This is a genomic window from Planctomycetota bacterium, assembly GCA_021414025.1.
Taxonomy (GTDB): Bacteria; Planctomycetota; Phycisphaerae; order Phycisphaerales; family SM1A02; genus SYAC01.
This window is the reverse complement of record JAIOPG010000002.1, coordinates 112656-226383: the sequence shown is the minus strand read 5'-3', so window position 1 is coordinate 226383 and position 113728 is coordinate 112656. Positions and strand designations below refer to the sequence as shown.

At 63.8% G+C, this 113728-nt stretch carries 110 protein-coding genes and 2 tRNA genes (2 of these 112 only partly in view); 51 read left to right on the top strand and 61 right to left on the bottom strand.

Annotation, left to right across the window (positions count from 1 at the left end):
- The 4 genes in view from K8R92_01645 to K8R92_01630 are tightly spaced (at most 27 nt apart) and all read right to left on the bottom strand, a layout consistent with a single transcriptional unit that may run on beyond the window.
- A protein-coding gene (locus tag K8R92_01645; protein ID MCE9618596.1) for an N-acetylmuramic acid 6-phosphate etherase crosses the window boundary here: on the bottom strand, positions 1-574 show its 5' portion. 335 nt of this gene lie to the left of the window's left edge; 574 of the gene's 909 nt are visible here — the first part of the coding sequence; its start codon is at positions 572-574; the stop codon falls past the left edge of the window.
- A complete protein-coding gene (locus K8R92_01640) occupies positions 571-2814 on the bottom strand; it encodes a DPP IV N-terminal domain-containing protein (GenBank protein MCE9618595.1) in 2244 nt (747 codons plus the stop codon). The genes K8R92_01645 and K8R92_01640 overlap by 4 nt, the downstream gene beginning before the upstream one ends.
- An 8-nt stretch (positions 2815-2822) precedes the next feature.
- Entirely contained in the window at positions 2823-3737 is a 915-nt protein-coding gene (locus tag K8R92_01635; GenBank protein MCE9618594.1) for a sugar kinase, read from the bottom strand.
- A gap of 27 nt (positions 3738-3764) precedes the next feature.
- Positions 3765-4649 carry a hypothetical protein gene (locus tag K8R92_01630; GenBank protein ID MCE9618593.1) on the bottom strand — a complete coding sequence of 295 codons (885 nt, stop codon included), beginning with the start codon at positions 4647-4649 and terminating at the stop codon, positions 3765-3767.
- A gap of 157 nt (positions 4650-4806) precedes the next feature.
- Here K8R92_01630 and K8R92_01625 point away from each other — a divergent pair, with 157 nt between their 5' ends.
- The gene (locus tag K8R92_01625; protein ID MCE9618592.1) at positions 4807-5487 is read left to right on the top strand and encodes an ORF6N domain-containing protein; all 681 of its coding nucleotides are present in this window, start codon (positions 4807-4809) and stop codon (positions 5485-5487) included.
- A gap of 208 nt (positions 5488-5695) precedes the next feature.
- Positions 5696-7204, top strand: a complete 1509-nt coding sequence (hutH, locus tag K8R92_01620) for a histidine ammonia-lyase (GenBank protein ID MCE9618591.1) — start codon at positions 5696-5698, stop codon at positions 7202-7204.
- Positions 7205-7227: 23 nt separating this feature from the next.
- On the opposite strand, the gene K8R92_01615 is transcribed toward hutH, so the two are convergent.
- Positions 7228-9651 carry a hypothetical protein gene (locus K8R92_01615; GenBank protein ID MCE9618590.1) on the bottom strand — a complete coding sequence of 808 codons (2424 nt, stop codon included), beginning with the start codon at positions 9649-9651 and terminating at the stop codon, positions 7228-7230.
- A gap of 74 nt (positions 9652-9725) precedes the next feature.
- Positions 9726-12149 carry a hypothetical protein gene (locus K8R92_01610; protein MCE9618589.1) on the bottom strand — a complete coding sequence of 808 codons (2424 nt, stop codon included), beginning with the start codon at positions 12147-12149 and terminating at the stop codon, positions 9726-9728.
- A 110-nt stretch (positions 12150-12259) separates the two neighbouring features.
- On the opposite strand from K8R92_01610, the gene hutU reads away from it, so the two are divergent.
- Positions 12260-13936: a urocanate hydratase gene (gene hutU / locus K8R92_01605; protein ID MCE9618588.1), complete on the top strand. Its 1677-nt coding sequence runs from the start codon at positions 12260-12262 to the stop codon at positions 13934-13936.
- 43 nt (positions 13937-13979) lie between these two features.
- On the opposite strand, the gene K8R92_01600 is transcribed toward hutU, so the two are convergent.
- Together K8R92_01600 and K8R92_01595 are read right to left on the bottom strand one after the other, a co-directional pair.
- Entirely contained in the window at positions 13980-14951 is a 972-nt protein-coding gene (locus K8R92_01600; GenBank protein ID MCE9618587.1) for a threonylcarbamoyl-AMP synthase, read from the bottom strand.
- Positions 14929-16677 carry a TolC family protein gene (locus K8R92_01595; GenBank protein ID MCE9618586.1) on the bottom strand — a complete coding sequence of 583 codons (1749 nt, stop codon included), beginning with the start codon at positions 16675-16677 and terminating at the stop codon, positions 14929-14931. Before K8R92_01595 ends, K8R92_01600 begins: the two co-directional genes overlap by 23 nt.
- 124 nt (positions 16678-16801) lie before the next feature.
- Here K8R92_01595 and K8R92_01590 point away from each other — a divergent pair, with 124 nt between their 5' ends.
- The gene (locus K8R92_01590; GenBank protein MCE9618585.1) at positions 16802-18169 is read left to right on the top strand and encodes a hypothetical protein; all 1368 of its coding nucleotides are present in this window, start codon (positions 16802-16804) and stop codon (positions 18167-18169) included.
- 62 nt (positions 18170-18231) lie between these two features.
- Positions 18232-18304 (top strand) — tRNA-Ala (locus tag K8R92_01585).
- A gap of 9 nt (positions 18305-18313) precedes the next feature.
- Here K8R92_01585 and K8R92_01580 read toward each other — a convergent pair.
- Both K8R92_01580 and K8R92_01575 read right to left on the bottom strand, forming a co-directional pair.
- A complete protein-coding gene (locus tag K8R92_01580; protein MCE9618584.1) occupies positions 18314-19033 on the bottom strand; it encodes an RsmE family RNA methyltransferase in 720 nt (239 codons plus the stop codon).
- A 20-nt stretch (positions 19034-19053) separates the two neighbouring features.
- Entirely contained in the window at positions 19054-19764 is a 711-nt protein-coding gene (locus K8R92_01575) for a class I SAM-dependent methyltransferase (protein MCE9618583.1), read from the bottom strand.
- 64 nt (positions 19765-19828) lie between these two features.
- On the opposite strand from K8R92_01575, the gene K8R92_01570 reads away from it, so the two are divergent.
- From K8R92_01570 to infC, 7 genes are all read left to right on the top strand, one after another.
- Positions 19829-21235 carry a pyridoxal-phosphate dependent enzyme gene (locus K8R92_01570; protein ID MCE9618582.1) on the top strand — a complete coding sequence of 469 codons (1407 nt, stop codon included), beginning with the start codon at positions 19829-19831 and terminating at the stop codon, positions 21233-21235.
- 89 nt (positions 21236-21324) lie between these two features.
- Complete coding sequence (locus K8R92_01565; GenBank protein MCE9618581.1) at positions 21325-22530, top strand: PLP-dependent aspartate aminotransferase family protein; 1206 nt, start codon at positions 21325-21327, stop codon at positions 22528-22530.
- A 45-nt stretch (positions 22531-22575) separates the two neighbouring features.
- On the top strand, positions 22576-23298 hold the full coding sequence (gene pyrH, locus K8R92_01560; protein MCE9618580.1) for a UMP kinase: 723 nt from the start codon (positions 22576-22578) through the stop codon (positions 23296-23298).
- Between the two features lie 36 nt (positions 23299-23334).
- Complete coding sequence (gene frr, locus K8R92_01555; GenBank protein ID MCE9618579.1) at positions 23335-23901, top strand: ribosome recycling factor; 567 nt, start codon at positions 23335-23337, stop codon at positions 23899-23901.
- Between the two features lie 3 nt (positions 23902-23904).
- The gene (gene nrdR / locus K8R92_01550) at positions 23905-24423 is read left to right on the top strand and encodes a transcriptional regulator NrdR (protein MCE9618578.1); all 519 of its coding nucleotides are present in this window, start codon (positions 23905-23907) and stop codon (positions 24421-24423) included.
- Positions 24424-24425: 2 nt separating this feature from the next.
- Positions 24426-26504, top strand: a complete 2079-nt coding sequence (thrS, locus tag K8R92_01545; protein MCE9618577.1) for a threonine--tRNA ligase — start codon at positions 24426-24428, stop codon at positions 26502-26504.
- Between the two features lie 303 nt (positions 26505-26807).
- The gene (infC, locus tag K8R92_01540) at positions 26808-27581 is read left to right on the top strand and encodes a translation initiation factor IF-3 (protein ID MCE9618576.1); all 774 of its coding nucleotides are present in this window, start codon (positions 26808-26810) and stop codon (positions 27579-27581) included.
- 17 nt (positions 27582-27598) lie between these two features.
- Here infC and K8R92_01535 read toward each other — a convergent pair whose 3' ends face one another.
- On the bottom strand, positions 27599-29014 hold the full coding sequence (locus tag K8R92_01535; protein ID MCE9618575.1) for a carbohydrate porin: 1416 nt from the start codon (positions 29012-29014) through the stop codon (positions 27599-27601).
- Positions 29015-29087: 73 nt separating this feature from the next.
- Between K8R92_01535 and K8R92_01530 the strand changes: the two genes are divergently transcribed.
- The 8 genes from K8R92_01530 to K8R92_01495 all read left to right on the top strand — a co-directional run bounded on the left by K8R92_01530 (position 29088) and on the right by K8R92_01495 (position 38114).
- Positions 29088-29564, top strand: a complete 477-nt coding sequence (locus K8R92_01530) for an arginine repressor (protein ID MCE9618574.1) — start codon at positions 29088-29090, stop codon at positions 29562-29564.
- Positions 29565-29566: 2 nt separating this feature from the next.
- A complete protein-coding gene (gene argC, locus K8R92_01525) occupies positions 29567-30619 on the top strand; it encodes an N-acetyl-gamma-glutamyl-phosphate reductase (protein MCE9618573.1) in 1053 nt (350 codons plus the stop codon).
- Positions 30616-31419: an acetylglutamate kinase gene (gene argB, locus K8R92_01520; protein ID MCE9618572.1), complete on the top strand. Its 804-nt coding sequence runs from the start codon at positions 30616-30618 to the stop codon at positions 31417-31419. The genes argC and argB overlap by 4 nt, the downstream gene beginning before the upstream one ends.
- Complete coding sequence (argF, locus tag K8R92_01515) at positions 31412-32392, top strand: ornithine carbamoyltransferase (GenBank protein ID MCE9618571.1); 981 nt, start codon at positions 31412-31414, stop codon at positions 32390-32392. The genes argB and argF overlap by 8 nt, the downstream gene beginning before the upstream one ends.
- Positions 32389-33705 carry an argininosuccinate synthase gene (locus K8R92_01510; GenBank protein MCE9618570.1) on the top strand — a complete coding sequence of 439 codons (1317 nt, stop codon included), beginning with the start codon at positions 32389-32391 and terminating at the stop codon, positions 33703-33705. The genes argF and K8R92_01510 overlap by 4 nt, the downstream gene beginning before the upstream one ends.
- Positions 33706-33710: 5 nt before the next feature.
- Positions 33711-35585, top strand: coding sequence for an argininosuccinate lyase (argH, locus tag K8R92_01505; protein MCE9618569.1), 1875 nt, complete (start codon positions 33711-33713; stop codon positions 35583-35585).
- The gene (gene argJ, locus K8R92_01500; protein ID MCE9618568.1) at positions 35582-36880 is read left to right on the top strand and encodes a bifunctional glutamate N-acetyltransferase/amino-acid acetyltransferase ArgJ; all 1299 of its coding nucleotides are present in this window, start codon (positions 35582-35584) and stop codon (positions 36878-36880) included. The genes argH and argJ overlap by 4 nt, the downstream gene beginning before the upstream one ends.
- 61 nt (positions 36881-36941) lie before the next feature.
- Positions 36942-38114, top strand: coding sequence for a hypothetical protein (locus K8R92_01495; GenBank protein ID MCE9618567.1), 1173 nt, complete (start codon positions 36942-36944; stop codon positions 38112-38114).
- 60 nt (positions 38115-38174) lie between these two features.
- Here K8R92_01495 and K8R92_01490 read toward each other — a convergent pair whose 3' ends face one another.
- The 3 genes from K8R92_01490 to K8R92_01480 all read right to left on the bottom strand — a co-directional run bounded on the left by K8R92_01490 (position 38175) and on the right by K8R92_01480 (position 40948).
- Positions 38175-39230, bottom strand: a complete 1056-nt coding sequence (locus K8R92_01490) for a hypothetical protein (GenBank protein MCE9618566.1) — start codon at positions 39228-39230, stop codon at positions 38175-38177.
- Complete coding sequence (gene pheS, locus K8R92_01485) at positions 39230-40222, bottom strand: phenylalanine--tRNA ligase subunit alpha (protein MCE9618565.1); 993 nt, start codon at positions 40220-40222, stop codon at positions 39230-39232. The genes K8R92_01490 and pheS overlap by 1 nt, the downstream gene beginning before the upstream one ends.
- A 63-nt stretch (positions 40223-40285) precedes the next feature.
- Positions 40286-40948: a metal-dependent transcriptional regulator gene (locus tag K8R92_01480; GenBank protein ID MCE9618564.1), complete on the bottom strand. Its 663-nt coding sequence runs from the start codon at positions 40946-40948 to the stop codon at positions 40286-40288.
- A 103-nt stretch (positions 40949-41051) separates the two neighbouring features.
- On the opposite strand from K8R92_01480, the gene K8R92_01475 reads away from it, so the two are divergent.
- Positions 41052-42440: an Nramp family divalent metal transporter gene (locus K8R92_01475; GenBank protein ID MCE9618563.1), complete on the top strand. Its 1389-nt coding sequence runs from the start codon at positions 41052-41054 to the stop codon at positions 42438-42440.
- Positions 42441-42448: 8 nt separating this feature from the next.
- Here the strand turns inward: K8R92_01475 and K8R92_01470 are convergent, their stop codons facing one another.
- The 30 genes from K8R92_01470 to rpsJ all read right to left on the bottom strand — a co-directional run bounded on the left by K8R92_01470 (position 42449) and on the right by rpsJ (position 65064).
- Positions 42449-43021, bottom strand: a complete 573-nt coding sequence (locus tag K8R92_01470) for a 3'-5' exonuclease (GenBank protein ID MCE9618562.1) — start codon at positions 43019-43021, stop codon at positions 42449-42451.
- 15 nt (positions 43022-43036) lie between these two features.
- Positions 43037-49444: a hypothetical protein gene (locus tag K8R92_01465; protein MCE9618561.1), complete on the bottom strand. Its 6408-nt coding sequence runs from the start codon at positions 49442-49444 to the stop codon at positions 43037-43039.
- A 441-nt stretch (positions 49445-49885) separates the two neighbouring features.
- Positions 49886-50500 carry a 50S ribosomal protein L17 gene (gene rplQ, locus K8R92_01460; protein ID MCE9618560.1) on the bottom strand — a complete coding sequence of 205 codons (615 nt, stop codon included), beginning with the start codon at positions 50498-50500 and terminating at the stop codon, positions 49886-49888.
- A 30-nt stretch (positions 50501-50530) separates the two neighbouring features.
- On the bottom strand, positions 50531-51547 hold the full coding sequence (locus tag K8R92_01455) for a DNA-directed RNA polymerase subunit alpha (protein MCE9618559.1): 1017 nt from the start codon (positions 51545-51547) through the stop codon (positions 50531-50533).
- A 154-nt stretch (positions 51548-51701) separates the two neighbouring features.
- On the bottom strand, positions 51702-52076 hold the full coding sequence (rpsK, locus tag K8R92_01450; protein MCE9618558.1) for a 30S ribosomal protein S11: 375 nt from the start codon (positions 52074-52076) through the stop codon (positions 51702-51704).
- Positions 52077-52111: 35 nt separating this feature from the next.
- Entirely contained in the window at positions 52112-52489 is a 378-nt protein-coding gene (gene rpsM, locus K8R92_01445) for a 30S ribosomal protein S13 (GenBank protein ID MCE9618557.1), read from the bottom strand.
- 36 nt (positions 52490-52525) lie between these two features.
- Entirely contained in the window at positions 52526-52642 is a 117-nt protein-coding gene (gene rpmJ / locus K8R92_01440; protein MCE9618556.1) for a 50S ribosomal protein L36, read from the bottom strand.
- Between the two features lie 18 nt (positions 52643-52660).
- A complete protein-coding gene (gene infA / locus K8R92_01435; GenBank protein ID MCE9618555.1) occupies positions 52661-52876 on the bottom strand; it encodes a translation initiation factor IF-1 in 216 nt (71 codons plus the stop codon).
- Entirely contained in the window at positions 52877-53863 is a 987-nt protein-coding gene (map, locus tag K8R92_01430; protein ID MCE9618554.1) for a type I methionyl aminopeptidase, read from the bottom strand.
- Positions 53860-55275, bottom strand: a complete 1416-nt coding sequence (secY, locus tag K8R92_01425) for a preprotein translocase subunit SecY (protein ID MCE9618553.1) — start codon at positions 55273-55275, stop codon at positions 53860-53862. Before secY ends, map begins: the two co-directional genes overlap by 4 nt.
- Positions 55272-55736: a 50S ribosomal protein L15 gene (gene rplO, locus K8R92_01420; protein ID MCE9618552.1), complete on the bottom strand. Its 465-nt coding sequence runs from the start codon at positions 55734-55736 to the stop codon at positions 55272-55274. The genes secY and rplO overlap by 4 nt, the downstream gene beginning before the upstream one ends.
- Before the next feature lie 54 nt (positions 55737-55790).
- A complete protein-coding gene (locus K8R92_01415; GenBank protein MCE9618551.1) occupies positions 55791-56537 on the bottom strand; it encodes a 30S ribosomal protein S5 in 747 nt (248 codons plus the stop codon).
- Between the two features lie 18 nt (positions 56538-56555).
- Positions 56556-56918 carry a 50S ribosomal protein L18 gene (gene rplR / locus K8R92_01410; GenBank protein ID MCE9618550.1) on the bottom strand — a complete coding sequence of 121 codons (363 nt, stop codon included), beginning with the start codon at positions 56916-56918 and terminating at the stop codon, positions 56556-56558.
- Positions 56919-56938: 20 nt separating this feature from the next.
- The gene (gene rplF, locus K8R92_01405; GenBank protein MCE9618549.1) at positions 56939-57496 is read right to left on the bottom strand and encodes a 50S ribosomal protein L6; all 558 of its coding nucleotides are present in this window, start codon (positions 57494-57496) and stop codon (positions 56939-56941) included.
- An 18-nt stretch (positions 57497-57514) separates the two neighbouring features.
- Positions 57515-57913 carry a 30S ribosomal protein S8 gene (rpsH, locus tag K8R92_01400; GenBank protein ID MCE9618548.1) on the bottom strand — a complete coding sequence of 133 codons (399 nt, stop codon included), beginning with the start codon at positions 57911-57913 and terminating at the stop codon, positions 57515-57517.
- Positions 57914-57933: 20 nt separating this feature from the next.
- Complete coding sequence (locus K8R92_01395) at positions 57934-58119, bottom strand: type Z 30S ribosomal protein S14 (protein ID MCE9618547.1); 186 nt, start codon at positions 58117-58119, stop codon at positions 57934-57936.
- Between the two features lie 15 nt (positions 58120-58134).
- On the bottom strand, positions 58135-58725 hold the full coding sequence (gene rplE, locus K8R92_01390; GenBank protein ID MCE9618546.1) for a 50S ribosomal protein L5: 591 nt from the start codon (positions 58723-58725) through the stop codon (positions 58135-58137).
- Positions 58726-58752: 27 nt separating this feature from the next.
- The gene (rplX, locus tag K8R92_01385; GenBank protein MCE9618545.1) at positions 58753-59091 is read right to left on the bottom strand and encodes a 50S ribosomal protein L24; all 339 of its coding nucleotides are present in this window, start codon (positions 59089-59091) and stop codon (positions 58753-58755) included.
- Positions 59091-59477, bottom strand: coding sequence for a 50S ribosomal protein L14 (gene rplN, locus K8R92_01380; protein ID MCE9618544.1), 387 nt, complete (start codon positions 59475-59477; stop codon positions 59091-59093). The genes rplX and rplN overlap by 1 nt, the downstream gene beginning before the upstream one ends.
- Before the next feature lie 19 nt (positions 59478-59496).
- Positions 59497-59808 (bottom strand): 30S ribosomal protein S17, encoded by a 312-nt coding sequence (rpsQ, locus tag K8R92_01375; GenBank protein MCE9618543.1) that lies wholly within the window; start codon positions 59806-59808, stop codon positions 59497-59499.
- A complete protein-coding gene (gene rpmC / locus K8R92_01370) occupies positions 59805-60209 on the bottom strand; it encodes a 50S ribosomal protein L29 (protein ID MCE9618542.1) in 405 nt (134 codons plus the stop codon). Before rpmC ends, rpsQ begins: the two co-directional genes overlap by 4 nt.
- Before the next feature lie 12 nt (positions 60210-60221).
- Complete coding sequence (gene rplP / locus K8R92_01365; protein ID MCE9618541.1) at positions 60222-60641, bottom strand: 50S ribosomal protein L16; 420 nt, start codon at positions 60639-60641, stop codon at positions 60222-60224.
- A 27-nt stretch (positions 60642-60668) separates the two neighbouring features.
- Positions 60669-61373, bottom strand: a complete 705-nt coding sequence (rpsC, locus tag K8R92_01360; GenBank protein ID MCE9618540.1) for a 30S ribosomal protein S3 — start codon at positions 61371-61373, stop codon at positions 60669-60671.
- Positions 61374-61391: 18 nt separating this feature from the next.
- Positions 61392-61721 (bottom strand): 50S ribosomal protein L22, encoded by a 330-nt coding sequence (gene rplV, locus K8R92_01355; protein MCE9618539.1) that lies wholly within the window; start codon positions 61719-61721, stop codon positions 61392-61394.
- Positions 61722-61741: 20 nt separating this feature from the next.
- The gene (gene rpsS, locus K8R92_01350) at positions 61742-62083 is read right to left on the bottom strand and encodes a 30S ribosomal protein S19 (GenBank protein MCE9618538.1); all 342 of its coding nucleotides are present in this window, start codon (positions 62081-62083) and stop codon (positions 61742-61744) included.
- Positions 62084-62098: 15 nt separating this feature from the next.
- On the bottom strand, positions 62099-62953 hold the full coding sequence (rplB, locus tag K8R92_01345; GenBank protein ID MCE9618537.1) for a 50S ribosomal protein L2: 855 nt from the start codon (positions 62951-62953) through the stop codon (positions 62099-62101).
- Between the two features lie 14 nt (positions 62954-62967).
- The gene (gene rplW / locus K8R92_01340) at positions 62968-63246 is read right to left on the bottom strand and encodes a 50S ribosomal protein L23 (protein MCE9618536.1); all 279 of its coding nucleotides are present in this window, start codon (positions 63244-63246) and stop codon (positions 62968-62970) included.
- The gene (rplD, locus tag K8R92_01335) at positions 63246-63905 is read right to left on the bottom strand and encodes a 50S ribosomal protein L4 (GenBank protein MCE9618535.1); all 660 of its coding nucleotides are present in this window, start codon (positions 63903-63905) and stop codon (positions 63246-63248) included. Before rplD ends, rplW begins: the two co-directional genes overlap by 1 nt.
- A 150-nt stretch (positions 63906-64055) precedes the next feature.
- Complete coding sequence (gene rplC, locus K8R92_01330; protein MCE9618534.1) at positions 64056-64742, bottom strand: 50S ribosomal protein L3; 687 nt, start codon at positions 64740-64742, stop codon at positions 64056-64058.
- 13 nt (positions 64743-64755) lie between these two features.
- Entirely contained in the window at positions 64756-65064 is a 309-nt protein-coding gene (rpsJ, locus tag K8R92_01325) for a 30S ribosomal protein S10 (protein MCE9618533.1), read from the bottom strand.
- A 430-nt stretch (positions 65065-65494) separates the two neighbouring features.
- On the opposite strand from rpsJ, the gene K8R92_01320 reads away from it, so the two are divergent.
- The 8 genes from K8R92_01320 to K8R92_01285 all read left to right on the top strand — a co-directional run bounded on the left by K8R92_01320 (position 65495) and on the right by K8R92_01285 (position 72428).
- Complete coding sequence (locus tag K8R92_01320; GenBank protein MCE9618532.1) at positions 65495-66790, top strand: hypothetical protein; 1296 nt, start codon at positions 65495-65497, stop codon at positions 66788-66790.
- Between the two features lie 101 nt (positions 66791-66891).
- Positions 66892-67551, top strand: a complete 660-nt coding sequence (locus tag K8R92_01315) for a hypothetical protein (protein ID MCE9618531.1) — start codon at positions 66892-66894, stop codon at positions 67549-67551.
- Positions 67552-67571: 20 nt separating this feature from the next.
- On the top strand, positions 67572-68324 hold the full coding sequence (locus K8R92_01310) for a glycosyltransferase family 2 protein (GenBank protein ID MCE9618530.1): 753 nt from the start codon (positions 67572-67574) through the stop codon (positions 68322-68324).
- The gene (locus K8R92_01305) at positions 68321-69694 is read left to right on the top strand and encodes a hypothetical protein (protein ID MCE9618529.1); all 1374 of its coding nucleotides are present in this window, start codon (positions 68321-68323) and stop codon (positions 69692-69694) included. Before K8R92_01310 ends, K8R92_01305 begins: the two co-directional genes overlap by 4 nt.
- Positions 69691-70482: a hypothetical protein gene (locus tag K8R92_01300; protein ID MCE9618528.1), complete on the top strand. Its 792-nt coding sequence runs from the start codon at positions 69691-69693 to the stop codon at positions 70480-70482. The genes K8R92_01305 and K8R92_01300 overlap by 4 nt, the downstream gene beginning before the upstream one ends.
- 12 nt (positions 70483-70494) lie before the next feature.
- The gene (locus K8R92_01295) at positions 70495-70902 is read left to right on the top strand and encodes a DUF1398 domain-containing protein (GenBank protein ID MCE9618527.1); all 408 of its coding nucleotides are present in this window, start codon (positions 70495-70497) and stop codon (positions 70900-70902) included.
- Positions 70899-72032, top strand: a complete 1134-nt coding sequence (locus K8R92_01290) for a hypothetical protein (protein ID MCE9618526.1) — start codon at positions 70899-70901, stop codon at positions 72030-72032. The genes K8R92_01295 and K8R92_01290 overlap by 4 nt, the downstream gene beginning before the upstream one ends.
- A gap of 30 nt (positions 72033-72062) precedes the next feature.
- On the top strand, positions 72063-72428 hold the full coding sequence (locus K8R92_01285) for a hypothetical protein (GenBank protein MCE9618525.1): 366 nt from the start codon (positions 72063-72065) through the stop codon (positions 72426-72428).
- A 59-nt stretch (positions 72429-72487) separates the two neighbouring features.
- Here K8R92_01285 and K8R92_01280 read toward each other — a convergent pair whose 3' ends face one another.
- Genes K8R92_01280 through lysS form a run of 4 tightly spaced genes read right to left on the bottom strand, consistent with a single transcriptional unit; the run spans position 72488 to position 77568 of the window.
- On the bottom strand, positions 72488-73516 hold the full coding sequence (locus K8R92_01280; GenBank protein ID MCE9618524.1) for an HD domain-containing protein: 1029 nt from the start codon (positions 73514-73516) through the stop codon (positions 72488-72490).
- A gap of 38 nt (positions 73517-73554) precedes the next feature.
- Positions 73555-74475: an NAD(P)H-hydrate dehydratase gene (locus K8R92_01275; GenBank protein ID MCE9618523.1), complete on the bottom strand. Its 921-nt coding sequence runs from the start codon at positions 74473-74475 to the stop codon at positions 73555-73557.
- The gene (locus K8R92_01270) at positions 74450-75973 is read right to left on the bottom strand and encodes a transglutaminase-like domain-containing protein (protein ID MCE9618522.1); all 1524 of its coding nucleotides are present in this window, start codon (positions 75971-75973) and stop codon (positions 74450-74452) included. The genes K8R92_01275 and K8R92_01270 overlap by 26 nt, the downstream gene beginning before the upstream one ends.
- Positions 75973-77568, bottom strand: coding sequence for a lysine--tRNA ligase (gene lysS, locus K8R92_01265; protein ID MCE9618521.1), 1596 nt, complete (start codon positions 77566-77568; stop codon positions 75973-75975). Before lysS ends, K8R92_01270 begins: the two co-directional genes overlap by 1 nt.
- A 77-nt stretch (positions 77569-77645) precedes the next feature.
- Between lysS and K8R92_01260 the strand changes: the two genes are divergently transcribed.
- From K8R92_01260 to K8R92_01235, 6 genes are all read left to right on the top strand, one after another.
- Positions 77646-78800: a 6-phosphofructokinase gene (locus K8R92_01260; GenBank protein ID MCE9618520.1), complete on the top strand. Its 1155-nt coding sequence runs from the start codon at positions 77646-77648 to the stop codon at positions 78798-78800.
- Complete coding sequence (locus K8R92_01255; GenBank protein ID MCE9618519.1) at positions 78797-79654, top strand: HAD family hydrolase; 858 nt, start codon at positions 78797-78799, stop codon at positions 79652-79654. Before K8R92_01260 ends, K8R92_01255 begins: the two co-directional genes overlap by 4 nt.
- Positions 79651-80703 carry a glycosyltransferase family 9 protein gene (locus tag K8R92_01250; GenBank protein MCE9618518.1) on the top strand — a complete coding sequence of 351 codons (1053 nt, stop codon included), beginning with the start codon at positions 79651-79653 and terminating at the stop codon, positions 80701-80703. The genes K8R92_01255 and K8R92_01250 overlap by 4 nt, the downstream gene beginning before the upstream one ends.
- 49 nt (positions 80704-80752) lie before the next feature.
- Positions 80753-81490, top strand: a complete 738-nt coding sequence (gene plsY, locus K8R92_01245; GenBank protein MCE9618517.1) for a glycerol-3-phosphate 1-O-acyltransferase PlsY — start codon at positions 80753-80755, stop codon at positions 81488-81490.
- A gap of 77 nt (positions 81491-81567) precedes the next feature.
- The gene (purB, locus tag K8R92_01240; GenBank protein ID MCE9618516.1) at positions 81568-82941 is read left to right on the top strand and encodes an adenylosuccinate lyase; all 1374 of its coding nucleotides are present in this window, start codon (positions 81568-81570) and stop codon (positions 82939-82941) included.
- Between the two features lie 31 nt (positions 82942-82972).
- Entirely contained in the window at positions 82973-83536 is a 564-nt protein-coding gene (locus tag K8R92_01235) for an isochorismatase family protein (protein ID MCE9618515.1), read from the top strand.
- Between the two features lie 114 nt (positions 83537-83650).
- Here K8R92_01235 and K8R92_01230 read toward each other — a convergent pair whose 3' ends face one another.
- Positions 83651-83833, bottom strand: coding sequence for a histone H1 (locus K8R92_01230; GenBank protein ID MCE9618514.1), 183 nt, complete (start codon positions 83831-83833; stop codon positions 83651-83653).
- 153 nt (positions 83834-83986) lie between these two features.
- Between K8R92_01230 and K8R92_01225 the strand changes: the two genes are divergently transcribed.
- From K8R92_01225 to atpD, 5 genes are all read left to right on the top strand, one after another.
- Positions 83987-84460, top strand: coding sequence for a beta-hydroxyacyl-ACP dehydratase (locus K8R92_01225; GenBank protein MCE9618513.1), 474 nt, complete (start codon positions 83987-83989; stop codon positions 84458-84460).
- 7 nt (positions 84461-84467) lie between these two features.
- Positions 84468-85517: a class I mannose-6-phosphate isomerase gene (locus K8R92_01220; protein ID MCE9618512.1), complete on the top strand. Its 1050-nt coding sequence runs from the start codon at positions 84468-84470 to the stop codon at positions 85515-85517.
- 39 nt (positions 85518-85556) lie between these two features.
- Complete coding sequence (locus K8R92_01215) at positions 85557-86915, top strand: hypothetical protein (GenBank protein ID MCE9618511.1); 1359 nt, start codon at positions 85557-85559, stop codon at positions 86913-86915.
- Positions 86916-86966: 51 nt separating this feature from the next.
- Entirely contained in the window at positions 86967-87194 is a 228-nt protein-coding gene (locus K8R92_01210) for a hypothetical protein (protein ID MCE9618510.1), read from the top strand.
- Positions 87195-87362: 168 nt separating this feature from the next.
- Entirely contained in the window at positions 87363-88805 is a 1443-nt protein-coding gene (atpD, locus tag K8R92_01205) for a F0F1 ATP synthase subunit beta (protein MCE9618509.1), read from the top strand.
- Between the two features lie 160 nt (positions 88806-88965).
- Here the strand turns inward: atpD and K8R92_01200 are convergent, their stop codons facing one another.
- Complete coding sequence (locus tag K8R92_01200) at positions 88966-89319, bottom strand: outer membrane protein assembly factor BamE (protein ID MCE9618508.1); 354 nt, start codon at positions 89317-89319, stop codon at positions 88966-88968.
- Between the two features lie 61 nt (positions 89320-89380).
- Between K8R92_01200 and K8R92_01195 the strand changes: the two genes are divergently transcribed.
- From K8R92_01195 to K8R92_01185, 3 genes are all read left to right on the top strand, one after another.
- A complete protein-coding gene (locus K8R92_01195) occupies positions 89381-90286 on the top strand; it encodes a hypothetical protein (GenBank protein MCE9618507.1) in 906 nt (301 codons plus the stop codon).
- Positions 90287-90314: 28 nt separating this feature from the next.
- Positions 90315-92294: a hypothetical protein gene (locus K8R92_01190; GenBank protein MCE9618506.1), complete on the top strand. Its 1980-nt coding sequence runs from the start codon at positions 90315-90317 to the stop codon at positions 92292-92294.
- 43 nt (positions 92295-92337) lie between these two features.
- Positions 92338-92411 (top strand) — tRNA-Arg (locus tag K8R92_01185).
- A gap of 19 nt (positions 92412-92430) precedes the next feature.
- Here K8R92_01185 and K8R92_01180 read toward each other — a convergent pair.
- From K8R92_01180 to K8R92_01165, 4 genes are all read right to left on the bottom strand, one after another.
- Positions 92431-93411: an SRPBCC domain-containing protein gene (locus tag K8R92_01180; protein ID MCE9618505.1), complete on the bottom strand. Its 981-nt coding sequence runs from the start codon at positions 93409-93411 to the stop codon at positions 92431-92433.
- Entirely contained in the window at positions 93408-93758 is a 351-nt protein-coding gene (locus tag K8R92_01175) for a metalloregulator ArsR/SmtB family transcription factor (protein ID MCE9618504.1), read from the bottom strand. The genes K8R92_01180 and K8R92_01175 overlap by 4 nt, the downstream gene beginning before the upstream one ends.
- Positions 93759-93875: 117 nt before the next feature.
- Complete coding sequence (locus K8R92_01170; GenBank protein ID MCE9618503.1) at positions 93876-94958, bottom strand: chromosome condensation regulator; 1083 nt, start codon at positions 94956-94958, stop codon at positions 93876-93878.
- A gap of 53 nt (positions 94959-95011) precedes the next feature.
- Positions 95012-95794 carry a TylF/MycF family methyltransferase gene (locus K8R92_01165; GenBank protein ID MCE9618502.1) on the bottom strand — a complete coding sequence of 261 codons (783 nt, stop codon included), beginning with the start codon at positions 95792-95794 and terminating at the stop codon, positions 95012-95014.
- Between the two features lie 121 nt (positions 95795-95915).
- Between K8R92_01165 and K8R92_01160 the strand changes: the two genes are divergently transcribed.
- Positions 95916-97907: an ATP-binding cassette domain-containing protein gene (locus tag K8R92_01160; GenBank protein ID MCE9618501.1), complete on the top strand. Its 1992-nt coding sequence runs from the start codon at positions 95916-95918 to the stop codon at positions 97905-97907.
- A 58-nt stretch (positions 97908-97965) separates the two neighbouring features.
- Here K8R92_01160 and K8R92_01155 read toward each other — a convergent pair whose 3' ends face one another.
- Positions 97966-99042, bottom strand: coding sequence for a hypothetical protein (locus K8R92_01155; protein ID MCE9618500.1), 1077 nt, complete (start codon positions 99040-99042; stop codon positions 97966-97968).
- A gap of 569 nt (positions 99043-99611) precedes the next feature.
- Between K8R92_01155 and K8R92_01150 the strand changes: the two genes are divergently transcribed.
- Complete coding sequence (locus K8R92_01150) at positions 99612-101936, top strand: hypothetical protein (protein ID MCE9618499.1); 2325 nt, start codon at positions 99612-99614, stop codon at positions 101934-101936.
- Between the two features lie 66 nt (positions 101937-102002).
- On the opposite strand, the gene K8R92_01145 is transcribed toward K8R92_01150, so the two are convergent.
- Positions 102003-102791 carry a site-specific DNA-methyltransferase gene (locus K8R92_01145; protein ID MCE9618498.1) on the bottom strand — a complete coding sequence of 263 codons (789 nt, stop codon included), beginning with the start codon at positions 102789-102791 and terminating at the stop codon, positions 102003-102005.
- 86 nt (positions 102792-102877) lie between these two features.
- Here K8R92_01145 and K8R92_01140 point away from each other — a divergent pair, with 86 nt between their 5' ends.
- The 3 genes from K8R92_01140 to K8R92_01130 all read left to right on the top strand — a co-directional run bounded on the left by K8R92_01140 (position 102878) and on the right by K8R92_01130 (position 104992).
- A complete protein-coding gene (locus K8R92_01140) occupies positions 102878-103267 on the top strand; it encodes a hypothetical protein (protein ID MCE9618497.1) in 390 nt (129 codons plus the stop codon).
- A gap of 121 nt (positions 103268-103388) precedes the next feature.
- Complete coding sequence (locus K8R92_01135) at positions 103389-104180, top strand: type II secretion system GspH family protein (protein ID MCE9618496.1); 792 nt, start codon at positions 103389-103391, stop codon at positions 104178-104180.
- Positions 104181-104182: 2 nt separating this feature from the next.
- A complete protein-coding gene (locus K8R92_01130) occupies positions 104183-104992 on the top strand; it encodes a hypothetical protein (protein MCE9618495.1) in 810 nt (269 codons plus the stop codon).
- Between the two features lie 89 nt (positions 104993-105081).
- On the opposite strand, the gene K8R92_01125 is transcribed toward K8R92_01130, so the two are convergent.
- The 4 genes from K8R92_01125 to K8R92_01110 are packed head-to-tail and all read right to left on the bottom strand — an operon-like array spanning position 105082 to position 108615.
- Positions 105082-106113, bottom strand: coding sequence for an ABC transporter substrate-binding protein (locus tag K8R92_01125; protein ID MCE9618494.1), 1032 nt, complete (start codon positions 106111-106113; stop codon positions 105082-105084).
- Positions 106114-106147: 34 nt separating this feature from the next.
- Positions 106148-106927 carry an ABC transporter permease gene (locus tag K8R92_01120; protein ID MCE9618493.1) on the bottom strand — a complete coding sequence of 260 codons (780 nt, stop codon included), beginning with the start codon at positions 106925-106927 and terminating at the stop codon, positions 106148-106150.
- A 46-nt stretch (positions 106928-106973) separates the two neighbouring features.
- Complete coding sequence (locus tag K8R92_01115) at positions 106974-107771, bottom strand: ABC transporter ATP-binding protein (protein ID MCE9618492.1); 798 nt, start codon at positions 107769-107771, stop codon at positions 106974-106976.
- Positions 107772-107817: 46 nt separating this feature from the next.
- Positions 107818-108615 (bottom strand): hypothetical protein, encoded by a 798-nt coding sequence (locus K8R92_01110; GenBank protein MCE9618491.1) that lies wholly within the window; start codon positions 108613-108615, stop codon positions 107818-107820.
- Between the two features lie 78 nt (positions 108616-108693).
- Between K8R92_01110 and K8R92_01105 the strand changes: the two genes are divergently transcribed.
- Positions 108694-109869 carry a hypothetical protein gene (locus K8R92_01105; GenBank protein MCE9618490.1) on the top strand — a complete coding sequence of 392 codons (1176 nt, stop codon included), beginning with the start codon at positions 108694-108696 and terminating at the stop codon, positions 109867-109869.
- A 1-nt stretch (position 109870) separates the two neighbouring features.
- Here K8R92_01105 and K8R92_01100 read toward each other — a convergent pair whose 3' ends face one another.
- Positions 109871-110869 (bottom strand): class I SAM-dependent methyltransferase, encoded by a 999-nt coding sequence (locus K8R92_01100; protein ID MCE9618489.1) that lies wholly within the window; start codon positions 110867-110869, stop codon positions 109871-109873.
- A gap of 185 nt (positions 110870-111054) precedes the next feature.
- On the opposite strand from K8R92_01100, the gene K8R92_01095 reads away from it, so the two are divergent.
- Together K8R92_01095 and K8R92_01090 are read left to right on the top strand one after the other, a co-directional pair.
- On the top strand, positions 111055-113598 hold the full coding sequence (locus K8R92_01095) for a sodium-translocating pyrophosphatase (GenBank protein MCE9618488.1): 2544 nt from the start codon (positions 111055-111057) through the stop codon (positions 113596-113598).
- Between the two features lie 49 nt (positions 113599-113647).
- Positions 113648-113728 carry the 5' portion of a DedA family protein gene (locus K8R92_01090; protein ID MCE9618487.1) on the top strand. The gene runs 789 nt beyond the window's last position, so the window shows 81 of its 870 coding nt (coding positions 1-81); its start codon is at positions 113648-113650; the stop codon falls past the right edge of the window.

The window sequence follows — 113728 nt, the reverse complement described above, 5'->3', positions numbered from 1 at the left end:
CGGCGCCGGTGTCCAGCAGGATCATCCGGTCGCAATCCTTTGGCGTCTCGCGCGGGGCGCAGGTGAGCAGCGCGGTCGCGGCGCCGGCCGCCTTGGCCAGCCGGATGGCCCCCAGCACATAGGGCGTGGTGCCGCCGGCGGCGATGCCCAGCAGCGTGTCGCTGTTGTTCAATTTCAGGAGATCCAGCTGCTCTTTGGCCCCCATTTCCTCGTCCTCACGGCCCTCGCTGCTGCGGCGCAGCGAGGCGTCCCCGCCCGCGATAAGCCCCACAATTTGGCTGGGATCGCTGCGAAAAGTGGGTGGACATTCGCTGGCATCCAGCACCCCCAGGCGGCCGCTGGTCCCTGCCCCGATGTAGATCAGCCGCCCGCCCCGCTGCATCCGGGGCACCAGCCCATCCACGAAGGCACCCAATTCCTCCGCTGCAGCCGAGACCGCCTGGGTCACGACTTCATGGTCCTGGGCCAGTCGGCGGATCAACTCGACCGGCGCGCAGGCGTCCAGGGCCAGACCCTCCTCGTGGTGATGCTCGGTGCGGACATGCCCGCGGTCGGTGGGCATGGCGCGGTTCATTTTCCGGATCCAGGCGCAGATCCAGCGGGCACGGCGTTCTTGATCGACGCCGGCGCTGAATTTGGCATTGGCACAGAAATCGACTCGATCATGCTCTGGTAGGAAGGAGTCGCCGACGATTTTTGCTCTGGCGCATCCAGCAGCCCAAGCTGCTCGGCCAGGAACCACCACGCCTTGGCCTTGTAGGCGGGCGAGCGAATGCCATGGTCGGAGTCGGGGAAGATCATCATCTCGAAGGGCACCTCGGCGTCCTGCATGATCTTGGCCATCTGCAGAGTATTGGAAGGATGCACGTTGTCATCCACCATTCCGTGGATGAGCAGCAGCCTAGCCTTGAGCGTGGCGCAGAGCTTCACGGCGCTACTGGAGTCGTAGCCCTCGGGGTTCTCCTTGGGGGTGCGCATGTAGCGCTCGGTGTAGATGGAGTCGTAGTTGCGCCAATCCGTGACCGGTGCGCCGGCGACCGCGGCCTTGAAGACATCGGGGTAGCGCAGCACTCCCATGGCGCTCATGGTGCCGCCGTAGGAATGGCCCATGATCGCCACGCGCGACGAGTCCACATAGGGGCGAATCGAGAGAGACTTCACACCGGCGGCCTGGTCGTCCAGGTCGGGACCGCAGAGCTTGAGATAGGTGGCGGTTTCGAAGGCCTTGCCGCGGCCGCCCGTTCCGCGGTTGTCGATCTTGGCGATGAGCAGGCCAAACGCCCGATTGGCCGAGCCCGCGTCGAAGCGACCGGTGATGGCCTGCGAGCTCGGACCGCCGTAGACATCGATCAGCAGCGGATACTTCTTCGCGGGGTCGAAGTTGGGCGGGAAGAAGAGCTCGCCCCAGATGGGGGTCTTGCCGTCGGGCGCAGTGAAGGTGAAAAGCTCCGAGGGGCGCAGATTGTTCTTGGCAAAGGCGCCGGTGTCGGAGGCGGCGAGCGTGGCCTTCTCCGCGGCCGGGCCATGGGCGTCGATCTCCAGCAGCACGCTGCGCGGCGGCACGGTGGGAGTCTCCGCGACCGCGGTGAAGAATTTTCCATCGGGAGATCGCTGCATCCCCGAGTAGTGGCTGAGCCCATCGGTGACCTGCTGCTCGCCGGTGCCGTCAAACTTGACTCGGTGGATCTGCGCCAGCATCGGCACGGGGGCGCTGTTGGCGCGGTACCAGACTTCGCCCGCGGCCTCGTCGATGTCAAGGATGTCCAGCACCGGGCAGGCGTGGCGCGTCAGCGGCTGCATGAATGAGGGATCGGAAATCTTCCGAAGCTCGAGGTTGCGGAATCCGCTCTTCTCGCTGCCCCAGATGAAGCGGTCGCCGTCGGCGAGGAACTTCATCGGCGGGCGGTTGTCCTGCCAGGTGGGCTGCGATTCGGTCACCACCACCTGCGACTTGCCGGTGACGGGATCGGCGCAGACCAGGTCGAGCTGGTCCTGATGGCGATTGGTGCGGAAATAGAGCAGTTTGCCGCCGGGCGTCCAGCGAATGCCGTAGACGTACTGCTCGCGGTCGGAGCCAACATCGATGGTCGCCATGCGGCCGCTGGAGAGCTCGTAGACCATCAGGCCCGCGACGGGATTCGGATCGCCGGCCTTGGGGTACCACATGGTCGCCTTGCTGGTGCGCAGATCGTCCCAGCCGTGAAGCAGCTCGTACTTGGGCACCTGCGAATCGTCGAAGGCGTAGAAGGCGAGATATTTTCCGTCGGGGCTCCACCACATCGCGTCGCCCTGGTCGAGCTCCTCGCCGTAGACCCAGTCGGCGGTGCCGTAGCGGATGTTCTCGCCGCTCTTCATTTCGATGACGGGCTTCTGCTCCTTGGTCTCGATCGTCTCGAGGAAGACGCCGCCGTCGCGATGGACCGCCTTGAGCGTGCCGTCGGGACTGGTGGCCTGCGTGCGCTGGCGAGCGCGGCCGGCGGGCGGATCGCCGGCGCGTTTTGGACCGGCGGCCGCAGGTGCTTCGATTTCTGGAGTTGGAATCGAAGTGATGACGCCCGTGGTGAGGTCGACGGAATAGAAGCCGTTGCCGCGATGGAAAGTCAGCGCCGAGGGAGTCCAGGTGAGATCGTGAATGCGGCCGCCGCGGCTCATCTCCGAGAGAACGCCCTGCAGTTCCGTGACTTTCTCGGCGTTGGGAAGATCCTTGAACTTGCCGCTGCCGCTGCCCCACGGACCCGAGGCCGCGGCCAATGAACTGAGCAGCGCCGCAAGGCAAAGAACACCGAACATTTTCAGGCTGCGGAGCGGGTTCATCGGTTGCATCATCCCACCTTTGCCGCTTTGCGGAATTGATTCATGCGTTCATCGATCTGCTTGCGATCAAGCTTTGCCAGGCGGTCCAGACCAAAGGCTTCAATGGTGAAACTGGCCATGACGGTGCCCCAGGAGAGGCCTTCCTGCACCACGCTCAGGTCGCCGCGACCGACCGAGGCGATGTGGGCCATCATGCCACCCGCGAAACTGTCGCCGGCTCCGGTGGGATCGACCACATGGGCGGCGTCGGCGGGAAACGCGGGAAGCGTGGCCACGCCTTCGCGGTGGATCAGCACCGCGCCATGCTCGCCCTTCTTCACCACGACGAATTTCGGACCGAACTTCAGCATGGCCTTGCCGGCGCTGACGGCGTTGCGGGTCTCGGTGAGCTGCTCGGCTTCCTGGTCATTGAGCACCACGCCGTCCACCTGGGCCAGCAGCTGCAGCAGCTCGGGCCGGGCCACATTGATCCAGAGGTCCATCGTGTCACAGACCGCGAGGGCACGTTTGGGAAATTGCGCCAGCAGGTCCATCTGCACGGAGGGATGCGTGTTGCCCAGGAAGACGAACTTGGAATCCTGGTAGGCCGCCGGCACCTTGGGCGGGTGCTCCTCCAGCACGCCCAGCTCCGTGAAGAGCGTTTCGCGCTGATTCATGTTCTCCATGTAGCGGCCGCCCCAAGCGAAGGTCTTGCTGGCGGGACGCTTTTCAAGGCCCTCGGTGTGGACATTGGCGAATCCGCGGAGCTGCTTCTCGTGATGGGCGGGCCAGTCTCCGCCCACGGCGCCGACCAGGCGGACGGGCGAGAGAAAGCTGGCGGCGGCGGCGAAATAGCTGCAGGAGCCGCCGAGCACCTTTTCGGCGCTGCCGGTGGGAGTGTGAAGCGTGTCGATTCCGATGGTTCCGGTGACGATGAGGGACATGGTTCGCCGAGTGTATCGGCGCGAACCTCAGCCGCTCAGGGGCGAGGCGTCGGGGTCCTTTTTCACCAGACCCTTGGACCAGCCAAGACCGATCGCCACTCCGCAGAGCGAGCCCGCGGCGATGTCCATTGGCATGGGCACGCGCAGCGGTGAAAGCGTGCCGATGCCGAAGGCAATGTCTGGGGAGTCCGACGAGGAGAGCGCCAGCACCAGTTGAGCGGCGCCGATCACGAAGGCGGGAACGGCGAAGAGAAGGATGGGCTGCGAGCGCGGCGAGATAAGCCGAGCAATGACGGCGGTGACGATGCCGGCCATGACGCAGGCGCCGATGGATTGCCCCTTGGTAGGGCCCACCAGCGTGAAGATCAGCACGGGAATCGCGGCAATTCCGGCGAGCAGCGACAGCAGGCCTCGCTTGTGAAAGATCTCGCCGGCGAAGGTTCCTTCATCGTTGATCGCGGGAACATCAGGCAGCGGACCGCCGACGCGGAAGATGATGATTGCGGCGATCGAGATGAAGGCGCTCCACAGGAGTGTTTCAATGGCGGCGCAGGTCATGCTGCCGTTGAGAAAGACGAGGTCGGCGATGGTGCCGGCCTGCATGGCGTAGGTGGCGAAGGCGCAGCCCAGCACAAAAAGCGACACCGCTGCGTTGATGTGTCTCGACAGCGGCAGCGCGATCAGGAACGCAACGATCATCGTGACAAGGACAACGGCGATGGAGAACGCAGGCTGCGTGGAGAGGAAGAGGTCCGGGGCGACCGTGCCGCGGGCGGAGATGGTGAAGCGCGAGGCGAAGACGCCCAGCAAGGCCGTCAGAATGATCGCGATCGAAAGCAGGATGGTTCGACGCGCGCTTGATTCCGATGGTTTCGTAGTCGTTGCCGTGGCGGGTTCCATTGTGGGCATCATGATCGCAGTTCACTCCATGAGCAAATGACACTTGCCAGAGGGAAATAAGGTGGTCATCCGTGGGAACGGACACGAGAAAAGGTATGAAATCAGATCGGAAATCTGGCACGCCATGACTTGCGGGTCTGCCACAGCATCAACGAATGCATCGGAATCCATGAAGCCCTCCAAGCCAATTGAAACCCTGATTTTGAACATGCGAGGTCACAAGGTGATTTTGGACGCGGACCTGGCAGAGTTATACGGTGTGCCGACTTACCGTTTCAATGAAGCTTTCAAACGCAACCGGCAACGATTTCCAGATGACTTTGCATACCAACTCACCGCTGCCGAGTTCGCCGAGTTGAAGATCAAATTGGCGATGTCAAAGGCGCAAGGACTGGCTAATAAGGGAGATATGACGAACTCATCGCAAATTGCGATGAGTTCACCCAACGTCACTGACGGCCCTCCTAGCTCATCACAAATTGTGGTGAGCTCCTCCCAAGGTCCAAATAATGATCCGAACTGGTCGCAATTTGTGACCAGTTCAAAAAAGCATCGAGGCACCGCCTATCGCCCGTGGGCGTTTACCGAACACGGCGCACTCATGGCTGCGAACATTCTTCGCAGCGACCGGGCGGTGGAAATGAGCGTGTTTGTGATTCGCGCCTTCGTGCGTATCCGCGAACAGATTGCCGCCAATGCCGCCGTTCTCAAGCGGCTCGCCGAGATCGCCAAGACGCTTTTGGGTCATGATTCAGCATTGCGTGATGTTTATCGAAAGTTGTTGCCATTGCTGCAGCCCCCACCTGATCCACCCAAACGCCGCATCGGTTTCAACCGTGACAATGAATGAATTTCCCACTCCCAGCCTCTCCTTCTAAACCCATCGAATTCGACGGGGTTAGATAATGATCCGAGGCGGTCACAATTTGTGACCGCATCCATGTGGAGCAACTTGAGGTCACAATTTGTGACCTCAAGTTTGGCGGCCAAATGCCCAGTCAATGACTGGGCATTTGGCTTTCTGCGAAGAAGCCCCTGAAACCCGCTATCTTTTGCGCATGGCCCAACCGCAACCGCTTGAACTGAACGGCGAGCCGCTTTCGATCAGCCTGGTCAATCAAGTTGCTCGCGGCGGACGGGCGGTTCGCATCGGCGCGAAAGGTCGCGAGAACTTGCTCGCCGCACATCGCGCGGTCGCGGCCGTCGCCGCCGGTTCAACAGCCGTTTACGGAATCAACACCGGCTTCGGCTCGCTCGCCCATGTGCGGGTGCCCGCGGAGCAGCTTCGCCAGCTGCAGCACAACATTGTCCGCTCGCACGCGGCGGGCGTGGGCAAGCCGCTCCCCACCGATGTGGTGCGCGGCATGCTGCTCATTCTTGCGGCGAGCCTGTGCCGCGGCCACAGCGGCGTGCGAGTGGAGGTGGTCGAGCGCATTCTGCAATTGCTGGAGCACGACATCACGCCGCAGATTCCGGAAATCGGCAGCGTGGGCGCCAGCGGCGATCTTGCCCCGCTTGCGCACGCCATGCTCGCGCTGCTGGGCGAGGGCGATGTGTCGGTGGGCGGCAAAATCATGTCCGCCGCCGCCGCGTTGAAGGCGCACAACTTGAAGCCGCTCGAACTCGAAGCCAAGGAAGGCCTCGCACTTCTCAACGGCACACATCTGATGGCCTCGCGCGCGGCGCTCGCCTTCGAGGAAATCGATTCGCTGCGCGGCGCGGCGATCTCCGCGGCGGCCATGTCCATGGACGCCTGCCTGGCCAGCCACTCGCCGCTTGATGAACGCATCCATCAGGCCCGCAAGCAGCCGGGGCAGATCGCGGTGGCCGCGGCGATGCGCGGGCTTCTTGCGGGCTCGCAGATTCCCGATTCGCACAAGGACAACGACCCGCGCGTGCAGGATCCCTACGGCCTGCGCTGCTCGCCGCAGGTCATCGGCGCCGCCTTCGACCAGCTTGATTTCGCCCGCGGCGTGATCGAGCGTGAGCTTGGCGCGGTCACCGACAATCCGCTGGTGTTCGCCGGCGGCAAGGGCGGCTTCGACATCGTCAGCGGCGGAAATTTCCACGGCATGCCGCTGGCGCTGGCGATGGACCAGGCCAAGGTCGCGCTCTGCCACATCGCCGGCATCAGCGAGCGGCGTACCTTCTGGATTCTGTCGGGGCACGACCCGATGAACCGCGTGAAGCCACACCTGGCCACGCATCCCGGACTCGAAAGCGGATTGATGATCGTTCAGTACACCGCCGCCGCCTGCTGCAACGAGCTGCAGAGCCTGGCTCACCCCGCGAGCGTGGGCAATGTCTCCACCTGCGGCGGCATCGAGGACTACAACTCGTTCGGCCCGACCAGCGCCACGCAACTGGCCCGCGCCGTGGAACTCTGCCGCAGCGTGATCGCGATCGAGCTCTATGTAATGACGCAGGCGCTCGAGGCGCAGCGGCCGCTCCGTTCCGGCGCCGGCGTGGAAGCGACCTACAAGTTGGTGCGTTCGCGCGTGAAGCCGCTTGCGGGCGACCGCTCCCCCGCTCCCGACCTTGCTGCGATCATCGACTTGATCAAGTGATGATCCGAGTGATTTTGCGGCGATTATTCAGTTGATCCAGTGACGCCGATCGCGCTCATTCGGCGCAGCGTTTGAGCCACAAGTTCCTCGCGGTCGTATTGCAGGTCGCTGTTATTCAATTCAGCGAATTGCAAGGCCAGTCGAACCTCGTTCCATGGGGGATAATTTAAGGTTTGCCCTTTATTCACATCCGGGTCCTTCCACAATTGCTCACAGGTATCGAGCTCCTTGATGGCGCGATCGGCGATCTGTTCGAAGCGATGGTGAAAGGATTCGGTCAATGATGACAGCGCAGCGCTCTGCTCAAGTGACAAGTCTTTGCCCGCCCGCGCATGGTCAATCTCCTGATCCGTGCGCTCAAGCGAGAGATACACCTCGGGATACATCTGCCTGCGTAAGACAACCCGAAGCATTCCTGCCTGGTCAGGCGTCAACGCTGAGGAAAGCGCCTGGATGAATCCCTCCTGCACATCTGCAGCACGTTTGCATAAGACATTATTGTTGCGCACATAGTCAGCTTCTGCTTCTTGTTGCTTGACCACGAGCGGATTCGCAGGGTCGTATGGCACATTCCGCAACTTTCTCCATCCTTCTTCGCGGCTCACCATGTGCGTTTCGTTCAACAACACCAACGCCTGAATATCAAGAAGTTTTTGCGTGCGCCAGGCGGCCAGTGTTTCGCGCATTGCGGCCGGCGATTCTCCGGTCAATAGGCGTTTCAGCGATTCGATCGCCTGGTCCAAATCAACATCGAGCCAGCGATTTCCCTGTCCCTGCGTGCGATGCAGTGTCGACCCGGCCATGGCTCGCTCTCTCGCGCATGCGCGGCGAGCTCGTTCGACGGCCAGCGAATTCACCGGCAACTCGGGCATGGTCGTGGCTAGATCATCAAACCATTGCTCCTCGCGACGCGACTGCTGCATACGCTGCTCATGCGCGAGCGGAATGATCACCAAAACCCGAGGAGCATCGGGCTTGTGATCGCGATTGTCATATCCCCGTTGAAACTGCTCCGCATACGCGCGTGTGTCAGCCAGCAAGTCCTCGGCTAGCGCCTCCCAGACCGCGCGCCGCCCCGGTGCCACAGAGAGCCGATCGTGGATTCTCTGGAGATCGGCTGCACTCAGCGTCCGCACCAGGACTCGGCGCTCACTGTGCTGCTGCTCAGTTTCCTGCGGCGGCGCGTCTTCGTTGACCTGACGCTCTGCCAACAGCGCCCCCCTTTTGGCCCCATCTCGATCTTGTTGCCTGTTGCCAGCCGAGCCCACGAAATCGTTAGCAACCTCAGGATCATTGATCGCGTCCGAACGATAGGTGTATGCAAGTTCTTTCAACGAAGGCGTGTCCGAGAGTTGCGCCAATTCTTCAAGCGCGGTCTCGTCCAGTTGCCGGCGTCGTGGCCGTGCCTCCTCCAAGGGTTCGCTTCCCAAGGCACCCAGGGCCTGATCCTCAAGGGTGGCCCGATCATGTTCCCACTGCGCGAGGCGATTGAGAACCTTTGGATTGGCACGCTCTCCAATGCGCTGGATGACATCAACACGAGACGGCATTGGGGAGAACCCCAGTACCGTGTAAATCGCGCGAGCTCGCGCCTTTGGCAGCCACGTGTCGGCTACATCTTTGGGCATGATGGCGGCAATGCCATTGATCGCCTTCATCTGCATCTGTGCAAAATTCACATACTCCTTTGAAACGACAGAAGGTTGGTCGCGATCTGCAGACTCGCTCAGCGCTTTCGCCGCAATTTGTTCGAGCAGCGGCGTGACTTGGCGCTCATAGGCCAGCTGAAGCTCGGCGATTTTTGCAATCGCGCCGGCATCCAGCCCACGCGTTGGTAGGGAGAGAATTTCAGCACAGATGGGGCGACCATAATTGATGCCATTGCAATACTGCAGAATCAAGCCAGAGCGAAGCCTGCTTCGACGCAGCACTTCGCGGTCCAAGGCTGCCAATTGCGCAGGCGTGCGTTCGCCCGCCCGCAGTACCTCGAAGAGGGGCGATTCGAGCCGTGCAATCTGTTTGTACGCGGCGGCCATTTTCAAGCAAAGTTCCGCCTCTGTCTTTGCCGTGCTTTTCAGAATGGCCTCGTGTTCAGCTTCGACTTCAGCCCAGTGTTTTGCCTCTTGCTCGCGAGATCTGGTGTTGGATGGATCATCATCCACTGGCCACATCTGCTGTCTTTTCAACTGCGCCACGCGCACCGACAGCGGGCGCAGCGTCTGGTCGCGCAACTTTTGCCAGCCATCGACATAATTGTCGAACGCGGCTTCAACTTGCGGCCGCTCTTGAAGCGGCATACCGGCGGCTTTCATCAGGCGCGCAAGGTCGTTGCTATTGATGGGAAGCGGCGTGTCAAAGTCACCAATCTCCGCATGAGCGCCCGCAACAAAGAGCATCCCCGTAATGACGAACATTAACCATGGGGACTTCAGGGTTCGCACGAGCATTCGATGACCAGCGTACTTGCAAGCGGGACGGCTGAAGGGATTCGGACAACCCCCTGCTCCCGATGTTGTTGCGGTTATTCAGCTGATCCCGCGACGCCGAGCGAGCGCACCTGGCGCAGGGTCCGTGACACTAGCTCGTCGCGGTCGTATTGCAAATCGTCGTTGATCACTTCGGAGAATTCCAAGGCCAGCCAGACTTCGTTCCACGGATGGCCATTGAATGTTTGCTTTCTCAAGCCCGGGTCTTGGCACAATGTCTCAAAGGCATCAAGCTGCTTGACGGATCGCTCCGCGATCGGCTCGAAGCGTTGGTGGAAGGAATCAGCCAATGTGGAAATCGCTGCGATCTGCTGGGGTGACGCGTCTTTCCCCATCCGGGCACGGTCGATCTCCGGATCCGCTCTCTCAAGCGACCGATACACCTCGGGATACATCTGCCTATACAAGGCATCCTGAAACGCGCGAGCCTGATCCGGGGTCAATACCGCGACGATCGCCTGGATGAACCCTTGCTGCGCCTCTGAGGCGCGGCGGCAGAAGGCGCGGTTGTTTCGCCCCTGCTCGGCCTGCGCTTCGCGCAGCTTGGCGATGAGCGGATTCTCAGGGTTGTATGGCACATTCCGCAATTTCCTCCACTCTTCCTCGCCGCCCACCAGGCGGGTTTCATTCTGCTGCACCAGCGCCTGCAGGTCGAGAAGTTTTTGCGCACGCCATGCGGAAAGCGCTTCCTGCACAGCGGCTTGCGCTCCTGCGGGCAGTGCAACCTTCAGCGATTCAATCGCCTGGTCCAAGTCGATATCCAGCCAGCGATTCCCCAGTCCCTGCGTGTCATGGAGCGCGGAGCCACCCATGGACCTTTCTCGCACGCACGCGCGGCGAGCGCGTTCGACGGCAAGCGACTGGGCAGACAGCTCGGGCATGGTCGTGGCCAGATCGTCGAACCATTGCTCCTCGCGGCGCGACTGCTTTGCACGCTGCTCCCGCGTGAGCGGAATCACCACCGTGTTCCAGGGCGAATTGGGCGTGCGATCGCGCTGGTCATAGACCTGTTGAAATTGCTCTGCGTACGCGCGGGTGTCAGCCAGCAGGTCCTCGGCCAGGGCGTCCCAAATGGAGCGTCGCTCCGGCGTAATGGCGAGCCGGTCGTGGATGTTCCGCACATCGGTTGCGTTCAGGGTCCGCACCTGGACTCTGCGTGCGAGGTGCTCCAGCAATGTCTCCTGCGGCGGCCCGTCTGAGGTCACCTGACGCTCAGCCAGCCGTGCCTGCTGCTTGGAGTAAAGCTGCACCTGGGACTTGATATATATGCGACTCACGCAATCGCCTGGAACTTCGGGATCATTGAGTTCGCCCGTCCAATAGCGGTGCTCGAGTGACTTCAGGTCGGGCGTGTCGGATAGTTGGGCGAGTTCCTCCAATGCGGCCGTGTTCAAGCCCGGAAATATCTGATGTGCCTCCGCCAAACCATTTGTCCCCAAGGTGGCCAGGAACTGATCCTCGAGCGCAGCACGATCAAGGTCCCACTGCGCAAGTCGCTTGACGACCTTCGGATTGGACCGCTCTCCAATTGCTTGGAGCACCTCCGCTCGGGAGGTCATCGGAAGAATGGACAGCACGGCATACATCGCGCGCGCTCGAGCCTTTCGCAGCCACTCGACAGATACATCCTTGGGCATGGCGACTGCAATGTCCTGGATCGCCCGCATCTGCATTTGTGCGAATTCCACCTGCTCGTTCGAGACCACGGTCGGTCGGCCCTCCTCCAAAGGTTCGAACGGCGTATTTGCCGCGATCTGTTCGAGCAACGGCGTGGCCCTTTGTTCATAGGCCTCCCGGATCGCGGCGATTTTTGCAACTGCGTCGGCATCGAGACCCCGGTTCGGCGCGGAAAGAATGTCGGCGCAGATCCTTTCGCCCGGGACGCGGTTGTCGAGGACAAGCATCACGGCATCCAATCGCCGTCGGGTTCGATGTAGCGATTCGCGATCCACGGCGCCCCGTTGCGCGGGCGAGCGTTCGCCAGCTCGCAGCGCCTCAAAAAGAGGCGCTTCGAGCTGAGCAATCCTCTTGCACGCAGCGGACACCTTCATGCAAAGATCCGCCTCGCTCTTGGCTGTGTTTTTCAATTTGGCTTCACGCTCCGCCTGGATGGATTGCCAATACTGCGACTGCTGCTCGGGCGGCATCTTGTAAATCGCCGCATAGTCATCTTGCGGCCGCTTCTGCTGCAATCTCAACTGCGCCACCCGAACCGATAGCAGGCGCAGCGTCTGGTCGCGCAGTATTTGCCAGCCATCGACATAGTTGTCGAACGCGGCTTCAATTTGCGGCTGCTCTTGAGGCTGCACACCAGCGGCCTTCATCAGCCGCGCAAGATCGTTGCTCGTGATGGGAGTCGGCGCGTCAAAGTCACCGATCTCCGCATGGGCGCTTGCAACAACGAGCGCCCACGCAGTGACGAACATGATCCATGAGGACTTCAGGGTTCGCATGAGCATTCGATGACCAGCGTACTTGCAAGCGGGCTGGCCACGAGTTTTCAGAGCAAATCATGCATTTTTGAAATGGCCGCAATGAAACCACCCGCTTCCGCCGTTAAAGTAAACGCATGTCCACGTTTAACAAGCCCAGTGCGACCACTCGAACCATTCGCGCCCCGCGCGGCAACCAGCGCGTGTGCAATAGCTGGGCCGCCGAAGCCGCCATGCGCATGCTGATGAACAATCTGGATGCGGAAGTGGCGGAGCGCCCGCAGGACTTGGTCGTGTACGGCGGTCGCGGCCAGGCCGCCCGCAACTGGGAATGTTTCGACGCGATCATCGCGGCGCTCAAGTCGCTCGCCGTGGACGAGACGCTGCTGGTGCAGAGCGGCAAGCCGGTCGGAATCGTGCGCACGCAGGTCAACGCGCCGCGCGTGCTCATCGCCAATTCAAATCTTGTTCCGCACTGGGCCACGCAGGAGCACTTTGACGACCTCGCCGGCCGCGGCCTGATGATGTTCGGCCAGATGACTGCGGGAAGCTGGATCTACATCGGCACGCAGGGAATTCTGCAGGGCACATTCGAGACCTACGCCGAGTGCGCCCGCCAGCATTTTGGCGGCACTCTCAAAGGCACGCTGAACGTCACGGCGGGTTGCGGCGGCATGGGCGGGGCGCAGCCGCTGGCCATCACCATGAACGAGGGCACCTGCCTGCTCGCCGATGTGTGCATCGAGCGGCTGGAGAAACGCAAGCACGACCGCTACCTCGACGAGATTTTCACGGATCTCGACAAGGCGATCGACCGCGCCGTTGAATTGAAGAAGGCGAAGCAGGCAATCAGTGTGGGAGTTCTTGCCAACGCCGTTGATTTGCTCTCGCGGCTCAACGCACGCAAGATCATTCCCGAAACGCTGACCGACCAGACCAGCGCGCATGATCCGCTTGCCGGCTACTACCCGCACGGCATGACGCGCAAGGACGCCGACTCACTTCGCACGCGCGACCCCGCCGAGTATGTGCGCCGCAGCACCGCGAGCATGAAGGAGCACGTGCGATTGATGGTGGAATTCTCCCGCGCTGGCTCCAAGACTTTCGACTACGGCAACAACATTCGCCAGCGCGCCCACGACGCCGGCCTCGCGGACGCCTTCGCCTTCCCCGGTTTCGTGCCGGCCTACATCCGCCCGCAATTCTGCACGGGTCGCGGCCCCTTCCGCTGGGTCGCTCTCTCGGGCGATCCCGCTGACATCCGCGCCACCGACGAAGCCGTGCTGAAACTTTTTCCCAAGGACGAGACACTGGCCCGCTGGATCCGCATGGCGCAGGAGCGCGTCGCGTTCCAGGGCTTGCCCGCGCGCATCTGCTGGCTCGGCCTTGGCGAGCGGCACAAGGCCGGCCTGCGCTTCAACGAGATGGTCGCCAGCGGCGAAGTGAAGGCGCCGATCGTGATCGGACGCGACCACCTCGACTGCGGCAGCGTGGCCAGCCCCAACCGCGAGACCGAGGCCATGCTCGACGGCAGTGACGCGGTCAGCGACTGGCCGCTGTTGAACTTCGCGGTGAACATCGCCAGCGGCGCCAGCTGGACCAGCTTCCATCACGGCGGAGGAGTTGGTATTGGTTTCAGCCAGCACGCCGGACAAGTCGTCGTTGCCGACGGAACTCCGTTGGCCGCGCAGCAACTCGAGCGCGTTCTCACCAACGACCCAATGATGGGCGTCTTCCGCCACGTCGACGCGGGCTACGAACTGGCCAAGGAATGCGCCGCGAAACTTGGCGTGCAGATTCCAATGGATCGCTGACGCTGCGATCGCAATTCAAACGCATTACGTTGAGTAGTTTCGACTAGATGCTCGACGCCGCGCGGCGCAATCGATCGAGCACCGCGAACCACAAACCATCCTGGCCCATCGGCTCCTCGATGACGATGTGCGCCAGCCCCGACAGCTCCGCCTCGCGCAACTTCGAATAGAGCATCCGCGCATAGGCCTTGGCGTCCGCCTGCATCGCAATGCCCACGTGCGGCGCGGCAACTCGCGCGATGTCCAGCGTCAGCACCGCCGCGGGCTCCTTCAAGGTCGACAGAAATGATTCCAGCCGGTTCGACGGCACAAGCGTTGCCGGGATTTTCGGCGCGTAGTGAATCAGTCGCGTCCCCGGGCTCACTCCCTGGCCGATGCCATGCGCCACCTTCACAGTTCCAAGAACGCGCGTTAGCGATTCCACCGTGATCGAGCCGGGCCTGCGGATCACCGGAACTTCCCCGGTCAGATCCAACACAGTGCTCTCGATGCCGAAATTTGCGCGGCCCCCCTCCAGCACCAGCAGATCCTCAATCTCAGGAAAATCCCCGACCACATGCTCGACGGTGGTCGGCGAGACGTGGCCCGAGCGGTTGGCGCTGGGCGCGCTGATCGGCCCATCCACGGCGTAGAGCAGCGCGCGGGCCACCGGATGCATCGGCGAGCGCACCGCGATCGTGTTCAGGCTGGCGGTCGCCTCTTCGGGAACCTCGGCGGTCTTGTGCAGGATCATCGTCAGCGGCCCCGGCCAGAATTTGGCGGCGAGGCGGCTGCAGCGTAGATCCCAGTCCGCCACCAGCGTGCGTGCCTCCACCGCGTCCAGCACATGCGCGATGAGCGGATTGTCCGAGGGCCGCCCCTTGATCTGGTAGATCTGCTTCAAGCCATCCTGCGAAAACGTGCTGGCCCCGAGCCCGTAGACGGTCTCGGTGGGGAAGACCACCACGCCCCCGCTCTGAATGCGCTGGGCGGCGAGCTCGATGCCTTCGTGGTTACTTGGAAGGATTCGCGGCATTGGCCGTGTCCCTCTTGGCGGCGCCGCCCGTGTCCTTCGGATCCGGATCGAAGACGCGCAGCTCGATGCGGTTCATCTGCAGCCCGGTGCCCATGTTCATCCACAGCGAGGCAATCGCGTTGTTGTAGTCCGCCAGCGACTGCACCTCCTGCACCTGGGCGCTGGCCAGCTCGTTCTGCCGCTGGAACTTCAGGTTGAGGAACTCCGGCGAGAGACTGGTGATGGTCTGCTCGTCGAGCATCAGCGCCCGCATGTTCTCCGCCTGGGCCAGCCGGTAGGCGCGGGTCTGCTCGATCAGCCGGTATTGCGCGTCGATGCTGCGCAGCGAGTCCTTCACCAGGAAGATCACCTGCTGGATCGCGGCCCGGTAGGCGATGACCGTCTTGGAGCGCTCCAGCCGCGACTTGCGGTAGTTCGCCTCCGGCGCGCGGTTGCCGATGGGCTGGCTGAAGTTGGCACCGATCAGGTAGTTCATGAAGTTGGCCGTGCCCAGCTCGCTCCACGCCTGGCCGTAGTTTCCGTTCTGCTGGTCCATGCCCTGGAACTGGATCTGCGCCGTCAGGTTCAGCGAGGGAAGGCGTCCGTTGTCGGCGACCACCTGGCGGATGCTGGCGTCGTCCACCGCCAGCAAAGCCTGCGTGATCAATGGGCTCTGGTCGACCGCGGTGCCGATGGCGTCCTTGAGCGAATAGGCCAGCGGCTCGTCGACCATGAAGTCGGTCGGCACGATCATGGTCTCGTCGCCCACCGGGAAATTCGGGTCGTTGAGCAAAACCTTCAGGCGGTCGACCGCCGCGGTGACCTCGCGCTGGGCGCGGATCACGGAACTCTTGCGATCCTCCACCTTGGCCACGGCGTCGGCGTAGTTGGCCAGCGTGGCGTCGAAGCCGCGCCGCTTGGTCAGCACGTCGCGCACCTCGATACCCACCCGCACCAGCCACTGCGCCGTCACCACGCGCTGCCGCATCACCACCACCTGCCAGTAGGCGGCCTCCACGTCGCGGCAGAGCGAGAGCAGGTTGGAGCGCAGCAGCTGCATGCTGCGGCGGTCGTTGTTGCGCGAGATCCGGATCGAAGCCATGTTCACATCCGTGCCGAAACCCTGCAAAAGAGGCTGCGACAGGCCCAGCTGCACCGTGTTGATCCATGCCGGATTGGGCGTGTAGAGGCTGGTGGGATAGAGGCTGGAATAGAGGCTGCCGACTGTGGCGCTGAACTGTCCGCCCGTCACCAGCGGCGCCTGGATGCCGCTGGAGAAACTCCACTGGCGGAACTGATTCATGAAGTCCACCGGAATGCCCACCGCTGCGATGTCCTGGTTGGGCGCGTTGGAGATGTTGGTCTGCGTGTTGGCCACGATCGAGGCGTCGAAAGCTGCTTGGGCCGCCACCAGTTCCGCCTGCGTCACGCCCTGCTGCAGGCGCGCGACCTGTGTGCCCAGGTTGTGCTCCACGGCGATCCGGATCGCGTCCTTCAGGGAAAGATTGATTTCGGGATAGGGCTTGCCGTAGAGGTCGGCCCCCAGTTCCAGGCCCGGCCCGGCGGTGTTGACCTGAGGCCCCAACTTGTCCAATTGCGTGCGCCGCTTCTGCAGCGCGTTGAAGATCTCGTTGTTCTCGCGGGAAACGGCCTTGAGCGGATCCTGCGCCGGGGCCTGGACCAATTCCCGGGCCACGGCGGTGTCCATGGCGTGCCGCAATTGCTCGGTGCCATCGGGATCATCCATCGGCGACGCACAGGATCCAACGCAAACAGCGGCGAGAAGGGCAAATGCGTTTGCCAGGATTGGCCGGCAGCGAATCATGAAGTGGACACTGTATCCAACCCCAAGAATGCGTAGAATCCGCTCCATGAAATTGGCTCTCCTTCTGATCGTTCTCGTCCTTCCCGTTTTCAGCCTCAGCGCCGTGGCGCAGACCCCCGCGACGACAGCCGCGGCCGCCAAGAAGTACACCGGCACGGTGACCGCGGACAACGTCTACATCCGCTGCGGACCCAGCGCCTCCAGCGCCTATCCCTTCGGCAAGCTCTCCATGGGCGACGTGGTCGAGGTCGTGGACGAGGGCTTTGGATGGGCGACGGTGCGCACCAGCGGCCCAGCTTTCAAGAACATCTATGGATATGTGCTGGCCAATGACAACGTCGTGCTTTCCGCCGACGGGCAGACCCTCACCGTGAACGCCGAGAGCGACGTCCGCGCCCCCAACATCGGCGCCGACGGCAATCCGGATTCCTCCTTCAAGTCGATCGGCAAGGTCAGCTCCGGCACCATGCTGAAGGTGGTCGCCACCATCAACGGCGAGCGCGAGAAGGTCTACAAGATCGCCGTTCCCGCCACCTGCCAGGGACATGTCAACCTGAATTTTGTGCGGCGCTCCAGCACCGGCGAGGCCGCGAAACTCGCTTCGGCACCTGAGAGTGCGACTCCCGCCGTGCCGGCCGCGCCGGGCACCACCCCAGCGGTGATCGAAGAGAAGCCCAAGACCATCGGCGATGCGACGACGACACCTCCCGGCACGGACAAGGCCGCCACCGATCAGGCCACCAAGCCCGCGACCGAAACTGTGACCAACAATCCTCCCGCCGAAGCAAAACCAGCGGAAAAAACCGTGGAAGCGGCTCATGTTCCGCCGCCGCCAACCAAGACCCCGCAGCAGATCGCCATTGAGAAGCGACGCCAGACCTTCAAGGACCTTGAAGCCATCTGGGTCACCGTCAAGGCCGAGCCCCTCGCCTCCAGTGAAGTGGGTGTGCTCAAGGATCGCTACCTGATGCTGTCGAACGATCCTGAGTGCGAGGCGGACATCAAGAACGTGGTGGCGACCCGCGTGAAGCAGCTCGAAGTTCAGATCGAGGCCCAGCAGCGCATCCGCCAACTCCGCGAGATGCGCTCGGCGATCGACACCGACGTGGAGCAGCTCCACACCATGAAGATCGCGCTGGAGGCTCGCTCGGATTTCACCGTGGTCGGCATCCTTAACGCCAGCAGCATCTATGACGGCAAGCGATTGCCGCTGCTCTATCGCCTGGTCGATCCGGGCGTCGGCCAGACCGTGGCCTACGTCAGCACCAAGAATCCCAGCCAACTCGCGACGATGCTGGGAACGCTGGTCGGCATCCGCGGCGAGAAGCGCTACGACGAGGCGCTGCGCGTCAGCGTGATCGAGCCGACCGCCATCGAGATCCTCACCACGCGCAAGAGCGGCCACACGAACTAATCGCGGGAGGAGAATTTCCTTCCGTAATTCATGACGGTTTGCCCCTATACTCACCCACCGCTGGGGTGCTAGCTCAACTGGGAGAGCGCCGCCTTTGCAAGGCGGAGGTTATCGGTTCGATCCCGATGCACTCCATTTCACCGCTCACTTTTGCGGGGAAATCCGCAGAAAACCCGCGGCCATGGCGGCGGCGGTTTCGATGCGAAACGTGGCGGAACCCAACGAAACACGAATGGCCTTGGCTTCATCGGCGGCTGCGACTTCCGCGTCGGTGAAACCCCCTTCCGGTCCAATCAGGATCATGCAGCGCTGCTCGGCCAGCTTGATGCCCGACAGCAGTTGACCATCCGGATGCGCAATCAGCGCCGGAATTTTTTTCGACCGGCAATCTTCCATGCACAGCTTCGGCGTGCGTGCGCTTTCCACCGCGGTCGTCCAGGCGCCGCGGCTTTGCTTGAGGGCCTCATTGAAAATGCGGCCGGCTCGCGAGGCGTCGAAGCGGTCCGCGGGCACCACGCTGCGCTCGCAATCCAGCGGCGTGAATGAGGCCACCGCGAGCTGCCCGAGCATGTCGAGCATGGTCGCGAGACGGTCGCCCTTGGGTAGCGCCGCGGCGACATGGATTTCGGGGAGCGGTCGCGGCTGCGATTCGATCCTTGAAACCTGCGCCCCCGTCTCGCCCGCGGCGTTGCGGTTGGCCAGAATGGTCGCCGTGGCAACCTGGCCACGGCCATCCGCCAGCTCAATCTCGTCTCCCGCCTCCAAGCGCCGGCTGCCCATGGCGTGCTTCGCCTCGTCCTTGCCGAGCCACGATATTTCTTTCACGGCCGGCAGTCGGTCGACGATGCAGCGAGGAATGGGCACGGGCCCAGTGTAGAAGGAAATCACTCCGCGCCGCGGCGGTAGACGTCAAAACGCAGGAGTTTTCCCTTGATCTGCCAGTCCGGCGCGCGGCCGGCCAGCGGCGGCGCCAGTCGAGATCGCTTGACGATGACCCGCTTCTCCGCGCACGCCATCGCAATCTCGAAGAGCTCATCCGAGTCATTGTCGGATCCCGCCACGGCCGCGAGTGCCTGCATCGCCTTGGATGGCTTCGCCGCGCCGCGCTCCCCGCCAAACATCGGATCGAGCAGGATCAAGTCGGGTCGTTCCCCCATCTTCGGAAGGAGTTTGATCGCATTCCCATGTTTGATGTGGATTTTTGCCGCCGCCCTGACCAGGGCTGGATCCTTTTGGGCTTGCGAGTATTGACTTTCAAGAAGGGCGAACACCTTCGCATCGCGCTCATACGCCCAGACCTCGATGCCCAGCAGCGCCATCGCGTAGGTGTCGTAGCCCAGGCCCGCGGTGGTGTCGACCGCGGTGCGAATGTCCTTGCCGACCGCACGGCCCAGCGGCTGGTTGCGCAATGAGGCGGCTCCATCGGGAAGGCGCAGCGATTTCCAATCCGCGGTCACGCCCGTTCCAGGCTTGTCGCCCGCCTTGCGCAATTCCGGATGACCCTCGAACGTTTCCAGAGTCCACTGGTCCGGCTGCGCGTTGCGCCCCGCCGCCGACTTCGCGTCCTTCTTGATCTTTCCGGGCGGTTTGGACATGCCCGGTATTGTGGCGAAGAAATCCCCCGCGGTTTGGCCGGGAATCGCTGGGTACACTTCGGGCATGAAGCCCTCCACCGCCAGCCCAGAGCGAACGTTTGCCCCGGTTTTTGGCGGCATTCTGGAGATGATCGGCAACACGCCGCTGCTGGAACTGAAGAAGATGGAGTGCGGCCCATGCCGGCTCTTCGTGAAGATGGAGAACATGAATCCGGGCGGTTCGATCAAGGACCGGATCGCGGTCACCATGATCGAGGCCGCGGAAGCCTCAGGCCAGCTCAAGCCCGGCGGCACGATCATCGAGGCGACCGCCGGCAACACCGGGCTGGCCCTCGCCCTGGTCGCCTCGCAGAAGGGCTACAAGCTGGTGGTGGTGGTGCCGGACAAGATGAGCGACGAGAAGATCAGCCATCTTCGCGCCATGGGCGCCGAAGTGATCATGACTCGCTCCGATGTCGCCAAGGGTCACCCCGAGTACTACCAGGACATGGCGGCGCGCATCGCCAAGGAGCGGCCCAACCATTTCTACATCAATCAGTTCTACAACCCGGCCAATCCGCTGGCCCACATCGAGCACACCGGGCCGGAGATCTGGAATCAGATGGAGGGCGACATCGACGCGTTCGTGGCGGGCGTGGGCTCCGGCGGAACCGTCTCCGGCGTGGGCCGCTATCTCAAGTCGAAGAATCCCAAGCTGCAGATGGTGCTGGCCGATCCGGTCGGCTCCATCCTCGAGCCGCTGGTCACCAGCGGTCGCATGGTCGAGGCGGGTTCCTGGCTGGTCGAAGGCATCGGAGAGGATTTCGTTCCGGGCATTCTGGACATCAAATTGATCGACAAGGCCTACGCCGTCAGCGACGCGGACGCCTTTCTCACCGCCCGCGAACTGCTGAAAAAAGAGGGCGTTCTGGCCGGCTCCAGCGTGGGCACGCTGCTGACTGCGGCGCTGCGCTTCTGCCGCGAGCAGACCAAGCCGCTGCGCGTGGTGACGCTGATCTGCGACACCGGCGCCAAGTACCTGAGCAAGATGTTCTCCGACTCGTGGATGATCGACAACGGGTTCATCCAGCGCAAGACCTACGGCGACCTGCGCGACCTGATCTCGCGGCGCCATCTGGACCGCGAGGACTATGTGCTGAGTCCGCAGACGCCGGTGCAGCAGGCCATCAAGCGCATGCACATGTATGGTGTGAGCCAGCTGGCCGTTCTGGACGCGGCGGACCGCGTGGTCGGCATTCTCGACGAGAGCGACGTGCTGCTGGCGCTGGTCAAGGGCGCCGACGTCGCCCGCAGACCCGTCAGCGACTACATGACTAGCCGGCTGGAGACGATCTCGCCCAAGTCCTCGGTGAATGACCTGCTGCCGATCTTCCGCGCCGACCGCGTGGCGATCATCGCCGACGACGACCACTTCTACGGCATCATCACCCGCATCGACCTGATCCAGTACCTGCGCAAGCAGCTCCCCTGATTCCGCGGCAAACCCCGCGTTCTGTGCCGCGAATCGCCCGAGGGCCCGCCGCGCCGGAGGCTCGCTTCGGCAGCCGTTAGCATCTGGACATGGCTCATGAATCCCTCAATCTGGAAAGCCGCTGCGTGCATGGCGGGCAGCATCCCGATCCCATCACGGGGGCGGTCATGCCGGCGATCACCACGTCGAGCACTTTCGCTCAGGAGAGCCCCGGCGTGCACAAGGGCTTCGAATATTCGCGCAGCCACAACGCCACGCGCTTCGCCTTCGAGCGATGCATTGCCAACCTGGAGTCCAGCGGGCTCTCCGAAGCCCAGGAGCGCACCTGCGGCGGCTTCGCCTTCGCCAGCGGCCTGGCCTCGATCGGCACCTGTCTGGAACTGCTGGACACCGGCGCGTCGGTGGTGTGCATGGACGACGTCTACGGCGGCACCTACCGCCTGCTTTCGAAGGTGCGCCAGCGCAGCGCCGGTCTGAATCCGGTCTTCGCCGACCTCACCAATCCCGCCCACTTCGAGGCGGCGATCAAGAAGAGCAAGCCGGGCATGGTGTGGGTGGAGACGCCGAGCAATCCCACGCTGAAGGTGGTCGACCTCGCCGCCATCGCGGCCATCGCGAAGAAGAGCGGCATCATCAGCGTCTGCGACAACACCTTCGCCACGCCCATGCTGCAGCGACCGCTGGAATTAGGATTCGACATCGTGATGCACTCCGTCACCAAGTACCTGGGCGGGCACAGCGACGTGGTGGGCGGCGCGCTGGTGACCAACCGGGCAGATCTCGCCGAGAAACTGCGATTTTTGCAGAACGCCATCGGCGGCGTCATGGGTCCCTTCGACGCCTACCTGGCGTTGCGCGGCGTGAAGACGCTCGCGGTGCGCATGCAGCGACACTGCGAGAGCGCGCTCGCGATCGCGCAGTGGCTGGAGAAGCATCCCAAGGTGGAGCGCGTCGTCTACCCGGGCCTCGCCTCCCACCCGCAGCACGCGATCGCCAGGAAGCAGATGCAGCATGGCGGGAAGCCCGCCTTCGGCGGCATGATCACCATCTTCATCAAGGGCGGTCTGGCGGAAAGCCGCCGCTTCCTGGAGAAGGTCACCCTCTTCGCCCTGGCGGAAAGCCTGGGCGGCGTCGAAAGCCTGATCGAGAACCCGGCCATCATGACTCACGCCAGCGTGCCGCCGGAGAATCGCAAGGCTCTTGGCATCTCAGACAATTTGGTGCGCATCAGCGTGGGCATTGAGCATCCGCAGGATCTGATGGGCGATCTTGAGAAGGCCCTCTCCCATGTGTAGTTTCCACCCGTCCCGACCGACGCGACTCTTCCAAGGAGAACCTTCGTGAGCCAGCACTTTCAACGCGTTGTTCTCAAGCTCAGCGGCGAGAGCTTCGCCCAGGAGGGCCAGCTGGGCATCGCAGCCGACCAATTGGCGCTGATCGCCGAGGAAATCGCCCAGGCCTATCGCGCCGTGCCCGGCCTGAAGCTGGCCATCGTGGTAGGCGGCGGCAACATCGTGCGCGGAGCACGTCTGGCCGAGAAAGGCCGCATCGCCCAGGCCACTGCTGATTACATGGGCATGATGGGGACGATCATCAACGGGCTCGCACTGCGCGAGGCGCTCGAATCGACGGGCGTGGCCAGCCGCCTGATGACGGCGCTGGAAGTGAAGTCGGTTGCCGAGCCTTTCATCAGAGCCCGCGCGCTGCGGCACATGGAAAAGGGCCGCGTGATCATCCTTGCGGCGGGCACCGGCAACCCATTCTTCACAACAGATACCTGCGCGAGTCTGCGCGGTGTGGAACTGCAGGCGCAGATGCTGCTGAAGGCGACCAAGGTCGACGGCGTCTACACCGCCGATCCGAAGAAGGATCCCAAGGCGGTCAAGCTGGAGCAGATCAAGTTCTCCGATGCCATCGCCAAGCGGCTCGCCGTGATGGACCTCACTGCGATGACCATGTGCATGGAGCATTCGCTGCCGATCCGCGTCTTCAACTTCCATGAAAAGGGCAACGTGAAGCGGGCCATGTGCGGCGAGGCGATTGGAACGCTCGTCTCCGTCTGACCCTGCTATTCTCGCCTGCCCCTAAGGAGAATTCGCGTGGATCTCGACACCATTATGCTTGAATGCGAAGACCGGATGGAGAAGAGCGTGGAGCATCTCCAGAAGGAGCTGCGCGGCATGCGCACCGGCCGCGCCACCACTGCCATGCTCGAGTACATCAAGGTGGACTATTACGGATCGCTGACCGACCTGCGCGAACTGGCTGCGATCAGCGTGCCCGAGCCGGCACAGCTGCTGGTGAAGCCCTTCGATCCCGGGGCCAAGAGCGAGATCGTGAAGGCAATCGAGAAGGCGGGCCTGGGCCTCAATCCCCAGACCGAGGGCGCCCAGATCCGGATCATGGTGCCCTCCCCCAGCTCAGATCGGCGCAAGCAGCTCTCGGCTCAGGCGAAGAAACTTTCGGAGGACACCAAGGTCGCCATCCGCAACGAGCGCCGCGACGCCAACAAGCGCATCGACACCCTGCTGGCCGACAAGAAATCCGGCCTGACCGAGGACGCTGCCGAGCGCGCCCAGAAGGACGTGGACGAAGCCACCAAGAAGCAGACCGCGAAGGTGGACGAGATCGTGACTAAGAAAGTCTCCGAGATCGAGGAGACTTGATCCGTGCGATGTCCCTTCTGTTCCGTCGACAATGACAAGGTGATCGACAGCCGCCCCGGGGAGGATGGCGACACCATCCGCCGCCGCCGCGAATGCCTTGGCTGCGCCAAGCGCTTCACGACCTACGAGCGCTACGAGCGCACCGCCCGCCTGGTGGTGGTCAAGCGCGACGGCAGCCGTGTGCCCTACGAAGTCGAGAAGCTCAGCCGCGGCCTGCACGCCGCCTGCGGCAAGCGCCCCATTCGCGAGGAGGACAAGGAGCGCCTCTGCCGTGAGGTGGAGGAGGAAATCCACCGCGACTTTGACCGCGAGGTCGAGAGCTCGGTGATCGGGCAGCGCCTGGCCAGCAAGCTGCGCGAGCTTGATCCCATCGCCTACATCCGCTTCGTGAGCGAGCACTTCGGCTTCGGCTCCATCGCCGAGTTTGCCGCCGAGATGGCCTCGCTGCAGTCGCGTCCGCGCCCCGTGGCCAACGAGATCGATCTCTTCCCCGTCGCCAAGCCGAAAGCGGAGCGAGCCTGACCATGCCCGTCATCACCCTGCCCGACGGAACTAAGAAAAGTTACGACGCCCCGGTGACCGCGGCGCAGGTGGCCGCCGACATCGGCCCCGGCCTGGCCAAGGCGGCGCTGGGCGCCAAGATCGACGGAACGCTCTGCGATCTCGCCACCAAGATCGAGCGCGATGTGCAGCTGGCCATCGTCACCGCCAAGAAGCGCGACGGCTCCATCGACGCCGACGCGCTCTATCTGCTGCGACACTCGGCGGCTCACATCATGGCGGAGGCGATCACCAACCTCTACCCGGGCGTGCAACTGGTATACGGGCCGCCCGTCGAGCAGGGCTTCTACTACGACATGGCCTTTCCGTCGGGAAAGATTCCCAGCACTGACGACTTCGCCAAGATCGAGCAGGAAATGGCCCGCATTGTCGCGGAGGATCGCCCCTTCACCCGCTATGAAATGGGCGCCGACCAGGGCCTGGTGAAAGTCAGGAGTGAAGGCAGCAAGTACAAGATCGACAACGCCCAGCGCGCCTGCGACGCGGGCGGCGCGACGCTGAGCTGGTACGCCACCGGAGCGCCGGGAAAGAACTGGGAAGATCTCTGCCGCGGTCCGCATGTTCCGACCACCGGGCGCGTCGCCGCCTACAAAGTGACCTCGCTGGCCAGCAGTTACTGGCATGGCGACGAGAAGAGCGACCGTCTCACCCGCGTCTACGGAACCGCGTTCGCGTCCAAGGCCGAGCTCGAGACGCACATGAAGCAGATCGAGGAGGCCAAGCAGCGCGACCACCGCGTGCTGGGCAAGCAGCTGCGTCTCTTCCACATCGACGAGATGGTCGGCCAGGGACTCGTGCTCTGGACTCCCAATGGCGCCGTCATCCGACAGGAACTTCAGAACTTCATCGGCGAGGCCTTGCGTCGCCAGGGCTACACCCAGGTCTTCACGCCGCAGATCGGCAAGCTTGAGCTCTACCGCACCAGCGGCCACTTCCCCTACTACCGCGAGAGCCAGTATCCCCCCATCGTCGACCATGACACCATGAGCGCGCTGGCCAAGGAAGGCTGCAGTTGTGCCGAACTGGCCAACCGCCTGGAGAAGGGCGAGGTCGAGGGCTATCTGCTGCGGCCGATGAACTGCCCGCACCACATCCGCATCTACGCCAGCGAGCCACGCTCCTGGCGGGATCTGCCCGTGCGTCTCTGCGAATTCGGCACGGTCTACCGATGGGAGCAGTCCGGCGAAATCGGCGGCCTGACCCGCGTCCGCGGCTTCACCCAGGATGACGCCCACTTGTTTTGCCGCGAGGATCAAGTCGCGCACGAACTGCAGGGATGCCTTGAGCTGGTCAAGCTCATTTTCAACACGCTGGGCATGAAGGACTTTCGCGTGCGCGTGGGCCTGCGCGATCCCGACTCCAGCAAGTACATTGGCGAAGCTGCCGACTGGGACAAGGCCGAGCAGGCCTGCCGGGACGCCGCCAAGAGCCTGGGTGTGGCGTTCACCGAGGAGAAGGGCGAAGCCGCCTTCTACGGGGCCAAGATCGACTTCATCGTGCGCGACGTCATCGGCCGCTCATGGCAACTGGGAACGGTGCAGGTGGACTACAACCTGCCGCTTCGATTCGACCTTTCCTACCAGGGCGCCGACAACAAACTGCACCGGCCGATCATGATCCACCGCGCGCCTTTTGGAAGCTTCGAGCGTTTCATCGGCGTCCTCATCGAGCACTTCGCGGGCGCGTTCCCGCTCTGGCTCAGCCCGGAGCAGGTGCGCGTGCTACCCATCAGCGAGAAGAGCGAGGAGTATGGCCGCGAGCTGCACCGCGCCCTGCAGCAGGCAGGGTTGCGCAGCACCCTGGACTCCAGCTCCGAACGGATCCAGAACCGGATCCGCATCGGATCCGAACAGAAGATTCCAGTGCTGGCGATCGTGGGTCCGCGCGACGCCGAGCGCCGCGTGGTCAGCGTCCGGCTGCTTGGAAAGGCGGAAAACGCTGGAGAAATGCCCTTTGACGACTTTGTTTCGGCATTGGCCCGGGATTACCAGAGCCGCGCGAGCGAGCCCCTGGCCGGACGGATCTCCCCATCGGTGAAATGATCTTCATTGCCATTCCCCTTTTTCAAGGGAAAAAGACTTGCATTTTGGCTTGCATCGGTCATGCTGCAGCAGGTACTTTCTACCGTGCCGGTGGAGAACGTTTCTCCGCCGCAACGCGACTCGAGGACAACGACTGCATGTCTCAGAAATTCTTCGTACGGGCATGATGCGTCCGCCCCCGTTGTCTCGCGTTTCTCCGGTCATTCCGGTTTGCACGGCCTTCGCTCCAGAAGCGATTCGCTGTCGCTTGCTCTCCACATAAAGGATTCTTCCATCTCCGCATTTCCTCCCCGCCGTCCGCCCATGTCCCGCCCCGAATCGAATTCCGCCTTCGGTCCGCGCATCAATGACCGCATCCGCATCACTCCCGTCCGGCTAATCGACGAGACCGGCACCATGCTGGGCGTCGTCGAGACCGAGGAGGCCCGGCGCCTCGCGATGGTGGCGGGTCTCGACCTGGTCGAGATCGCCCCCGACGTGCGCCCGCCCGTCTGCAAGATCATGGACTTCGGCAAGTACAAGTACGAGCAGTCCAAGAAGGACAAGCAGGGACGCAAGACCAAGACCAGCGAGATGAAGGAAGTCCGTTTGGGCCGCAGCATGAAGGTGGATCCGCACGACGTGGAGATCCGCGTGCAGCAGGCCCGCCGCTTCCTGCTCGAGGGACACAAGGTGCAGTTGGTGGCCAGTTACAAGGGCCGCGAAATGGCGCACAAGGAGATCGGCGCGGTGAAGTTGAACGCGGCGATCGCCAAGCTCACCGACCTGGCCCGCCTGGACAGCCCGCCGCGCTTCAACGGCAAGCGGCTCTCGGCGATGCTCTCGCCCGACCGCGCCCGCATCGACGCCTTCAAGCGCAAGAATCCCGCCTTGTTCAAAGCACCCAAGCCCGAGGCGGCCAAGTCCGAAACGACCAAGGCTGAGTCGTCCAAGTCCACGGAGCCCGCGGACGATGGCGCCCCCACGACGGCGGAAACCACGGCGAAGAAGCCGAAGAAAACCGCCAAGCCGAAGAAGAGCGCCACCCCGGCCGAATCTTCGACTTCAAAGTCCGCCTCGACCGAAGTCGCTTCCTGAAGTCGTCCCTTTCGCGGCTAGAAATGAATCTTGGTCCGCAGGCCAAAGACCCAGGTGGCGCCGCTCTTGGCCGCCGGATTCGACGGATCGAAGATGATCTGCACATCGGGTGAAAGCTCGATGCTTCCAGTCAGCCGGATGCGGTAGTAGGTCTCGATCGTCTTCTGGTTCCGGTCGCCGGACTGCGAGGAGTCGGTCCAGCCCAGGGCGATCCCGAAATTGTCGCCGTAGCGCCCGAAGGAGTTCTCGATGGAGGCGCCGAAGGCGAATTCCTGCGTGGCGGCGCTCACGTTGGCGTCGCTGAGCTGGTAGGAAAACCACACTCCCAGGTCGCGGTCGATGAACTGCTGGGCGATGATCGCCATCGCCGATCCGTACTGCTTGTTCGAGGCGCCGGTCGTGGTCAGGCCCGCGTTGGTGTTGCAGACGAAGATCGAGTAGCGCCCCACCAGCTCCCGGTTGGCCCCCAGCGCGGTCACGAAGCCCGCCTCGGCGCCGGCGAAATAGAGACCCTGATTCAGCGTGTTCAGCCCAAACCCCGTTGACGAAGCCCCGAGCGGGCTGGTGAGGATCGCATTGACGTAGACACCGTCGGCTGGAATGCACTGGGCGTAGACCCCGGGCAGGACTCCGTTCCACCCGACCGGCAGCGCGTCGCCGCCGTTGAAGACGCTCGCCAGGAACTGGTTGGTCTCGTCTCCGGCGAAGAAGTTGGCCGCCGTGGTGTCGTTGGGGTTGATCTTGCCGGCGCCGATCAGCACTCGGTCGTCGAAGAACCCCTGCTGCACGAAGAGCCGGCTCAGCGCGTAGTACTGGGCGGACTCGGCCGTGTCCACGTTCACCGCCGTCGAACCGATGGCGTTTGAGAGATTCACATTCTGGGAGCTCCAATTGTTGTTGGCGCGGAATTGGGCCGTGAAGGAGCCGGTGCCAAGTCCCTGGATCTCCCAGGCCTTCCAGTCCATGCGCCAGTTGAAGCGGTTGGTGACCGCGCCGCGGTCTTGCCCGGGAAGTCCGGTGCTGGCCCGCTGCAGGACCAGAAGATCGTAGAGATCGTTGCGGAGGCTCAGATTCTCCCGCATCCAGAGCTCGACGTTGCGCAGGGGCGAGGCGATGGACGAGAGCGGATCGAGGGTCTTCAGGAAGGGGTCGATGCGCCCCGCGTTGATCGGGAGGGGCTGCGGAGTGTCGATGGCCAGATGGATAAACTTCTTCTGCGACCCGAAGAAGGGGTCGACGTTGGGAATCAGCCAGAAGGCCGCCAAGTCGCGGGTGTCGTCGTAGTTGCCCAGCCTCGTGTCGCCGGGCTTGACATTGATCAGGGCATCGAGGAAGTGACCCATCCGGTCGTCGGCGCTCGCGACCGCGGCGCCAGCCAGGGCCGCGATCGCCGCCGTCGTCCAGGTTCGAGCGCGTCGGCGCGAGGGAGTCACTCGCGGACACTACCAAATTATTTTTTCCTCACCGCTTGCATTCTTATGCAGAGATTGCATAATTATACTCTTGATGGAAACCTCCAAGCCCAACCGACGACGCATGATCGAGCGCCTGCTCCAGGCCGGCCGCGTCACCAGCCAGCACAGCCTGCTCAAGCAGTTGCGCGGCGAGGGTGTGGATGTGACCCAGGCGACGCTTTCCCGCGACCTGGCGGACCTGGGCGTGGTGAAGGGACCGACGGGCTGGCAGTTGCCGGGCTCGGCGGCCACCAACAACTCCGACATCCGCTCCGCGGTGCAGACCTACCTGCTCGACGTGGAGGCCGGCGGCCAGATGGTGGTCCTGCGCACGCGCACCGGCCACGCCACACCGCTGGCCGTCGAGTTGGACCGCATCCGGCTGGAGGGCTCTCTGGGCACGCTGGCCGGCGACGACACCATCCTGCTGGTGGCCAAGAGCGCGGCGCTGGCACGGAGCCTGGCCGCGCGTTTCAAGAACATCCTGCAGGGCACGAGCGACCGACCTCGGCGCCCGGCTCGGAAATAAACATGCACGAACCCGCACGCATCGCCATCGTCGGCGCCGCCGGCTACACCGGCGCCGAGCTCGCCGGTCTCGCGGCCAGTCACCCGCTGGTCGAAGTGGTCGCCCTGTTTGGCTCCGATCGGGAGAGCGGCGAAGCTCCGCGACGCATGTCCGAGGTCTTTCCACGATTGCGCGGAGTCAACGACCTGCCGATCCAGCCCGCCTCGGCCAAGGCCATTGCACAGTGCGGTGCCCGCGTGATTTTGCTGGCCACGCCGCATGAAGCGAGCGCCGAGCTGGCCCCGAAGTTGCTGTCCGAGGGATTGGTTGTGATCGACCTCTCCGCCGCCTTCCGGCTGCGCGACGCGGCGGCCTATCCCGAGCATTATGGATTCGAACATCCGTCAAGCCAACTGCTGCGCAGCGCCGTCTATGGGTTGCCGGAGATTCATCGCGCTGCGATCGCCGAGGCCGATCTGATTGCCTGCGCCGGCTGCTACCCCACCTCGGTGATCCTGCCGCTGCATCCGCTGGTGAAGGGCAACCTTCTCGATGCGTCGCGACCCGTGATCGTCGATTCGGCCAGCGGTGTCAGCGGCGCGGGCCGCGGGGCATCGGTGAAGAATTTGTTCTGCGAGGTCAGCTACCAGCCCTACTCCCCTCTGCGCCACCGGCACCAGCCGGAGATGCGTCAGGAGACGAAGCTGGACATCCTCTTCACGCCGCACCTGCTGCCGCTGGACCGCGGCATTCTCAGCACGATTCACGCCCAGCTCGCCCCCGGCGTCGGCGAGGCGGAGGTGCGAAACACGCTGGAATCCTGCTATGCCGAGGAGCCTTTCATCCGCCTGCTGCCCGCCGGCACCTGGAGCTCCATCGCCGCCGTTGAGCGAACGAACTTCTGCGATGTCTCGCTTGCCGTCGATGAGCCCACCCGGCACCTGGTGATCGCCTCCTCGATCGACAATCTGGTCAAGGGCGCCGCCGGCCAGGCCCTGCAATGCATGAATATTCGCCTGGGGTTCCCGGAGACCCTGGGTCTTCTCGCCGCCGCGGCCGATCGAGTGCTTTCTTGAAGCCTCTGGTCATCAAGCTGGGCGGCGCGCTTCTGGACGAGCCCAAGGCCAACCGCCCCTTCTTCGCGGCACTTGCCGAGTTGATCACGCAGGGCCGCCCGTTGGTGGTCGTGCATGGCGGTGGCGTCATTGTCGACCGCCATCTTGAGCGGCTCGGTCTCAAGAGCGGCAAGCGCGACGGCATCCGCATCACGCCGCCGGAGCACATGGACGAAATCGTCAGCGTGCTCGCGGGGCAGATGAACGCAAAATTGGTCGGGCTGCTGCGGGCCTGCGGAGTGAACGCGGTGGGCCTCACGCTGGCCGATGGCGGCACGACCCTTTCGCGCCTGACCCGCAAATACGATTTCGACGCAGGACGCGTGGGCGAGATCACCGGCGGCGACCCGCACCTGGTGCAGACGCTCCTGCGCATCGGTTGCACGCCGGTCTTTTCCAGCATCGCCATGGACGATGCGGGCGGCCTGCTGAATGTGAACGCCGACGAGGCCGCCGCGGCGATCGCCAAGCTGGTCACCGCGGAGCAACTGGTGCTGCTGACCGATGTGCCCGGCGTGAAGGATGGTGCCGGCAACATCATCCGCTCGCTCGACCGCGCCGCCGTCGACCGCCTCACCAAGAGCGGCGAGATCACTGGCGGCATGCTCGCCAAGGTGCGCAGCGCCCTCGAAGCCAGCGAACAATCACGCATTCCCACCCTTGTCACGGGCTGGGACGACGCCAAGGTGCTCGGCGCATTGGGCACCGAATCCGCGGCGGGAACGCTTTTTCTTCCCGCACTGGAGGCCTGCAATGTTTGAGACCCTTCCTTCACGACTTGCCAGCAAGGACCTGACCCGCATCATGGATCTCGGGCCGCATGAGGTGATGCCGCTGATCGAACTCGGCCGGTCGCTCAAGGCGGACATCCGCCGCTGGCGCGAACAATTCGCGCAGCGCTCGCTGGTGATGCTCTTCGAGAAGCCCTCGCTGCGAACGCGGGTCAGCTTTGACATCGGCTTCGCCCGCATGGGCGGCCACGCGGTCTATCTGGACCATGAAAAGCAGCGGATCGGCGAGCGCGAGAGCATCGCCGACTACAGCCGCAACCTCGAGCGCTGGTGCGACTGCATCGTAGCCCGGACCATGAAGCACGAAACGATCGTGGCGCTGGCCGCCAATGCCGCGATCCCGGTCATCAATGCGCTCTCCGACATACACCACCCCTGCCAGGCGCTGGCGGACTACATGACGCTCGCCGAACTGGGTTTCGATTTCCGTCGCGACCAGCTGGCCTGGGTGGGCGATGGCAACAATGTCTGCCAGTCGCTCATGGAACTCACCGCGACCCTGGGATCGTCGATGATCGTTGTCACTCCGGAGGGATACGCCCCGTCCCCGGAGATCGTCCGCGATGCGGAGGCCCGCGCCTGCCGCTCCGGCGCCAGCCTGCAGTACACCAGCGACCTGGGACGCATCAAGGATTCCTTCGCCGTCTACACCGACACCTGGACCAGCATGGGGCAGGCCGAAACCGCAGAAAAAACCAGGGTTTTCCAGCCTTACAGCGTGACCCCCGAGGTCATGGCCATTGCCGGTCCTGACGCCTGCTTCATGCACTGCCTTCCCGCCCATCGCGGCCAGGAGGTGGTCGATGCCGTCATCGACGGAGCCCGCAGCGTGGTCTTCGACCAGGCGGAGAACCGCATGCACATCCAGAATGCGCTGCTGCTGAATTTGCTGGCGACGCCAACCCGCGACACGTACTCACTTCTAACCCGGAGCCACTCATGACCACCGCCATCAAGAACAACCCTCCCGCACCCGCAACCACCTCCCGCTCCGGCAAGCCGCGCCGCATCTGCGTGGCCTACTCGGGGGGCCTGGACACCAGCTGCGTCATTCCCTGGCTGCGCGACACCTATGGCTGCGAAGTGGTGGCGTGCGTCGCCGACGTCGGGCAGGGCGCGCAGGAACTGATCGGCATCGAGAAGAAGGCCGCCGACTCCGGCGCCTGCAAGTGCGTGATCAAGGACTTGAAGGAAACCTTCCTCACTGACTTCGTTTTCCCCATGGTGATGTCCGGGGCGGTCTACGAAGGCCGCTACCTGCTGGGCACCAGCATCGCGCGGCCCTGCATCGCGCAGGCCCAGGTTGAGGCGGCGCTGGAGGAGAACTGCGACGCCGTGGCTCACGGCTGCACCGGCAAAGGCAACGACCAGGTGCGATTCGAGAGCGTCTACGCGGCGCTGGCTCCGCAGCTTCGAGTGATCGCCCCATGGCGCGAAAACTCCTGGACGCTGCGCAGCCGCGAGGCGATGCTGGCCTACCTTGCTGAACGCAACATTCCCTGCGCCGCCAGCGCCACGAAAATTTATTCTCGCGATGCCAACTCCTGGCATGTCTCCCACGAGGGGGCCGAGTTGGAGGATCCCTGGAACGCGCCGCCTGAGGATCTGTGGATCCGCACCACGGATCCGCGGCAGGCGCCCAACGAACCCGAGGAAGTGGTCGTGGGTTTCGAGCATGGCCTGCCCGTGAGCGTGAACGGCAAGAAACTTTCAGCGGTGAAGCTGCTCGATGCCCTCAACGAGATCGGCGCCAAGCACGGCGTTGGCCGCGTGGACATGGTCGAGAACCGGCTGGTCGGCATGAAGAGTCGCGGCTGCTACGAGACCCCGGGCGGAACCATCCTGATGGAGGCGCTGCGCGGCCTCGAGCAGATCGTGCTCGACCGCGACTCGATGCGCTTCCGCGAGGAACTCGCCAACGATTTCGCTCGCGTCATCTACGACGGACGCTGGTTCACGCCACTGCGCGAAAGCCAATGGGCGGCAATCCAGTCGCTGGCCCGTCCCCTGACCGGCGAAGTTGCCGTGCGGGCCTTTAAGGGAAGCGCGGTCACCACGCGGCGGCGCAGTCCGAATTCGCTCTACTCGCAGGCCTTCGCCACTTTCGGCGAGGATGACGTCTACAACCAGCAGCACGCGGAGGGCTTCATCCGCCTCTTCTCGCTGCCAAGTCGCATCCGCGCGTTGCTCGGGCTGAACAAGCTCTTCGGCATCGACTCCAGGCGAGTGGGCGACAAGAGCGGAGCCAATCGGTGACGGCAATCTGGCAGGGTCGCATCCAAGGCCAGCAGGATTCGCTCTTTCGCACCTTCAACGACAGCCTGCCCTTCGACCGGCGGCTCATTCAGGAAGACATCGAGGGCTCCATCGGCTGGGCCGCCGCGCTGGCACGGGCCAGCGTGATCACCGACGGCGACCGGGCGCGAATCGAGAAGTCACTGCGCGAGATCGCGGCGCTGGTGGAGAGCGATCCCTCGCTTCTGACCAAGGCCGTCGACGAGGATGTGCACAGCTGGGTGGAGCGAGAGCTGGTCGCGCGCGTCGGCGACCTGGGCAAGCGACTGCACACGGGGCGCAGCCGCAACGACCAGGTGGCCACCGACTTGCGGCTCTGGTGTTTGAAGCAGACGCGCCTTCGCCTTGCGGAGATCGACGCCGCCAATCTGAGCTTTCTCGAGCTCGCGGAGCGCGAGCGCGATACGGTCTTCCCGGGTTTCACGCATCTGCAGCGGGCGCAGCCGATTCTCTTTGCGCATTGGTGCCTGGCCTACGTGGAAATGTTGCGCCGCGACGCCGACCGCTTCGCCGACGCGCTGGATCGCGTGGCCCGTTGTCCGCTGGGCTCCGGAGCGCTCTCGGGAACGGCCTATCCCATCGACCGTCAGAAGCTGGCCAAGGATCTGGGATTCGACACGCCCAGCGCCAACAGCCTTGACGCCGTGAGCGACCGGGACTTCGTCGTCGAGCTGGTCGCCGCCGCTTCCATGTGCATGCTGCACCTGAGCCGCATGGCCGAGGACATCATCTTCTACGCCACCGGCGAAGCCGCCTACATCGAATTGGCCGACGACGTCAGCACCGGCAGCAGCCTGATGCCGCAGAAGAAGAATCCCGACGCGCTGGAATTGATCCGCGGCAAGACCGGGCGCGTGATCGGCTCGCTCACTGGACTGCTGGTCACGCTCAAGGGTCTGCCTCTGGCCTACAACAAGGACCTGCAGGAGGACAAGGAGCCGCTCTTCGACGCCATGGACACGCTCTCGCTCTGCCTGCGCATGGTGCCGCGCGTGCTCAAGGGCCTCAAGGTGGACCGCATCCGCGCCCGCAAGGCGGCCATCGCCAGCTACGCCAACGCCACCGAACTGGCGGACTACCTGGTGCGCAAGGGCGTTGCCTTCCGCGACGCCCATCACCAAGTCGGGCTGCTGGTGCGCGAGGCGGTTCGGCAGGGCAAGCCGCTGGAAGAACTGTCCGTCGAGGACATGGTCAAACTCGCTCCGCTGGTCACCAGCGACGTCTTTGTCACGCTGACCGTTGATTCGGCGCTCAATCGCCGCAGCGTGCCCGGCGGCACCGCGCCCGACCAAGTGAATGCGCGAGTGAAGGAAGCCAAGCGCAGCTTGCGGGCCACGCGCCGGCCTAAGCGCCGAAGCGCCGGCGGAGCCACCGGCTTCCGCGACGCAGTGGTCGAGGATCTGGACGACATCAAGCGACTGGTCGACCTGTGGAGCAGCCGCGGCGAAAACCTGCCGCGCACCCGCGATGAGATCATGGAGAAGATCACCGACTTCGGCATCGCCGCCGTCGACGGCAAGGTGCGCGGCTGCGCCAGTCTGTGGATCTACGAGTCCGACCTCGCCGAGATTCGCTCGCTGGGTGTCGACGAGGGCTTCCAGGGGCGCGGCCTCGGCACGCAGCTGGTGCAGTTCTTCATCGAGAAGGCGCGCAGCATCGGCATCCAGCGCCTCTTCGTGCTCACCCGCATGCCCGCCTTCTTCGAGAAATGCGGCTTCCGCACCGTGAGCATCAACAGCCTGCCGCAGAAGGTCACCAAGGATTGCGCCCAGTGCCCCAAGAACCAGAACTGCGACGAGATCGCCATGGTGCTGGACCTGAAGGAAAGCGAGGTTGCATGAGCAGAGTCAAGACGAATTCAACCCACGGCGAAGGCGCCGACGCGAAACAACGCGAGGCTGGAACAACGCAGCGAGGCTCAGTTTTGCACGAGCCAAAACTGGCGCCGCCGCATGCCGCGCCTCCCTGGCCGCTTGGTGTCCGCGCCGCCGGAGTCTCCGCCGGAATCAAGTCCACCGGCGCCCCCGACCTGGCCATGCTGCGCATGGACGAAGGCGCCGCGGCCGCGGCCGTTTTCACCACCAACATCTTCGCGGCGGCGCCGATCCTGGTCTCGCGCCAGCATCTGCGCGATTCGCGCGGCCATGCCAGTGTGCTGATCATCAATTCGGGATGCGCCAATGCCGCCACCGGCGAGCAAGGCCTCGCCGACGCCGACTCGATCGGCGATTGCACGGCGCGGGTCTGCGACTGCTCGCCCGACGCCGTGCTCATGAACTCCACGGGCATCATCGGCAAGCCCCTGCCCCGCCTCCGCATCGAGGAAGCCATTCCGGCGCTGGCGGCAAGTTGCGCGGCGGGCAGCGCCGAGCCCTTCGCCCGCGCCATCATGACCACCGACACTCGCCCCAAGATGAGCTCGCGCGAAGTCATGGCGGCCGACGGCGGCGCCCCGATCCGCGTGACCGGAGTCGCCAAGGGCGCAGGCATGATCCATCCCAACATGGCGACGATGATCGCGGTGATCGCCACCGACGCGGCCCTGGAGCCGCAGGAACTGGACGCGATGCTTCGCGCATCGGTCGAGCAATCCTTCCATCGCATCTCCATCGATGGCGACACCAGCACCAATGACTCGGTTTTTGCCTTCGCCACCGGCAAGCGCCACGCCGCGGCCGATCGCGGGGAATTGCAGCAGGCCTTCGTGGAAGTGGCCCAGGCACTCGCGCAGATGGTCGTCTGCGACGGCGAGGGCTTCACCCGCGGCATCCGTGTGACGGTTCGCGGAGCCGCCAGCGCCGCCGACGCACTGGCCGTCGCCCGGACCGCGGCCACCAGCACGCTGGTCCGCTGCGCCGTCACCGGCGGCGATCCCAACTGGGGCCGTCTGCTCGCGGCCGCGGGGCGCAGCGGCGCCACGATCGACCCCCTGAAACTCACGCTCCGCGCCGGCGGCGTCCTGCTCTTCGAGAAGGGCTGCCCTGTCGACGCCTCCCCCGGGCTCGCCGCCGGGGAATTCTCACGGCCCACGGTGGACATCGAATTCGATCTCGGGCTGGGCAGCCACTCGGATTTCTTCCTTTCCAGCGGAATGACCGAGGAATATGTGAAGCTCAACAGCGAATACACCACTTGAAAATTGGCCGCGTGCGGTAGGCTGTTCGAGCCCCGCAATGAACCGGTGGCGGAAGGATGCCATGCGATTTCGAATCATCAGCCTGTCCTGCGTCACTCTGATTCTGGCGATGCCGGTCTATCCCTATGGGAAGCTCGGCCATGAGACGGTCGGCGCCATCGCCGACATGCGCCTTGCCAACACGCCGACCGGTGCCGCGGTCACCAAGCTGCTCGACGGCCTGACACTGGCCGAGGCCGCGGTGCTCGCCGACACCATCAAGAGCTGGGACACGATGCCCAAGGGTCAGCCGAAGTCGATCATCCTGAAGGATCATCCCCAGCTGCAGGAGCAACTCGTCGCATTCTGGATGGCCAATCCCCCCACCAAGGCCAAGGGCAGCGACGCCCCCACGCACAAGGAATTTCACTACACCGACGTGCCCGCCGTGGATGGAAGCAAGTACGTCAAGGGCAACCTCGGCACCGAGCCCTACGACATCGTGCAGATGATTCCCTACTGCGTGAAGGTTCTCTCCGGCGACGAGCCGGAGAGCAACGAGCGAAAGATCACCAAGCCGGTGGCCCTGATCCTGCTCTCGCACTACGTCGGCGACATCCACCAGCCGCTGCACGTGGGCAACGCCTATTTCAGTTCGGCGGGCAACCTGGTCAATCCGTCAAAGGGCGGCAAGAGCTTTCCCGATCATGGCGGCAATGGATTCTCGATCAACCTCGGCGACAACAAGGCAGAGGCCAAACCCGACACGAAGGGCGATTCCAAGTCCGGCGGCAAGACTTCGTCCAAGAAGTCCAGCAAGAGCAAGGACAACCTGCACAGTTTCTGGGACACCGACGCGGTCGAGGCGGCCCTGGATCTCGTCGAAAAGGACATCAAGGCGAAGCCCGACCACAAGGGCAAGGTGAAGGACGAGGAGATCGTGGCGTGGTTCGCCAACTCCGAGCCCAAGGACTGGAAGCCCAAGGCGAAGTCGCCGCCCACCGAGTGGGCGCTGGCGTGGGCCAACGAGATCCTGCCGTTGGCGACCAAGGCGCATGACCGCCTCGAATTCGTCAATGTCACCATCAAGGGCGAGAGCGCCTCAGGCGACGCCAACGAGAAAAAGATGCCTGACGGAATCTCCTACAAGGATTGGGCCGCCCAGCAGACCGAGTTGGAGATCCACAAGGCGGGCTGGCGGCTGGCCGAGATCATCGAGGCGAGTCTGACCCCCAAGAAGTCGACGGCGAAGTAGGCGCGGGCGCGAGCCCCGGGAAGATCACGGCGCGTCGTCATTATCGCGGCCTCCGCACAATCAAGGCGAAGTCGTTGCGAAGAGCATCTGGTCGCGCAGATCGGCGGCTTGCAGCGCCAAAGGATCCTGCTCGCCCAGCGCCGTGGCCAGGTCCGCGGCCAGCACAGAGGCGCGGCCCTTGGCTCGCTCGATCTCGCCCGCCTGCCGCAGGCAATCCACGCGGTCCATGGCGACCAGCGCCAGGATCTGCAGCCGCCACGGAGCGACGCGCTTCTCGCGCAGCCAGAGATTGGTGTCGAAGCCTTCCAGCGCCTGGTCATAGAGCTTGATCGCGGTGAGACAGTTGCCGCGCGCCTTCGCCAGGGTGCCCAGCGTGGCCAGCGGCAGTTGTGGATCCACAAGCGTCTTGAGGGAGATGCTGGCTTCCATCGCGGTGCGCAATTTCTTTTCCAGCGCCGGAATCTGGTCATCCGCGCCGGCGGTCGCGGCAATGCGGATCGCCTGCTCCAGAGCCAGCGGCTCCTTGCCTTGGCCGGGTCCCGGCTTCTCGAAGCGCGAGAGCAGCACCTTGGACTTGTCCCAGGCTTCCTGCAATTTTCCCAGCGCCAGCAGTGCCTCGATCTCCATCCGGTCGCGGTCGATCACGGCGGGTGACTGCGGATCGGGCACAGCCAGCGCGGCCTCGGGAGCGGACATCCAGGCCAGCATGCCTTCGGGACCATCCTGGCACCAGTGGATGCGCATCTGCATGTTGCGAAGGGCGTCGACCTCGGTGGGTGACGCCCCCTGCTGCTTGGCCAGGTCGATGGCGGCCTGCATCTCGACCAGCGACTGGGCTGCATTGCCTTCTTCAAGACGCTGCACGGACTTCTTCACGATCGCGGAATGAGAATCGTCCGACTTTTGATTTGCTGGAGCCGACTGATCCCCGTCGCCCGGCTGTGCGGCGTTCGCCGGCTCAATCGGAGCCATGCCGGGCTTGGCCAGAGTCGCCGGCCCGGGATGTGCTTCCTTCGCGGACTCAGCGAGAAAGGGTAAGACCACGTCCGCGATTCCATATAGTGCGGCGAACGCCGCAATGATGACGACGGCTTTCAGCAGGAAGCGCGCCTTCATCAGAATTGTCTCAGAAACCGCACATCATTTTCGTAGAGCCAGCGGATGTCGGAGATGCCGTGGCGGCGCATGGCGATGCGCTCCACGCCCAATCCGAAGGCGTAGCCCGTCCAGATTTCAGGATCGATGCCGACGGATTCGAACACTGCCGGATCCACCATGCCGCACCCACCAAGTTCCACCCAGCGCCACTCGCCCTTGATCTTCATCTTCATGTCCACTTCGGCGCTGGGCTCGGTGAATGGAAAGAAGCTCGGACGCATGCGCACTTCGGCCTCGGGCCCGAAGCAGGCGCGAGCGAACTGCCAGAGCGCCGTCTTCAGGTCGACCATCGAGATGTTCTTGTCCACGCATAGCCCCTCGACCTGGTGGAACATCGAGAAATGCGTGGCGTCGTGCGTGTCAGGCCGATAGACGCGGCCCACCGCGACGATCTTCAGCGGCGGCTTCTCCTTCTCCATGGTGCGGATCTGCACGGTGCTGGTCTGGGTGCGCAGCAGGCGGCGCACGCCCCCCTGCTCGGCCATGTAGAAATTGTCGGTCGCCTCGCGGGCGGGGTGGCCCTCGGGAATGTTCAGGGCCGTAAAGTTGTGCCACTCATCCTCCACCTCGGGGCCTTCGGCCACGCGGAAACCCATGCGTCCGAAGATGTCGACGATGTCGGCGATGGTGCGCGTGAGCACGTGGCGGCGACCCATGCCCGCGGGCAGGCCCGGCTCGGTCAGGTCGATGGATGGCCCTTCCGGTGCTGACCCGGCCGCGGACTTTTTCTCCGTGAAGGCGGCCTCCAGCTTCTGCTTCATGGCATTGAGCTGCTTGCCCAGGACGGGTTTCTTCTCCTTGGGGGCGGAGCGAAGGGCCTCCATCATGGCGCCGACGCGGCCGGACGTGCCCAGCCAGGCCACTCGCCACGCCTCGAGCTGGGCCGCGTTGGCGGCGGAGGCCAGCGTGGAGATCGCCTCCTGCTCATGTTGGTCGATGGCTTCAAGCACGGGCGAAGTTTAGCGATTTTGCCTTGACCGAGGCTTTTTGCTCCCGCCGCACGTCACGCACGATCACACCGGTCGCGCCAGGATCTTCGCCGCCGCCGCCTGCGAAAGCGCGAGGGGTTTCGCTCCCGCCACCCGCACCGTGATCGAGCCGGCCTGAGGTTGCACGGCCTTCACTGACAGGCGCGCTCCCGGCTTCAGGCCGCTGGTCGCGACAAACTTGAGGAAGGCGCGGTTCTGGTCGGCGATGCGCACAATGGCCACCCGGGCGCCGGACGCGAATTGTGCCAGCGGCTTGCTCTGCATTTCGGAGACTTTTCCCGCCGCGTTGGGAATCGGGTCGCCGTGTGGATCAGTCGAAGGGCGGCCCAGGAACTCGTCAAGGCGGTCGAGGATGCGCGGCGAGAGTGCGTGCTCGAGCCGCTCCGCCTCCTCGTGCACATCGGCCCAGTCCAGCTTGAGGGTCCGTACCAGGAAAGTCTCGATCACCCGATGGCGCCGAAGCACATCCAGTGCGACCTTTTTCCCCGCCGGGGTCAGGGTGACGCCGCTGTAGCGCTCGGCCTTCACCAGCTTGGCCCGCGCCAGGCGCTGGATCATGCTGGTCGCCGTGCCCTTGGTCACGCCCACTTCCAGGGCCAGCCGAACCACGCCCGCCTCGCCGCCGGGAGTCTCCCGGCAGAGCAGGTAGATGGCCTTGATGTAGTTCTCGACGGTTTCCGTGGCCATGGAGCCGCATGGTAACGGCGGCTGCCGCCGGAAAGGGCCGAAACCTAGCGAGAAATCGAAGGATTCAGGCTCGTGACCTCGGGTTCGAACGCGCATGCGTCAAATGTTTGACCGTTCAAACTTTCGTGTTACACTCCCGGGCGTGAGTCGCATCTCGACGAGCCCTTCCCGGATCCGTACCGCATGGCGCAAAGAGAGCGCCGCGAACTCACTGCCCGAGGCTTTCGCCACCGTCTCCGTGCCGATGTCGGCGGGACGGTGGCGCAAGCTGATGGCATTCAGCGGCCCCGGACTCATGGTGGCGGTCGGCTACATGGACCCCGGCAACTGGGCCACCGATCTCGCCGGCGGCGCCCAGTTCGGCTACCTGCTGCTCTCGGTGGTGCTGATCTCCAACCTGATGGCGATCCTGCTGCAGCATCTGGCCGTTAAATTGGGCGTGGTCGCCGAGCGTGACCTGGCCCAGGCCTGTCGCGACCATTTCAGCCCGAAGGTTTCGTTCGGCTTGTGGGTGCTGTGCGAGATTGCAATCGCCGCGTGCGACCTGGCGGAAGTCATCGGCTCGGCGATTGCGCTCAACCTGCTCTTCGGCCTTCCCCTGATCTGGGGCGTCTGCCTCACCGCAGTCGATGTCCTGATGATCCTCTTCCTGCAAAGCAAGGGATGGCGCTACATCGAGGCCCTTGTCGCCGGGCTGGTCTTCGCGATCGGCGGCTGCTTTGCCTATGAAATCGTGGCGTCGCGCCCCGACCTGCCCGACGTGTTGCGCGGCCTGATCCCCAGCCCGCAGATCGTCGTCAACCCCGCGATGCTCTACATCGCCATTGGAATTCTTGGCGCCACGGTCATGCCGCACAACCTCTACCTGCACTCCGCGATCGTGCAGACCCGCGACTATCCGCGCAATGAGACGGGCAAGTCGATGGCGATCCGCTACGCCACCGCCGACTCGACCATCGCGTTGCTCTTTGCCTTCTTCATCAACGCCGCCATCTTGATTCTTTCAGCGGCAACGTTTCACACCACCGGACACCAGGATGTCGCCGGCATCGAGGACGCCTACGAACTGCTCACGCCCGTGCTGGGCGCGTCGATGGCCAGCACGGTGTTCGCCATTGCCCTGCTCGCCTCGGGGCAGAACTCCACGCTTACCGGCACGCTCGCCGGCCAGGTGGTCATGGAAGGCTTCCTCAACATTCGCCTGCGGCCCTGGCTGCGCCGGCTGATCACGCGACTCATCGCCATCATTCCCGCGGTCATCGTGGCGGCGCTCTACGGCGCGTCGGGGGTCAACAAATTGCTCATCCTGAGCCAGGTGATCCTTTCGCTGCAGCTTTCCTTCGCGGTCGTGCCGCTGGTGTGGTTCACCGGCAGCAAGCTGAAGATGGGCCGCTTCGCGAACTCACCCATGCTGGCGACAGTCGCGTGGACCGTGACCGGTGTCATCGCACTACTCAATATGTACTTGCTGGTGCAGACTTTCCAAGGCTAGACAGCGCGCTACTGCATCTGGCCAAGCCGTCGCAGTTCAAAATAGCACTTAGCGCAAGCGCGGACATCAATCAGTGCGTCATGCCCGCCTTCGAAAGATTCGCCGAAGAGCTTGGTGTGCAGCTCCTGCAGCTTGGGCCACTTCGGTCCGTAAGGACCGGGAATGTTGCAGAAGTGCGTCGATGAAACCATGGTGCAGCCGCGCGACTTGCCCAGCAGAATGTTCGGCCGCCCGGCGCGGAGAAACTCCGCACCAAGAATGTTCTCGTCGAAGGACATGTTGTGGGCGAAGAGTCCGGCGGCCTTTGACATGTCCGATTCGATCTCGTCCAGGGCCAGCCTCAAATCGACGCCATCGCGCGTGGCGATCTCCGTGGTGATGCCGTGGATCTGCGCCGCACTCTCGGGGATCGTGAAGCCGTCGGGGCGAATGATGCGCTCCACAGACTTCAACTCGCCGCCTCCCTCATCCGCGACCACCCACGCCAGCTGCACGATGCGCGGCCAATTGGCCAGGTCCGAGGGCGGCGCCTTGTAGTTTCTTGGTATGCCGGTGGTTTCAGTGTCGAAGAAGAGGTACATGCCCAGGAAAGTGTACTACTCCGCTCCGCTCACCTTTGAATCCAGAGCGTCGACCGCGTCGCCGTGGTCGATCTCCGGGAAGGCCAGCAGCAGCATGCCCAGGTCGGCGCCATCGATCTCGCCATCGCCATTGAGATCGCCGACGCGCAGGTCGCCGCTCTCCATCGCGGTCACGAAGGCCACCATGTCGAAGTCATCCACTGTTCCGTTGATGTCGACATCGCCGCCGGCGCGCTGGCAGAGGTCGAGCACGCCGTTTTGGTCCGCATCAAGCGTCAACTGCTCCACGAGATCGGCGATCATGCGGGTCGTTTCGGCGCGATCAAAGGTCTTGACGCCGATGGCCGCGCCCGCCGTCGAACCCGCGCCATCGTTGGTCGAAATCGCGGTGTCCAGCTCATTCTGCGCCGCGGCGATGCGGTCGGAGATCCTCAGGAAGAGTTCGTCGCACACCACCGACGATTCGTCGACCAATTCAACGGCCTCGACGGTCTCGGCATCCTGAGTCACATCCTTGGTCTCGCCGCCCGCCGCCGCTCCCCCGCTGCCATGCGATGAACGGCTCCCCTTGCCATGCTTGCCCGCGTCTCCCGAAGAATCGCCGGTGTCGCCACCCGTCAGCGAGCTGATGTTGCCCATCAAGCTTCCGCTGTCGCCCAAACTCGCCGGACCCAGTCCCAGGGCCAGCACGGCGCGCACGGTGTAGGTGTAGGTAACGTTTGGCATTGCCGTCGTATCCGACATGAGCATGATGTTGCCGCTGCCGGTGAGCTTGCCCGAGATCTGCACGCCATTGCGGAAGACGCGGTAGGTCGACACGCCGATCATCTTGGTCCAGATGATGTCCACGTGATTGGAATACTGGCCATCCGAGGCGGCGACGTTTTTCGGCGCCGGACCGCGCCAGCCGGTGTTGCCCAGGCTCGCCAGGCTGGAGCCGGATTCCCCGTAGAGCGACTTCACCGTGTAGGTGTAGGTGGTGACCGGCGCCACCGCGCCGGTGTTGCCGTCCACATAGAACGGCGTGGAGGAACCGCCGGCGACCGTGCCGATCGAGACGCCATTGCGCAGGATCTCATAGCCGCTCACGCCGGCGATCGGCGACCATTGCACGCGGATCGAATCCTCGTACTCGCCGTCGCTGGCCGCGACCGCGGTCGGCGCGGGCATGCCGCGGTAGCCGCTGTCGGTCGGGCTTTCCGGTCCGTATCCCGCCGCGGAATTGGCGCGGACGGAATAGAGGTAGATCGTGTTCGGATCCGCCGTAAGGTCGCCGCCGCTGAGCACGGCGCCGCTGACGATGGTGGCGATGGTCGTGGGTTCGTCGGCTGGATTCAGCCGGCGCAGGATCTGGTAGCCGGTCGCGTTGGCCGGGGCGGTCCAGTTGACGAAGACCATGTTGGTGAGGGAGCCGTCGCTGGCCAGCACTCCCGTCGGTGCCGCCATGCGGTAGCCGGTGTTGCCCGCGCTGGGATCGCTCAAGCCCGCTGGTGCCAGCGCCTTGACCGTGTAGGTGAAGAGGGTTCCAAAGGTCGCGGTCACGTCGTCGTAGGTGCCCACGGCGTTGCCGGTGACCGTGCCTGCCAGCGCGGTGGTGACGCCTGAGGTGCGGTAGATGTAGTAACCGACTGCGCCGGGCACCGTGGTCCAGGTCACGGTGACCTTGCTGCCAAGGCCGTCGCTGGCGACGACGCCGGTCGGCGCCGCGACCTTGCGGTAGCCGGAATTGACAAGGCTGGACGAGCTGGGGATGACCGGATTCGATCCCGCGCCCGCCTGCGACACGGACTTCACCCAGTAGCTGTAGGTGGTGCCGATGCCGCCCGTGGTGTCGCTGAAGGTCAGCGCCGAAGTGGTCGCGCCGATCGGACCCGAGGTGCCGCTGCGGAAAATCTGGTAGCCCACCGCGTCGGCCGCTGCGTTCCAGGTGATCTCCACGTGGTCGGTGAAGTTGCCATCCGTGGCCGCGACACCGGTGGGCGGTGAAATGTTCTGGAAACCGGTCTCCGGCGCGCTGGCGGGACCATACCCGGCCGGAGCATGCGCCCGGATCACGTAGGTGAAGGACAATCCCGCGGTCACGACATCGTCGAAGGAGGCGGTCGTCTGCACCTCGGGCGCGCGGATGACCACGCCGTTGCGGCTCACTTCGTAGCCCGTGGCCCCCGTCACTTCATTCCAGGCCACGCTCACCATGGCCGTGCTTGCGCCGTCGGAGGCCTCCACGAAGCTCGGCGCGGCGGGCGCACGCCATCCCGTCGCGCCAGGTGTGCTGAGGTCGCTGTAGTGATCCATCTCCGAGATGGTGTAGACCGCGCGGATGGCATAGGAGGCGGTGATGCCGATCGGCGCCGAAGTGTCGTGGTAGCTCGCGCTGCCGGATGTGCCGATGGGTGACTCGCCGCCATCGCGGAAGATTTGATAGCCCGTCGCGCCCGTGGAGGCGGTCCAGGTCAGTGCGACTTCGCTCGTGCTCGATCCCGCCGAGGCCAAAACGTTGGTCGGAGCCAGGACGTGCCGCCATCCCGTGTCGGCGCCGCTGGCGGCGCTCGTGCCCACGTTTCCGACAGCCTTGACCGAATAGGTGTAGAGCGTGCCGGCAACGGCGCTGTTGTCGTGATAGGTGGTCGTGCCCGAGTCGCCGATGTGAGTGGGCGACCCGCCCGTGGAGCGGAAAATTTCGTAGCTTGCGGCACCGGTCGAGCCGCTCCAGGTCACGGCGACTTCGGTCGTGCTCGTGCCGTCGCTCGCAGCCACATCGCTCGGTGCGGAAAGATTGCGGTACCCCGTGTCGCCGGCGCTTTCCACGCTCACCAGCGCGCCCTTGATGGCCTTCACCGTGTAGGTGTAGAGCGTGCCCGGCACCGCGCTGGTGTCGGAATAGTTCGTGGTCAATGAAGTGCCGATCTCAGCCGCGGGGCCGTCGCCGGCGCGGAGAATGGAGTAACTGTCGGCGCCCGCGACGCCGGTCCAGGTCACGGAGACTTCATCCGTGCTCGTTCCATCCGAGGCGGCGACATCGGTCGGAGGTGGAATTTCCATAGGCACATGAATGATCAGCGTGTGGTATCCGCCGCCGGCAATGGCCATGCAGGGACCGAGATCGGCGGCCACGGAGCCTTCGCCAAAGTCATTCTGGCCCCAGGCGGCAGCCGTACCATCCAACTTGATCGCCAGCGAATGCTGGGTCCCTGCCGCGATACGGCTGCAGGCGCCAAGTCCCGCGGGCACGGAGCCCTGTCCGACATTGTTCGCTCCCCAAGCCACGACCGTTCCATCTTCAAGAAGCGCCAACGAGTGATCGAAGCCGGCGCCGATCTGCTTGCACAAGCCAAGATCAGGCGGCACGGTGGAGTGCCCGGCCCCCTGGTATCCCGAGCCCCAGGCGACGACAGTTCCATCCTCCTTGATCGCCATGCTGTGGAATCCACCGGCGGCGATCGCCTTGCAAGTACCGAGGTCGCCCGGCACCACCGATTGGCCGTGGTGATAGAAGGAACTGTCCGAAAAAGTTCCCGCGCCCCAGGCCACGACGGTTCCATCCTCCCTGAGGGCGACCGTGTGGTAGCGGCCTCCGGCGATGGCCTTGCAGGGACCGAGGTCCGCAGGCACATCGCACTGTCCCAGACCGTTGGAACCCCAGCAGACGACCGTGCCATCCAGCTTGAGCGCCACGCCGTGGTAGGAGCCCGCCGCAATCGCCTTGCAGGGTCCGAGGTCAAACGGCACATTGCATTGACCAAAGTCGTTGCGTCCCCAGGCCACGACCGTGCCATCATCCTGAAGCGCCATCGAGTAGTAGATGCCTGCGGAAACAGCTTTGCAGTTGCCCAGCGTCACCGGCAAGTTCGTTTGACCGAAATCGTCATAACCCCACGCCTCGACATTGGTGGGCAGCGTGTGGAAGCCGGTCACGACAAAGGTTGAAGTTCGTTCGTCGATTTCGTGGGTGCCGACGATGGTGGATCCATCCTTGGAAATTCCGCACTCCAGCAGATTCCAGCTGTCCATGTTCAGGCCGAAGGCCACCAGGTAGGCGCGAAGGTCGACCAGCCCGAACGAGGCGTTCCAGATGCAGGCGGCGCGGCCGGAGCCCGCGTTGGTGGCACCGGCGACCAGCGAGCCATCGCCGCTGAGGCTGAAGGCATGGATGTGCTGAAGCGCCGAGGGAAGCGCAACCATCCCATGATCGACGCTCCACAGGAAGGCGGTGCGGGTTCCACCGCCGACGCCCGGATGATGGCGCATGCCCAGCACCACCGAGCCGTCGCTGCTGACGCTCACGGGCCAGTAGCTGTCCTGGCCGCTGTCCTCGGGCAGCGTCCCCAGCGAGACCATGCCATCGCCGTCGGTCCAACGGAAAGCCTGGAATTCCTTGCGGTCGCCTGAATTCGGGTCGGTGTTGAAGCAGGATCCGACCACGACCGAGCCATCGACGCTCGTGAAAAAGGCGACGGCATTCTCGGTGCCGGGCAGAGTGCCGAGATTCTGCATGCCATCCTCGTCCGTCCAGCGGAAGGCTCGATGGATGAAGTGCTCGTTCTCATCCGGACCGGCACTGCCGCCCACCACCGTGGAGCCATCACCGCTCACCGCCTGGGCGTAGGAATTCTGTCCCTCGTCCAAGGCGCCGAGGTTGTACATGCCCTCGCCATCCCACCACAGGAAGGCGCGGGAACCGATGAGCTCGCCGGTTTGCGGATCGCGATTCTCGCTCGTGCCGACCACCACCGATCCATCCTCGCTCACGCACCTGCCGCCGCCGCTCTCGTCGTCGGGGCCGGGATGGGTCTCGGAGGCGATGTAGGAATCCGTGTCGCCGGAAAGCGTGCCCAGATGATCCAGCCCCTCGCCGCTCCAGCGGAAGGCCTGCGTCGAGCGCCGCCCCGTGCTCTCGTCGCGGCTTCGCGTGGTGCCAACGACGACCGAGCCGTCGCCATTGGCAAACTCGGCGCGGGCGTCGAATTCCCCGGGCGCCATGCCGAGATCCTCGATGCCGGTGAAATCGGTCCATCGGAAGGCGTGCGAACCGGATTCCGATCCCTGCTGTTGATTCTCGTGAAGCAAGTCCCCGAAGATCGCCTGGCCGACCACCGTCGAACCGTCGCTGCTGACATCGCCGGGGAAGGTCGGACTCGCCAGCGCACCGAGGCTCTCCACACCATCATCATTGGTCCACCGGAAGGCGCGAACTTCCACCATTTGAGTGGGCTGCACCCTGCGCGCCATCACGCCGACCACAACGGTGCCGTCGTTGTTGACGGCGTTGGCGCCGGAGTCGGTGGCGTCGTTGGGAAGCGTGCCGAGGTCGGCGATGCCGTCCCATGTGCTCCATCGAAAGGCGTGGTTGACCAGCGTGATCTGAGTGTCCGGATCCTCAGTGAAGGATTGGCCGACGACCACCGAGCCATTGAAATTCAGCCCACTCGCCTTGGAGCTTTCATCCTCGGACAGAGTGCCCAGGGCCTGCCAACCTCCATCCAAGGCGTCTCCTCCACCGGCTTCCCATCGGAAGGCACGGGTCACGAAGTGCTCGTTCCCAAAGTAGCCCTCGCAGGAGCCCGCGATCACCAGGCCGTCACCGCTGATGAAGAGCTTGTCGCCCGGAAGCCCGCCGAGAGGCTGGCCGAGATCGTCCATCCCGAACTCGGCGGTCCAACGGAAGACATGGCCGCCCATGTCAAAAGCCGTGATGCCGACCACCACGCTTCCATCGGCGCTGATGTCGGTAGCCCACGCGCCCCCGCCTTCGTCGAGCGTCCAGTTGGCCTCGACCGCGGTCCATCCGTCGTCATCGGACCAGCGCCAAGCCTTGTCATCCTGGCTGTTGGCGATGAGGAACGAGCCGTCGAAACTCAACCGAAGCACGCTGGAGTCCCATTGCGTTGTGCCACCGGGCGGCGGATTCAGATCCTGCCAGCCGCTCTCGCTGGACCAGCGCCAAATCCGGTGACCATCGCTGCCCTGACGCATCGCCACCACCACCAATCCATTGCCGCTGATCTGCGGCGACGCGTTCATGTCCCATTCGTTGTGCCCCTGGGAGGCCGATGGCGGCTCGCCCAGATTGAACAGCCCGCCCCCGCTGGTCCAGAGAACGATCTTGCGGATCGACATGCCGGATGCGGCATCAAAGGTGTCGGAGGTTCCGATCACGGAGTTTCCGTCGGCGCTCATGGCGGTCGCGTCGAAGGGATGTTCGGCGCCCGGCAACGTGCCCAGACCATGCATGCCATCTTCGCCGGTCCAGCGGAAGGTCTGGTCGGCGCTGTGGCCGCCCACGACCGAGCCATCGGCGCTGACGACCTGGGCGTTGGAGTTGGCGGTGAGACTGCCGACATCGGTGATGTTGAGCGAGGAGTCCGCGACGGCGCTCCCCGCGCCCAGCAGCACCACCATCGCGGTCGACGCGCGGAGGTGCATTGCCCGGAATCCGCTTGGCCTTGCGAGTCCCTTGGCCCGAGCGATAAAAAGACGCAAATTGCGCTTCATGCACTCACGGGGATGTCGCATGGCATAACGAATCACTGTTGGTTTCGGCGTGGGAACGGGCTGTGGAATCAGGGACGAGGCGAGGGAACGTGAGGGGGAACCGGCGTGCGACCAATCTAACCCCGGTTTGGGCAAAAATAAGCGGAAACATGGACGAATTGCATTTTATGTGGTTCAAACGAGGTTATTGCTCACTCTTTTGAGCCGCGAAATCCCCTGCGAAACCGCCTGAGTCGAGTCGATCCGGTCCGCGCCGCCAAGCCTTCCCCTGCCCGGTCTCCGGCAAAAAACCGCCCCGGCGTTCAGGCCGGGGCGGGATGCAAACTTGGTTGACCAACTCGATCGCATGGACGGTCACCCGTCCTTGCCGAATCACTCCTTGGCTTCGCTCTTGGCCGATGTCTTCGCGTCGGCGATTTCCTTGCGCTTCTTCGCGGCAAACGCGGAGCGGCGATTGGAAACCTTGCGTCGATGTCCGGCCCGTCCGCTGACCTGGCTGCCGCTCTCGGAGCCGACCAGCTGAAGGATCACCAGGCTGGTCGCATCGCCCACGCGGTGCTTGTCCAGCTTGATGATGCGGGTGTAACCGCCGGCGCGATCCTTGTAGCGCGGAGCGACGCGGGTGAGGATGTGCTCGATCAGTCGCGGCGCCTTGCGCACCTCGCCGAAGCGGTTGAACTCAACCGAATCCTGCGGAGGCAGCTCCCAGAACTCGCTGGTCTTGCGGCTCTCGGGGACGTTGGGGTCCGCGATCCACGCAAAGACCTTGCGGTCCGGCAGCTTGGTGAGCAACTGACGGCGGGTCAGCAGAGTCTTCTGCTTGGCCGTGGTGATCAGCTTCTCGATGAAGGGCTGCACCATCTTCGCCTTGGGAAGCGTGGTCTCGATCTGTCCGTGCTCGAACAGGCCCGCGGCCAGATTTCGGATCATCGCCCGGCGATGGTCTTCCTTCAGGCAGAGTTGTTTTCCGGCTACTTTGTGACGCATGGGGGACTCCTCGTTTCAGTTCGGTTCAATTCAGGCGTGGCTCTCGCTGGCCGCGTGCTTGAAGCCTTCGGGAAGGACCATGCCCAGGCCCAGCCCCTCGTCCTCGAGCGACTTCTTCAATTCACGCAGGCTGGTGCGGCCAAAGGCGCGCAGGCTCAGCATGTCGTTCTCGGTCTTGTTCACCAGCTCGTGAACGTACTTGATCTTGGCGCTCTCCAGGCAGTTGCTCACGCGCACCGTGAGGTCGAGCTCGGAGATGGGCATGTTGAGCTTGCGGATGAGCTCCAGCTCGGCGTCCGGCTCGTTGGCGATGCTGCTGGGCACCACTTCGTCGCCTTCGTTGTCATACATGACGAAGGGATTGAGGTGCTTGCGCAGGATCTTGGAGGCCTCCACCAGCGCCATTTCCGGCGTGATGGTGCTGTTGGTCCAGATGTCCATGATCAGGCGGTCGTAATTGGTGCGCTGACCGACGCGGGTGTCTTCCACGCGGTAGCGGACGCGGAGCACCGGGCTGAAGATGGCGTCCACGGGGATCAAACCGATCTCCTGCTCGTCGATCTTGGCCCACTGCTCGCTGGCCGGCAGGTAGCCGCGGCCCTTCTCGACGGTGAACTCGGCGGCGAACTCACGCTTCTCGGTCAAGGTGGCGAGCACGGTCTCGGGATTGTGAATCTGGATCGAGGCGTCGGCTTCGATCAGGTCCGGCGTCACTTCGCCCGGGCCCTCGGCCAGCAGGCGCATGGTCTTGGGGGCGTCGCCCTCCATGCTGACCACCAGCTTCTTGATGTTCAAAATGATGTCGGTGACGTCCTCGGTCACGCCGGGAAGGCTGGTGAACGCGTGGGTCACGCCGGCGATCTTCACGCTGGTGATGGCCGCGCCTTCAAGGCTGGACAGCAGAATGCGACGGAGGCTGTTGCCGATGGTGGTTCCGAAGCCGCGCTCGAAAGGCTCGGCGGTGAAACGGCCAAAGGTGCTGGTCAGGCTCTTCTGATCGACTGTGACATGTGACGGAAGCTCAAGTCCGCGCCATCGAACGTGCATGGGGATTCTCCAAAGTTGCGGCAGGATCCAGAACAGGACGCTCCCAGTCTCGCGGCGAACGGTGAACCCTGTCGCAACGGTTCAACGCGCCTTCTTGGCTGGGAGAAAAACGAAGTCGGGCAGTATAGCGGAAAAAACCTTTCAAACCAGCGGATTACACGCGGCGCTTCTTGGGGGCCCGGCATCCGTTGTGCGGAATCGGGGTGTGATCCTCGATGGCCAGCACCTTCAGGCCGTTGTGCTGCAGGCCGGTCACGGCGCTCTCGCGGCCCGGTCCCGGGCCCTTCACGCGGACTTCCACTTCGCGCATGCCCAGTCGCTTGACCTTGCCGGCCACCTTCTCGGCGGCGCGGCTGGCGGCGAACGGAGTGCTCTTGCGGGCGCCCTTGAAACCGACGCTTCCGGCCGAGTCCCACGCCAGGGTCTCGCCGTTCACGTCGGTGATGGTCACGATGGTGTTGTTGAAGGAGGCCGTCACGACGGCGATTCCCTTCACGACATTCTTGCGGATCTTTTTCTTGCTTGCCATGGGGTTGGTTCCTGTTCTTTAGTTGCGTCCGGGCATCAACCCTTCACGCCCTTCTTGCCGGCGACCGTTCGCTTCTTGCCCTTACGAGTGCGGGCGTTGGTTCGTGTGCGCTGGCCGCGGCAGGGCAATCCCTTGCGATGGCGCTCGCCGCGGTAGCAGCGAATGTCCTTGAGACGCTGGATGTCCTGCTGGGTCTGACGGCGCAGGGCGCCCTCGAGGATGTAGTTCTGGTCCAGCAGCTGGCTGATGTTGGCGAGCTCCTTGTCGTCCAGGGTGCTGGCGCGGCGCTCGGCGTCGATGCCGGTCTTGGCCAGGATGTCCTTGGCGTACTTCGGCCCGATGCCGTGGATGTATTGAAGAGCGTAGAGAATCTTCTTTCGCTCGGGAATGTCGATACCTGCAAGTCGTGGCATGGGTGCTCCTTAGTTCAAATCAGTGTCAGCTCGAGATCAGCCTTGGCGCTGCTTGAGACGGGGGTTCTTCTTGTTGATGACGAAACGCTTGCCCTTGCGGACAACGATCTGACAATCGCGGGTTCTTCGTTTGATGCTGCTGCGGACTTTCATGATGGTTCTTTCATTTCGTTAGAAGCGGTACACAATCCGTCCCTTGGTCATGTCGTAGGGACTGAGTTCAATGGTGACTTTGTCGCCGGGAAGAATGCGGATGAAAAACTTGCGCATCTTGCCGCTGACGTAGGCGAGAATTTCCTTGTCGTTTTGCAGGCGGACCCGGAACATGGCGTCCGGCAGGGCTTCGGTGACTTCGGCGTCGAGGGTGATCTTGTCATCTTTGGCCATTTAGTTGGAGCCCTGGGAAGTCGCAAGGACAGGCAGGGCCGTGAGGACCTGGGCGCCGGTGCGGGTGACGACAATCGTGTGCTCGAAGTGCGCGGAGGGAAGACCGCTGGCGGTGACGACGGTCCAACCGTCAGCCTGAAGACGCGTGGCGATGCCCATCAGGTGGCCGTCGCGGTCGCGGACCGAGGCGGAGCCGTCGCTGAGGGTGAGCATCGGCTCGATCGCGATGGTCATGCCGGGCAGCAGCGTGAAGTCGCGCCGCTCCAGCAGCGATCGGCTGACGCTGTTGGGAGCCTCGGGCCATTCGTGCAGGGTGCGGCCGATGCCGTGGCCCATCAGATCGGTGACCACTCCGTAGCGGCCCTCGATCGCCATGTTCTGCAGGCGCTCGGCGATGGTGCTCCATCGGACGCCGGGTTGGACCAGGTCGACGGCCTCGTCGAGCATGGCCTTGGTGTGGTCGACCATGGCGCGGATCTCGGGCGAAACGCGGCCCACGCAGACGGTCACAGCGGCGTCGGCGCACCATTCGCGGTAGCGGACGCCGCAGTCGATCTTGACCACGTCGCCGTTGACCAGCACGCGCGGTCCGGGGATGCCGTGGACCACTTCTTCGTTGACGCTGATGCAGGAGCTGGCCGGGAAGGCCTGGCGCACATCGTTCTTGCCGTAGCCGACAAAGGCAGCCTCGGCGCGATTGGCGGCAATGACGCCGGCGATGACGCAGTCAAGGCTCGCCGTGGACGTGCCCGCGACGCAGGCCGTGGTGGCCGCGTGCAGCGCGGTGGCGGCGACGCGCCCCGCTTCCGTCATGCGCTGGATCTCTTCGGTGGATCGGATCTCGATCGCCGCGGTGCGGCGGACCGTTCGCAGCGGCCGGGTGTCGTGGTTGGGTCGCGCGGTGGCGCGGCCATCCTCGGAACTCTGCGACCACCATGAGGGCTTGCCGGAGGCGGATGTCTCGGATGTCGTGGGTTCGGTGCTCATGCGCGGGAACTCCTGATGCGCGGACCCTTGGAGTCGCTGCCCTTGGACAGGAACCCCGAGTAGTTGCGCATCACCAAGTTTGCCTCAATGCGCTGCACCAAATCAAGCCCCACGCTGACCACGATCAGAAGACCGGTGCCCCCGAGGAACTGGCTGACGTTGAAGGGAATGCCCAGTTGCTGGGTCACCAGGGTGGGAATAATGGCGATCACGGCCAGGAAACCGGCTCCGACGTAGGTGATCCGCTCCATGGTCCGCTCCAGGTACTCGCTGGTCCAGGGGCCCGGGCGGATGCCGGGAACCATCGATCCATGGTCGCGGAGCTGCTTGGACATCTCCTCGGGGCTGAATTGGACGGTCGTCCAGAAGTAGCTGAAGAAGTAGATCAGGGCGATTTCGGTGACCACGTAGGGGTAGGCGCCATGCTGGAAATTCTCGGAGAGGAAATTCGAGATCCAGGCGCCGATGCCGGTGGAGCCTTCGGCCTGCGCCCGCGTGGAGAGCCAGCCGAAGATCGCCGACGGGAAGACCATCAGGCTCGAGGCGAAGATGATCGGCATGACGCCCGCGTGGTTGAGTCGCAGCGGCAGATAGGTTTTCTGTCCGCCGTACATCTTGCGGCCGGTGGTGTGCTTGGCCTGCTGAATCGGAATGCGCCGCTGGGCGACGGTGATGACGATGGCGCCGGCCGTGACCAGGATGAAACCGCCGGCGAGCAGGAGCACGCCGACCAATCCGATCTTTCCTTCCGCGTCGCTGCTCTGGCGCGGGTCGAAGTTGTCGACGACCCAGCCGACCGCGTGGGGCATGCGGGCCAGGATGCCCGCGGTGAGAATGATGCTGACGCCGTTGCCGATGCCGTACTTGTCGATCTGCTCGCCCAGCCACATCAGGAAGAGGCTGCCGGCGGTCAGCGCCGAAAATCCGGCGACATAGAAGACGACCAGGTTGGCGCCGGAGTCGAACTGCGGCTGCACCAGGTTGGTCTGACGCAGGTAGCTCAGCCACATCCATCCCTGGAAGACGCAGAGGGCGACGGCGGCGTAGCGCGTCCACTCGGCGATCTTCTGCTGGCCGCTGGCCCCTTCCTTCTTCAGGTCGGCGAGGCTGGGGACCACGCTCTGCAAAAGCTGGAAGATGATGCCCGCGGTGATGTAGGGCATGATGCCCAGGCCGAAGATCGTGCTCTGCTGCAGGCTTCCGCCGGAGAAGATGCTGGCGAACTGTGCGATGCGGCCGAAGCCGGTGGCGTTCTCGCTGGCCTTTTCGGCGGCCTTGGCCAGCTGCGACTGGTCGACGCCGACCAGCGGAATCCAGAAGCCGATGCGATAGATCACCAGCATGCCCAGGGTGAAGAGCACGCGGTTGCGCAGTTCGGCGACGCGGAAGATGTTGATGAACGCCTGGATCACGCTGGGGTTGTGGGCAGGGACGCGACGGCGGTCCCGCCTGCCTTCTCGATTTTGGTCCGCGCCGAGGCGCTGAACTTGGCGGCGTTGACGGTCAGCTTCTTCTTCAGGTCGCCGTGGCCGAGGACCTTGAGCGGCAGCTTGACGTCGCGGATGAGACGCTTGGCGGCCAGGGCCTTGGCGTCGACCGTGGCGCCGTTGTCGAAGTGCTTCTCCAGATCCTGCACGTTGATCTCCTCGAAGAGCGTGCGGAAGCCGGAGTTGGAGAATCCGCGCTTGGGGAAGCGACGGGCGAGCGGAGTGGAACCGCCGAGATAACCGGGACGGCTGGTCCAACCCGCGCGGCTCTTGGCGCCGTTGTGTCCGCGGCCGCTGGTGCCGCCCTTGCCGCTGCCTTCGCCGCGGCCGACGCGCATTCGCTTCTTGTGGGCTCCGACCTTGGCGGTGATGTCTTGGATCATCATGGTGAAATTCCTTGTGGGACTGAAGTGTGCTCTGTCAATTGATTCGAGTGATGCTTACGAAGCCTGCGCCGGTGGATCGGCGGCCAAAGGAGCCGCCGCATCCGGTCCGCGTCCGCGGCCGGGTCCGCTGCGACCACCGCCGCTGCGTCCGCCGCCCATGCCGCCACGACCGCCGCCGGCGCCGCCACGACCGCCGCCACGTCCGCCGCGACGCTCGTCGCCGACGGTGTTGACCGGGCCCTGGGCCTTCTGGGCGCCGCGGGCCGCGGGAACCGCCGCGCTGCCGCGGGTGATGGCGTCTTCGACCTCGGTGTTGGCGAGGGTGATGCCGCGCAGGGCCTCGACCATCTCGCGGGTGCGCAGCTTGCCGAGGGCCAGCATGGTGGCCTTGATGAGATTCTTGGGGTTGCTGCTGCCGAAGCACTTGGTCAGGCAGTCCTGCACGCCGATCATGTCCAGGATGGAGCGCACCGCGGCGCCGGCGATGACGCCGGTTCCGGGAGCGGCGGGCACAAGGCGAACCTTGCTGGCGCCGTAGCGGCCTTCCACCATGTGGGGAATGGTGCGACCCTGCATGTTGAACTTCTTCTGCTTGCGGCGGCTTTCCTTCTCCGCCTTCTCAACCGCGGATGGCACCTGGGTGCTTTTGGCATAGCCGACGCCCACGCCGCCCTGCCGGTCGCCGGTGACGACCATGGCCGCGAAGGAGAAACGACGTCCGCCCGCCACGGTGGTGCTGGTGCGATAGACGCCCACCGTCGTGGAGTCCGAGTCGCGTGATTCTTGATTGTGTCCGCTCATGTTGGGTTTCCGTTCCGATCAGAACTGCAGGCCGCCCTCGCGGGCGCCCTCGGCGAGCGCCTTGACGCGGCCGTGAAAGAGGTATCCGTTCCGGTCGAAGACCACCTTGGTCACGCCGGCCTTGGCGGCCCGCTCGGCCACCACTTTTCCGATGTTCTTCGCCGAAGTCACTTTGCCCTTGGCGGCCGCGGAGGCTTTCTCGCGATCGCTGGCGGAGACCAGGGTGCGACCATTGGAGTCGTCGATCACCTGCACGTAGATGTGGTTGAGCGAGCGGAACACGCTCATGCGCGGCCGCTCCGTGGTGCCGATGATGCGCTTGCGAAGTCCGGCCTTCCGGCGGGTCCGTCGCTTCAATTTGATCAGTGTTGCAGATGCCATGGTTCAGGTTCCTTTGTTGATTAACTGCCGAACGCCTTGCCCTGCTTGCGCTGGATCACTTCGTCGACGTACTTGATGCCCTTGCCGTTGTAGGGCTCGGGCTTGCGGCAGGCGCGGACGTCGCTGGCGAAGGCGCCCACGGTCTGCTTGTTCGGACCGGAGACTTCGATCAGCGTGCCGTTGATGGCCACGGTGAGATTGGCGGGGATCATGACCTCGATCGCATTGGCGAAACCGATGGCGAGCACGAGCTTCTTGCCCTGGACCTTGGCGCCCCAGCCCACGCCGACGATCTCGAGCTTCTTCTCGTAGCCCTTGAGGACGCCCTCCACCATGCCGTTGATCACGGAGCGGGTGGTGCCCCAGTAGGCGCGGTTGTTGCCCACGTCCAGCTGCTCGGGCGAGACCTCGCACACGATGCTCTTGTCGGCGTCGTTGTAGGCCACCTTCACCTCGGGTCGGTGCGTCATGGAGAGCTTGCCCTTGGGCCCCTGGAAATCGATGACGCGGGTGGAGGCGTTGACCTGCACCTTCACGCCGGCGGGCACTGCGATTGATTTTCTTCCGATGCGACTCATGACGACTCCTTGATTTCCTTAGCAGACGACCGCGACCACTTCGCCGCCGACCTTGCTCTCGCGACAGCGACGATCGCTCATCACGCCAGAGCTTGTGCTGACAATGGCGATGCCCAGGCCCTGCTGGGGCTTGGGCAGCGCGTTGGTTCCCGAATAGACGCGGCGGCCGGTCGTGCTGACGCGGTCGATGGCGTTGATGGCGCTCTCGCCGGTGGGCGAGTACTTCAGGTCGACGCGGATCAGGCCGCCCCGGCTGTCGGGGATGCGCTCGAAGCCGCGGATGAAGCCCTCCTCCTGCAGCACCTTGGCGACGCCGCAGTTGAGTTTGTTGTCCAAGACCATGACCTGCTTCGCGTGAATCGAAACGGCGTTGCGGATGCGGGTCAGCATGTCGGCGGTGAGATCGTGTAGGGGCATTGGGAATTCCTTCGTGCGGACTACCAGGACGCCTTGCGCATGCCGGGCACCATGCCCTGCAAGGCGAGCTCGCGCAGCACATGGCGGCAGACGCGGAACTTGCGGTAGACGCTGCGGGCGCGGCCGGTGATTTCGCACCGGCTCTGCTTGCGGGTGCTGAACTTCGGCTTCTGCTTCATTTTGACAAAGACTCTTTTGCTGGCCATGGGGGTTCCTTTGGATCAGGCTTTCTTGTTGGTGGCTTCGGGCCGGGCGAAGGGCATGCCGAGCTCGCTCAGCAGGAAGCGGCTCATCGCCGGGGTGCTGTTCTCGAAGACCAGGTTGATGTGCATTCCGATGTTGTGGTTGACGTTGGCCATGTTGATCTCCGGCCACACGGCCTGCTCGGAGAGACCCATGCACCAGCTGCCGCCGCCGTCGAAGCTCTTGTCGTTCACGCCGCGGAAATCCTTGATACGCGGAATCGCGAGGTTGATCAGGCGATCCAGGAAGCCCCACATGCGGTCGCGGCGCATGGTGACCATGAAGGCGCTGGGAGCGCCCTCGCGGACCTTGAAGTTCGACACGGCCTTCTTGGCCTTGATCATGATCGGCTGCTGGCCGGTGATCTTGCGGTAGGTGTCGACCACGGTGTCCTTCAATTCAGGCTTGAGCTTCTGGTTCTCCAGGCGCTTGCCGACGCCGGTGGAGACGATGATCTTGGAGAGCTTGGGAACCTGGTGGGCGTTCTTGAGCTTGAACTCCTTCATCACCTTCGGGACGACTTCTTCCTTGAAGATTTTCTGCAGGCGGATTGTTTTCTGGGCGGCCATGGGATTCTCTTTGGGCTGGTGTGCGAATTACTTCTTCTTGGACGGAGCGTGCAGCGTGTGCAGTTCCTTGCCGGTGCGGGCCGCGACGCGGACCTTGCTGCCGTCGGACTTGGTTTGGAAGCGGACGCGGGTCGGCTTGCCGTCGACCACCGGGCTGACGTTGGACATGTGGATCGGGGCTTCCTGCTTGAGCAGACCGCCCTGGGGACGGGCCTGGGTCTTCTTCAGGTGGTGGGTGCGGACGTTGACGCCCTTGACGATGACGCGGTTGTCATCCGGGATCACCGCCAGGACCTCGGCCACGGTGCCGCGCTGATTGCCGGCGCGGACCAGAACCATGTCGCCTTTGCGTACGTGCCTTGGCATCACACCACCTCCGTTGCCAGCGAAACGATCTTCATGTAGTTCTTCTCGCGCAGCTCGCGGGCCACGGCGCCGAAGATGCGGGTGCCGCGGGGATTGCCCTCGGCGTCGATGAGCACGCAGGCGTTGGAGTCGAAGCGGACGTAGCTGCCGTCGTCGCGTCGCGTGGGATACTTGGTCCGCACGATGACCGCGATGGCCTTGTCGCCGCTCTTGACGTCGCCGGTCGGAATGGCCTTCTTCACGGCCACCATGACCTTGTCGCCCACGCCCATGGCGACGCGGGTGAACTTGCCGCGGGCGGTGCTGACGCCCATGATGCCGATGACCATGGCCAGCTTGGCGCCGGAGTTGTCGGTGACTTCGATTCTGGATTCTTTTTGAATCATTGTGTTGCTGCAGTCCGCGTCAGCGGGCTGTCTCCTCCATGGCTAGAAGTTTGACCGGGGCCTTCTCGACAACGCGAACAAGGATCCAGTTCTTGGTCCGGCTGATCGGGCGGCACTCGGCCACCTCGACGCGGTCGCCGAGGCCGCTTTCGTTCTTCTCGTCGTGCACGTGCAGCACGGTCCGCTTCTTCACGTACTTGCCGTACTTGGGATGCTTGGTCACGAAATTCACCACCACGGTGCGGGTCTTGACCCGCTTGTCGCTCTCGACCACGCCGATGCGGCGCGGGCTCTTGGGCGGGATGGTGACGGCGGCGGTCTTGTGACTCATGATTTCACCTCGGCCTTGCGGCGGGTCTTGGGCTTGGAGACCGCGGCGGTCGCGCCGGCGGTCTTCTTCGCGGACTTCTCAGCGGTCTTGCCCGCGGGATTCTTGGTTCCGGCCTTGGAGTAGGTCGACGGATGGACGGTCTTGGCGATCAGCTTCTCGCGGCCCTCCTTGGAGAGGCCGCGGATGAACTTCTTGCCGGCGGCGGGCGAGGCGGCACGGGCACGAACCCCCTGCTCGGTCAAAAGGCGGGCGATGGTGCGGCGGAGCGTGCCGAACTGGCTGGTGTTGGCGACCTTCTCGGTCACGGCCTGGGCGCGAAGATCGAAAATCTTGCGGCGCGACGCGGTGAGCTCGTCCTTCACTTGTTCCAAGGTCAGTTTGCGAATGTCATGTGCGTTCATTATTGACTCCAATCAGACGGCGATGCGGCGACCCACGAAGCGGCACTTCACGGGCATCTTGTGGGCGATGCGGGCGAAGGCCTGCTTCGCCAATTCCTCGGGGACTCCGGCGATCTCGTAGATCAGGGTTCCGGGCTTGATGCAGGCGGCCCAATAGTCGACGGGCGCCTTGCCGGTTCCCATTCGGGTTTCCAGCGGCTTCTTTGAAATCGGCTTGTCAGGGAAGACGCGGATGTAAAGCACGCCCTGGCGGCGCAGGAAGTGCTGGGCCGCGACGCGTCCCGCCTCGATCTGGCGGGCGCTGAGCCAATGCGTCTGCAGGCTCTGCAGACCGTAGTCGCCGAAGGCGACATAGTTGCCGCGCGTGGCGTTGCCCTTCATCTTGCCGCGCTGCTGCTTGCGGAACTTAACTCGTTTTGGCATGAAACTCATGACTGATCTCCTGGGTCCTGATTCTTTTTAATGGCGGCCGCGGGCGCGGGCGCGGCCACCCGCTGCATTCGACACCACTTCATCCGGCTGCGATTCGCTGTACATGCCCTTGAACACCCACACCTTCACGCCCAGCACGCCGCTGGTGGTGAACACGTGGGTCATGGCGTAGTCCACGTTGGCCTGCAAAGTGCTCAACGGGATCGTGCCCAGGCGCGTGTTGAGCACGCGGCTCATTTCGGCGCCGCCGATGCGGCCGGAGACCTGAATGCGGACTCCCAAGGCGCCATTCTGCATGGCGCCTTCGCAGCGCTGCTTGAGCACCTTGCGGAAGTTGGCGCGCTTCTTGATCTGCTCGGCGAGCGAGTCGGCGATCAGCTTGGCGTCGATTTCCGGATTCTTGATTTCGATGATGCGGATGACCACCTTGCGGCCGGTGAGGACCTGCAGGTCGGCGGTGAGCTTCTCCACTTCGGCACCCTTGAGACCGACCACCTGGCCGGGACGCGCCGTCTTCACGATCACAGCCAGCTCCTCGCGGGTGCGCTCGATGTGCACATCGGAGACCGCGGCGTAGGGCGGGGTCTTGTTGAGGCGCTTGTCGATGAAGGCGCGGATGCGGTAGTCCTCGATCAGCAGCTCGCCGAAGAGCGCCTTGGGGGCGAACCAGCGGCTCTTGTGCGGCTCGGTGACTCCGACTCGGAAGCCAAATGGATGTGTTTTTTGTCCCATGGTTCTATTCCTTCGCGATCAGCGGGCATCCACCGCCACATGAAGGTGGCAAGTGCGTTTGAGGATCTGGTGTGAACGACCGCGGTCCTTTTCCTGGAAGCGCTTGAGGGTCGGGCCCTCGTCGACGCGGCTCTCGCTGACGAACAGCCGGCCCGGATCGACGCTGGCCAACTCGGCTTGCGCGATGGCCGCGCGAAGGACGTAGCGGAGGAAGCTGGCGCCGCGCTTGGTGCTGAAGTCCAGGGCCGTGAGGGCCTGGTCCACGGGCTTGCCGCGGATCATGTCCGCCACAAGGCGGGCCTTGCGGGGGGCGATTCGAGCGTAACGATGACAGGATTGATAGGCCATGGTGGTTGTTCCTCTCGGGGTCACTTCTTAGGACCGCTCTTGGGGCCGCTTGACGGACCAGCGCTCGGGCCGCCGGCGCCGGGTCCGGCGTCAAGGCCTTCCTTCTTGTTGGTGTGTCCGCGGAAGACGCGGGTGGGCGAGAACTCGCCGAGCTTGTGACCGACCATGTCCTCGGTAACGAAGCAGTCCAGGAAGGACTTGCCGTTGTGGACCTGGAAGGTGATGCCGACGAACTCCGGCACGATGGTGCAGGAGCGCTTGTAGGTCTTCAGTGGCGTGCGCCGCTCCGAAGCCTGCATCTTCTCCACCTTGCGGTAGAGCTTCTCGTCAACGAACGGTCCTTTTTTAGTCGATCGACTCATGGTTCATTTCCTCTATCAGAGTTTCAATTGGCCGTAACGGCGGCTGAAGCGCCGACGAATGATCAGGTCATCGCTGGACAGCCCGTATCGACGGGTCCGTCCGCCCTTGCTTTGCGTGCCGCTGGCGTTGGAAGGCTCCTGGCCTCCCTTGCTGCGACCTTCGCCACCGCCGTGCGGATGCTGGTGATGGCTCATGGCCACACCGCGGGTGCGCGGACGTCGTCCGAGCCAGCGGGCGCGACCGGCTTTTCCGAGCACGACATTGGCGTGATCGGCGTTGCCGACGGCGCCGATGGTGGCGCGGCACTCAAGCAGCACCTGGCGGATTTCACCCGAGGGCAGCACGAGGGTCGCCATGCGGCCTTCCTTATTCGTCAGTCGGGCGCTCATGCCGGCGGAGCGCACCAGGGCGCCGCCGCGCATCGGCACCATCTCGACGCAGTGCACGTCGAGGCCGGCGGGAATGTTCTTCAGCGGCATGCAGTTGCCGACGTTGGGATCGATCAGCTTCTGGCTGGAGAGAATCTTCTGTCCGACCGTGATGCCCTTGGGGGCCAGGATGTAGCGCTTGTCGCCGTCGGCGTAGGTGAGCAGCGCGATGTGGCAGGAGCGGTTGGGGTCGTACTCGATGGTGGTCACGGTGGCGACCACGTCATCCTTGCGGCGCTTGAAGTCGATCAGCCGGTAGCGGCGCTTGTGGCCGCCGCCCTGCTGGATGACGGTGAGCTTGCCCTGGCAGTTGCGGCCGCCGGTCTTGGAGAGCGGACGGCAGAGGCTCTTCTCGGGCTTGGAGCGTGTGACCTCGGTGTGCAGGTTCACGCTCGCGTTGCGCCGTCCGGCCGATGTTCTTTTATAGACTCGAATCGCCATTGGAATTCCTTTGCTCAGAAGAGCTCGATCTTGTCCTCAGCATGAATTTTCACGATCGCCCGCTTGGTCAGCTTGCCGGTGACCAGGCCGAACTTCATGGCGCGGTCGCGGGCCTTGCGGATCTGGGTGTTGACCCCCAGCACGCGGACGTTGTACATCTTCTTCACGGCCTTCTTGATGTCGTCCTTGGTGGCCTTGCCGTCCACCTCAAAGGTGTACTGGTTCGCCTTGCCGGTGGCGAAGGTGGCTTTTTCCGTGACGATCGGGCGGCGAATGACTCGTGTGGCTTCCATTACGCGGCCTCCTTGGAATCAGCGGTTTGAAAGGCGGTGCCGTCGATGAACGACTGCAGGGCGGCCTTGTCCACCACCAGGAAACGGTGGTTGAGCAGATCGAACGCGGTGAGCTGCTCGATGCGGACCACGCTGACGCCCGCCACATTGCGGGCGCTGGCGATGGTGTTCTGATTGGTGCCGTCGACGGCGACCAGGCAGGTGCGATCGACGCCGCAGGCCTTGAGCAGCGCGGCGAAGTCCTTGGTGCGCGGCTTGGCGAAGGAAAGCTCCTTCATGCACTTCACCTCGCTGTCGACCAGTTTGGCCAGCAGCGCGTTGCGATTGGCGAGCTGACGCATCTTGCGGGTCATCGAGGTGCGGAAATCCTCGCGGGTGCGGGTCTTGGAGAAGGCCACGCCGCCGCCCTTGCGGTGCGGAACGCGCGAGGCGCCGACGCGGGCATTGCCCGTGCCTTTTTGCTTGTAGAGCTTTCGTGTGGAGCCCGCGACGCTGCCGCGGCTCTTGGTTCGAGCGGAACCCTGTCGTTGATTGCCGTGGGTGATGACGTAGGCCTGCTTCAGGAGAGCCGGGCGGACTTCGCCGCCGAGCGTGGCCTCATCGATCTTGAGGACGTCCACTTTCTTGCCGTTGCCATCGAGGATTGGAAGTTCAATCATGGTTCTTACCTTTTGGCCTGTTGATCAGGCCGTCTCGCCTACCCTCCAAGGCCCGTTACTTCTGGGCTTGGCAGGGATCGACTCGGTTGGGGTTCTGCAAACTGTCGCGACTGGGCGGTTCCGTAACGGCCTTCCCAATCTTTCAGCCGGTTATTTTGCCGCCTGAAGTACTGCCTTTGTCTTATATAGACGCTTGGGGGTGCGAATGAACAAATATCCATTGGACGCCCCGGGCACCGCGCCCTTGACGACCAGCAAATTCTTTTCGGTGTCGACCGAGATCAGGTCGAGGCTGCGGACGGTGGTGCGCTCGCCACCCATGCGGCCGGACATCTTCTTGCCCTTCTTGAGCTTGGGGCCGGTGCCGCGATCGGTTCCGCCGCCGCCGATGCTGCCGGGCGAACGATGCTTGCGCTCGGTGCCGTGGCTGGCGCAGATGCCCTTGAAGTTCCAGCGCACCATGGTGCCCTGGAAGCCCTTGCCCTTGGAGGTGCCGCTGACATCGACAAACTTCAATCCGCTGAAGGTGTCGACGGAAACAACCTGGCCGAGTTGGTACGCCGAGGCCTCTTCATCCTTCTCAAGGCGAAGTTCCTGGTGGACGCGCTTGGGGACCGATCCGGCCTTGGCGTCGTGACCGATGAGCTGCTGCGTGGTGGCGCGGGGCTTGGCATCGTCGAAGGCGAGCTGCACCGCGGCATATCCATCGGACTCCGCAGTCTTCACCTGGGTGACGACGCACGGTCCGGCCTGGATCACGGTGACGGGAATGTTGCGGCCATCTTCCATGAACCAGCGCGTCATTCCAATTTTCTTTCCGAGGATTGCGATGGGCATGGTGGGTTCTTCTTTAGGCCTTGATCTTCACGAACACGCCGGCGGGAACCACCAGGCGGTTCAGCGCGTCGACGGTGCGGGGGTTGACGTCGGTGATGTCGATGATCCGCTTGTGGGTGCGAATTTCGAACTGTTCGCGGCTCTTCTTGTCGATGAACGGGGAGCGGTTGACCGTGTAGATCTCGCGGCGGGTCGGCAGCGGCACCGGACCGGCGACGCGTGCGCCGGTGCGCTTGGCGTGATCGACGATCTCCCGCGCCGAGGCGTCGAGAGCCTGGTGATCGTACGCTTCCATCCGGATGCGAATCTTGCCGCCAGTCATTGCAGTGCGTGCCCTTCGTTCAGAAACCAACGCCTCTTTCCGCGCACGACTCGATGCCGTGCAACGGCGGAAATGGGGAATCGACAAAGGTAGGCGATTGTGCGTTTCTGTCAAGCCGTTGGGGGGTATTCATGACAATTTTGGGAAGTCCGGCGCGGATTTGGGTACTCTTGCGAGCGTGATTTCCCTCCGCCATTTTCAATTGACTTGGAAAGTACTGGTCGCATCGGTCGTGTTTTTCATGGTTTGCGCGAATGCCTCGGGCCAAAGCGGCGGGAATTCGGAAAAATCAGGCCAGAGCAGCACGTCGAAGTCTTATAATAACGGTTCTGAATCGCAAAAAACAGGACCAAAGACCAAAACCGGCGCAACAGACGATTCCAAGCACCTCCAACCCATCGCGCCGCAAGCCGGACTGGAGCCGGTGGTGATGGAAGCCACCCCTTACGACTTTGAATCGCTGGGCCTGAAGATGAAACTGCCCAAGGGAACCATGGTCGCCAAGGACTCGGTGAACAACGCGATCTCCTGGATGGTCTCCGATGAACGCGATCCGGCGCGATGGTTCTTCCGCATCCAGGCGGTCGTCTCCAACGACCCGCAGAGCAACACCGAATCGCAGATGAAGAACCACCTGCAGACGCTCAAGACGGCGGGAAGCGAGTTCACGCTGCTCGCGGACCGACCGACCACGGTCGCCGGTCTTCCGGCCCGCTTCTTCTGGCTCTCCACTCCCACCGGCGACATCCGCGCCATCAGCGGATGGTTCATCCTGCAGACCGGCATCGGGCAGTTCGTCGTGCTGAGCATCTTGACCACCGAAAAGGATTTCGCCTACGCGGAATCCGCGATCGATCACGCCGTGAACACAATCGAGCTGCGCGACATGTCGCTGGTGCAGAAGGAGCGCAGCGACCGGCTGCAGCGCGGCGCCGACGTCATCAAGACGCTCACGCCAGCGCGGCTGAAGTCGCTGGCCGATGGCAAGAAGCGGCTCTTCCGCTCCTGGCGCGAGACGCCAGAGGGCGACGTGGAGCTGGCCTGGATCTCGATTGAAATCGCGGCCGCACCGCGCGGCAGCGCCGACCCCGCCGCGAATCCCAAGGCCTATTCGGAAAGCGCGAAAGAACAGGGTTTTCTGCTGTCGATCGACAGCCGCAGCATCGGCGAGGATGGTCTGACCCTGACGAGTTCGCGCAATCGCTACTGGGTCGCCTGGGACCTGGGCAGCGAAGTCTGGTCGGTGCGCAGCATTCCGCAGATCCCCGGCCCCAAGAATATTTTCTCGCAGACCGGCGCGAGATTCCGCGGCGCCGACGGCGCCGCGGGCAACGACCTTGCCGTGCTGACCAACTCGGTGGGAGCGACGGCCGAGCCTGAAAGCTGGACGGTTCCCAACAACGCCTACCTGCCCCATCCGCTGAGCTTCATGATGGCGGAGCTGCTGCCAAGGGATGCGACGGCGGCCGGCCGCTACTCGATGTGGTGCTTCGATCCGGGCTCGGGAAAGATTTCGCAGCGCACTCTGAAGTGGCAGGCGGATGACTCCCATCCCGGGCAATGGACGCTGGATACGCAGACCTCGCTGGATGGTCCTGTCAGCACCGACCAGGTGGACGAGCATGGCCGGCTGATCCTTCGCAACGATCCCAGCGGAACGCGCATGGCGCCGACCACGCTTTCCGAAATCGAGCGACTCTGGAAAGCCAAGGGCTTGCAGCCTTGACCCAGGCCGCGGGCCGCGCAACGCATTTTGCGGCTTTTTCATGCTGTTTCTTGATGCTCGTCGCATGCGGTTCAACGGCTGTTCTTCCACAAGCCTGGCCATTGCCCCAGCCTGCGGAGTGCTCAGTCGAGGCGAAGGACCTGTACCCCGCGGCGGAGGGCACGAGTCTGTGGCGCGTCGAGTCGGGAGCGGATGAGGGCGACGTGATTGAGATGAAAGTTTCCCGCGCAGCCGATGGCGCGTGGTCCATCGAGGAGCCTGGGCAACGCGTCACGCGCCTGCAGTGGAACGAGGATGGATCCTGCGCCATGCACGGCGTCGACTCCTTGACCGAGCGCACGCGCAGCGTCTTTGATCCCCCGCTGCCGATGTGTCCGACGCGGCTGACCAGCGCGTCGCCTTTTGAGAGCTCATCGGCGATGCGCGTGGAGTCCACGGACACGGGCAAGGAGCGCGACCGCGGTCCTGCTGCGCGAACCTTGACCATTGAAGGGAAGGCCAACATCACAACCGAATTGGGAACCTTCGACTGCACCGTGGTCACCATGCAATTCACCGCCGCGTTGCGCCACGCCGCCGTGGAGCGATCCGTGACCATCTGGAGCGCACAGGGCATCGGTCCGATCGCCGAACGGACCCGCGAAAAGGTGGTGGTTCTGGGGCTCTTTCCCCGCACCGCCGATCGGCTGCTGGTGAAAATTTCCGAAAAATTTCGGAAAGATTCTCCCTCAGGCGGGAAAGTCGGGGCCTCCAGCCCCTAGCCTCTTCGACAGGTTCACGCATGTCCGCCGACCGCTCCCACATCCTGCTCGCGATCCCGGTCTACAACGAGGCGAAGTCCATCGAGCGCGTGCTGCGCGACGTGAGCATCTTTGCCCGCGACGTGCTGGTGATCGACGATGGCAGCAAGGACGGCACGCCGCAACTGCTGGCCAAGCATCAGGTCGAGGTGATCCGCCACGCCGAGAACCGCGGCTACGGTCGCTCCATGCAGGACATCCTGCGCTGGGCGGACTTCGACGGCTACCAGTGGGTCATCACCATGGACTGCGACGAGCAGCATGAGCCCGCCGAGATTCCCTCCTTCGTGCGGGCCATCGAGCGCAACGACGCCGACATCATCAGCGGCAGCCGCTACCTGATCGAGCGCATCGAGGACGACGACGCCCCCGAGGACCGCTTCCGGGTCAACCGCATCGTGACCGAGGAGGTGAACTCCGCCCTGCGCCTGAATCTCACCGACGCCTTCTGCGGATTCAAGGCCTACCGCACGGAGGCGATGAAGCAAATGCGCCTGGGCGTGGACGGTTACGACTTTCCCATGCAATTCTGGGCCCAGGCCGCTTTCCTGAACCTGCGCATCCGCGAGATCCCGGTGCGCCGGATCTACAAAGACATGCGCCGCACCTTCGGCAATGGCCTGGACTGTCCCGAGACCCGGTTGCGCCTCTACCGCAACACGCTGCGGGTCGCCATGGCGGAGGCGCCGCGGCTTTTGCAAAGCGCCGCCATGCCTGATCCAATTGCAGAATGATGGCCGAGGCCGAAGCGGTGGAAATTCTGGTCGAGCGCGCGGAGCCTGGTGTGGATGCCGGCGCGGCGATTGAGGGACGATCGCTTGCTGATCCCACAAATCACATTGAGGGCCGCTTACTGGCGGCGTGGCGCAGCGAGGCGCGGCGCCACCTCGGTCTGCCGGATGCGCCGGTTTTTGCCGCCGGTCACCAGGCTCAGGCGTGGCATCCAGGAATCGTCGCCAAGACTTTTTGGACCGACGCGAGGGCGCGGCAGGCACAAGCAACGGCCGTCCATCTGGTGGTGGATCAGGATGGCTTCGACGGTTTCTTCGTGGAATGGCCGGAAATGAAGGATGGTTTCTGGACGGCGAAGGGCCACAGATTCGCGAGCGCTTCCCAGGAGGCGGCGGCGATGACGGTTCCGGCATTCCAGCCGCGAGAGATCGGCCCATGCCCCGACGCGCCGGATTCAGTGCAACAAGGACTCAAGAAATTGGCGCAGCTGCTTCGCTCCCATGCGAAAGCGCCGAACGCGCCGCTGCAAGTTTCGCTCGCGCAACTCGAGGGTTTGTCGGATTGGTGCGCCATGCCGCGCGTGGTCAGCGCCTCGCAATTGACCGGCACTTCCTTCGGGGTGCATCTCATCGACCGCATGCTGAAGGACCCCGAGGCCTGCGCGGCGGCCTTCAACTCGGCCCTGGAGCGGCATCCGCGCGCGGCGCGGCCGCTTCGTGTTCAAGGCGCACAGAGCGAATTGCCACTCTGGTTGCTGGATGAATCGGGCGGACGCGTTCGCGCGACCGCCGATGGCGTCCGCGCGGCGCGTTCGTCCGACAAGCCCCTGCTTCCCCGAGCGTTCCTGCTGGGCGTGCTGGCGCGCACGGCACTGGCGGATCGCTTCACGCATGGGCTTGGCGGCAAGGTCTACGAGGATGTCTCCGATGCATGGACGCGGCGATGGCTTGGATGGAAGGCGCCCGCGTTCGACTGCGTCTCGGCCACGCTCCGCCTGCCGCTTGAGATCAAGGAACTGCCCCGGCAAAAGCCCTTCCGCGCCGCCTGGTGCGATCCGGATCTGGCGATGGTTTCCGGCATCGGCCCGAGCCCGCGGCGAAAGATGTTCCTGGATCAGATCGCGACGCTCCCCCGCCGCAGTCCGCAGCGACGGCGGCTCTTCGAGTCATTGGTCGTCGACCGCCAATCTCGCCGCATTGAACTCGCATCGGCCTTGACGGAACTTCAGCATTCGGAGCAGTCCTTGCAGCAGGCGAAGCAATCGAAGGAGCTCGCGCTTCGACGATCCTGGTGCGCGTTGCTCCACACGCCCGGCGCGATCGCCCGGTTGCGCGACCAGTTGCAGGCACGCGTGGAGCAATCCGCGGGATGAAGACCATCGTCTATCAGTCCTATCGAACGAGCCGCGTTGAGCCATGGATCGCGACGTGCATGAAAAGCGTGAAGGCGTGGGCGGAGTCCAAGGACTTCGAGTACCGCTTCTTCGATGATTCCTTTTTCGAATACGCGCCGGACTGGTATCGGGACAAGGTCAATCATCAGATCTGTCCCGTGACCGATCTGGCCCGTCTGGTCGCCGCCAAGGAATTCCTTGCCAATGGGTACGAGCGAACCATCTGGATCGACGCGGACATGCTGGTGTTTGCCCCGGAGAAGCTGGCGATCGATTTGGAATCGGATTTCACCTTTTGCCACGAAGTCTGGATGGTCCCCGAGGCCGCCGGCACCAACCATGTCAGCCACCGGGTGAACAATTCGGTGACCGCGTTCTGCAAGGGCAATGTGCATCTTGATTTCTTCATCGACGCCTGCCAGCGCATCGCCCGCCACAAGCCTGAGATCGGCAAGCTCGATGTCGGGACGCTTTTTCTCACGCAACTTCGCAATGCGCTCCCCTTTCCCCTCCTGGAAAACGTCGGCATGCTGAGTCCCGCCCTTATGACGGACATCGCCCTTGACATGCCGCACCGGTTGATCGAGTACGCGCGGCATTTGAGTGCGCCGCTCGCCTGCGCCAATCTTTGCGGCTCGCTGCAAGGCCAGAATTTCCAGGGAGCGGTCGCCGACGATTCCATCTACGAGAAGGCCATCGACACGCTTCTCTCGGACCGCGGCGAATCCATCAACCGCCACGTGACTTCACGGCGACAGCAACAATGAAACGAGGCCTCCATGAATACCCAGATTGTTACTGAAGCTGCTCGCGCCGCCCTCGACGGCTCAATCCCTTTCCCAGAAGTTGTCCGCAGACTCATCGAAACGGGTGTTGAGTATTACCACGTCGATTATGTCGCATTGCAGAAGCGCTTTTACAGCGCCACGGGCGAGGTCGTGACCACCACCATTTCCTACGAGGGGTTGCCTCCCGTAGCCGCCGACTTCGATGCAGGCGGATTGCGTGCGGCGATTCTCGACAGCCAGCGCCACGGTCAGCACTTTCGAGACTTTACCCGGCGTGCGATGGACGCCGGCGTGCAGGGCTACATCGCTTTCCTGCGCGGACAGCGTGTGACGTACTGGAGTCGCGGTGGCGACCAGCACACCGAGTGGTTTCCGGGAGCAGGCCCGAGTTCCAAATGACCGCGACGCCTAACCCTTCGCTCAAGCGGAGTGCCAAGGCCAAGACTCCAAGGTCCTTCCGAATCGCCTTGGCGATCGCTCTGCCGCTGCTGCTCATCGCCGGAGCCGTGGACCAAGAGCAAGCCCCGGCTCCTGAACCTCCACATCCCGACTATTCGGCCTACACGCAGAGCTACCGGATCCCATTCGCCAATCCGAAGCCTGTGGACTTCGAGCATCTGCAATCCTTGAGCGTGCGGGTTTCGCTCAACGGCGGTCCGCCACTCAAGCTGCAGGTGGATACGGGTTCGTGCGGCGTGATCGTCGGTGCGGACGATGTGCCGAACATCGATCCCAACGGCGCTGCGGGCTCGATCACCTACAGCAGCAGCGGCATCGAACTCATCGGCATATGGACGCCGGTGACGCTGACATTCCCCGACTCGAAGGACGAACTTGGCAATGTCGCGACGGCCATCGTGCCGGTGCTCGCCGTGACGGAGCGGAAGGTGCACGCGGGCGCCGTGAACAGTGGCAACTCCACGGCGATGAAAAACCCGAAGGTGCACATGCTCGGCATCGGCACGGGCCGCGGGAAGTTGCCGCGCCAGGACCAGAATCCGTGGGTGAACCTGAAGGAAATGCAGGCCGGCACCATGCGTCGCGGATACACGATCACCCGCGACGGCGTCACGCTCGGGCTGACAGCGCGGATGGTCGGCAGCGGCTATCTCTACGAGCAATTGAAGGAGCACGTCGCGGCGCCCGATGCGACGCCCACCGTCAAGCAGAGCGTGAAGGATTGGGAGGGTTCGCGCGGCTGGGTCACGGTCGGCGGACTCAAGACGGAGAACCTCAGCATGCTGCTCGACACGGGGCTGACCAACATGATGATCCCGGCTCCGGAGCCTTCATGCAAAGGCGATGTCGCCGAAGGAACTGAGATCACCGTCCATCTGCTCAGCGGCCGGCTCTCCCACAGCTTCAAGGTTGGGGACGCCGCAAATCCCGCAGCTCCGCGAAAGGTGACCTGGGTCAAGCCCTCCGGGTCGCTGATCAACACCGGTCTGCGGGCGCTGGCGCGTTACGATTATCTGTATGACGCCGACGGAGGATATGTCGGGTTGCGACCGGTCCGCAAAAACCCGTAAGAATGTGCATCGCCAAAGTGAGGACTGACCATGTTTTTCCCCTTCATTACTGGAGCAACCGCCCAAGATACGGCGGCGACACAGAACACGGCTGAGAACGCCCAGCGCGAGGCTCGCAGCGCGCAGTCGCGTCTTGAGTCGCTTCAATGTGATGTCGAGCGCCTGTCGATGATCACGGAGGCGCTATGGGTCTGCCTGAAACAACAGCACGGCTACAAGGATGAAGACCTCGCCAAGCTCGTGAAGGAGATCGAACTTCGTGACGGCAAGCTCGACGGCCACGCCGCTCCCCCCGAGCCGCGAGCCTGTCCCCACTGCGGCCGCATGCTCGCCAAGCGCCGCCCCGCTTGCTACTACTGCGGCAAGCCTGTGGAAGTCGAGCCATTCGCGCGCTGATCAAGGCCGAGCCTCACGCTTCTGTCAACGCGTGAGCACTCGCTGCGAAATGTGATCGCTCACTCCTCTTGAGCAGGCTCCGCGGACTTCGGCGCGGGGGCCGGAATCAGCGGATCGGGCCGATACACCCGCACATCGAGCGACCAGATCTTGTCGCTGAACTCATGGCCGGGCTCGTAGGCGTCGGCGCGGTCGCGGGCCGCCGCCACCAGCGTCGCGGTGGTCTTGGCGTCGAGGTTGTCGAGCATCGCCACAAACATCGCCTCGGGAGTGCTGGGCAACTTCGCCGCGCCATGCTCCAGCGCGCCGTGATGACTGATGATCGTGTGCAGCAGCACGCGCAGCGCCTCGGGGGGCAGCGGCGCCTTCTTCGAGGCGGCCGCAGCCATCGTCTGCAGCCAGATGGCTCCGCGCACCACATGCCCGACCAGGTTGCCGTCGGCGGTGTAGGCGAAACCTCGCTCCCACTCCAGCTCGACGGTCTTGCCCAGATCGTGCAGGAAAAGACCCATCAGCACCAGGTCGCGATTGAGCGCGGGATAGAGCGGCAGCATCACCTCCGCCAGCAGCATGAGCTGCAGCGTGTGCTCGAGCAAGCCGCCGATGTAGGCGTGGTGCACACTGACCGCGGCCGGCGCACGGCGGAAGTGCTGCGTGATGTGGTCGTTGGCCAGATACTGCTCCGCCAGTGCACGCATGCCTGGGTGCTGCATGCTGTGCAGCAGACGCTCGACCTCCTTCATCATGTGCTCGATGTCGCGCGTGGTCGCGGGCAGGAGCTTCTTGAGCTGGTCGGTCGAGACCTCCTCGGCGCGGATGGTGTCCGCGATCACCTGGATGTGTCCGTTGTAGTTCTGGGTCTGCCCGCTCAGGTGGACGAAGCCGGTGCGGATCGTCTCGCCCAGCCGCGACTCGTCGAAGACCCAGACGCGCAGCGCCGCCTCGCCCGAAGCGTCGCGAATGAGGGCCTTGAAGAAGGACTTGCCCGCCCGCGTGGTGCCGATCTGCGGATTCACCAGCCCATAGACGCCGCTGATCTGCGCGTTGGGGCGGAAATCCTTGATCGCGATGTGATCGGAGTTGCTCATTGTGCGAGTGTAACCATGGGAAAGAGGCGGCCTGAAGACTAGTCGTTCAACTCGCCGCGAAGGTTCGCCATCACGGCGGGAATGCCGTCGGCGAGCTCTTCCGGCAGAAGCCCGGCGTGTCCATGCGTCTTGGACCAGGCCTCCGCCGTGAGTGCGTGCACGTGCACCGCAAGACAGGCGACCTGGAAGAGATCGAGCGCGGGCGTGGTCTTCTTGTTCGCGAACTGCGCCGCGAAGGCCCCCGTCACTCCGGAGAGCACGTCGCCGCTGCCGCCGATCGCCAAGGCCGCCTCGGCATGCGGACTCCTCCACACGCGGACGCCGTCGCTGACCCGCGTGTGCGCCCCTTTGAGGATCACGATGCAGCCCAGCCGCCCCGCCATCGCCAGCGCCGCCGCGTCGCGCGTCTCCTCTGAGACAGCATTGAGATCCAGATGCAGAGCATGGGCCAGCGCGTCGAACTCCCCCGGATGCGGCGTGAGAATGATCGGCGCCTTCAAGTCTCGCGCAAAGTCGGGCAATTGCGCCAACGCACGCAGCGCGTCGGCGTCCAAGACCAGCGGCTTTCCAAATGACGACGCGAGCCGGATGACGATCTGCTGCTGCGGCAACCCATGGCCGAAACCCGGGCCGACCACCAGGGCGTCGATGTTGGCGATCGCCTGATCGATCGCTTCGGCGCAACCGGCGGCGAACAATTGCCCCTGCGCATCGACCGGAAGCGCCACGCCGGTGGCGGCGGGCACCACCGCGAGCACCGCCTGCAAGATCGGTGCCGGCACCGCGACCGCGCAGAGTCCGCATCCGCTGCGCAGCGCGGCGCGGGCCGCCAGCGCCGGCGCCCCGATCATCGGTCGCTCGCCGCAGGAGCCGCCCACCACACAGACGCGGCCGAAGGTCGCCTTGTGGCCCAGCGGATCGCGCGCGGGAAGCTCAGGGGTTTGCGTGATCCGCTCCATCGCGCACCTCGATTGAAAGATTGCCCATGGATGTGAGAAGGCTGGTCCACGCCGGGTCGCTCGCCGCGTCGCGCAGCGGCGTCACCGCCAGCAAGAGATGCCCCGGATGAAAGGACTCGCCATTGGCGGGCAGCGTGGCGTCCAGGTCGACCCAGCGCCCGTCAATCAGCGCCTGCGTCCAGAGATGCCAGGCGAAGACGTTGCGCTCGCCCGCGAAGAAATCCGCCCACACCAGACCCGCCGCCACGCGGCTGGGAATGCCGTCGGCCCGCAGCAGGGCCGCCAACAGCACCGCGTGCTCCGTGCAGTCCCCCGACTTCGACTGCGCGGTCTCGCTGGCGCTGGCGAAGGCGCTGGCCAGATCCTTTTTGGTGATGTGGCTGGCCACGGCGGCCTGGAACAATTTCGATCTGCCGGCCGAGTCGGTCGCCGCGACATGGGCGCCGGCCAGCGCGCTCTCCTTTAGCGCCAACACCGAGGGATCCTTCCAGTCGATCATCGGTGAGGAATCCATGAAGGCCGCGTCGGCGGCGACGCTCTTGAGCGACGGCTCGGCGGGGCGATCCAGGTCGATGGTCACGTCGAACGAGCCATCGGGATTTCGCTTCACGCGCTGGAAGCCCTCCTGCGGCAGCGGCATGATCGGCGGCTTCTTGGCCTTGACGAGCAAGTGGACGGAGCGCTTCTTCATGACATCCGCAAGAGGTGGATCCACTTTCACGAAGCTCGCCACCATGACTTCGACCGGCGGCTTGGCATCGTCCAGCGCCGAGATCGCCGTGGTCTCGCTGCACAGGAGACTGCGCAACACGCCCAGACCGGTGGGCGTCTGGCTCTGCACCATCTCGCCTGCGGCGTCGATCCACTCCTCGCTGCCCAGCGGGATCAGCGGGCCCGACGATTTCCAGTGCGTGCACTCCACGGGCTTGCCGTTCACCGGAACGCTCGCGGAGCCGACGAGCTCAGAGCGGACTTCGGCCGGCTGCACTCCCTGACCGGGATCCAGCAGAAGCAGCGTGAAATCCTTTTTCCCCGCCGTTCGCGCCGCCTGCGCCGCCCGCAGCGCCGCCGCGGGAGGCAGCGCTTCCTTGGCGATGGCCGGCAGGAGTTTCTCCGTCACCGACGCGCCCTGGGTGCGCCGCTCGCGAATGCCCTCCTCGGCCCACTCCCAGTTCACGCGCACCGAAAGACCCCCGCCGGTCTGGCTCTGCCCGCTGCGCAGCGGTTTGCCCGCGGCGTCCTCCTCGATCCACGCCGTCGTGGTCATGCTCAGAATTTGCTTCTCTCGCGCCATGCGCAGGCGCGTCTGCGACTCAGTGCGGAAGCCCCCCTCGATCGGCTTGGTCAGCGAGCAGGACCAGCCCACCGGGACTTCGTTGAGGGTGATGTAGTACCAGCGCGGCGCTTCGTCGGCCGCCATACGGGTGGGTGTCGCAGCAAATTGCGCGGCGAACATCGCCACGGCGCACCACAGGATCAACGCGGGCGTGCGGCGCATCACTCCGGCTTCATCAACGGGAAGAGAATGACGTCGCGGATGCTTTCGCTGTTGGTCAGCAGCATCACCAGGCGGTCGATGCCCAGACCCATGCCGCCGGCCGGAGGCATGCCCACCTTCAGCGCTTCGAGGAAATCCTCGTCCAGCGTGCGGAAAGTGGATTCCTCCTCGTCGACGCCCTTGAGCTGCTCGGTGAACTTCTCTCGCTGCACGTCGGGATCGTTGAGCTCGGTGTAGGCGGGCCCGATCTCCATGCCGCCGACGAAGAGATCCCAGCGCTCGCAGAGACGCGGGTCATCCTTGCGCGGCCGCGTGAGCGGACTCACGGCGCTGGGCCAGTCGGTGACGAAGGTCGGCTTGAGCGGATCGATCTTCGGCTCGGCGAAAATCTCGAAGAGTTTTTCCACCAGCAGCCAGTGGTCCAGCTTCGACGCGTCGGGCACGTGCCGCTTCAGGGCCTCACTCATGACCGCCTTCTCGTCGAAGAGGTCGATGCCGGAGCCCTCCTTGAAGAGATCCGCGAACTTCACGCGGCGGAAGGGCTTGGCGTAGTTGATCTTCATCTCGCCGAAGGGCAGCACCGGCCCCGCGGGCACGTCGGGCATCTCCTTGGCGAGCTCGGCGGCGCACTCGTGCACCAGCGACTCGGTCAGTTCGAGCATGGTTTCATAGTTGCCGAAGGCCTCGTAGGCCTCCATGGCGGTGAACTCCGGATTGTGGCTGCGGTCCACGCCCTCATTGCGGAAATTGCGGTTGATCTCGAAGACCCGCGGCATGCCGCCGGTCAGCAGCCGCTTCAGGTAGAGCTCCGGCGCGATGCGCAGAAACAGATTCATGTCCAGCGCGTTGTGCGTGGTCACGAAGGGCCGCGCCGCCGCTCCGCCGGCCAGCGGCTGCAGCATCGGCGTCTCGACCTCGAGGAATCCGCGCCGCTCCATGAAGCGGCGCACCATGGAGACGATGCGGCTGCGCAGCTGAAAAACCTGCAGGGTGCGCGGCGTCGCCCACATGTCCAGGTAGCGCTTGCGATAGCGCGTCTCGGCATCCTCCAGCCCATGCCACTTGCCCGGCGGCGGGGCCAGGCTCTTGCACTGCAGCGCGACGTGCGTGCCCCAGATGCAGATCTCGCCTTTCTGGGTGCGGCCGACCGGTCCCTCGACGGTGACGATGTCGCCGTAGTCCAGGGCCTTGGTGATCTCGAAGGACTTCGCCTCCGCGGCGGACTTGCTCATGGAGATCTGCAGGTCGCCGGTGTGGTCGCGCAGCCAGAAGAAGACAATTTTGCCCAAGTCGCGGTGCTGCACCACGCGACCGGCGACCTTGCGGCGCGGCCGCGCGTCGTTGATCTTGTGCGCCGGATCCGCCTTGGCCTTGGCGGTGTCGCTCTCGAAATTCGTCTGGGCTTCCAATTGAAAGGCGGTGCGGGCCTCGCTCAGCGAGACCAAACCCTCGGTGCGGCCGCCGAAGGGATCGACTCCCAGCTCGCCGCGGTAGCGCTCCAGCTTGGCGCGGCGCGCAGCCTCGAGCTGCGAGGGATGGATCTCCTCGCCGCCGCCGGAGGAATCCGGATTCGCGGGTGGCGTCGCGTGCGTCATGGCACGAATGGTAGCGATGCCGCGGAGGATCGCGTCCATCGCGCGGGCAAAAGATCGATACGATCTGACGCCTTGCCATGACACCTCCCAAGAACATTCGCCGGATCGGCGTGCTCACCGGCGGCGGCGACTGCCCCGGCCTGAACGCCGTGATCCGCGCCGTCACCAAGACGGCCATCCTGCAGTACGGCATCGAGGTGGCGGGCATCGAGGATGGCTTTCAGGGATTGATCGACGACCGCGTCCGGCCGCTGACCTCGCGCGACGTGGCCGGCATCCTGGTCCGCGGCGGCACCATCCTGGGCAGCAACAACCGCTGCAATCCGCGCAAATACCACGTGGGCAACGACCACACCGGGGCTCCGGTCTTCCGCGACATGACCGACCGCTGCGTCGCCACCGCCAAGCGCCACCGCCTGGACGCGATCATCGTCATCGGCGGCGACGGCACCATGAGCGCCGCCTCGTGCCTCGTGGAAAAAGGTTTGAACATCATCGGCGTTCCCAAGACGATCGACAACGACATCGTCGGCACCGAGATCAGCTTCGGATTCCTCACCGCGGTCTCCACCGCCACCGACGCACTGGATCGCCTGCACTCCACCGCCGACAGCCACCACCGCGTCATGGTCTGCGAGCTCATGGGCCGCAACGCGGGATGGATCGCCCTCACCGCCGGCGTGGCCAGCGGCAGCGATGTGGTGCTGATCCCGGAGATTCCCTTCGAGTTCGACCCGGTCTGCTCCTTCATCAATGCGCGCATGAGCAAGGGCCCGGGCTTCGCGATCGTGGTGGTCGCCGAGGGGGCCAAGCTGAAATCCGGCGAGCAGATGGTGGCCCGGGTCGATCCGACCAGCCCCGATCCGATCCGCCTGGGCGGCATCGGCGCCTTCGTGGCCCAGGGCATCGAAAAGCTCTGCAAGGTCGAGACCCGCACCACGGTGCTCGGGCACATCCAGCGCGGCGGGCCGCCGATCGCCTCCGACCGCATCCTGGCAACGCACTTCGGCTACCACGCCATTCTCACGCTGATGGCGGGCGGGCAGAACCGCATGGTGGTGCGCGGCAACAACGTCTTCTCCGACGTCGACCTGCTGCACACCGTGGGCAAGCAGCGGTTGGTGCCGCTGGACCATGGACTGATCGCCGCCGGCCGCGCCATGGGCACCTGCTTCGGTGACAAGGTTCCCCAGGTGCATTTCTCCGACTCGAAACCCGCGGTCGTCGTGTGAGCGAAGCCGCCCGCGAGTCGTGTCTGCGGCCCGCCGTCTTCCTCGACCGCGACGGCACTTTGATCGACAACCCCGGCGACCTCGGCGATCCGGAGCAGGTCAAGTTGCTTCCCGGCGTGCCGGAGGCGCTGAAGATTCTGCTCGAGAACCATTTCAAGTTGATCGTGGTGACCAACCAGGGCGGCGTCGCCCGCGGCAAGTACAGCGAAGATGCGGTGGCCTTGGTCCATGCGCGGATCGAGCAGATGCTGCGAGCTCAACTGCGATTGCCCGCGGTCATTGACGGCTTCTACTTCTGTCCCTTTCATCCGCTGGCCACGTTGGAGCACTACAAGCGCGAGCATCCCTGGCGCAAGCCCGCTCCGGGCATGCTGCTGGCCGCCGCGCTGGAGCACGCGATCGATCTGCCGCGCAGCTGGATGGTGGGCGACCAGGAGCGCGACGTGGCCGCCGGCGCCGCCGCCGGATGCCGGACGTTGCTGCTCTCGGTGAATCGCGAGCACTCCGCCGCCAGCGCCGCCGATTTCGTCGAGGCGGATCTGCTCCACGCCGCACGGCGCATCGCCGCGGGCGAGATCGAATCCCCCTCCCGCGGCACCATCGCGCTGCATGCGCGGCGCTCTGATATTTTGGCCGACGCGGACTTCCAGACGGCGATCGCTTCCATGGCCCGTGAGCTGGCCAGCCGAACGGGGATCAGATTGGTGCGACTCGACTTCCAGAGCAGCAGCGTGGCGGCGACGGTCGAAGGCGGGGATGTGATCGCCTTGGGATTCGTCGCCGAGCTGCGCCGCGACAGCGAGCGCTGGTGGCGCACCCACCGCGCCGCTGAAAGCCCATGGGGATCCTGGTGAGGGCGCCGCTTTCGCAGTGCAATCGCCTCTGCGTCATCCTTCCCTCGTGGATCGGCGACACGGTCATGGCCACGCCGGCATTGAGGGCCCTTCGCGTGCATCTGCCGCAAGCGCACATCACGCTGCTGGGACGCGCCGGGCTCTCCACGCTGCTGCGCGGGCTTCCTTATTTTGACGAGTGCCTCGAGCATCCAATGCGCGGCTGGCTCGGCCCATTGAGCAACCTTGGCCCGATCCGCGCCATCAAGGCCGACGCCATGCTGCTCTTTCCCAACAGCCTGCGCAGCGCGATCATCGCGCTGGCGAGCGGGGCGCGGACCCGGATCGGCTGGAACCGCCAACATCGCGGCTGGCTGCTCACGCATCCGGCGGCGCCGCCCTTCATGAGCACACCACACAGCAGCGTGGACAACTACGCCGACCTCGCGGCGCTGGCCCTGGGAACCACGATCACTGACCGCGCCGTGGAATTGAAGTGCTCACCCGAGGAGCTCGCGGAGGGCGAACGATTGCTCGATGGGTTGGCGCGGCCGCGCGTGATCTTTAACCCTGGCGCCAACCGACTCGACAAGCGTTGGTCCGCGGAAAATTTCGGCCGCCTCGCGTCGATCCTTCAGAAGGATCTCGGCGCCGGAGTCGCCGTCACAGGCTCGCCGGGAGAGCGCGAGGTCGTGGATGCCGTGGTCGCCGCCAGCGGCGGCAGTGCCATCTCGCTGGTTGAGCGCGGAGTCACCCTCGCCGGCCTCAAGGGTGCCATCGCTCAGGCCGACCTGCTGGTCTCCAACGACACGGGACCGCGCCACATCGCTGCGGGTTTCGGCACACCGTGCGTCGCGCTCTTCGGTCCGACCGATCACCGCTTCACCACGCTCTATGAGCGCGAGACCGCCGGCTCCCGGAGCATCCGCGAATGGCTGCTCGTAGCCGATCCCTTTCTGCCCCGCGAGGTGATCGCCAATCATGTCGCTGCGATCGCGCGGATGGAGCGGATCTCCGTGGGCGACGTCGCCCACGCCGCGGCGGCGCTGCTGCGCGCGAATCGCCGTTGACCGAAGTCGAGCCGGAGCATGCGCGCCGCGAATCGCTAATATTTTCCCAATGCAATTCCCCTCCCTCGAATGGCTCGTCTGGGTGCTTGGAGCCTTTCTGTGCGGGAGCATTCCCTTCGGCGTGCTGATCGCCAAGAGCAAGGGGATCAACCTTCGCAAGGTGGGCAGCGGCAACATCGGCGCCACCAATGTGGCCCGCGCACTGGGCCGCAAGTGGGGATTCGTCTGCTTCGGGCTGGACGCCATCAAGGGCGCGACCCCCGTGATGATCTTCGGAGTCGACCAGGGACTCTTCGGCCAGCCGATTCATTTAATCGCGCCCGGGGCGCTGACCAACTGGATCATCGTCGCCTTCGCCTCAATCGCTGGGCACATCTTCTCGCCATGGCTGGGCTACAAAGGCGGCAAGGGTGTGGCCACCGGATTCGGCGCGCTGGTCTCCATGTGGCCCGTGCTCACCTATCCGACCCTGATCGCGCTGGGCCTCTGGCTGATCTGCATGAAGCTGACCCGCATCGTCAGCCTCTCCAGCATGATCGCGGCGCTCTCGCTGCCGCTGAGCGCGGCGCTGCTGCTGCCATGGGATCAGTTCGAAGCCCCCCCGGAACCGGCGACTCCAGGCATTCCGCTCTCCCCCAATGGAACGCCGCTGCCCGCGGTGATCGCCTGCGGCCTGATCGCGGCGCTGGTCTTTGCGACGCACCGAGCCAATGTGAAACGCCTGCTTTCAGGCACCGAACCTCGCGTTGGCCAGAAGCGCAAGCCCTCCGTTACGATTCATTTGTGACCGCCGCCCCCGAGCCCACTTCGAACTCTTCCGACCTCTGGCAGAGCGCGCTCTCGACGCGGTTCGCCTCCAATGAAATGCAGCGTCTCTGGTCGGACGCGCACCGCGCCCAGCTCTGGCGGCGGGTCTGGCTGGCGGTGGCCCAGAGTCAGCACGAGCTCGGCGTCGACATTCCCAAGGCCGCGATCGACGCGATGCGCGACAATCTCCACACAACCGACTTCGCCGCGGTCGCGCACCACGAGAAGCGACTGCGCCACGACGTGATGGCCCACGTGCACGCCTTCGGCGAGTCGGCGCTGGCGGCGCAGGGGTTCATCCATCTCGGGTTGACCAGTCAGGACGTGATCTGCAACGCCGATGCCCTGGTGCTGCGCGAGGCGCTGGGTCTGATCGCCGTCAAGTTCGCCCGCGCCATCGACCGCGTCGCCACCTTCGCCGCCAAGCACCGCGACCTGCCCTGCCTTGGATACACGCACTTCCAGCCGGCCCAGCCTCTCTCCCTGGGCAAACGGGCCACGCTTTGGGGTCAGGATTTCGCCATCGCGCTGGAGGACATCGAGCGGCGCCTCGCCGGCGTGCGCCTCAAGGGCCTGCGCGGCGCCACCGGCACGCAATTTTCCTTCCTGGCCTTGTTGGGCGACGCCGCCCGTGTCGACCAACTCGAAGCCAAGTTCTGCGCCCATCTGCAATGGAATCCCGATGATGTCTGGAGCGTGTGCGGGCAGACCTCGCCCCGCGTCTTCGAGGCCACCGTGCTCAACGCCCTGGCGGTCGGCGCCAGCGCCATCCACAAATGCTGCAACGACATTCGCCTGCTGGCCAACCTGCGCGAAGTCGAAGAGCCTTTTGAAAAAGATCAAATCGGTTCAAGCGCCATGCCCTACAAGCGCAACCCGATGCGCTGCGAGCGAGCCACCGGCCTGGCCCGCTTCGTGATCGGCCTCGCCTCGGTGGGCATGTCGACTGCGAGCGAGCAGTGGCTGGAGCGCACGCTGGATGACTCCAGCGCGCGACGACTCTCCCTGCCCGAGGCCTTCCTCGCCTTGGACGGCGCGCTGGACGTGATGATCAACGTGCTCGGCGGCCTGGTGGTGAATGAGAGCGTGATCGCGCATCGCCTGGCCAACGAGCTGCCCTTCGTGGCCACCGAGGACATCCTGATCGCCGCGGTGCGGGCCGGCGTCGACCGCGAGAAGGCTCACGACTCCCTGCGCCGCCATGCCTTGGCTGCCGCCGACCGCGTGAAGAATGGCGCCACCAATGACCTCGCTTCACGACTCGCCGGCGACCCGCTGCTGGCCAAGGTCGACATCGCCAGGGCCCTCGACGCCAAGCGCCTGACCGGCCGCAGCGGCGAGCAAACTGATCGCTGGATCGCCAATGTCGCGGCGCCGTTTCGCAAAAAGTACGCCGCCACCCTCGCCCATGAGCCTTCGCTGAAGGTTTGACCAACACCCCAGGACCCGCGCACAACTCCCGATGCTTCATCCCCGCCTTCGAATCAATGATGCCGCACTGCTGGTGGTCGACCTGCAGACGAAATTCGCCAAGCACATCGCCAAGTGGGATTTCGTGGTCACTAATGCCGGCATCCTGGTGCGCATGGCCAATGAACTGGCGATCCCAGTCATCGTGACCGAGCAGAATCCGCAAAGTCTGGGTTCAACGATCCCCGAAATAACTGGACTCCTTCCCAAGGGCACACCGGTCTTCGCCAAAACCCGTTTCAGCGCCTACACCAGCGAGGTCGCCGCCCAGCTTCGCTCTCTGAATCGATCGCAGGTCCTCATTTGTGGAATCGAGGCCCAGGTCTGCGTCCTTCAAACAGTGCTCGATCTGGCCGCCAACGGCCGGCAGCCTTTTCTGGTCACGGACGCCATATCGGCCGTGGATGCATCGCAAATCGCCCCGGCCTTTCGGCGAATGGAGCACGCCAACGGCATTTCCACCGGAACCCTCTCCGCGATGTACGAATTGATGCAGGATTCAACGCATCCCAAATTCAAGGCCTGCCTTGATCTGGCCAAGCAGATCTGCTTCTAAAAACATAAAAGAAGCCCGGAGAGGCTCCTTGCATGTTGAATTCTTGAATTGCCGGAATGAATCGCTACCGCACTGAAATCAGCGAGCGATCGAAACCCCGAAATTGAACCGTGATCAGGCCTTGGGGGGCTGCCGGCAGATTTCCAGAACCTTGATCCGAATATCCTGGGCCGAGGCCTTGATGTCCTGCATGGCCTTGCGAACACGCGTTCCCGCCGCCTTGTTGCCGCCACAGGCCTTGGCAATGTCTTCAGCGGCTGCTTCAACCTTCTTTTTGAGCAATTCGTAGTGTTCCATGACTTCTGATCTCCTGAGGTTTGAGATGTCAAAGGGGCGAAACCGCCCCTGCACCATGATATCGGCTCTTTTCGATATCAGCCCTAACCCTCCAAAATTGTCCCAACCGGGTTATCTTGGCCGCCATGCCTCGTTTTGGGGCCAAACCGCTCCATGGCAAACGAACTCATCATCGATCTGAACACCGTTGACCTCAATGCTGTGGCACTCGGGGGCAAGGACATCGACAAATTGCTGCCCCAAACGGGTCCCATGCGGCAATTGGACCATCTGATTTGGAAGGATGAGGAAATCACCTGCGGTGTCGGCGTCAAGAAGATCCGCCAGGATGAATTCTGGGTTCCCTACCACATTCCCGGCCGTCCGCTGATGCCCGGGGTGATGATGATCGAGGCCGCAGCCCAGCTGTGCAGTGTTCTGCAGACCCTGGCCATTCCCGACATCGGTTTTCTGGGCTTCACCCGATGCGACAACACCTCATTCCGGGGCCAGGTTGTGCCGGGCGACAGTTTCTATTTGCTCAGCCGGCTCATTCAGCGCAACAAGCGGCGGTTCGTCTGCACAGTGCAAGGCGTCGTCGAAGGCAAGCTGGTCTTCGAAAGCAGCATCACGGGTATGAAACTCTAAGACCCCGATGACATCGTCCAAGCCGACCGGCCCCGTCCTGCTGGAACCCATCGCCAAGGGGCGCGCCTGGGGAGGCAAGACTTTTGTCCAATGGAGCAAGTTCAAGGCACCGGCGCCGGGGCAGCTTCCCATCGGCGAAAGCTGGGAGCTGGCGGATCTGCCCGAGTCGATCGCCGAGGGCCGCTCGCGCGTCGCGGCCGGCGCGGGCGCCGGAAAAACCCTGCATGAATTGGTGGACCGCGACACGCAGGGATGGATGGGCCGGGCGCGTCTGACGCCGCAGGGCCGCTTCCCCCTGCTGGTGAAATTTCTCGACGCGGCTGAGCATCTTTCCGTGCAGGTGCATCCCAACGAGGAATACGCCGCGATCAATCCGACGGCGCACCTCAAGACCGAGTCGTGGTTCGTGCTGGCCGCCAAACCCGGCGCCATGATCTGGCGCGGCATCAAGGAGCAGGTGACCAAGCCGGAGTTCGAGCAGCGACTGCGCAGCGGGGCGAGCATCCTCGATCTGCTCGTGGAGGTTCGCGTGCAGACGGGCGACTGCATCGATCTGCCCAGCGGCTTGTGCCATGCACTTGGTGAAGGCATCACCGTCGCCGAGATCCAGACCCCCAGCGACACCACCTTTCGGGTCTTCGACTGGAATCGCAATGATCCCTCGCGCCAATTGCACATTGACCAGGCGATGGCGTGCATGCAATTCGGCCGCAGCCAGCGCCTTGAGCACCTGCCAATCCGCAATGCCTCCACGGCGCCGGCGGTGCAGACGCTGGCCTTTCGCACCACGCTGCTCTGCCGCACCGACCACTACAAGATCGAGCGGATCGAGGCGATGCGGGCCACCAACCTGGAAGTCATCACCCATCAGCGGCCGGTCTGCTGGCTGGTGCTGGGCGGCTCGGTCACCATTGAGGGCGATGTGCCGGTGGCGGCGAAGTCCTGGGAAACGCTGCTCTTTCCGGCCAGCGCCGAAGGACGCATGGCGAAGCTCGGGCTGGGGACGACCTTCCTGCGCATCACGCTGCCCGATCCGATGGACCGCTTCATTGCCTAGGCTCTCGCTGTGAATTGCCTCACCGCTTCCATCCGACTCATGCCGATCGTTGCGACGCTCTCGCTGCTCTACGCGGGTTGCGCTTCGGCGCAGCAAACGGCGCCCGGTGAGCCGGCAAGTGCGCCACCAAATTCCCCGACAAGCGCCCCTCCAACGAATCCTGCGACCTCCGCCACCGCACCGGCCGCGACCAACACGCCGCCCTTTCCGGTCGCGGGACTCAACACACTCGGCGGGCGCATCTTCAACATCGAGCCCGGAGTCGCCTTCAATTCGCTCGCGCCTTTTCTGCTGCCGGGCGACGAAGTGCGATTGCTTCCCGGAATCCACCTGCCCTTCGCGCTGGCGGATCTTCGCGGCGACCGCGAGAAGCCCATCATCATCCGCGGCTACCAGACTGAAGCCGACAAGCCGCCGCCCTACGTCAAGGGAGAGGCCTACAGCATTCTGCTGCAGCGGCCGCGAAATGTGATCCTGCGCGATCTGATGGTGGGCAATTCCGCGGGCCCGACGGTTGTCGTCGATGGCACGCTGGGAGCCGCGCCCGTGGTCGAGGATGTCCCGTGGGAGTCGAATCTGATCGTGTCAAACCTGCGCATCCGCCAGGATGGCCAGTCGACCAATCAATCCGCGATCTATCTGCGCTCCATCCAGAAGGCTGATCTGTCCGCGATCAAGATCAGGGGCTGGAACAGTTCGGCTTTTGTGCTGGACAATTGCCGCCGCGTGGGCATTTCGCAGTGCGAACTGGATACCTCCAAAATGCTGCCGCAATACCGGGGCGTGGCGATTCGCTCGGGTTGCGAGGACATCTCCTGCATGTACCTGAGCTTCGGCCCCAACGTGCAGACGGCCTTCGAACTGGGCGTCTGCGATCCCACGTCGCTGAGCGTCCCGGACGAATCGTTGCAGCATCCGGCGCGGAGAATTCTGATCGCGCACAATGCCGTGCTGGACACGTCCTGCTTCGTCTCGCTCGGCTCGGTGGACATCGCCAACATCGACAGCAACTCGATCATCGAGAGCAGCCGGTGCGTCTGGCGCGCCGATGGCTCGTGCGGCGTTCCCAACTTCGTCACCTTTGAAAACAATCTGGTGACCTGGGTGCCGGGCCGCATCGAGCGGATCAGTGCCGTCGCCGGCGGCATTCCCCCTGAGTCCATTCGCCTCAAGAAAAATCTTTGGTGGAGTGAAGAGCTGCCGGCGGCTTTCGAGATCGTCGGAAAACCATTCGGCGTGGAGCTGGCCCCGCAGGTCTTCGACATCAATCCCAATGTCGAGATGCATGGCTTCAATCCGGTGGAAGAGAAGGCCCGCGCCTTTGGATGGAATAATTCGGAAAAGAAAAATCCCGCTGAGGCTCCAAAAACGCCATCGGCAGCGCCGAAACAACCCTGAGATCGAATGGGATCTTTACAAACCCCGGTTGACCCCCGTTAGAATCCCTGCGTGGAAATTCAGAGCTCCATGCTGTCGCTTGCCGGTTCGCGACCGGTCGCCACCGCCCCTGCCATGAATGGCATGGCCGCGGCGCGGGTTCCGGTGGCGCCGGATCCATTTACGGCGCCGCTGCTGAGCTCGGGACCCGATCGGCTGCAGTTCTACACGCGTGCGGCGGATCGGATCGAGGTCGCCACCGGGCTTGCCCGCGGCCGGCTCCTCAATATCCGGGCTTGATCGCTTCCTCCAATTCGGCCTGAACCCTTGCGAATGGCGGTTCTTCCGTCGTGGCCAACCCGTGATCGGGCGGTTTTTGGGTGGCGATTTCGCCGCTCTACGGCTATCTTCCTAGCCCCGCCACCCGAAGCGTTTCCGGTGGCGCCGCACTCCAACCACGGACTCCCCATGCCCAGCACCGGCAAAATCATCCAAGTCATCGGCAGCACCTTCGACGCCCAGTTCCCCGAGGATCAGATCCCGGAGATCTACAACGCGGTGCATGTCGACTTCCAGTTGCGCGGCGAGAAGTCGCTGCTCGTGGGTGAGGTCGCCAAGCACATGGGCGGCGGCATCGTGCGATGCGTGGCCTTGGCCAGCACCGACGGCGTGCGACGCGGCGACGCCTGCGTGGACACCGGAGCGAGCGTGCGGGTTCCCACCGGCGAAGGCGTGCTCGGCCGCATCTTCAACCTGCTGGGACAGCCCGTCGACGGGCGCGGCGAGGTGAAGTACGACGAGTTGATGCCGATTCACCGCGAGCCCCCGCCATTTGTCGACCTCAACCCCAAGACCGAACTTCTGCCGACCGGCATCAAGGTCATCGACCTGCTCTGCCCCTTCGTCCGCGGTGGAAAGATCGGACTCTTCGGCGGTGCAGGCGTGGGCAAGACCGTTGTGATCCAGGAGATGATCGCTCGCGTGGCACGAAACTTCGGCGGCTACAGCGTGTTCGCCGGTGTCGGCGAGCGCACCCGCGAAGGAAATGACTTGTGGCTTGAAATGCAGGAGGCCGAGTACATCGACTCGACCGGCAAGAAGTGCCACGTCATCGACAAGGTGGCGATGGTGTTCGGCCAGATGAACGAGCCGCCCGGAGCGCGTCTTCGCGTCGGACTGAGCGCGCTGACCATGGCCGAGGCCTTCCGCGACAAGAGCGGTAAGGAAACCCTGCTCTTCATCGACAACGTCTTCCGCTTCACGCAGGCCGGTTCCGAAGTGTCCGCGCTGCTGGGCCGCATGCCCAGCGCCGTGGGTTACCAGCCGACGCTCGCCACGGAAATGGGTCAGATGCAGGAGCGCATCACCAGCACCAAGCAAGGCGCCATCACCAGCGTGCAGGCGATTTACGTGCCCGCCGACGACTTGACCGATCCCGCACCCGCGACCACGTTCAGCCATCTTGACGCGTTCATCGTGCTTGAGCGAAAGATCTCCGAAAAGGGCATCTATCCCGCCGTCGATCCGATCGCCAGCACCAGCCGCATCCTGGATCCGCAGGTGCTGGGCGAGCGCCACTACAAGGTGGCCCGCCGCGTGCAGGGCATTCTGCAGCGCTACAAGGATCTGCAGGACATCATTGCGATTCTCGGCGTCGATGAACTTTCAGAGGATGACAAGCTGACCGTGGCCCGTGCACGAAAGATGGAGCGGTTCTTGAGCCAGCCCTTCTACGTGGCGGAAGTCTTCACCGGCATCCCCGGCGTGACCTGCAAATTGGAAGAGACCATCGACAGCTTCGAGCGCATCGTCGCCGGCGAAGGCGACGACCTGCCGGAGAGCGCGTTTATGTATGTCGGAACGCTGGACGACGCCCGCAAGAAGGCGGAGAAGATGGCCGCGGCCGTCTGAGTCGGGTTCAGAATTTCCGAGACACGATTTCAGAAATTAATTTGAATTGAACAGAGCCGATCTCGCAAAGGTCGGCTCTGTTTCTTTGCACAGGCCAGTTCTGCCTCTGTGTTGGCGACATTTGCATAATGACGCCATTGAGCAAATTTCAATCACCCGACTATTTTTTCGTTTCCCACTCGGGAACCTGAATCTCCGTGACCTTGCCGTACGAGTCGAACTTGATCGACCAGGCCCGCGGGTGCGGCTCCTCCGGGAACATGGCGCCGGTGGCCAGCGTGCTCAGGTTGTCGCCGTATTGCCAGCGATCCTGCGCGATGATCACCTTGCCGTCCTCGGTCTTCGCTTGGTACTTGCTGCTGGGCGGGCCAAGCAAGTGCTCGACCTGCTCCTTGGTCATGCCCGCGCGGACCCGGCTCCAATTCTCCTGGTATTGCGATTCGCAACCCATTGCGCAGAGCAGCGCAAGCAGCGGCGCAACAAACAGCGCGGGCCGAAGCCCGGCGCAGAGCAAAAGGGATCCAAGTCCTGCGTGCCGTCGGTGAGGGCGCGGGCGATTGATTACACTTCGTGCCGTGAATGGATTCACGACACAAATGTACCGGGTCAAGCTGCAGGATTCCCGTCGTCACGACCAGCTGCCCCATTCGCAAATCATGTTCCTGATCCAGAACGGCATTATGGATCTCGACGACTCCATCGCCCCCGCGGGCAGCGAGCAATGGATCGATGCGTGGGATTTCGAGGGCGCCTTCGAGGCGTCGGTGAGCAGCGCCTACCGCAAGCACGCCAAGGCGATCCACCGGATGCGCCGCAGCATCGCCAGCGGGTGGCTGACCGTGGTCGAGTTTCGCGACCAGCGCGACGGCCTGCTGCTGGGCGAGCCCGGCGTGAAGGAGAGCATGTGGGCCTCGCGGCCACGGCCCGACTTGGCCACCCACGCCGCCGGCCACGAGCTCTTCGCCGCAGCCGCTGAGGGCGCGGCCCTGCAGGCCGCGGCGGCCAATCGCACGGAACGCCGTGTTCCCCCGCGGCGCGGCGTGCAGGCCCGGCGCGGCGGAGGCCAGGTTTTTCGGGGCAATGTCGCCAAGATCCTGCAGGGCGACTGGCCCCCCTGGGCCGATCCCAAGGCCCTGCTCGCGACTGCCAAGGCGAATGCATTCAAGATTTTTTTCATCGCGTGCCTCCTCGCCCTCTTCACGGATCCCCTGCGGCCCTGGATTCATCTGCAATGGTTCGTCGTGGGCAGCGGCATCTACGCGATCTACGCCGCTCTGCGGCAGCTGGGCAGCGCCGGGAAGGGTCGCTTCTGGGCCGATCGCTTTGTCTCCTTCGTCCTGTTCACGCTGTTCTTCACGGTTCTCCTGGTGGTGACCGCGAAGACGGAACCCAGGGACCGCGCCGGCGTCCTGTCGCGCTTTCCCCAGGTGGCCCGCCTGCAGGAAAAGATCCAAAAGTGGCAGGAGCAGCCGCTGAATTAAACGCGGTGGCGGCGAATACCATGGGGCCATGAAGAGCGCGCAAGCCACCGTTCCCGCGTCGAAAGCCAATTCACTTCCCACAGAAGCCGTCATCACGCAACTGGTGAAGCAGCATGGCGAAGCCGCGAAGAAACGCGCGGAGACGGGCGTGAAGCAGGTCGCCCTGCGCTGGCGCAGCGACGATGGAACCGCGGAGGACTTCACAACATTTTGCACGACGAACTTCGTCGCTGCCGAAGCCGATGTCACCCGCCTGCTCGACCGGCTCGAGAAAATGCTCACAAGCGTCGGCGGGCACCTCTATGAGATTCGCCGCGACTTGCGCTGGTGGAGCGATGTCAAAACCGACACCTTCGCCGGCGTCGACGACGCGCTGGCCAAGTTCGACCCGGCGCCGGATCTTTCCGACCAGTTCTACCGGCAGAAGGTCGCCTTCATCGCCCTGCTGAACTTCGACCGCGGCACGCTCGCGGAGATGCTCGCCAAGGGAGCGACCTGGTCGACGACCCGCTGGGCGGAAGCACGGCTCGCGCAGGCGTTCGGCCCGCGCATTCCCATGGACTTGGCCGATCGCGCTCGCAAGGTCACGCACGAAGCCAACCAGTTTGTCAGCGGCTTCCACATTCCCGTTGGACGCATGGTGGACCAGCAGGGCAAGCGATGGTTCGAGCCCGACCGCAAGCTGCTGGCGCACTGGCTGGTGCGCGAGGAGGTCAAGGCCGGCTACGGCGACCCCGACGGACTGGCAAAGCAGCGCGCGTTGATGCGCGTCATGGGGCGTCACATCGACGGGACCATTCCGAAAGCCGTCATGGAATGCAAGGGCTCCGACGACTGGAACCCCGACACGAACAAGATCGGCGGCGGCGAGTGCGGCGAGACGCTCGGCGCAGTGCGCTACCAGTTCTGGAATTCGCAGCGCGATCTCGCGGCGCAATTTGATCCGCTCTATCCGGAAGCCCCCACCGCCATCGCGCGAAAGTTCGACCTGGCCCGCGAGATTCCCGAGGCTGAAGTGGAGCGTCTATTGATTTCGCTGCTCGAGCATCCGGTGCGCGAGCAAATTGCCGCGTGGCTGCGCAAGCGGCTGGGCCGGGCGTTGGAACCGCACGACGTCTACTTCGAGGACATCGCCGAATCGCGCCCGCCCGAGGAGATGAACGCCGTTGTCGCCAAGCATTTCCCCGACGAGAAAGAGTTCGAGCGCAAGCTGCCGGAGATTCTGCAGTCGCTGGGCTTCTCAAAGGACGACTCGCATTTCCTGGGCAGCCGCATCCGCGTGGAGATCGCCCGCGGCTCCGGCCACGCCATGCGTCCGGGCATGCCCGAGTACGGCGCGTGGCTTCGCACCAGCCGCCTGGACCGCGAGTTCGGCTGGGATGGCTTCGACACCGCGATGCACGAGCTCGGCCACAACCTGGAGCAGCTCTGCAGCACGCACTTCGCGCCGCGTCCGCTGCTGCGCAATGTTCCCAACACCGCGTGCACCGAGGCGTTCGCGTTCCTCTACCAGTCGCTTGGCCGCCGCGTGCTTGGCCTTGAGAAGCCGGAGGAAGTGAAGCGAAGTTTCGATCTCGACTCCGTGGGAACCATGCTGGCCGCGTGCCAGATCGCGGGGCCGAGCCTGCTCGAGCTCTACACATGGCGATGGATCTACGCCAATCCCACAGCGAGCGCTGAGCAACTGCGAGACCAGGTGATCGCAATCGCAGATCAATTGTGGAGCCGCTTCTACGAGCCGCTGCATGGCAAGGACCGCAACAGGTTGCTTGCGGCGTACCAGCACATGGTGGCGCATCCGCTGTACCTGGCGGACTACACGATCGGCCATGTCATGAGCCACCAGATTCGCTCGTTCATGCGCGGCAAGGAATTGGCGGGCGAGACCAAGCGCATCACCAGCCTGGGGCGACTGACACCGGATCTGTGGATGCGCAAGGCTGTCGGTGCACCGCTCTCCATCGAGCCGCTTGCGAATGATTGCGCGGCGGCGTTGAACCGGATCTAGCGTGGGACGATTCGGATGTTCTTGGCTAGAATCCCCGTCGATTGCATGCGTAGCTCAGCTGGATAGAGCATCGGTCTTCGAAACCGAGGGTCGTTGGTTCGAATCCAACCGCGTGCGTTGCTGAAGAATCGATCCATCAAACAAGATGCCCCGCGGTCCGCACTGTGTCCGCGAGCCTCGCCTCCAGCTTGTCGAACGAACCCGTCCAACCCTGCGTCATGCCCGCCCGCGCATTGACGAACGCTTCAAGCTCCTCGCGCGTCACCTTGCCGTGCGGTTCCCAAGTGACAGTCACTCGCGTCCGGTCGGCGCCCTCCGCCGCCAGCTGAACGGTGGTGAGCATCGTCTCGGGCCAGGTGGGCGCCTTCGGATGGCGCGAGATGTTCTCGTTCGCATCGCAGAACTGCTGCGTGTAGACGATGAATCCGGGCTTCTCGATCTTCAGATATTCCACCCGCCCGAACATGGTCATGGTTCCATCCTCGCTGCTCATGGAATAAACCGCCTTCCCGCCGGGCTTGATCTCGGCGCGGCGGAACTCCATCGTGAAACCCGTGGGCGGCAGCCACTGCGAGAAATGCTTCGGGTCGGTCCACATCTGGAACACCGTGTCGATCGGCGCGTCGAACGCCCGGTTGATGATGAAGTGCTCCTTGCCCGACAGCTTCTTCACCAGGTATTCGCCGAGCCGGTCCCATGTGCCGTCGCCGCCCGCCTTCTTGATGAATTTGCGCATCTCCGCCGCGACTTCCGCGGTCGCCATCACCGCCTTGAATTCCATTTTCGTCTTGCCCTTGAGGTCCGTGAATTGCACGGTGACGCGAAACAGTGGTGGCCGGTCTTCGCCGCCTCCGTGGTCGTACACCAGCCGGGATTCCTTGACGACCTCGTAGTACGGGGTCACATTCAGATAGTCCGTGCCGTCTGGTCCGTGCATCGTGTAGATCCACTTGCCGCCCGGTCGAAGATCTTTGCTGTGCGTGGTCAGCGTGAAGCCGCGCGGCCCCCACCACTGCTCCACTTGGGCGGGGTCGGTCCAGGCGTCCCAGACCACGCTCACCGGTGCGTCGTAGATGCGGGTCAGGCGGATTTCGTTCGATGGGGTTGCGTTGGTCATTTCTTGTGCCTTCCTTTTTTCTCGCTGGTAACGGTTTTCAAATATGCGTCGAGTCGATCAAAACTTTCTTCCCAGAATTTCCGGTGGTGTTCCATCCAGGCCGTGGCGTCCTTCAGCGGCACACCGTTGAGCCGGCATGGCCGCCACTGCGCGTCCTTGGTCTTTGTGACCAGGCCCGCCCGCTCCAGCACCTTCAGGTGCTTGGTCACCGCGGGCAGGCTCATGCTCTTGAGAAACGGCGCGGCGAGCTCGGACACATTGGCCACGCCTTTGGAGAGCCGGGCGATCATGGCCCGGCGCGTCGGGTCGGCCAGCGCGGCAAAGGTGCGATCGAGGGTGTTCTGCAGTGCGGTCATGCGGCCGTGCTCCTGTAGTTAACCTGAAGGTTAATTACAAATCGCGGGCCAGTCAAGGACATTTCCACACGGAAATAGCCGCACCATTTCGGACGGATCAAGTTGTTTTTACGGACACGGCCCAAAGCCGAGCAGCGCCAACCCGATGTCGGCACCATCCACCTCGCCATCGCCGTTCAGGTCGGTGGGACAGCCGGGGCATGGTCCAAAGTCCAGAAGGATCAAGCCAATGTCGGCGCTGTCAATTTCGCCCGAGCCATCGAGATCGCCAACGCACGGAACTTTCAGCGCGATGGTGTGGAGCAGGCCACCCGCCACCTGCATGACCGCTCCCAGGCTGGCGGGCACATTGCACTGGCCATGATCGTTGTACCCCCAGCACGCGACGGTCGCGTCGGCTTTGATCGCGATGGTGTGGAATGAATTGCTCGCGACTTGTGTGGCGGTTCCCAGGCTGGCAGGCACATTGCACTGTCCCTCGATGTTGCGCCCCCAGCACACGACCGTGCCGTCGGATTTGAGAGCGATGGTGTGGTACACGCCCGCGGCAACCTGCGAGACCAAACCCAATCCTCCAGGAACATTGCACTGTCCCTGACTGTTGTCGCCCCAGCATCGGACGGAGCTGTTGATGGCCCTGATCGCCGTGGAGTGAATCGGGCCCGCCGAAATCTGCGAGACCAGACCCAGGTTTCCCGGCACATTGCACTGACCATACGCGTTGTTTCCCCAGCATTGCACGAAGCCCGGGTATTCAATGCCCATTGTGTGAAGTTCGCCCGCGGACACCTGGACGATGGTTCCCAAATTCGCAGGCACGTTGCACTGTCCGAAATCGTTGCGCCCCCAGGCCACGAGGGTCCCGTCGGATTTCAGCGCGATGGTGTGGTACGGACCCGCGGACACCTGCGTGACGAAGCCCAAATTCGCGGGCACAGTGCACTGACCGTAAAAGTTGTCTCCCCAGCACACCACGCTGCCATCGGATTTCAATGCGACGGTGTGGTACCAGCCCCCAGACACCTGTGTGACCTCGCCCAGATTTGCGGGCACATTGCACTGGCCCACGGAATTGTCTCCCCAGCACACGACGGATTGCGCATTGGCAACCGAAGAGATCGCCGCGCAGGCGATCGCGATCAGGCGGACGGCAAAGCGGGCGACGTTGATTTCCCGGAAGAAAGTGTTCACTTGAGCAGCCTACCTCTGGAAGCAGGTGAAACAAACCCAATTCTCAATTTTCTCTATCGCTTGATGACCAGTCCCTGCCCCGTCGGCAAGGGCATGACCCGGTAGCCGCGCGCCTCGAACCATGGGTCTTCCGCGAGCTTCTGACCGCGATAGCCCAGCGTCCATTCGTAATCATCCAGCACCAGGATGCCCGCCGGAACCATGCGGTCGAACAGGCCCTCCAGGGCCGCGAGCTCGGCGGGCGCCTGGTTCATGTCGATGTGCATGTAGGCGATCTTGTCCGGCGCGTGCTCGGCGAAGACATCGGGGATGAATCCCTTGATGATCCTGACCTGCGGGTAGTCGCGGAAGCGGTGCTTCACCTGCTCGTGCAGATCCTTGCCGTGCGCGGGCAGGGAGTGATGCAGCATCGCCTCGTTGTGCTCGAAGAGGTCGTAGGCCCAGAAGGTCTTGGGAAACGCGGGACCGCCCAGATAGTCCATGACGGTCTTCACGGCGGTGCCCGTGTAGGCGCCGCATTCCACAAAATCTCCGTCAAGCTGCACGCAGTGGTAGGCGGCGCATGCCAGGACATAGCGCCTCCAGAGGATCCCCTTGTCCGTCATGTTCAGTGCGTTGCTCTCCCACGACTTCATGAACTCCGCGTCGTCCAACATGGAGTTGTTGCGCCCCCAGGTGAAGAAGTTGTCGGCGAAATGGATGCCCGGCGCCACGTTGGCCGCCACTTGACGGAACTGGGTTTCCACCTGCGCGTCATCCCGTGTTCCCCAGAACACGGGCATGAAGAAATTGATGATCTGGTCCAGTTTCGGCGCGCCCAATTTCGGGAGTTTCATGTGTGTTCGTCGTCCGTTGCTCTCTCAACATCGATGACCGCGCCCTTCAACCTCGGGCCGTCGGATCATATCCATCCGCTCATTTCGCATTCCCGGCAAAAAGCACTACTCTTCGACGCCCATGCCCGTGGTCAGCGCAACCAATCTTCGCATCACCCTCGGCGCCAAGACCGTCCTGGATGGCGCCACCTTCGCCATCGAGCCGGGCGAGCGCGTCGGCCTGGTCGGCCGCAATGGCTGCGGCAAGAGCACGCTGCTTAAGATTCTCTGCGGCAAGCTGAAGCCCGAGGGCGGCGAAGTCAGTCTGCTGCGCGGCGCGCGGCTTGGTTATCTGGAGCAGGAGCCGCGCTTCGATCTGTCCCTCACACTGCAAACCGCCGCGGCACAGGGCTTGAGCTCCGGCACAAATGCCCGCGCGGAGCTGGACCATGTCTTCGAGGAGATGGCGACCGCCCAGGGCGACGCCCTTGAAAAACTTTTCGAGCGGCAGATCGCGCTCGAGGCGAAAATCGAACAATCGGGCGGCTGGTCCAGCGACCACCTCGTAGAGGCCGTGCTGCACGGGCTGGGTTTCACCGACGAGCAATTCGACATTCCCGTCAAGGGACTTTCCGGCGGCCAGAAAGCCCGGCTTGGTTTGGCCCGGCTACTTCTTGAGGAGCCCGACGCCCTGCTGCTGGACGAGCCGACCAACCATCTCGACATCGTCGGCCGCGAATGGCTCGAAACTTTTCTTGCGGACACTTTCCAGGGCGCCGTGGTGATCATTAGCCACGATCGCCGCCTGCTCGACAAGGTGGTCCATCGCATTGAGGAGATCCACGAGGGCACCACCCGCAGTTACCCCGGCAACTACCACGCTTTCGTCGATCTGCGCCGCGAGCGTCACCTCTCGCAGATGCGCGTCCATGAGAAGCAGCTCGACAAGATCCGATCCGAGGAGCAGTTCATTCTGCGCTACAAGGCCGGCCAGCGCGCCAAACAAGCGCGCGGCCGCGCCACCCGCCTGGAGCGCTTCAAGGAGGACAACCTGGTGGAGCGCCCGATCGAGCTCGACTCGATGCGACTCTCGCTGCCCAAGGGCCCGCGCATCGGCGACTCGGTCGCGGTCTGCGAAGACTTGCAGAAGACTTTGGGCGACCGTCTTCTCTTCAAGGAACTGACGATCACGATCAAGCCCGGCGACCGCATCGGCATCATCGGTCCCAACGGCGCCGGCAAGACCACGCTCATCCGCACACTGCTGGGGGAAATTCCCTTCGACAAGGGAACGGTGCGGCAGAGTCCCAAGCTGCATCCGGGCTGGTTCAAGCAGACCCACGAGCATCTGGATTACACCCTGAACGTCTGGCAATACCTCCAGCGCACCGTTCCGGCGCGGCCCGGCCTGGGCAAGCTGAACGAGCAGGAGTCGCGCGACCTCGCCGGTGCTTTCCTCTTCTCCGGCTATGAGCAGGAAAAGCTGCTGGGCGAAGTCTCCGGCGGCGAGCGCGCACGCGCTGTTCTCGCGGGACTGGTCGCGGGCGGCCACAACCTTCTCGTGCTGGACGAACCGACCAACCATCTGGACATTCCCAGTGCCGAGCGCCTTGAAGAGGCACTTTCGCTCGACCCCGACGATGGCGGCTACGACGGCGCTTTGTTGCTGGTGAGCCACGACCGCGCCCTGCTCGCCGCGACCTGCGATCGCCTGATCATTCTCGACGGACATGGCAACGCGACGGTCTTCGACGGCAACTACGACGAGTGGGTTGCGAAGCAGGCCGCCAAGGCCAAATTGGAAGCAACGCCTGCTCAAAAATCTTCCACGACTTCGGCGAAGTCGCATGGCAAGGACAAGCCCGCTTCCAAGGACAGCGCCAATCCCAAGTCCGGCACGAAATCGAAAACCAAATCCGCTCCCGATCCCTTCGCCAAACTTTCCATCGAGGATCTGGAGAACCAGACCCGCAAGCTGGCCGCGGACATCCTGGCGCTGGACAACACGATCGCCCTTCCCGAGACCGCGCGCAACCATAAGAAGCTCGCCACGCTCCTGGACGACCGCGAGAAGCTGGTCGCGCGCTTGCACGCCACCGAGCAATCCTGGCTGCAGCGCGCCGATCACTCGTAAAAGAAAAAGCCCGCCTCGAAGTTTCCTCCAAGGCAGGCCTGCGGTGGTTGCTCGTTGATCAGTTGTCCGACGCCAGAGTCAGCGGGGCCGGTTCCGCGGCCGCCTCCACCAGGGTTTCATCCGCGATTTCCAGGGGCGAATTCTGGATGTCGAAGAGCGTGTGCTCGCCGTCCACGCTCATCGCGTTGGCCGCGACATTGCCCTCGAAGTCGGTGCCGTAGATGCGGGCCCGAACGCCGAAGGCGTAGATGCCCGCGCCCGACACATTCGACGCGTTGCCGGAGATGAGGCAGGCGTCCACCTCCAGATTGCCGCCATCCGCGTAAAGGCCGCCGCCCCAGGCGCCGCTGATGACGCGATTGTCGACCAGGCCCACGTTGTACAGGCGCATTGTTGTGCCGGAGGCGTAGACGCCGCCGCCGAAGGTGCCCGCGGCGTTGTGATTGAACTCGCTGTCGCTCAGGCGCACCTCGGACTTGGTCGCCCGAAGACCGCCGCCCGCGTAGGAGGAGTTGTTCTCCGCGACCACGCAATGGTCAAGCTGGACCTGCGAATCGTTCGCGGCCAATCCGCCCTTGTTGTTCATGAAGCGGCAATCGGTAAAGGTTCCGTTGCTGCGCTCCAGCAACGCGCCGCAGCCGTTCTCGCCGCGGCCATTCTGGATCTGGAAGCCCTCGAAGGAGACCTTCGAGTCCTCAATCATGGCAATGGGTCCTTCGCGGCCATCGCCCGACAGGACGGTCGCTTCGGCGCCGGCCATCGCCCAGAGGGAAACCTTTCGGCCGCGGATGGAGAGATTCTCGCGGTACTCGCCCGGCGCCACGATGATCACGCTGCCGTCGCCCGCCCGGTCGATGGCCCCCTGCAGGGTGGGCTCCTCTTCCGGCACCAGGATCACGCCCGGGGCGCGATCATTGCGGTCGCTGTTCTGCTCGAGGTCCTGAGTCGACGGCGCGGCGGACCCCAAGCCCGAAACCCCGGTCGAATTGGCCTTGACGATGTTCACGAAGGAGCCGCTCCAGAGCGAAACCATGGGCACGGCCACCACGAGAGCCAAACCCAGCGACCTCAGGAAGGTTCCCTTGTTCCGAGTTCGCGGGGTTTGATTTTGATCGGTCGAGCGGTCCTGCTTCATGTTCAGCGCCTCGAAATGTTGACTTGACGCGCCGCGGCAAGCGCCGCGAGCGCACAATTCCAACCTCTGCTGCACTGATTTGAATTTGACCCTGCCAGCCAGAGTCGCCCGGACGACGCTCCCCAGCGCGTCCGGGCGACTCTCGCACTCGCCCGCGGTTTTCCTCCGCGGCGAGCCTTTCAATTCTTGCGGTTCCCTTTTCCCAGAACCGCAATCTCTTTCCAACACTCGCGGCTCCCCAGCCGCAAGTTTTTCCCGGCTTCGCGGGTCCCTTTCACCCGCGAGGCCGTCCCCGATTGCCGTTCGGACCAACCCTCCTTGGCCCGTCGTGCACGGCGACACTGTCGAATTCAAATCGCGGAAAGCAAGTCGGCTTGGCAATTTCATGCATTTCCCGCTGGGTCCCAAATAATCTTGCCCTTTTTGCATTTTTGTGAAATTTGGCTCAAGTCCGATGGCCTTTCCAAAATGAATCGTGTCAAGATGCACGCATGCGTGGTGGACGCCCTCAACTCCCGACCGGATTGACGCGCTGGCTGCGCTTGGCGTCACTCATTACGGTGTGCCTGATGGCGCTGCCCGCGTGCAAGGCCACGCCCTTCCGCTTCGACGTGGTTCCGATGCCGGTGGGCACCAGCAGCCTGATCCGCGCGGGCTTTCACGGCGACAAGCAGAGTTGGGCCTGCATCGACCACGCCCACGACGAATATCTCGCGCAATGGCAGGCCGTGGTGCAGCGGGAAATCACTGGAATCACCGGCGCCATCCGCCAGCGCAGCAACGCGCTGGATCCGCAGATGCAAGGCTCCTGGCTCAAGGACATCGAGTTCATGGAGCAGCTGCGCCGCCGCCATGGCGCCCTGCTGACGCAGCTCACCCTGCTGGATCAGAATCTCTTTGCCCAGTGGGGCGAATGCATCGGGCCGCAGCATGCGGTTCTGATCGAGGACCTGGCGATGGACCGGGCCATCGCGCGGGCCAAAAGCATCGCCCTGCCGGGCTACCAGTCCTTCATCGACCTGCGCGAAGTGCTCGCCGACCTGGATCTGCCCGCCGACAAGCGGGCGATGTTCGACGATCACATGCGGACCTATGCGCGCGACCTGCTGCCGGCCGCCAACGATTTCGCCGCGGCCAACGTCCGCCGCCCCATCGACGGCAACGACGAGGCTGTGAACAAGGCCGCCAATCGCATCGTGGCCCTGAACCTGCGGACCATCGAAATGCTTGGGGGTCTGTCGGACCAGGAGGCCGTGGAGCGATTCAAGATCGGATTCGTCAATCATGAATCGTGGAAGCCCACCGACTGGCAGAAGGCGGCGCCGATGGTGATCGTGCGCCTGCCCAACCTCGACCAGGCGCAGCGCGTGGAGATCGCCAAGATCGTGCTGGCGTGGGAGAAGGACGACCGCGACATCGCCCTGCGGATCGCCAACGCCATGATGCGCGGCAAGGACGATCCCCGCGCCAAGCTGGCCAAGGACGCGCGGCAGGAACTGCTCAAGCAGCGCAACATGGCCATGATCAAGGCGGCCGGCGAGCCCTACCGCAAGTTGCTGGAGCCGCTGCGCAAGCAATCCGGCGAGCAGCTTCGCTCCAGCATTGCGGGATTGCTTCCCAGCGAGGTGCTCGGCGATATTTTCGCGCTGATTCCGCCGCCGCCGCCCGAGGCCGCGCCGGATGGCTGGCCCATCCGCAAGAGCGCCGAGACCTTCGCGCTTTTCCTGCCCCCGGATTTCGAGCCCTGGGTGGAGAGCCGGCTGCGTCCGCTGCAGCCCCACTCTGACACCGAGACCGCGGTCTCCATGACGCTGCTGGCCGACAGCGTGGACAAGTGGAATCAGGCCTTCCAGGAGCGCTCCAAGAAAATCAAGGACGCCGAAGATCGGATGAAGGAGGCCTCATCCTCCGACATCTCGATCCCGGAGGCACAGCGGCGCCTGCGCACGCTGGTGACCGAGGTCGACTCGGCGCGCAACGCCTTGACCGAGATCGAGGACCAGACCATCGCCGAGCTCGCGGCCGTGCTGGGACTGGACCCCAACGATCCCCGCGTCGAGCGCCTGCGCATCGAGCGCGCGGTGACGGCGTCGAGCATCGACTGGCGGAAGATCCCCGCGGGCTCGCTGGTGGCGATCGACCGCGAGGCCACCATCGACCTGCCCGCAGCCTTCGCCCAGGCCCAGCTCTCCCCCGAGGCCAACGCCATCACCGATGCGGCGATCATCGACGCCGCCGTGCCGCTGGTGGAGAGCTCCGACCGTCTGCGGGTGGCCACCATCGACGCGCTGCGCAGCTTCGTACTCAACATGAAGAAGCTGATCACCGACTTCAAGTTCAACGACCAGGACCAGGCGGCCGGTGAAACGCGGCTGCGCGAGATCCTTGCCGCGGCGGCCAAAAGCGTCGAGCCGACCGCGCGGGCCCGCGTCGAGGTGCAGGAGGAGATTTTGCGCGGCACCTGCAGCTCCCTCGCCACCGATGATGCCCGCGAATTGAAGCGCGCCTACTGGCGCTTCGCCTATCCGGAAATTTTCTACGACCGCCACCCCGCCGAGGACATGCTCAACCAGATGGTCGCGGAGCTGCCGCAGGACGAAACCCGAGACCAAGCCGATGTCTTGCTGCAGACCCGCCAGAGCGCCCTGGACGAGCTGCTGAACCAGATCATCGAGGCCCGCAAGCTCTGGGCCAACGATGATTTCACCATCTCCAAGGACAACTTCGACCAGCTCCAGCGCCGCGCCCCGGCCCTGGCGATCCTGCTCAACGTGCGCGAGGAGATCAATGTGCGGGCGCTGCGGGAAGTGGCGCTGATGGCGGGAACCAACTCCGACGCATGGCACAAGCTGACCCACTGGGTCAAGACGCCGTTGTTCCACTCCGGCGAATGAAGGCGCCAAGGCGCTGCGAACACTCTCGAGTTCAATTCAGAATTCGAACGCAAGGACCCGCGCGGTTCAAGGCTTGGGCTTCCTGGCGGTCGGCGCCTCGTCGTCCACCTTCTTGCCGATCATGAGGTAGTTGAAACCGCGCAGGAAGAAGTTGCCGTCCTCGGCGGCGCGGCGGAACTCCCCGCTCTCCAGTTTGGAATTCTTGCGGGCCACGCAGATGATGTCGACGGGCTGGAAGAGTTCGCGCATCTGGGCGAAGAGCTCGAAGCCGATGGGCATAAAGATGCCGCCCCCCTTGCCCTTCTCGCCGCGGCGCTTGCGCCAGGAATCGCTGACGTAGATCGCCATGTAGCGGCGGTTGCGCAGGATCCGGTGCATCTGCCGCAGCACCAGCTTCATCGCCGCGTAGTAGTCGCGCCCGCCCGATTCATCGCCGGCGTCGAGCTTGCCGATGCAGCGCGGATCCTCGGAATAGTTCACGTGGGTCGAATAGGGCGGGTCAACGAAGGCGAAATCCACGCTTGAGTCCTCCAGCGGAAGCTTGCGGGCGTCGGCCTGAACGATGTCCTCGCGGAAGGGCGCCAGATCGAATGCGACCGGCTTCCGCTTCAAAAGATTGCACACATCAATCGTGGTGCCGGAACCGCACATTGGATCCAGCACGCTGTCCCCCTCGCGTGTGTAGCGGTTGAGCAACTGCCACAGAACCCACGACGGCGTGGCACCCATATAGTCCTTGTCCCCCTGCATGGTGACGCGGAACCCGTCCTTGTCCACGGCGTCGAAGTGCTGGCTCGGGTATTCCCAGAGCGTTGTCGCGAATAACTTCAGCGCCGGCCGGGGCGATGGCTTCATGGCGCGAGTCTATTGCAATTTCCTTGGGCTCATTTTCCAAATTCGTTCTTGCCTTGATCGAGAATGGATGTCTACTATGGGCTGCAATGCTGCGTGATTTCGCGCGAATCTTTTGCCTGGCCATGCTGCTCGCGGGAACCTCCGCCCTGCGGTCGATGCATGCGATGTCGCACGCCGGCCAAACGGACCACGCCTCCTGTACCCACGCCGGCGAAACGATTTCGGGGCCAATTGCAGGGGAAATCGCTGCATGTTTTGAAGATTCCAGCGATCATCACCAGGCCCCGAATCCGTTGCAGAGCCATCACTGCGGAGTCTGCGACGAGCTCGCCGCCGCCACGAATGACGCCGGATTGAATTGCGAAACGATGATTGTCGCTCAGGCCGAGTACGCCCGCGACGAGATCAGCATCGGTCAGGCCTGCGACATCGAGTCGCCGCGGGTTGCGCTGGCCAACCCGCCCCCCTCCATCTGAACAACGCCGCCTGAAGCGGTTCCCGTGAAATTGCGTCGCACTTGCGCCGCGCATTTTCTGCGTTGTTCGTTCACCTCTTGAAATCTTCATCTTCAAGATCCTCCTACGAAAGGATGATTCGATGCGCACTCCTCGAGTTCGCCGATTTTTCAGCGGCTTCACGCTTGTTGAATTGCTGGTGGTGATCGCCGTGCTGGCCATCCTGATCGGACTGCTGGTTCCATCGATCAACGGGGTGATGAAATCCTCCCGCGTCACAAAAAGTCTGTCGCAGATCCGCAGCTTGGAGCTCGCGCATCTGGCCTACGCGGAGGCCAACAAGGGCTATCTCGCCGATGCTCGTCTGCCGCACGGCGGCGGAGATCAGGGCATTGGCGAGAGTTTCGTGACCACGCTCCAGCCCTATTTCGAACAGACGGCCGCGATCAAAAGTCCGCTGGATCAAAGCCCGAACTGGTCCGTGGCCGACGGCGGCCAGGGCATTCCGGTGCAGGGATCGACCAAGCGATTCCGCAAGACGAGCTACGGAATCAACGATCACTTGGCAACGGAGTTTTCGCCGTGGGGCGCCATCGATCCTGCGCGCCTGACCAACCGGATGTCACGCATCAGGAATCCGGCGGCGACCGTGCACACTCTTTGCATGACCGAGACCGGCGACTTCGCCGGGGCGGACCACGTCCACGTCGAGGAGTGGGGCGACAGCCCCGGCGCCTACGCCATCGCCTCCACGCAGGTGCAGACCAACGCCGCCGCCGGCAAGGTCGGCGCCGGCGACGCCGTCAGCCCGTGGGGGTTTGCCGACGGGCATGTTTCAACGGATTCATTCGCTTCGCTTTACTTCAATGCATCGTTCAATCATTTCGATCCCTCCGTCTCCTTCAAGCCACAATCTTCGTGGCAGAAAAAGTAATCATGAAAACTTCCTCGCACACATCACATTTCGTCGGATCACTCTTCGTTGCGGTTGCATCGTTCCTTGCCGCGACCGTTCATGCCCAGGATCTGGGCGACATTGTTCCCGTCCGTATCGGCGGCGTGATCGAAACCCGCGAATACATTCCCGACGATTCTGGCGACACGCGGCCGCGGCGCGTTTTCCCCGCGGAATTCGGGGAGTCCGGCGTCGAGCATTCCACCTCGGAGCCCGGTTATGAAGCCCCGCCGGGATCCTTTGACCCCGGCACCCGCATGGGATGGAACGCTCTGGACGGACTCAGGCGATGGGACGGCAGCGACTTTGTGCCGGCCACCGGACTGCAGATGCACATGAGCTACCTGACGCTTCAATTCGACATTCGAGAGAGCGCAGTCAACGGCTTTGATCTGCAAGTGCAGAGCAACGGCGGCATCCACAAGCACCTCAACATGGAGATCGCTGCAGACACCGCACCTCTCCCAGACACCGGCGCCTATCTGATCAAAATGGAACTCTATTCAACCGACTCCAGCGCGGCGGTCAGCGAGCCCTACTGGATTGTCTTCAACGATGGGCTTGCCCCGGAAGAGTTCGAACCCATCTACGCCTGGGCCGAGGCGAACCTTCTCGCCGCTCCATGCCCCTTCGATCTGGACGGTTCGGGCGAAGTGGATGGAGGCGACCTCGGTCTCGTGCTCCTTGACTTCGGTCCTTGCCCTGGCTGCACAACCGATCTAGACGGCTCGGGCGAAGTTGACGGAGGCGACCTTGGCCTGGTGCTCTTGAACTTCGGATCCTGCCCGTGAGTTTTTGGAAGTCTTCACACGAAGCCGCGTGGTGGGCGGATTGGGATGAACACCCGCTCACCACCGGCTTCTTTGCGGAGCATCAACCGTCACTTCGTCGCCGGCGACTGCGATGCGCCTGCTGATGACGCGTACGGCTCGGCCGGCAGAAGCTCCAACATCACTTCTGCGGGCGCCACGCTCTTGGTCAACTGCCCCAAGGTTTGCATCTGGCTCACCATGGTTTTCCACCGCTGCGGATCCATGGAACCCAAGCCGTGGGCCAGCGTCCAAGGCCCCAGCACATACTTGCGCATGCGCTCTGCGGCGATGTTCATGGCCTCAAGCGTCATCGAGGGATTCAGCCTGGCGATGGCGGGGTTGTATTTCGCGGGATCGTTCATGTAGTGGGTCCACCCCGCCCGCATGGCCCGCGCCAGTTTTTCCGCGCTCTCGCGGTTCGCCTGCAACCAGGAGCTGGAACTGCAGACCACCGCGGTCAAGGGGTCGTAGCCGCTCTCCGCGATGTCGAAAACCTTCACCGGAATCTTCTTCAGATCCATCTCCACCGGTTCGGCGGTGACGAAGCACTGCGACGCCGTCTCCGGATCGTTCTGGAAGACGACGAGTGAGCCGCCGTAGGGAATCATTTTCCGCGTCGAAGGACCGTAGGTTTTCTCGAGCCACTTCAGGAAGGGCATGCCCGGCTCCAGGGCGATGGTGCCGGAACCCTTCCACACTTTCTCCAGGCTGTCGGCGCTGCACGCCTGCCGCACCATGAATCCCATCGGAGAGCGCTCGAAGATGGAGTAGGTCGCCACGATGTCGCCGCCCTGCTCGCGCAGCGTCAGCACCTGGTCGCCGCTCACCACGCCCGCCTCGCACGCACCCTGCGCGATCAGCTGCGGCACGCTGGTGCCGGACGCCCCCTTGATGATCTCAACCTCGAGACCCTCGGCCTTGAACAACCCGTCTTGTTCCGCCGCATAGATGCCGCCGAACTCCGGCTCCGGCACCCAGTTCAATTGCAGCCGGATCTTGCGGTTGCCCGCGGCAGTGGTCGGCGCGCTCTTATCGTCGCATGCGGTCACGACGAGGCAGAGGATCGCGAGGAGGCATCGAGCGCACGCGAAGTATTTCATGCGGATCCTTTCATTGCGGTGAGCCGGCGCGGGCTCATCGCGAGAGCGTAGACGCATGCCACTTTCGAAGCGAGAGCCATCCAATCAGGCTCACGATGCCGAAGAGCAGAAAGCCGACCATCGCCGACAAGGCGACGGCGGCGAAGACCAGGTCGGTGCGAGCGCTGCGCATCGCCGCCAGCACCACCATGCCCAGAGGCGCGTCCTCTCCGGCATAACCCGAGACGAATTCTCCCACCACCGTGCCGATCACGGCCAGCCCTGCCGCGATGCGCAGGCCCGTGAAGATGCCGGGCGCGGCGCTGGGCAGTTCCAGCTTCCACCAGCGCGTAAATCGCCGGGCGTGATAGATCGAGAACAATTCCTGCAGCGCGGGATCGGTCGAGCGCAGGCCGTCGAGCGTGTTGGCCAGCACCGGAAAGACCGCGACGATGGCGGCGCTGGCCATGGTGGCCTTCAGGCCGTAGCCCAGCCAGATCACCAGCAGCGGCGCAATGGCCACCAGTGGCACCATCTGAAAAAGCGACGCCAGCGGATAGAGGCCGCGCTGGAGGAAGCGGCTCTGACCCAGCAGGCTCGCAAAGGCCATGCCCAGGATTGCCGCGATCAGGAATCCGAGGCCGGCGCTGGCCGCGGTCGACAGCGTGGCGCGCATGAGCTGGTGCGATTCACCGCACGCGGCGTTGAGAATCATGAACGGTGAAGGCAGCAGGTAGGCCGCAGGGTGAAACACCCGCACCGCGACTTCCCACGCCAGCAGCAGCGCCAATGCCGTGAAGATCGGGGGCAGCGCCACGCGAAGAAGATTTTTCATCGGACGCCTCCTTCCCCGCATCGAAGCACAGCCGCGATGATGCGGGTCATCGCACGCCTCCAACCGGTTCGCCGCAGTTCCGCGTCATCTGTTGGTAGACATTTTGGCAGAGGGAGACGAACTCCATCGACGTTCGCCAGCCCTCGGTCATGGAAAGTCGAATCGGCGTCGGGGGCAGTGTCCGCCCCGGCTTGCCCTTCATCACCACGACCATCTGCGCCAACGAGACTGCCTCCTGGATGGAGTGCGTCACCAGAATCGCGGTGGTCCCGCTTTGACGCCAGAGCCGGCGAAGCTCCTCGTCCAGCGCCAGGCGGGTGACCTCGTCGAGGGCGCCAAAGGGCTCGTCCAACAGCAGGAGCTTCGGGTGAGTAACCAGCGCCCGGGCCATGGCGACGCGCATGCGCATGCCGCCCGAGAGTTGCGCCGGCATCTTGCACTCCGCGTCCGCCAATCGCATCGTGGCCAGCATTTCCCGCGCGGCTCCTCGCCGCTCGGAAGCGGAAGCGCCTGCCAATTCCAGCGGCAGCGCCACGTTGTCCAGCACATTGCGCCAGGGCAGCAGCCGCCCTTCCTGGAAGCAGAAGCTGATGTCGCGCACCCCGGGCGAAACGCGGCCGCCTTGTCCGTCGACGTACTCGATGGTGCCGCTGGTGGCGCCGAGCAATCCGCCGATCAATCGCAGCAGCGTGGTCTTGCCTCCACCGGAATCCCCGACGATCGCCAGAAACCCGCCTGGGCTCACCGCAAAATCGGCATGCTCGATCGACGCAGCGCCGTCGAAGGCATGTGCCACCGCGCGAACCTTGACGCCGAGCCCGACGGCAGATTCGGACGCCGTCACCGGAGGAAACCCCGCGGACGCGGAATCGGCCGCCTTCGGAAGCGGCTCACTCGACTTCGATTTCCACGCTGGTCGCAGAGGAGGAGCGCGGCAGCTTGGCCTCCAACAGCGTCTCGAGCTCCTTCGGGTCCGTGCCGCTGGGGATGAAGACCAGCGCAATCACCTGGCGCTTCTCAATCATGATGGAGGAGCTCTTCACGCGGCAGTGCATCATCTTCAGCGCATCGACCGCGGCCTTGTAGGTGTCCTGCAGATTGCCCTTCTCGCCGACGCGGATCTTCACGCGGGCGCTCAGGTGCATCTCCAGCCAGAGGATCAGCAGCCAGGCGAAGACGGTCACGAAGACGGCCGTGGCCCATTGGCCGAGTCCGCAGGAAAGCCCCAGCAGCACGCACAAAATGGCCTTGCCCGTGATCTTCGGGTTGTCCAGCACCGTGCGGAAGCGGATCAATCCGCCGATGCCGAAGATGACCAAGGCCATCGCCGAGTTCACCTGGACCAGCTCGGCCACCACGGCTCCGACGACCGCCAGGACCACCAGCGACTTGCGCTCCTCGTGGTCCGAGAGCGGGTTCAGCCGGGTGCTGCGGCGCGGATGCTGGGCAATGAGCATCGCCAGCAGCACGCTCAGCAGCAGGCTGGCGAAGAGCTTGACGATGAACCAGGTGTGGAAGAACCGCTCGAACGAGCTGGTCATGTCATGGAAGGAGCCGTTGTTGGTCGGCACGGCGGGCTGATTGTTCTGTGTGTCGGTGAGCAGTGCGGCGACATCCTTCTCGGCGAAGGCAAGATGGGCCAGCAGCAGCACGGGGACCAGGACGAGTAGGGTGCGGACAAATTTCATGGATTGATGACCTCTTCCTTTATAGGGTATCTTTTCAAGGCCGACTTTGCCGATGGAGTCAATTTCCAAGGAGACCTCATGTTCCAGGCCGCCACATTGAACCGCGCCCTTGTCCTTGCGCCACTTCTGGTCGCGCTCGCGCTGGCCAATCCTTCCTTCGCGCTTCGACAGAACGACGCGAACGCGCCGGGCCAAACCGACAAGCACAAGGACAAAGACAAGGACAAGGACAAGAAAGACAAGGACAAGTCCGGCGTGCCGGGGAAGTCCGGGCACGACCATGAGCCGGCGCCCACGGAAATCGCCTGGCTGATGACCATGCACGGGGAGGACGGGAAGCCGCAAACCATCCAGGCAATCACGGGCGAAGGCCAGTTGAAAGGATCGGTCCTCGGACCCATTCCCAACGGCCCCGCGGGCCCAGTTCCGCACGATCTGCGCGGCATGGCGATCCTTCCCGATCAGAGCATTCTCGCCATCAACGCCTTCATGAAGGATTCGCGCATTCTTCACTTCGGCCCGCCCGAGGCGAACGGCGTGCGTCCCTACATGGGCGACTTCGTGAAGCAGGGACCTGCGAATCCCGCCATGCTGCACAGCTACGCGGTCGCGATCTCACCCGAGGGCGACATCTATGTGAGCAACCAGGACACCAACACCGTCACGCGCTACGCGGGGCCGGGCCGCGACAACGCGGGCACGCCGATGCCTCCGCCAACCTCGCTTGCAGGTTTCAAGAATCTTGCCCCCGGCGTCTTCATCGCGAATTCGCAGACCAGTCCGGTGGGCTTGGCCGCGGTGCGCGGCATCTGCTTCGGGCCGGACGGCTATCTCTATGTCGCCGACCGCGACGGCTCGCGCGTGAGTTGCTATGACCGAAAGACCGGTGATCGGGTGAAGATCGTCGCCGGAGAATCCAACGGCCTCAAGAAGCCGATCCAGCTGACCTTCACGCAGGATGGCAAGAGTCTTTTCATCGGTGACGATGGAACCGGCGAAGTCTTTCGACTCGACATGGACACGGGCGTGTGCAGTGTCTTCGTCAAGGCGGGCGAATCGGGCTTGAAGGCTCCATCCGGACTTGTGGTCAGTGCGAAGTGGCTCTATGTGGGTAGCCGCCTGACCAAGCAATTGCTTCGCTTCAAGATCGAGGATGGCAAGCCTGACACCAAGCCCTTCGTGGAGAATCTGCCCGACCATCCCGAGTTCATCCTGCATGTGATTCCGCCGGTCGATCCCGCAAAAAAGCCCTGATTCATTTGCCGCGCTTCGCCTGCCACGAATCGAAGGTGGCCTGACGCGCGATCATCCAAAGCCGGTGCCCGCATCCTTCGCGGAACTCGAAGGCGTGCGATCGCTTGGACAGGTCGCGCGCCGCGAATCCCGCGGGCAGCCGGCCCGGTTCGAGTTCGATCTTGCGCGAGTTGCTGCTGAACCAGATCGTCCCGCTTTCAGAGAGCCACGCGGGCAGACTGCCGAGGAGCCCCGGCCAGTCGCGATCGATGCTGAAGCTGGAGGCCTCCATCTTTTTCGAATTTGAAAATGTCGGCGGGTCGCAGACGATCAGGTCATAGCACTCGCCCGACTTCGGTCCCTTGTCCAGCCACGCCAGACAGTCGGCCTCGACCAGACGGTGGGTCGTGCCGGCGTCCCAACCGTTGAGCCGCAGATTGCGAAGCGCCCACGCCTGGTAGGTGGCGCTCATGTCCACCGTGGTCGTGGCCACCGCTCCGCCATCGATCGCATAGCAGGTGAAGCTTCCGGTGTAGGCGAAGAGATTCAGCACGCGCAGCCCCTTGGATCGCTGCCGAACCATGTCGCGAGTGGTGCGGTGATCGAGGAATAAGCCGGTGTCCAGATAGTCGCTCAGGTTCACTTCGAAGCGAAGCCCCTGCTCGCGCATCACCCGCAGCGCGCTTTGGGCGGCGACTTTCTGGTACTGCCCCTGCCCCTCCTCGGCGCCCTCGCGGCGGTTCTTCTGCCGCCGCCTTTCCTTCACGAAAAGTTTCTCCCGCGGGATTTCCAGAGCCGAGCAGATCTCCTCAATGCAATGGGCCTCGTGAATGTCCTGCTGAGCCTCGGTCTCATCCTTGGTGCGGGGGTGGAGCCATGCCACCACTTCGCCGCCATACCAGTCGACCACCGCGGGGTACTCGGGGATGTCCCGTTCATAGAGCCGAAAGGCGTCGATCTCCGCCTTGGCCGCCCACTTCCTGAGTTGCCGCAGCCTTTTGGCCAGCCGATTGGCAAACATGCCCCCACCCTAGCGGAAGTCGTAATTTCGGGCATTCAGGTCAAACTGGGCTCGCTCCAGCGTCTGAGAACCATGCTCCAAACCTCATTTTCCCCTCATTTGCCCTATCGCCCCGCTGCCGTTACTCTTCTAGCCCACGGAATCCACGGGAGATTCCATAACTTTTACAAGGAACCACTTAGATGATGAACCGACTCCGCCGGAGCCTGAACCTGATCGCCACTTTCGCGCTGCTTGCCCTGTTCGCCACCCCCGCATTCGCCGGTGAGGCGGACCTGAAGGTGCCCTCCGTCGACCTTGCCAACTTCAAGTTCGGCAGCTCGGTAATCCAAGGCAACTACCTGATGATGATGGGCCTGCTGGTCTGCGTTCTGGCGGGCATCTTCGGCTGGTACCAGTATGGCCAGACCAAGAGGCTTCCGGTGCACAAGAGCATGGCGGATGTCTCCAACATCATCTGGGAGACCTGCAAGAGCTACCTCTGGCAGCAGGGCAAGTTCCTGGCCCTGCTCTGGATCCTCATCGGCGCCTGCATTTTCTACTACTTCGGCTACCTCGAGCACAAGGATGCCTTCTCGATCTTCGTGATTCTTTCCGCCAGCGTGCTGGGCATTCTCGGCTCTTACGGCGTGGCTTGGTTCGGCATCCGCATCAACACCATCGCCAACAGCCGCACCGCTTTCGCCAGTCTGAAGGGCCAGGGCCTGCCGGTGCTTGCGATTCCTTTGCGCAGCGGCATGAGCGTCGGTTTGCTGCTGGTCAGCGTCGAACTGTTCTTCATGATCATGATTCTGAAGTACCTGCCGACCGCCCTGGTGGGCCCGGCGTTCATCGGCTTCGCCATCGGCGAGAGTCTGGGCGCCAGCGCACTTCGCATCTGCGGCGGCATCTTCACCAAGATCGCTGACATCGGCGCCGATCTCATGAAGATCGTCTTCAAGCTTCCCGAGGATGATCCGAAGAACCCCGGCGTCATCGCGGACTGCACCGGCGACAACGCGGGCGACTCGGTCGGCCCGACCGCTGACGGTTTCGAAACCTACGGCGTCACCGGCGTGGCGCTGATCGCCTTCCTGGCCTTGGCCATCGGCGACAGCAACGGCCAGCTGGGACAGACCATCTGCGCCAAGCTCATCGTGTGGCTCTTCGCCATGCGGGCCTTGATGATCGTGACCAGCTTGCTGAGCTACTTCATCAATGAAATCATGTGCTCCGCACGCTTCGGCACCAAGAAGGATTTCGATGAGGAAGCCCCGCTGACCAGCCTGGTGTGGATCACCTCGATCGTCTCGATCGGCGTGACCTTCCTCGCCAGCTGGGCCCTGCTTGGCCAGTTCAGCGAGACAGTGGTCCTGGGCGAACAGGCCGCGGTTGCGGTCAACAGTTCCGGCCAGGCCGTCGTCGGCACCGTGGTCGACACCGCCACCTACAGCTACTCCAGCCTGTGGTGGATTCTTTCGGTGATCATCAGCCTCGGCACCGTCGCCGGCGCCCTGATCCCCGAGTTCACCAAGGTCTTCACCAGCACCAACAGCCGGCACGTCAAGGAAGTGGTTCAGGCCAGCGCCCAGGGCGGCGCCAGCTTGAACGTGCTCTCCGGTTTCGTGGCGGGCAACTTCTCCGCGTTCTGGAAGGGTCTGGTCCTCGCGTCGCTCATGGCCCTGGGCTGGTGGGCGAGCAACAACCCGGACATCCAGCACCTGATGCCGGCGAAGTATGACTTCGCGGCTCCGATCTTTGCCTTCGGTCTCATCGCCTTCGGATTCCTGGGCATGGGTCCGGTCACGATCGCGGTGGACAGCTTCGGTCCGGTCACCGACAACGCCCAGAGCGTCTTCGAGCTGAGCCAGATCGAGAAGATTCCCAACATCCGCGAGGAAGTGAAGCGCGACTTCGGCTTCGAGCCGAGCTTCGAGAACGCCAAGCACCTTCTTGAGAAGGGCGACGGCGCCGGCAACACCTTCAAGGCCACCGCCAAGCCCGTGCTCATCGGCACCGCGGTGGTCGGTGCAACCACGATGGTGTTCGGCATCATCCTGATGCTCGACAAGCTCTATGGCGACGTGGTGAGCAAGCTCTCCATCGTGCGGCCGGAAATCCTGCTGGGACTCCTGGTCGGCGGCTCGGTGATCTACTGGTTCACCGGTGCCAGCACCCAGGCCGTGGTGACGGGCGCCTACCGCGCCGTGGTCTTCATCAAGGAGAACATCAACCTCGAGAAGGCCACCGCCAGCATCGAGGACAGCAAGGAAGTCGTCCGCATCTGCACGGTCTACGCCCAGAAGGGCATGTTCAACATCTTCATCGTGGTGTTTTGCATGTCCCTGGCCCTGCCCTTCTTCAATCCCTACTTCTTCATCGGCTACCTGGTGGCCATCGCGTTCTTCGGATTCTTCCAGGCGATCTTCATGGCCAACGCCGGCGGATCCTGGGACAACGCCAAGAAGATCGTGGAAGTGGACATGCGCATGAAGGGCACTGACCTTCACGCGGCGACCGTGGTCGGCGACACCGTTGGCGATCCCTTCAAGGACACCAGCTCCGTCAGCCTCAACCCGGTCATCAAGTTCACCACGCTGTTCGGTCTGCTCGCGGTGGAAATCGCGGTGCAGGAGCAGGTGCAGCCCTACAAGAACTGGATCGGCGGCGTGTTCTTCGTCATCGCGCTGATCTTCGTCTATCGCAGCTTCTACAGCATGCGGATCCCGACGGATGTGAAGAAGGCTTAGATCCCTTCTCCATAAATTTGAAGACGGCGGCCTACACTGTGGACCACGAATGAAGTGCTCGTTCCACATCGCATGTCTGGCCGCCGTCTTTTTCTTTTTCGCCGCGATGGGGACGAGCGCGATTTCGCCG

Coding starts and splice junctions, on each gene's coding strand:
- K8R92_01640 (MCE9618595.1), bottom strand. CDS start 2,814: ATGAACCCGCTCCGCAGCCTGAAAATGTTCGGTGTTCTTTGCCTTGCG.
- K8R92_01635 (MCE9618594.1), bottom strand. CDS start 3,737: ATGTCCCTCATCGTCACCGGAACCATCGGAATCGACACGCTTCACACT.
- K8R92_01630 (MCE9618593.1), bottom strand. CDS start 4,649: ATGATGCCCACAATGGAACCCGCCACGGCAACGACTACGAAACCATCG.
- K8R92_01625 (MCE9618592.1), top strand. CDS start 4,807: ATGAAGCCCTCCAAGCCAATTGAAACCCTGATTTTGAACATGCGAGGT.
- hutH (MCE9618591.1), top strand. CDS start 5,696: ATGGCCCAACCGCAACCGCTTGAACTGAACGGCGAGCCGCTTTCGATC.
- K8R92_01615 (MCE9618590.1), bottom strand. CDS start 9,651: ATGCTCGTGCGAACCCTGAAGTCCCCATGGTTAATGTTCGTCATTACG.
- K8R92_01610 (MCE9618589.1), bottom strand. CDS start 12,149: ATGCTCATGCGAACCCTGAAGTCCTCATGGATCATGTTCGTCACTGCG.
- hutU (MCE9618588.1), top strand. CDS start 12,260: ATGTCCACGTTTAACAAGCCCAGTGCGACCACTCGAACCATTCGCGCC.
- K8R92_01600 (MCE9618587.1), bottom strand. CDS start 14,951: ATGCCGCGAATCCTTCCAAGTAACCACGAAGGCATCGAGCTCGCCGCC.
- K8R92_01595 (MCE9618586.1), bottom strand. CDS start 16,677: ATGGATGATCCCGATGGCACCGAGCAATTGCGGCACGCCATGGACACC.
- K8R92_01590 (MCE9618585.1), top strand. CDS start 16,802: ATGAAATTGGCTCTCCTTCTGATCGTTCTCGTCCTTCCCGTTTTCAGC.
- K8R92_01575 (MCE9618583.1), bottom strand. CDS start 19,764: ATGTCCAAACCGCCCGGAAAGATCAAGAAGGACGCGAAGTCGGCGGCG.
- K8R92_01570 (MCE9618582.1), top strand. CDS start 19,829: ATGAAGCCCTCCACCGCCAGCCCAGAGCGAACGTTTGCCCCGGTTTTT.
- K8R92_01565 (MCE9618581.1), top strand. CDS start 21,325: ATGGCTCATGAATCCCTCAATCTGGAAAGCCGCTGCGTGCATGGCGGG.
- thrS (MCE9618577.1), top strand. CDS start 24,426: ATGCCCGTCATCACCCTGCCCGACGGAACTAAGAAAAGTTACGACGCC.
- infC (MCE9618576.1), top strand. CDS start 26,808: ATGTCCCGCCCCGAATCGAATTCCGCCTTCGGTCCGCGCATCAATGAC.
- K8R92_01530 (MCE9618574.1), top strand. CDS start 29,088: ATGGAAACCTCCAAGCCCAACCGACGACGCATGATCGAGCGCCTGCTC.
- argC (MCE9618573.1), top strand. CDS start 29,567: ATGCACGAACCCGCACGCATCGCCATCGTCGGCGCCGCCGGCTACACC.
- argF (MCE9618571.1), top strand. CDS start 31,412: ATGTTTGAGACCCTTCCTTCACGACTTGCCAGCAAGGACCTGACCCGC.
- K8R92_01510 (MCE9618570.1), top strand. CDS start 32,389: ATGACCACCGCCATCAAGAACAACCCTCCCGCACCCGCAACCACCTCC.
- argJ (MCE9618568.1), top strand. CDS start 35,582: ATGAGCAGAGTCAAGACGAATTCAACCCACGGCGAAGGCGCCGACGCG.
- K8R92_01495 (MCE9618567.1), top strand. CDS start 36,942: ATGCGATTTCGAATCATCAGCCTGTCCTGCGTCACTCTGATTCTGGCG.
- K8R92_01490 (MCE9618566.1), bottom strand. CDS start 39,230: ATGAAGGCGCGCTTCCTGCTGAAAGCCGTCGTCATCATTGCGGCGTTC.
- K8R92_01480 (MCE9618564.1), bottom strand. CDS start 40,948: ATGGCCACGGAAACCGTCGAGAACTACATCAAGGCCATCTACCTGCTC.
- K8R92_01475 (MCE9618563.1), top strand. CDS start 41,052: ATGTTTGACCGTTCAAACTTTCGTGTTACACTCCCGGGCGTGAGTCGC.
- K8R92_01470 (MCE9618562.1), bottom strand. CDS start 43,021: ATGTACCTCTTCTTCGACACTGAAACCACCGGCATACCAAGAAACTAC.
- K8R92_01465 (MCE9618561.1), bottom strand. CDS start 49,444: ATGCACCTCCGCGCGTCGACCGCGATGGTGGTGCTGCTGGGCGCGGGG.
- rplQ (MCE9618560.1), bottom strand. CDS start 50,500: ATGCGTCACAAAGTAGCCGGAAAACAACTCTGCCTGAAGGAAGACCAT.
- K8R92_01455 (MCE9618559.1), bottom strand. CDS start 51,547: ATGCACGTTCGATGGCGCGGACTTGAGCTTCCGTCACATGTCACAGTC.
- rpsK (MCE9618558.1), bottom strand. CDS start 52,076: ATGGCAAGCAAGAAAAAGATCCGCAAGAATGTCGTGAAGGGAATCGCC.
- rpsM (MCE9618557.1), bottom strand. CDS start 52,489: ATGCCACGACTTGCAGGTATCGACATTCCCGAGCGAAAGAAGATTCTC.
- rpmJ (MCE9618556.1), bottom strand. CDS start 52,642: ATGAAAGTCCGCAGCAGCATCAAACGAAGAACCCGCGATTGTCAGATC.
- infA (MCE9618555.1), bottom strand. CDS start 52,876: ATGGCCAAAGATGACAAGATCACCCTCGACGCCGAAGTCACCGAAGCC.
- map (MCE9618554.1), bottom strand. CDS start 53,863: ATGAGCACCGAACCCACGACATCCGAGACATCCGCCTCCGGCAAGCCC.
- rplO (MCE9618552.1), bottom strand. CDS start 55,736: ATGATGATCCAAGACATCACCGCCAAGGTCGGAGCCCACAAGAAGCGA.
- K8R92_01415 (MCE9618551.1), bottom strand. CDS start 56,537: ATGAGCGGACACAATCAAGAATCACGCGACTCGGACTCCACGACGGTG.
- rplR (MCE9618550.1), bottom strand. CDS start 56,918: ATGGCATCTGCAACACTGATCAAATTGAAGCGACGGACCCGCCGGAAG.
- rplF (MCE9618549.1), bottom strand. CDS start 57,496: ATGAGTCGCATCGGAAGAAAATCAATCGCAGTGCCCGCCGGCGTGAAG.
- rpsH (MCE9618548.1), bottom strand. CDS start 57,913: ATGCCCCTACACGATCTCACCGCCGACATGCTGACCCGCATCCGCAAC.
- K8R92_01395 (MCE9618547.1), bottom strand. CDS start 58,119: ATGGCCAGCAAAAGAGTCTTTGTCAAAATGAAGCAGAAGCCGAAGTTC.
- rplE (MCE9618546.1), bottom strand. CDS start 58,725: ATGGCCGCCCAGAAAACAATCCGCCTGCAGAAAATCTTCAAGGAAGAA.
- rplX (MCE9618545.1), bottom strand. CDS start 59,091: ATGCCAAGGCACGTACGCAAAGGCGACATGGTTCTGGTCCGCGCCGGC.
- rplN (MCE9618544.1), bottom strand. CDS start 59,477: ATGATTCAAAAAGAATCCAGAATCGAAGTCACCGACAACTCCGGCGCC.
- rpsQ (MCE9618543.1), bottom strand. CDS start 59,808: ATGAGTCACAAGACCGCCGCCGTCACCATCCCGCCCAAGAGCCCGCGC.
- rpmC (MCE9618542.1), bottom strand. CDS start 60,209: ATGAACGCACATGACATTCGCAAACTGACCTTGGAACAAGTGAAGGAC.
- rplP (MCE9618541.1), bottom strand. CDS start 60,641: ATGAGTTTCATGCCAAAACGAGTTAAGTTCCGCAAGCAGCAGCGCGGC.
- rpsC (MCE9618540.1), bottom strand. CDS start 61,373: ATGGGACAAAAAACACATCCATTTGGCTTCCGAGTCGGAGTCACCGAG.
- rplV (MCE9618539.1), bottom strand. CDS start 61,721: ATGGCCTATCAATCCTGTCATCGTTACGCTCGAATCGCCCCCCGCAAG.
- rpsS (MCE9618538.1), bottom strand. CDS start 62,083: ATGAGTCGATCGACTAAAAAAGGACCGTTCGTTGACGAGAAGCTCTAC.
- rplB (MCE9618537.1), bottom strand. CDS start 62,953: ATGGCGATTCGAGTCTATAAAAGAACATCGGCCGGACGGCGCAACGCG.
- rplW (MCE9618536.1), bottom strand. CDS start 63,246: ATGGAAGCCACACGAGTCATTCGCCGCCCGATCGTCACGGAAAAAGCC.
- rplD (MCE9618535.1), bottom strand. CDS start 63,905: ATGATTGAACTTCCAATCCTCGATGGCAACGGCAAGAAAGTGGACGTC.
- rplC (MCE9618534.1), bottom strand. CDS start 64,742: ATGCCCATCGCAATCCTCGGAAAGAAAATTGGAATGACGCGCTGGTTC.
- rpsJ (MCE9618533.1), bottom strand. CDS start 65,064: ATGACTGGCGGCAAGATTCGCATCCGGATGGAAGCGTACGATCACCAG.
- K8R92_01320 (MCE9618532.1), top strand. CDS start 65,495: ATGGAAGCCACCCCTTACGACTTTGAATCGCTGGGCCTGAAGATGAAA.
- K8R92_01310 (MCE9618530.1), top strand. CDS start 67,572: ATGTCCGCCGACCGCTCCCACATCCTGCTCGCGATCCCGGTCTACAAC.
- K8R92_01305 (MCE9618529.1), top strand. CDS start 68,321: ATGATGGCCGAGGCCGAAGCGGTGGAAATTCTGGTCGAGCGCGCGGAG.
- K8R92_01300 (MCE9618528.1), top strand. CDS start 69,691: ATGAAGACCATCGTCTATCAGTCCTATCGAACGAGCCGCGTTGAGCCA.
- K8R92_01295 (MCE9618527.1), top strand. CDS start 70,495: ATGAATACCCAGATTGTTACTGAAGCTGCTCGCGCCGCCCTCGACGGC.
- K8R92_01290 (MCE9618526.1), top strand. CDS start 70,899: ATGACCGCGACGCCTAACCCTTCGCTCAAGCGGAGTGCCAAGGCCAAG.
- K8R92_01285 (MCE9618525.1), top strand. CDS start 72,063: ATGTTTTTCCCCTTCATTACTGGAGCAACCGCCCAAGATACGGCGGCG.
- K8R92_01280 (MCE9618524.1), bottom strand. CDS start 73,516: ATGAGCAACTCCGATCACATCGCGATCAAGGATTTCCGCCCCAACGCG.
- K8R92_01275 (MCE9618523.1), bottom strand. CDS start 74,475: ATGGAGCGGATCACGCAAACCCCTGAGCTTCCCGCGCGCGATCCGCTG.
- K8R92_01270 (MCE9618522.1), bottom strand. CDS start 75,973: ATGCGCCGCACGCCCGCGTTGATCCTGTGGTGCGCCGTGGCGATGTTC.
- lysS (MCE9618521.1), bottom strand. CDS start 77,568: ATGACGCACGCGACGCCACCCGCGAATCCGGATTCCTCCGGCGGCGGC.
- K8R92_01260 (MCE9618520.1), top strand. CDS start 77,646: ATGACACCTCCCAAGAACATTCGCCGGATCGGCGTGCTCACCGGCGGC.
- plsY (MCE9618517.1), top strand. CDS start 80,753: ATGCAATTCCCCTCCCTCGAATGGCTCGTCTGGGTGCTTGGAGCCTTT.
- purB (MCE9618516.1), top strand. CDS start 81,568: ATGCAGCGTCTCTGGTCGGACGCGCACCGCGCCCAGCTCTGGCGGCGG.
- K8R92_01235 (MCE9618515.1), top strand. CDS start 82,973: ATGCTTCATCCCCGCCTTCGAATCAATGATGCCGCACTGCTGGTGGTC.
- K8R92_01230 (MCE9618514.1), bottom strand. CDS start 83,833: ATGGAACACTACGAATTGCTCAAAAAGAAGGTTGAAGCAGCCGCTGAA.
- K8R92_01225 (MCE9618513.1), top strand. CDS start 83,987: ATGGCAAACGAACTCATCATCGATCTGAACACCGTTGACCTCAATGCT.
- K8R92_01220 (MCE9618512.1), top strand. CDS start 84,468: ATGACATCGTCCAAGCCGACCGGCCCCGTCCTGCTGGAACCCATCGCC.
- K8R92_01215 (MCE9618511.1), top strand. CDS start 85,557: ATGCCGATCGTTGCGACGCTCTCGCTGCTCTACGCGGGTTGCGCTTCG.
- atpD (MCE9618509.1), top strand. CDS start 87,363: ATGCCCAGCACCGGCAAAATCATCCAAGTCATCGGCAGCACCTTCGAC.
- K8R92_01190 (MCE9618506.1), top strand. CDS start 90,315: ATGAAGAGCGCGCAAGCCACCGTTCCCGCGTCGAAAGCCAATTCACTT.
- K8R92_01180 (MCE9618505.1), bottom strand. CDS start 93,411: ATGACCAACGCAACCCCATCGAACGAAATCCGCCTGACCCGCATCTAC.
- K8R92_01165 (MCE9618502.1), bottom strand. CDS start 95,794: ATGAAACTCCCGAAATTGGGCGCGCCGAAACTGGACCAGATCATCAAT.
- K8R92_01160 (MCE9618501.1), top strand. CDS start 95,916: ATGCCCGTGGTCAGCGCAACCAATCTTCGCATCACCCTCGGCGCCAAG.
- K8R92_01155 (MCE9618500.1), bottom strand. CDS start 99,042: ATGAAGCAGGACCGCTCGACCGATCAAAATCAAACCCCGCGAACTCGG.
- K8R92_01150 (MCE9618499.1), top strand. CDS start 99,612: ATGGCGCTGCCCGCGTGCAAGGCCACGCCCTTCCGCTTCGACGTGGTT.
- K8R92_01145 (MCE9618498.1), bottom strand. CDS start 102,791: ATGAAGCCATCGCCCCGGCCGGCGCTGAAGTTATTCGCGACAACGCTC.
- K8R92_01140 (MCE9618497.1), top strand. CDS start 102,878: ATGCTGCGTGATTTCGCGCGAATCTTTTGCCTGGCCATGCTGCTCGCG.
- K8R92_01135 (MCE9618496.1), top strand. CDS start 103,389: ATGCGCACTCCTCGAGTTCGCCGATTTTTCAGCGGCTTCACGCTTGTT.
- K8R92_01130 (MCE9618495.1), top strand. CDS start 104,183: ATGAAAACTTCCTCGCACACATCACATTTCGTCGGATCACTCTTCGTT.
- K8R92_01125 (MCE9618494.1), bottom strand. CDS start 106,113: ATGAAATACTTCGCGTGCGCTCGATGCCTCCTCGCGATCCTCTGCCTC.
- K8R92_01120 (MCE9618493.1), bottom strand. CDS start 106,927: ATGAAAAATCTTCTTCGCGTGGCGCTGCCCCCGATCTTCACGGCATTG.
- K8R92_01110 (MCE9618491.1), bottom strand. CDS start 108,615: ATGAAATTTGTCCGCACCCTACTCGTCCTGGTCCCCGTGCTGCTGCTG.
- K8R92_01105 (MCE9618490.1), top strand. CDS start 108,694: ATGTTCCAGGCCGCCACATTGAACCGCGCCCTTGTCCTTGCGCCACTT.
- K8R92_01100 (MCE9618489.1), bottom strand. CDS start 110,869: ATGTTTGCCAATCGGCTGGCCAAAAGGCTGCGGCAACTCAGGAAGTGG.
- K8R92_01095 (MCE9618488.1), top strand. CDS start 111,055: ATGAACCGACTCCGCCGGAGCCTGAACCTGATCGCCACTTTCGCGCTG.